The sequence below is a fragment of the Roseburia sp. AM59-24XD genome (genome assembly GCF_003478445.1).
GTDB lineage: Bacteria > Bacillota > Clostridia > Lachnospirales > Lachnospiraceae > Jutongia.
Map to the genome: position 1 here is coordinate 1 of NZ_QUET01000011.1, position 100246 is coordinate 100246.

A 100246-nucleotide genomic window follows, 5' to 3' on the forward strand; every position below is an offset into this window, starting at 1 on the left:
AATAAGTCTTTAAAGGGAAATGTGCTTAATGAAGAGGAAAAAAGACTGTTGCATATAATGAATAAGTCTTTAAAGGGAAATGTGCTTAATGAAGAGGAAAAAAGACTGTTGCATATAATGTATTCGAAGGAAAGAAAATTGCATTGATGATTAAAGGAGAAACAAAAGATAACATTAATAAAAAAGTTGATTTAAAAATAGGAACATATATTGATGGTATGGATAGTGTTCTGATTGAACGAATTCGAAACTCTATTTTTGAAGTTATTAATCGTTTTAATTGTGAGCGACGTTCTACTGAAATGGAATTACGAGCAGAAGATATAAGGAGGATGAGAATTTGATTGAAAGTGCAAAAGCCGCTATGATTGTTGCTCAAAAATTGGTTAAAGCCGCAAATGATATAAAAAGGCAGGAAATGGATAAATTACCAGATGAAATAGATGGTTTAGATGTCCTTGAGGGAGCGCTTAGTGTTGCAAATTTAGCAACACTAGGTGATAATGGGGAGGTGACATCAGGAAGAATGGATTTTACTGGCATAGAAAATTTGCCAGAAGAAATAGGAGAAAATAAAGAAATATTTTCTGTTGCAGATATAGAAGAACTTCCAGATGAAATAAGTACAGATATATTAGATAGTCTTGAGACAGTAAAAGATGAAGAAGTGTCTGAAAAATTATATCTGGGAAACTCTAGGATATTAACAGAAAATACTATAGGCATTAAAGAGAATAAGGGAGATGTAGATCAAAAAAATACCGATGTAGAAAATGATGAATTAAAAGAAAAAAAAGGAGGAAGGTACAAAGATGTGAAAAAAACTAGTGATGGAGAAACTAGTGAAGTGCATCACATGCCGGCAGACAGCGCATCAAAACTCGAAAGAGATGATGGACCTGCTATTAAGATGGAAAAAGAGGATCATCGTCAGACGGCAAGTTGTGGTAATTCTAAGGAAGCACGAGAATATCGAGATAGACAGAGAGAATTGATTGAACAGGGAAAGTTTCGCGAAGCATTGCAAATGGATATTGATGATATACATGATAAATTCGGAGATAAATATGACGATGCAATTAATGAAATGCTGGAATATGTGGATCAGCTAGAACAGGAGGAAAAAATATAATGGATAAATGGGAATTCAAACCATTGGAATCAATTGGGTGTATTAAGTTTGGAATGGATCGAGATGAAGTTCATCGATTGCTAGGAGCAGAGTGCGTTGAGTTTAAAAAGAATAAATTCAGTAAAAATACGTCAGATGATTATAAAAAATTTCATATATTTTATACACCAGACAATAAAGTAGATGCGTTAGAATTTTTTGATGATGTAGAAATTATAATGGAGGGAAAAGTAATATTTCCTATACATTCAGCTGAAATAGAGAAACTTATCCCTCATATAGAAAAAGAAGGGAACTATTATACTCAGGCTGGAAAATCCATTGGAATAGAAGTAAATTCTGGAAAAGCAGAGAGTATATTAGTTGGTGCTAAGGGATATTTTTGATTAATTTTCAGTAATGCAATCAATATAATATCAATGAGTACCATGAAAATATGGCTACATTTGTTTATTCAATTTTATGAGGACGGCTTAAATAGTTGTCCTCGTTTGTTTTGTTTCTTGTAAGCAATATGCCTAATCTTGTTTTTGGACAGATGATCTTATGATTGTAAAAAGATATTGGGATTACATGCGAAAAGTTTGTATAAGTTGAAGTAATAAATAAAAGGGCATTTAGTTAAATATTAGAGAGTAGTTGAAGATATGTTTAGATTAATAAAAGAATTAAAGAAAGGTTTGATGATGCGAATCAATTCGTTGCAGTAGAACTATGACCAAAAGATTATTTAAGGATCTTCTGTAGACAAGTTTCACTGTCTTTTTTTCTATAATCTGTTACAATATACATAATTTATATCGTTTATGACCTGATCTTGTTTTGCAAACAGACTCTCTGTAAGGGGAACGTAGATGTGGATATTATATACGCTCGAAAAGAATATTCCAATTGGTGGATATTCTTGCTTCAGGAAAACTTAATTCCGGAAATGTGGAAACCGGTGTTCCGGAACACGGAAACCGTCTTGATTGGCTTAGTGGATATTTATCGGGTACAACTCATTTGTCAAGCCCAGAGCCGCTTTGCGGTGCGAAGCAGGCTTTACGATTGAGTTGAAACTGATAAACTAGTATTGCTCCAATCACACACTTTTCTTGGTTTCCTTACGCCGGACAGCAGGGACATGGTAGCCGGAATATTCAAATTGGAATCTCGGATTATGAAGAAATGTATGGAAAACACTTTTAATGTGTGAATAAAAGTGGAGTGATTGCGGAGATTTTGAGAAGTAAGTAAGTGAAGAGGACTTTGGTAAGACGCTTAGAATGAATATATTGGAAAGTTTTTATATTTGCAGGAAGAGTAGCAACATTAGTGTCCATTGAGGAAAGGGGGATGATAAGTATGAAACAGAGATATCAAACAGTAAAAGAATATGATGAAAAAATGAAATCGATGTCAAACCAAGTTGTGTCAATATATTTGAATATATGTCATGATCCTAGCATAAAAAAGGAAAAAGCAATTCTAAGTTTAAATGCTAAAGTAGGAAGTAAAGCGACACGATATGCGAACATCGAAACAAAAAAATTCCTTTCTGCAGAAGCATATAGGGATGAATGGTTGCATGGAGCGTTAGAATCAAATGATCATCACATGATTGAATTGTTAAAGAATAATATTTTACGTGAATATATTATTTTGTTTCTTGAAAGAAGTTTTTTGAAAAATGAAAAGAAATATCGTAAAATTAAACTTGAAAGTACAGATAGAGAATTGTATTTAGGAAAAAATGATTGTGTTATAGGCGTTTTTATTGCTCCGCGTAAAAGCAATGAAATTTGGCATAGTTATAAATTGAAAGGATTAAGTGTAAGATATAAATATTTGTCATTGGGACAACTGGTATATGAAGGATACTTAAAGGGGAAAATACAGGATGACAAATACGAAGCTGAATTAATTAAAGTAAACGATTTTGAGGATATTATCAGATTTTATGAGATATTCATAAGGAATAGTTCCAAAAATGAGAAGAAATTTATTGAAAATTATTTGACATATGTGAAAACAAAGGACGAATGGATGGACATTCCTATGTTGCTTCCGGAACTTAGGTGGGGAGGAAAAGACGCATTTCATAAATATAGGGTGGATTATTTTATCGCTAATTATTTTACCGGAAAGCGCCTTGCTATAGAACTTAGTCCTGATTCAACACATTTAATTGGGAAAAACATTAAAAATGAATGGAAAAAAGAAAATGATAAGCGAAATAGTTATCAGTTTGATTATAAGGCTGATACAATAATATATACAAGTGAAGATTTAAAAGATATAGAAAATTGTTTTAGCAGGATATTATATATTTTTGAAACAAGTGAAAGAAAATTAAAATACGAAGAAATTATAAAAACAATAAAAATGAGTACTTTATAAGGCTATCGATTATACGCAAAACATGTCCAATGGTGTCAAGCGGAAATTATCAGTTCATAATGAGTCAAAGTCTTTTCTGTTAAAATGTATTTCGAAGGTATACTTTCGTACAGAAACCTATCAATGAAAAAAGTAGAATGTCATAATATATTAAATTAAGTCAAATAACGAAGACGGTCAATACACTAAAATTAGTGTGTTGGCGGTCTTTTTATGCGTGCTCACTATGAAATGCTCTGACAGGGAAAGTTCCGAAACCATCCAGAATGATTGAGTGGATAATATATTGTTGCTGTAATCCTGTCGTTATACACATGGCAATTTCGCAATAATGCATGCTGTGACACGGCAATTGTCTGGATCGCATTGAAGTTCTCAAGGAAGCATGATAATCTTTGCTTAAAGTAAAACAAGAAAGCGCCGGCGTTGATTTGCAGGACAGATGATGGTATGATATAAAATAACAATACTAGATTTTAAGTGGTCTTTCGGACAGAGGACAGATGAGACGATTGCTGAGTTATCCTGTGTGTAATAAGTCAGGATACGAGATCAGGGAAGCCGCACTTTACTTGTTTTATGACAGTTTTATATAAGCAGGGAAAGGGAGGCGTGATAATGAGTTATGATAAATACTCAAAAGCCACAAAAGAAACGGCAGAGAATCTAAGAATTATAGATGATGCTATGTTCCGGCTGGTGGCAGGAAGAAAGGGAGTTTGTCAGGAGATACTTCGTACATTATTGGATAAACCGGAATTAAAGGTAATTAGGGTGACGCCGCAGAGCGTTATTACGAGCCTGCACAGGGAGATTATTCTGGATGTGCTGTGTGTTATGGAAAATGGTGCGTATATGAATATTGAGATGCAGAAGGGCTCCGGAAATGATGATATCAAGAGAAACAGGTTTTATGCTTCATCCACTACGGCAGCATATACACCTAAAGGAACTGATTTTACAGATATTCCGCAGGTAACTATTTTGTATATCACAGAATATGATGCGCTGCATAACGGACAGATGATCACGCATGTGAAGCGTTGCATGGAAACAAGAGAAGGATTTGTTCCTGTAGATGACGGGGAGGATATCTATTTTGTCAATACAGTGGTCAGGGATGGCTCGGATAAATCTGAGCTGCTACAACTGTTTTTGCGAAAAGATGTGTTTGAAGAGACAAAATTCCCGGAATTAAGCAAAGCAGTAAAGTATTTCAAAGAGACAGAAGGAGGTTTTGGAGAAATGTGCAAAACGGTAGAGGATTATGCGAAAAACTATGCGAAAGATTATGCTGAAGAACGTGAAGAAATAGTACGTGAAGAGGAAAGGAAGAATGCTGAGAAACGTGAAAAAACAGCACGCGAAGAGGAAAGGAAGAATGCAATTCGCAAAATGCTGGGAAGTGGATTATCCAGAGAAATGATTCTTTCTATGAATTATTCCGAGAAAGAATTGAAAGCGGTTGAGAAGGAACTGTCATAATGGGCGTAAGGCTGATTATTTATTATGATCTCATGGCAACAGGTTCTATGTAAGGGGAACGTAGAGGTGGATATATATGCTCGAAAAGAATATTCCAATTGGAATCTCAGATTTTGAAGAAATACGTGGGAATCATTTTTATTATGTGGATAAAAGTGGATTGATTGCGGAGATTTTGAGAAGCGAGTCGGTGAAAGTATCTTTGATCACACGCCCGAGGCGCTTTGGTAAGACGCTGGGCATGAGTATGTTGGAAAGCTTTTTTGATATTCGCAGGCAGAGTAGGAATTTATTTGAGGGATTGGAAATTACTAGGTATACGGAACTCTGTGATCGGTGGATGAATCATTGGCCGACCATTTTTGTGTCGTTTCGCCGGGTAGATGGTCTGGATTTCCAGGGGGCTTATGATATGCTTTCTCTGGTGATCTCCGAGTTGTTCAGGAATCATTTATATTTGCTTGACAGTGATCGCGTGAATGATTATGATAAACGGACGATCAAACGGATTGCGGAGGGTGAAGCAACCGTTAAAGATATGAAGGACAGTCTGGTACTGCTGATCGGTGCGATGAGGCAGCACTACAACAAAAAGGTCATTCTGTTGATGGATGAATATGATGTGCCGATTGCCAAAGCAAACAGTCACGGATATTATCAGGAAATGCTGGATGTGATCAAGGGTATCATGCAGGCATTAAAGGATAATTCGGCACTGCAGTTTGCTGTGATTACAGGATGTCTGAAGATAGCGAAGGAAAGTATATTTAGCGGAACGAATAATTTTGTGTCGGATACGATTACAGATTCCAGATTAAATGAATATTTTGGATTTACGCAGGAGGATATGGCATATATTCTGAGAGATCTGGACGCGCAGGAGTATGCGGATAAGATAAAGAACTGGTATGATGGATATCATTTTGGAGATTTTGATGTATATTGCCCGTGGGATGTAATGAATTATTTGCATGATCTGCAAAGAAACCCGCAGGCGGAGCCATGTGGTTATTGGAAGAATACAAGTGATAATGCCATAATTCGTTCCTTTATTGATCATGCGGGAAGCACGATTACGAAAAAGCTTGAGACATTGCTGGCAGGTGGTTATATTGTGCAGCGTATTGATGAGGATCTTACTTATGATTATCTGCATTCATCCGAAGATAATCTTTGGAGTGTTTTGTATCTGACGGGGTATTTGACCAGAGTAAGGGAGGAAGAGCTGACGGATGCAGTGCCGGAAGGAATGACGGTGCTTGTCATTCCGAATGCGGAGATTAAGGAAATATTTGAAACAACAGTGATACAGTGGTTTGATGACAGCACGAAGCAGTGGAGCCGCAGAGAGCTCTTTGACGCGGTATGGAATGAGGATAGTGAAAAGGTTGCGGAGGAGATGAGTAAACTTTTGCGCAAAACGATCAGTTATCACGATTACAGGGAGGACTTTTATCATGCTTTTCTGGCGGGAATCTTTGCGGGGGCTGGATATGCTGTGGAGTCAAACAGGGAACATGGCGAGGGAAGAAGTGATGTTGTGGTTAGCGATCCGATGAACGGCAGAGTGGCTGTGTTTGAAGCGAAATATGCGGATTCGCTGCAGTCCATGGAGCGCAAATGTGATGAGGCACTTTGTCAGATGGATGAGAAAATGTATGCCAGAGAGTATGAAGATGATTATGATCAGATTGTGTGCTATGGCATCGCATTTTTTAAGAAGAGATGTCTTGTGCGTAGCAAATAATACGTCCACAATTTACCAAAAGGTACGGATCATGGATCCGTACCTTTTTCACTTTGGAATAAAAGCTTCCCTTTTTGCGTTTCTTTGTCTGGTAGGTTCTCACGCGCACCGAGAGTGTGACATTTCGCATGGAATGGCGGAAGTTGAAGGTTTTCCGGCGTGGTGAGATTTTATTGTTTTTCATGCGGATGTAGACATATTTTCCGTTGTTTTTGCGGATATAAATACCGGCGTAGCGTCCCTGATATTTGCTCAGCCTGATCTGCAAAAACTGTACACCCGGGGTGGTCTTTTTCTGACGTACGGTGATGGTTGGCGCACGCAGACGGGAGACGGCTTTGACGGAGGTGGAAGATGTGACTGTCCCATTTTTGGTATAGGAAAGTATTTTGTAATAATAAGTTTTGTTTGGTTTTGCTTTCTCGTCCGAAGTGGGCGACAGATTTAGTATTTCAATTTTGTACAGCTATTATTATGAACCATTTTTTGTGAAATTTCTATACGATATTTCCAAATTATGTTAATATGTTATGATGCAGGGGGTAAAAGCAGATAGCATGAGGCAATTCGTGTTATCCGTTGAGCGCAAAATATTTTTTACCCCGATATCTGTTACATTATGACAATGACTTTTAAGGAAGAGTGACGATTTTGAATGAACATAGATATTGTTTTGGTTGTATGAAGCCGCTGACCTGGGATGGCAAATGTACCTCCTGCGATTTTGACCGGGACAGCTATCAGGAGAAGCCGCATCATTTGCCGCTTGGGACGATGCTGCATGGCGGCGAGTATATGGTCGGCAGGGTGCTTGGTGAGGGCGGCTTTGGCATTACTTATATTGGTCTTCATCAGAATCTGCTGATCCCGGTGGCGATCAAGGAGTATTTCCCGAATGGAATGGTTTGGCGCAAGTGTGAGAAGGAGAAGCAGTCTTACAGCGTTGTGCCGTTTACAGCGGAGTCGGAGCAGCAGTTTGACCAGGGGAAAAAGGACTTCCTGCGGGAGGCAAGAGTGCTGTCGCAGTTTGGATTCATGGATGGCATTGTGCGGACGAGGACTTTTTTTGAGGAGAATAATACCGCATATCTTGTTATGGATTATATTGAGGGGGACAGTGTCAAGAAGTACGTGACGGAGAATGGCAGGGTGACGCCGGAGGTCTGCCGGAGGATTATGAGACAGCCGATGCTTGCGCTGATGAAAATGCATGAGTCCAATCTTGTGCATCAGGATGTCAGTCCGGATAATATCATTATTAATGCGCAGGGCAGGGGGGTACTGATCGATTTTGGAGCGGTACGCCATGCAAATGCCATTGATGACCGGACGCGGACGGCGATTTATAAGCAGGGCTTTTCAGCGTACGAGCAATTGGAGAAAAAGGGAGGCAGGGGACCGTGGACGGATGTGTACGGCTTCTGTGCGACTATTTATTATATGCTGTCCGGCGAGAAGCCGTTAGATGCGACGGAGCGGGTTTTTAACGATCGTCTGGTGCCGCTGACGGAATATGTGCCGGAGCTTGATCCGCAGGTGGACCGGCTTTTGATGAAGGGACTGGCGGTGGAAAGCACTTCCAGACTGCAGAGGATTGATGAATTATATGATCTTCTATATGAGAGCGAGGAGGCGGAATACTGGAACGGGGAAGCAACCGGGGTGCCGGAGGAGCACCGCAGACTGCCGAAGGCGAGCAATACATTAAATCTCACGATGGAGATGGAGCGGTGTCTGCAGGAGATGGAGGATCAACGGGCGAGAAGGAAACGTAACAAAACGATTCGGACGGTCGTACTCAGTGCGGCGGTGATCGTTGGCATCGTGCTTCTGATCGCGTGGAAGGTGATGCCGGATCGGGCGGGCAGACCACAGCAACCAGCGGTTACGGCAGATCTGCCGAAGAAAACTGTGGAGGGAGCCGCTTCGGGCGATGCAGACGGGACGGTGACGGAAGATCCGGCAAATGCAAGCGGGGCTGCCGATCCTGAGAATACCGCAGGCGCAGAGGAGACCATACGTCCGGAGGCATCTAAGAAGCCGAAGAAAACGGCGACACCAAAGAAAAAGAAGAATAGGAAAAGCACGAAAGCGACAAAGGCACCGGTTGCGACCGCTGCACCGACAAGTGTCCCACAAAAGGTACAGGCGACAAAGAAGCCTGCCGGGACAGAAAGCAAAAAGAAAAATAATGTGAAGATGGATGGCAATCTGGATGACTTCTTCCAATAATTTTTAATAATAGGAAGCTGCATGAAATGCGTGAAAGGTGCTTTAAAAAATGAAAAATATATGAGAGATTGACAGATAGATAACTGCGTGGTATGCTTTGCTTTGTTCAGTGATTTATCAGTGTGCCTGCGCCGCAGCAGGTGATACGGGATAGATTGAAAAGGGAATGCAGTGAGATGCTGCAGCAGCCCCCGCTACTGTAAGAAGGATGACTCTTTCGCCGGAGCAAGATCCGGAACCACTGTACTGCGTCAGGCGGTATGGGAAGGGAGAGAGGAAGATGATTTCGAGCCAGGAGACCTGCTGGACAGAGACAGACATATGGCGTTTTGATGAAAGCAGCCCTCGGTGGGAGGGAGCGGACACGGAAACGTTTCTTTTGTGTTGAATTTTTTCAGAATATGAAGTCTCTGTACAGCCGAATGTACAGAGGCTTTTTTATGGTATAGGAAAATGCTCGTAACGTAGTGTTATGTCAACGAGAATTGCGAAGCAATTCTTGGAGGGCAAAACGCTGGTTTTGCCTTTTTATAATATTAAGAAAGAGAATAAGATGAGACAGAGAAGATGGAAATATATTGTGGTAGCATTGCTTGTGGTATTCGCAGTGGTACTTGGAATACGTCAGACGCATTTTCAGTCGGTGGATTCCTACCGGCAGGAACAGAAGCTGGTCCGGAAGGATCTGACGGGGGATGATGAACTTTCTTCTATGTATAAGGAAGAAAGTGAGGAGACGCAGCAACCGGAATTGACGAATCAGCCTGTATCGACCGCACATGGTGGGAAGGCGGATCAGAAGGCTTCTGATGGAAAAGAAAAGTCAGGTAAGAACACAGATGACAATACGCTGTCCGCAAAAGCGGACACGTCATCAGGAGAGCCTTCGTCAAAGAAGAATACGTCCGGAAAGTCTTCGGACAAGAAGGGGAAAAATTCCACCTCCGGAAAGCATTCCGACAAAAACAGCTCCGGGAATCCGTCGGCGACAGCGGGGACTTCCGGACAAAATGCAACGGCGGGTCAGACACCGGGGCAGAGCGACGCGGCGGATGCGTCATCCGGTGGCGGAAATGGAGATCAGGCATCCTCCGGACAGAATGGAACGCCAGCAACGCCGGGACAATCGCAGAGTAGTTCGATGGCAACTGCAAAGCCGGGAGGAAGTACAGTGACCACGACACCGGAGGCAGAGAAGATCAGCTGTACGATCGAGATCCGCTGTGACAGTCTGGTGAAGAATAAGAAGCAGGCACAGGAAAGCATTTGGAAATATATTCCGGACGATGGCGAGATTCTTGCGAAGGTGACGGTACAGATGGAGAAGGGTGCCACGGTGTACGATGTACTGGCGAAGGCGTGCAAGGCGAAAGGGATCGCCGTGGACGCGGAATATACGCCATTATATAAAAGCTACTATATTAAAGGAATAGCACATCTTTATGAGAAGCAGGCGGGTGATATGAGTGGCTGGATCTATAAGGTCAATGATGTTGCTCCGAACAGAGGGGCATCAGCCTACAAAATATCAGACGGCGATGCGATCAGCTGGCGTTATACCTGCGATGGGAGAACAACATGAGCAGAGAATCAGAGTTTGCTAAACGGCATCCGGTCGTTATTCTGGTCTATGTGCTGGCATGCATGATCTGGACAATGGTGGTAAGACACCCGGCTGCGATCGTTGTCTCCTTTGTCGGCGCCTCTGTATGCTATGTGGCGCTGGCGGGGATCATACGCTGGCTGCAATTATGGATTCCGGCAGGGATGATGCTTGTGTTTGCGGCGGTGATCCTGCCGTTATTTTCGCACAGAGGTGTGACACCGCTTTTCTATATGAATGGTATGGCGGTGACATGGGAGTCCGTCTATTACGGGATCATGATGACGCTCATGCTGTTTGCGCTGCTGCAGTGGTGCGGCGTGGCGGCGAAGCTTCTCGACAGTGAGAAGGTGCTATATCTGACCGGCAGGGCGATCCCGACGATCGGTCTGATGCTGATGATGATCTTTCGCTCCATTCCGGACATGAGAGATCGTTACCGGCAGATACATGAGGCGCAGATCGGTCTTGGCTGCGCGGGTGGAGAGGCATCGAAGATGCAGCGGATGCGAAGCTTTTTGAGAGAGCTTTCGATGCTGATCTCATGGTCGTTAGAGGATTCGATCGAGATGTCCGTATCGATGGAGTCAAGAGGATACCGAACCGGATCGAGAACGTGGTTTCATTTGTTTTCGTTTCACCGGGAGGATCTGGTCTGGTGTATCTATTTTGTGGTTATGTTTGCCGGTGTATATATTTGCCGGTTTCGAGGAGATTTTAAGGCATATTATTTCCCGGAGATCTGGCAGAAGGCATTGTCCGGCTGGTCTGTTGCAGCACTGGTCACGGCAGCGGCCGGCATGCTTGCGCCGGTGGCCTATGACAGTTACTTTTTGATGTCTGTACGAGATATGGGACAGATGGGAGACGGTGAGAAAGGAGACGCATAATGGAACAAAAAGCAGTTTTATCCTGTGAACATGTGTCGTTCTGTTATCCGAGACAGACGGACAATGCGATCGAGGATATCAGTTTTTCCATTGGAGAGGCGGAGTTTGTCGTGCTCTGCGGACAGTCGGGCTGCGGCAAGACAACGCTTCTGCGTCACTTCAAAAAGAATCAGATCCCATTTGGAACGGGCTCGGGTAAGCTGTATTACCGGGGGAGTGACCTGGAGACGATGGATGACCGGGAGAGCGCGGCACGGATCGGCTTTGTCGGACAGAATCCGGATACACAGCTTGTGACAGATAAGGTGTGGCATGAGCTTGCTTTTGGACTGGAGAATCTCGGCGTGCCGGGAGAGCAGATCCGGCGGCGGACGGCAGAGATCGCCCAGTATTTCGGGATGGAGTCGTGGTTTCGCAGACCGGTCTCCGAGCTTTCGGGTGGACAGAAGCAGTTGTTAAATCTTGCCTCTGTGGTGATCATGCAGCCGGATGTGCTTCTGCTTGATGAGCCGACGGCGCAGCTTGATCCGATCGGCACCGGAAGATTTCTGGATACGCTGCGGCGGTTGAACCGCGATCTGGGAACGGCTGTGCTTTTGTCGGAGCAGCGGCTGGAGGAGGTCGTTCCGATGGCAGACCGGGTGCTGATCATGCATCAGGGGCATCTGGTGGCGGACGCGGTGCCGGGGCAGTGTGCGGCGAAGCTCGAAGCGTATGAGAGGGATCATAACGAAGCACTTCCGATTGCTTCTGCAATGCCGGTGGCGGTCCGGGTATGGAAGGCATGCCATTACAGGGACGAGGCGAACTCTCCGGTCAGTATCCGGCAGGGAAAGAGCTGGCTGGCTGATCATGTCCGTAAAACAGGACAGCCCGGTGAGCCCATCAAGTCTGCGGTATCCGACAGGCATCCCTGCCATACGGCGAAGCGTGCCGTGTCAGAAACGGCACTTTTTGTGGACAGGCTCTGCTTCGGTTATCAGAAGGATCAGCGTGTGCTGGAGGATTTTACCATGCGTGTTCCGAAGGGGATGCTCTATGCGGTGGTGGGGGGCAACGGCTCCGGCAAATCAACGGCATTAAAAGCGATCATGGGGATCTGCAAGCCTCGGCGCGGCAATGTGAAGGCGGCGGGCAAGATTCGTTTTCTGGCACAGAATCCGAAGAGCCTTTTTACGGAGCTGACGGCTGCCGAGGAGCTGATGGCGATGCTTCTTCCGGAAAACGGAGGGGCAGGCTTGAAGGAAGCGGACAGGACGCAGAGAGTCGGGGAAATGCTTTCTTATCTGGAGCTCACTGCGCAGCGGGAGCAGAATCCGATGGACTTAAGCGGCGGGCAGCAGCAGCGGCTTGCGCTTGGAAAACTGCTTCTTACAGAACCGGATATTCTGTTACTTGATGAGCCGACAAAGGGACTTGATGGTGCATTTAAGGAAAAGCTTGCAGAGTTTTTGAAGGATCTGTGCAGCAAAGGGAAAACCGTTGTGCTTGTATCGCACGATATGGAATTTTGTGCGCGCTATGCGGATCAGTGCGGTCTGTTGTTTGACGGGCAGCTGATCAGTGAAGGGGAGACGAGAGCATTTTTCAGAGAAAATGTTTTCTATACGACGGCGGCACAGCGGATGAGCCGGGGCGTCTGTGGGGATTGTCTGCTGGCGGAGGATATCGTCCGGGCTCTGCAGGAAGCGGGGTGTGCCGGATGAAACAGTCAGGACAAATCTCCGGACGTCAGTTTGACTGGGAGGAATATTTGCGGCAGCGGTCCAGGCGCCGTGTGACAAGCGGCATTTTGCTGCTGGTGTCGGTTGTGGCATTACTGTTTGTGTCGACGGTTTTGTTGCGCGGCAGATATTATCTTTTGATGGGATTTGGCGTTGTGCTTCTGATACTTGTCCTGTTTTTTGGACAGTATGAACGGCGCAAACCGCAGGCGAGAGAAGTTGTGCTGTTGTCGACTCTCACCGCATTGTGCGTGGTGATGAATGAGATCTGCGCACATACGATACCGTTACATGCCGGAACCACGATGGTGGTGATCTGTGGCATTGGCCTTGGTCCGGAGGCGGGCTTTCTGATCGGCGCAATGAGCCGGCTGGTGTGTAATTTTTTTGATGGTCAGGGGCCATGGACTCCTTGGCAGATGGCTGCCTGGGGGATGGTCGGATATTTGTCCGGCATGGCTTTCAATAAAATAGAACGCAGACGAACGGGAGAAACGCTTGCCAGACGGCTTTCTCTGGAGAAGGGACGCAGGTTCCGTGTGGTAATGGGACCGGTTCTTTGCATTCTGTCTGCGTGGGTGCTTGCTTATGTGGTCTATCTGTTTCGGAGAAGCCCGGGAGAGAATTTCTTTGGATGGAGATTGTACTTCTACGGACTTGCCGGAATGGCAGCGGGCTGTATCCTGCAGAGGAAAAAACTTCCGGTGGATGACATTACAACAACGGTGTTTACGTTTTTTGTGGTGTTTCTGCTGTATGGAGGTGTGATGAACTTTGCGGCGATGCTGATGACGAATTCGATGGATCCGTCATCCGGACAGATCAGCTGGGAGACCCTGAAAGCATTATACCTGACAGGAGCACCCTACGATGCAGCGCATGCCGGTACGGCGGCGTTGTGTATGTTCCTTTTCGGGGACAGCATTTTACAAAAGCTGGAGCGTATACAAGGGAAATTTGGGATTACACTGTAGACAAAGCATCAGGATTGGAGGATCAAAATGATCAAGAAGAAATGGATGAGCAGCCTTTTGGCAGCCGCCCTGGCATTTACGACCGTATTTGGCGCAGGCGTGACTGTAAAGGCAGCAGACGAGACAGATGCCGACCAGACCGGTAAGATTACCGTTTATGTGGCAGCTGAGGGCGCGGATGACGAAGGACACACTGTCGATATCGGCAAGATCGCCGTACAGGTGGACAAGGGAACAAAGGGTGACGTAGCGGTTGAACAGGCGCTGCAGAAGGCAGGCTATACAGATTATCTGATCGAGGATACCGGATATGGCGCAAACTTAAACAAGATCGGCGATATCGCCAACGCAGCTGACTGGAGCAAATACTGGGGCTTTTATATCAACGGTGCCTATGCGCCTGCCAGCCTTGGAAACACAACACTGCAGGACAACGATAAGATCAGCTATCTTTATACTTATTACGGAGATACAGCAGTACAGGCAAAGGTATTTGACGATGATGCTTCTTTGAATCCGGACAGTGATAAGACAGCATCTCTTCTTGCAAATGCAAAGGCACAGCAGGAGGTTCTGGCAGATACGATCTTCAAAAAGGTATTTGGCGATGGTCAGACCGTCTATGGTATTGAGACACCGGATGCACTTTATGTAGCATTCTCCCTGCTTCGTGCAGATTACAAGTCTGATTATTTCGACGAGATGTACGCCAATGTGGAGAGTCAGCTTAAATCACTGGCAGATACAGGATCTGTTACTGTTGAGGGTGAGGCAAAGGATGAGGCTGTCATCGCGGGCAAATATCCGGAGTTGACTTATGCGAAGATCGTTCTGTTTGTGACAGCAATGGGTAAGGATGCAAGAAATGTTGGCGGATACAACCTGATCGAGAAGATGGCACAGAAGAGTACCTATGAGGCATCTTCCGAAGCGTATATGCTGGACAGTACAATGCTTTTGGCACTGGACAGCGGAAATTACTTCCCGCCGGCAGGCGATGATTATATTACAAAGGATGATCTTGTAAATAATATTGCCGCAAAGATGGATGACAGTATTGCACAGGCACTTCAGTGGAGCTCTGTTGATTCTGTTGCAATGGCACTTCAGCCACTGTACAAATATGCAACCGATGACATTCTTCCTGAGGATGCAAGCAGTGACCGTACTGCAGTGCAGGAAGCATATGCAAAGGGAATCCATTTCCTGGAGAGCACCCAGAATGCAGACGGTAGCTGGAGCGGATACGGCACAGAGACAAACAATGTATGGACACTTGCGCAGATCATGACCGCAATGGGACAGCTTCGGATTAATCCATGCAGCGAGACAGACGGCACAGACTTCATCAAAAATGGTATGACTGTTCTTGATGATGCAGCAGTATTTGTTGATGTAGAGAATAAGAAGGTGGATGATGATCTGATGTCATATCAGCCGGAGCAGCTGCTTCGTGGTCTGACAGCAGTGATCCGTGCAATGGAGGGAAGAGATTCCCTTTATGATGTGAGATATTCTGGAGTGACTCCTGAGCCATCTCCAAGTGTGACACCAAGCGTGGTGCCAAGTGAGGCTCCATCAGCAGCACCGAGCCAGTCACCGACAGTGAGCCCAAGCAATGTGCCAAGTGAGACTTCTTCAGCAGCACCGAGCCAGTCACCGGCAGTAAGCCCAAGCAATGTGCCAAGCCAGACTCCGGCAGCTTCTGCACCGGCTAAGACGGCAACACCTGCTGCAACAGCGAGTGCAGCACCGGCTAAGAGCAAGGTTAAGGTCACAAAGGTTAAGGCTGTGAAGACAAAGGTAACCGTTAAGAAGGGCAAGAAGGCAGTTGTAAAATGGAATGTAACAACTGCAAAGAAGGCTTCTGCAGCATCTGTTGCCAAGCTTGTGAAGGTTTCTGTCAACAAGAAGAACGTGAAGGTTGTGAAGAAATCTGCGAAGACAAAGAAAGCGAAAGTAACACAGATCACGGTAACCGTAAAGGGTGTTAAGAAGGGCAATGCAGTCGTTACCCTGAAAGCCGACAAGAAAAAGAGCAAGGTAAAAGTTGTTGTGAGATAAGCGGAAAAGCTCTGAAAGAGTGAATTTGCGAGTTTTTAGTAAATATTGCCAATGAAATAGAGAACCCCACTCAAAGAGATTTGATAATCTTTGAGTGGGGTTCTTTTTATGGCATAGGAAAATGCTCGTAACGTAGTGTTATATCAACGAGACTTGCGAAGCAATTCTTGGAGGGCAAAACGCTGGTTTTGCCCTTTTTTAAGTGTATAGAAAGACTCTATTTCGTCATTGCGTCTGCAAGCTGCTCCATAGCAGGAAGATCACTTTCCTTCATTACGGAACGGATCGTGACAACAGGCTCAACGATCTCGATATTCTTCATTGTCTCAAGAATAGACTTCATTGTGCGTGCAGCGGTTGGCGCCCAGGAGCCGTTCTCTACGATGCCAACCTTACGGTTCTGGTAGGCTTTGCTCTGCAGATGGTGCAGGAAATCCTGCATACATGGGAATACGCCGGCATCATAGCTGGCAGCAGCCAGAATCATGCGGTCATAGCGGAAGGCATCCTCGATCACCTCAGCCATATCTTCTCTTGCAAGGTCACTGACAACAACCTTTTCTGCTCCTTTCTCGCGAAGGATCTCAGCAAGCTTCTCGGCAGCTTTGCCGGTGTTGCCGTGGATGGAAGCGTATGCGATCAGGATTCCCTTATCCTCCGGTTGATAGCTTGACCATGTATTATAAAGCCCCAGATAATAGCCAAGATTATCCTTTAAGACCGGTCCGTGAAGAGGACAGATCATTGCAATGTCCAGAGCGGAAGCCTTCTTGAGAAGTGTCTGGACAGGAGCACCATATTTGCCGACGATATTGAAATAATATCTGCGTGCCTCACAAGCCCAGTCATCTTCGCCCTCTGTCTTGGAGAGGGCACCGAACTTACCGAAGCCGTCTGCGGAGAAAAGGATCTTTTCTTTGGACTCATATGTAACCATTACCTCCGGCCAGTGAACCATTGGTGCCATGACAAAGGTCAGTGTATGCTCGCCGAGAGAAAGGGTATCGCCTTCTTTGACGGTGAGACTGTGTCCATCTAATGGGATATCGAAGAATTGTGGAAGCATCGCAAAGGTTTTTGCATTACCAACGAGAGTCACATCCGGGAACAGCTCAACAAGACGGGCAATGCTGCCGGCATGATCCGGCTCAAGATGCTGTACAACAAGATAGTCAACGGTTCTGCCGTCGAGAGCAGAGAGAAGATTCTTCTCCCATTCCTCCATGCCTCGTGGATCAACGGTATCCATAACAGCTACCTTTTCGTCCAGGATCACATAGGAGTTGTAGGAAACGCCCTCCGGGACAACGTACTGGCTTTCAAACAGATCGATGGTAGTGTCATCTACACCGATATACTTTATAGAATCTGAAATAACTACGCTCATAGATAACCTCTTTTCTGCGCACAATGTGTTGTATTTTGTGATTTTATCGCTCATAAATCGTAATGCATGTGAATAAGCACATCTCTGCGCAGGTGATTTATGAGTTTTTCGGACGGAGATCCAGTGCGCCGGGATGCCGCCGATGTCTGCATTTATTCTAAAATGAAGCAGACCTTCTGTCAACCGTCGGATCGCTTTAATTCAGTTTGATTCCCTGAAGAAGCTTTGCAAACGGGCTTGTATCGGACGCATCCTCTGGGCTGTCTGCCGCATATTCGGATGGGATTTCGTAGGACTCGTCCTCCGTGTCCGGTTCATCCTCGCGCAGAGCCTTGATGCTCAGGGAAATGCGGTCGCCCTCGATCTTTAAGATCTTTGCCTTTACCACCTGTCCCATTTTAAGCTCTTCCTTTGGCGACTTGATGAACTTGTTGGTGATCTGGGAAATATGGCAAAGACCGGTCAGTCCCTCTCCGATATCGATAAATACACCATAGGATTCCATTCGTGTAACAGGCCCTTCTACAACATCGCCGGTGGTCAGTCTGCCGATCCACTGTGTTTTCTCGACAATCGCCTGCTCGCGTTGGATCATTTTGGCGGAAAGGACAAGCTTCTGAATATCCTTTTCCACGGTGATGATCACTGCCTGAACGGTCATGCCGACATATGCCTCGGTATCCTCAACATAAGTCAGTGCCAGCTGGGATGCCGGGATAAATGCGCGGATCCCCTTGACATATCCGGTCACACCGGCAGGAACAGCTTCGGTGATCTTTACGGAGAAAACGGTACCGTCTGCCATGTCTTCCTTAAGCTCGTCCCAGACAAGAACACGGTTGGCTTCACGCATGGAAAGGATTACGTTGCCGCTTGCATTTTCCGGATCCAGAACCATTGCCTTGATCGTGTCGCCGATCACCATATCTTTTTTGATGGAGAAGGACGGATCATCGCTGCATTCCTCGATTGGGATAATGCCCTCGGTGTAGTAATTCAAGTCGACGGTGACTTCCGTGTCGGATATACCGATCACAGTCACATCGAGGATATCGCCCTCGCGCAGAACCTGAAAGGAACGTTCCAGTTCGTTTTCGTAGTCTTTCATACTCTTTTCATTACTCATATAACGCACCATACCTTTCTGAAAATGTATGGCTTCATTATAACAGTAAAATGTGAAGAAACAAATAACCTTTACAACATTTCTCTCTATTGTTTACAGTTGGAAATACTTATTTTCTGACTTTGACGGTGCAGGTCTCGCGGGTGCCATCCTCCGTAAAGGAGATGACAGCGGTTCCGACGCTTCGTGCGGTGAGATTACCGAGTTGGTCAACCTGTACCACATTTGGTTTGCTTGATTTGATGAGAGGCGCATTACCGCTGGATATTTTGTAACCGAGTGTGCGTGTTTTGCCCACTTTCATGGTCAGAGAGGATGCAGATAATCTGATGGTTGGAGCTTCGACCTCGATCTCACAGGTTTTGGTGACGCCGTCGGCTTTGGCGGTAATGAGTGCAGTGCCATGTTTCTGGGCGCAGACAAGACCGGTATCGCTGACGGTTGCAACGCTGGAACGGTTGGATTTCCAGGTCGGAGTGATCCCGGAGGACACATCGGCGGTAAGTTGAACCTGCTGGCAGCGGAAAAGCTTCCGGTAAATATGGTTCAACGTAATGGAAGGCTTTTTGACGGTGACGCGGCAGGTGGCTGTTGTCTTGCCGGCTGTGATAGAGATGATGGCAGAACCCGGTTTGCAGGCGGTGATCACACCATCACTGTCTACTACGGCAACACTCTTTTTATTGCTGCTGAAGGAGACCGGCTCACTTCCTGTTGTGGAAGCCTGAAGACGCTTTGTCTCACCGTTTTCCATAGAAATACTGCGTGTACTCAGCGTAATCTTCGTGCGGGCGACCGTGACTCTGCAGGACGATTCCCTTCCGTCCGCCTTTGCTGTGATGCGGCAGCTTCCGGCGTGCTTCGCGGTGACAAGACCGTAGCGGTTGACCGATGCGACTTTTGCATTCGAGCTCTTGAAAGATGGCAGTCTGCCGCTTGAGACAACGGCACCAAGATAAAACTCCTGACCGGCAGACAGGGATGCCTGATACTGCGTCAGTACAATGAAAGTACGGGCGGCAGAAGCGGTCCGGGTGGCAGCAGGAGCGAAAAGAAGCCCTGCAATGATTGACAGTGTCGTGAAAATGGCGGGAAAAATCCGCCGGAATGATGATTGATATTTCATAGAACTCCCTCCTTATCGGAGAGAAATGCTGTAAAGTGCTCGTAGTATAGCAGGCGTGTGCTTGCGGTGTCAACCGCTTCGGATCATTTTCGGAAAACTGCACGAAAATAAAAAATATTTCCGGGAAAATACACAAAGAAAATCGAAAAGGAGAGAATCTCATTTGTGCATCATGTATTTTTGTGGTATAGTTAGGATGAGTAATGTTTGATTGCATACAGGTATACACGACCGTACTCAAACTTCCCACGGGAGAACGATCCTGTTCCGATAATATTTCTTATTCCAAAGAAATAAATACAGTTTTTGCCTGAATGTACTTAAATATTCGTAGGCTGTGTCTGAAAATGCTCTTGTCACATTACGGTTTTCGGAAAGTCTAATTGCTTTGCTGTTTCGATGATCGATGAACGCGTCCTGCCGTACTCGCCCCAAGACGGGGTTCAAGTGTTTCGTAAGGCGCTCTGCCCCCGCTGGTGCTTATGCCCTGTGCTTTAGGGCATTATGCACCATTGTGTGGGGCAACGCAGCGGGAGCGTGCCGACCGAAATAGTTGAACCCGTCTATGGGGGTCGATCGTTCGGACACGTATCCATCGAACCATTGCAAAGCAAAGACTTTCCGGAAAACCTAGTGATCTGCGATCATTTTCAGACACAGTCTTACGGATTCGGTAAGTAATATAAGCAAAAATCGTATTCTTAACCCGTTTGGAATAAGAAATATTATCGGTACATTTTCTTCCTGTGTGGGAAGTTTGAGCAACATATTAATGAAATTGGAGGATAATGACATGGCAAAGATCGAGATGAAGACACCGTTGGTGGAGATGGATGGCGATGAGATGACCAGAATTCTCTGGAAGATGATCAAGGATGAGCTTCTGTTTCCTTTTATTGATCTGAAGACAGAGTATTATGATCTCGGACTGGAGTATCGTAATGAGACAAACGATCAGGTGACGATCGATTCTGCGGAGGCAACCAAGAAGTACGGTGTTGCTGTTAAGTGTGCAACGATCACACCTAACGCTGCCCGCATGACAGAGTATAATCTGAAGGAAATGTGGAAGTCTCCGAACGGCACGATCCGTGCAGCACTGGATGGAACTGTTTTCCGCGCACCGATCCAGGTAAAGGGCATTGAGCCTTGCGTGAAGAACTGGGAGAAGCCGATCACACTGGCACGTCATGCCTATGGTGACGTTTACAAGAATACAGAGATCAAGGTGCCGGGAGCAGGTAAGGCAGAGTTAGTATTTACCGGTGCAGACGGCAAAGAGATCCGTCAGACGATTCAGGAGTTTGATGGTCCCGGTATCATTCAGGGCATCCACAATACAGACAAGTCCATCACGAGCTTTGCAAAGGCATGCTTTAACTATGCACTGGATACAAAGCAGGATCTGTGGTTTGCTACAAAGGATACGATCTCTAAGATCTATGACCATAATTTCAAAGATATTTTTCAGGATATCTATGATAAGGAATACAAGGAGAAGTTTGAGGCAGCAGGCATCGAGTATTTCTACACACTGATCGATGATGCGGTTGCCCGTGTCATGAAGGCAAAGGGCGGATTTATCTGGGCCTGCAAGAACTATGATGGTGATGTCATGAGTGACATGGTATCCTCTGCATGCGGCTCTCTGGCAATGATGACCTCCGTACTGGTATCTCCTTCCGGTGTGTATGAGTATGAGGCTGCTCACGGAACCGTTCAGAGACATTATTACAAGCATTTGAAGGGCGAGGAAACATCTACAAACTCCGTTGCAACGATCTTTGCATGGACTGGCGCTCTGCGTAAGCGTGGTGAGTTGGATAACATTCCTGAACTCATGGCGTTTGCAGATAAGCTTGAGAAGGCAACGCTTTCTACGATCGAGAATGGAAAGATGACAAAGGATCTGGCACTGATCACAAGCATGAAGGATGTGACGGTACTCAACAGCGAGGGATTTATTAAGGCGGTTCGTGAGTCTCTGGAAGCAATGCTGTAATATATATCTGAAAAGGATAAATACTTATTCATATCGTGTAAAAAGCCTCAAAACAGGGGCTTTTTGCTGTTAGAGAGACAACAGATCAGGAGGATATTGTAACTATGATTAAGTTTGAAAAGGAAGTTACCGGTCTTGTGCCGGATCATGGATTTACGCACGGCGCCAAGTTTCATGCGGATGATCTGTTTTCCACGGCGCTTCTTCGTCTGATAAATCCGGATATTCAGGTGGAGAGAGGCTTTGATGTGCCGGAGAATTTTGACGGGATCGTATATGATATTGGACGAGGCAGATTTGACCATCACCAGCAGGACAAGGAGATCCGTGAGAATGGCGTGCCGTATGCGGCATTCGGTCTTCTCTGGCGCGAGTTTGGTTCCTGTTTCCTGACGGAGGAGGAAGCGGCAGATTTTGATGAGAAGTTTATCCAGCCGTTAGATGAGTCCGATAATACAGGTTCAGAGAATACCCTGTCGGAGCTGATGGAGAAGTTTAATCCGGGCTGGGATTCCGATGCCTCGTATGATGACAGGTTCTGGGAGGCAGAGACATTTGCGGAGAAGATTCTGATGCATTACATCGAGAGCATTCAGGGACTCAGAAGAGCTTCCGAGGTAGTTGTGAAGGCGATGGAAGAGTGTGATGGTGAGGTGTTGATCTTACCTTGTTACGTGCCTTGGAAGAGAAATGTGATCGGCAGCGGTTATCAGTTTACGGTGTATCCGTCCAACCGTGGAGGCTATAGTGTGCAGGGAGTTCCGAAGTCGAAGGAGGATCGCAGCCTTGCCTGTGATTTTCCGCAGGAATGGTGGGGCTGTGATCCGCAGGAGCTTCCGAAGGTCAGCGGCATTGCGACAGCCAGATTCTGTCATCCGACGGGCTTTCTCGCGGCAGCAGATACAAAGGAGGATGCGGAGCAGATGGCGCGTATTGCACTGGAACGGCGATAAATTTATCAGACGCATATGAGATCCCGGCATTGTCCGGGAAGTGTGATTTTAAAGAGATCAAGAAACAGTATCGTTAATTAATGCACCGGGTTCATCCTGATTCCGGTGCATTTTTCAGATTATTTGAATGATTCAATCCCGGTAACGGGATTGCGGGATTATTTCAATCCCTCGATCGCAGCAACGGCATCGTTGAACCAGTCTCCCTCAAGACCCTCTACGTTACCGGCATCACTTGCGGCAGCAATCTCAGCGGTCATAGGGATGCGTCCGAGAACAGGCAGATCATACTGTTTTGCAACCTCGTCAACATGACTTTCACCGAAAATATTGATGTGCTTTCCGCAGTCCGGACATTCCACATAACTCATGTTCTCGATGATACCAAGAATTGGCACGTTCATCATCTTTGCCATGCGGACTGCCTTTCCAACGATCATAGAAACTAATTCCTGTGGGGATGTCACGATCACGATACCGTCTACAGGAAGTGACTGGAATACGGTAAGTGGGACATCACCGGTTCCCGGAGGCATATCGACGATCATGTAGTCGACATCCTTCCAAACAACGTCAGTCCAGAACTGTTTTACCGTGCCGGCGATCACAGGACCTCTCCAGATGACAGGATCATTGGAATCCTCCAGAAGAAGGTTGACGGACATGGTCTGGATGCCGGTCTTACTCTCGACCGGGAAGATCTCGGTATCTGTGCCAACGGCATGCTGTGTGATGCCGAATGCCTTTGGAATGGATGGACCGGTCACATCGGCATCCATAATGGCTGTGCGATGTCCCTTTCGCTGCAGGTTGACGGCAAGCATGGAAGAGATCATGGACTTTCCGACACCGCCCTTACCGCTGACAACGCCGATTACCTTGTCGATCCGGCTTTCTTTATTGGGTTGTTCGATCATACTCTGTGGGGAACGGCTGCTGCAATCTGCTGAGCAGCTTCCGCAATCATGGGAACAGTTTTCGCTCATAATGTAATCCTTCCTTTCTATATACACATAAATTTTAGTATAGCAATTTATTGATAAATTGTCCACTATAACGTTCTAACGGACAAAGGGGGCACATACAATTTACTATTATGATGTGGAGCATGCACGGCGGTCAATTAGCGTCGGGTATTCCGGAATGGAGGAAATATGAGTGGATATCAGAGAATGGTTTCCTATCTCTATCGATATGATAAGGGGATAAAAGGAAAAAACACAGGCTATGCAAGGATTGAACGGAATGACCGGAGATGCCGTGTGACAATACGTCTTCAGGACACGGTTTCAGTATCTCCGTCAGTTTTCTTTTTTATACAAAATGAGGGTGGCATGCAGCGGATCCCGGCGGGAAAGCTTGCGCGAAACGGCAGCGGATTTGCCGGAAGGGTGGAGACGCCGGTTGACAGGATGGCAGGTTCGGAATATGCGTTTGACCGGATTGACGGGATTTATCTGAGCGGACCGGAAAATGTGTTTTATGCGACAACCTGGAAGGATATCACGGTCTCGGGAGCAGCACCGGAAAAGGAAGCTGACGGATGGAAGGCAGAGGACGACCGGGATGACGGGAACAGATCAGATGCCGGGAGCGGATCGGAGGAGAGTCGGCCGCAGGCGGTGAACACGGCATCTACAGAAATCCGGCAGGAATCCGAAAGGGCAGAACCTGTGCAGCGGCGTCAGGATGCTCTGGACGATGCCTTGCAGGCAGCAACGGGACTGGAGGAGGCATCTTTTGCAGAAGCCTCCTCTGTGGAAGCCTGTTCCCGCAGAGAGCGCCCGGACTTTGGAGAACGGATGCTTTCCGTGTTCCCGAAAATGTACCCGTTTGAAATTGATGAGATGGGAGAATGCGTCCGCATTGACCTGAAGGACATCGGAAATCTTCCGGTGGCGTACTGGTCGCTTGCCGGCAATCCGTTTCTTCTGCGGGGCTATTACTGTTATCGTCATCTGATTTTTGCGTGCATCGGCAGGCAGGAGTATGCGGTTGGCGTGCCGGGCATTTACAGCGAAGAAAACAGCAAATGGGCGAAGGAGTGCCGGATGCTTCGTTTTCAGCCACTCTCCAGGGTGAAGGACAGACACGGCGCATTTGGATACTGGCTGATCGCTGTTCATGCGCAGGAGTGATCGGGGCTGATCGTTGTATGCGTGCAGGGCAGGCTCCGGCGGACAGATGATGCCGCAGAAAATAGCTTTTGATAAACTTTCGTTCCATGGATTTTGCGAAAGAGGATGACATTTTCGTCCGGATAGCGTATGATTCTGATAGATTCACGGATGCAATGGAGTAATCCGCCGGGGTCAAAATACCCTTGCCCCCAATATCATTAAATTGGAATGAGGATGAACATGGAAGAACAGAAAATACAGGAAAAATATATGAAAGAGGCGATCCGTCAGGCGAAAAAGGCGGGGGAAGCCGGAGATGTGCCAATCGGCTGTGTGATCGTATATGAAGGCAAGATCATTGCCAGAGGCTACAATAAGAGAAATCAGCAGAAATCGGCACTGGGACATGCTGAGATCAGCGCGATCCGCAAGGCGAGTAAGAAGCTGGGTGACTGGCGGCTGGAGGAATGTACCATGTATGTAACGCTCGAACCGTGTCCGATGTGTGCGGGGGCGATCGTTCAGGCGAGGATTCCGGAGGTTGTCGTGGGAGCCATGAATCCGAAAGCGGGATGCGCCGGAAGTATTATCAATCTGCTTCAGATGCAGCAGCTCAATCATCAGGTCCGGCTGCAAACCGGGATTCTGGAGGAGGACTGCCAGAAGCTGCTCAAGGATTTCTTTAAGGAGCTTCGCCGTCAGCAGAAGCTGAAGAAAGAAAAGCCGGCGGGGGGAGCACAGAAAACAGAAGCGGCAGATCATGTAAGATAAGTATATATGTAATGATTTTCCCATTTGCCGTTGATCTGCGCAAAGTCATGAAGCAGCCCCTCCCGATGGAAGGTGAGCTTCTCGAGCAATGCGATCGACGGTTCGTTGTCCGGCATGACATATGCTCGATCCGGTGAAAGCGGTATTCGCGGCATACGAGAGGAATCAGAAAAGAAAGCGCTTCGGTCATGTAGCCCTGCTGCAGATGATCCTTGTCGGTCTTGTAGCCAAGCATACAGCTTGAAAATGCACCGTGCAGAAAATTGCTGAAACAGATCGTACCGATGGGAACGTTGGTACGGTCCCGGAGATACATCCACATGCGCAGATGTCGTGCCTTCACAAAGGAATTATATTCAAATGTAAGATTCGTCCGTTGAAAATCCAGAGAATAAAACCCGGGTCTTTTGACCGGCTCATACGGCTCCAGAAAGTCTCGGTTTCGTTCGTAAAATTCAAGCACACCGGCTGCCTTATCCGGATGGCTTACGCTGAGGAGAAGACGGCTGGTCTCGTATTGTGGTTGCATTACAGGTATTCCTCCCAATGTTATGTCTGTATTGCCTTAGTGTATCATGCGGTGATGAAAATAACAAGGAAATATATCTTGACAAGCTTACGCGGGAGAGGATATAATTAACATCTAACATAAATTGTGTGAAGTATGTCATAAAGCTTCCGTGCTAGCCGGGGAGATAGCGGTGCCCTGTACCTGCAATCCGCTATAGCAGGGGTGATGTTCTGTTTCGGATGCATTGATTGCGGAGCCGCCCGATATAAGTGGTGATGACGTTTTGGTCTTGCGCAATGGGAACTCATGAACCGTGTCAGGAGGGGAACCTAGCAGCACTAAGTGAGCCCTCCCGTGTGCCGTGAGGTTGCCGGAGCCGAGCTAACTGTATTGGTAACGTCTGCAATGATGCGTACAACGCAGAATGCACGGTTTTTATATAGATAAGAGCTGTCAGTCTTCGGATAGAGGACAGACGGATCCTGATAAATTATATACAGATGATCAATAGGGAAAGTGGAGAATGCTCCACTTTTTTCTTTAATTTCGGTGTTATTTCTGATAAAATAAAGTTAGGTAAATGTTACGGATGGCAAAGGGGGATAAGCGGTGAAAGCAGAACTGAAAAAAGGAAGCATTAATCATATCATCCAAGATACGGATATTTACGAGGCGGGAGAGTTTCTTGATTCGATCGCCATGGTGGTAAAGGGCAGGATCCGTGTGCATGGATATGGTCTTAATCTGGTTGTGGGCTCCGGCTGCTTTCTGGGAATCCGGGATCTCAACAGAGGGGCGCACGGTGTGACGTATACGGCACTGACCAATGCGGTAATCTATGTATTTCCATCATCCGGAGCGATGAGTGATCTTAGGGGAATCATGAAGATCAATAAGGATTATGTGGCATTGATGGTTGTGGGACTTCACCGTTCTCTGGCAGAGCAGGAACGTGCTTATGAGGAGCTGCAGGAGGCGGCTGAGGGCTCCTATGAGATGACTTTTCGGATATATCACAAGTGCCGGCAGATTGCCCAAGAGACGGGAACTGTCTTTGAGGAGCTTGCGGCGGTGGAGAAACTGCACCCGTTTGACGAGCCGCAGATGCTTTCACTGGATAAGGTGCATTATTATCAGGCGTGCGCCAAGGTGCCGATGGATGTGCAGAAGGCGTTTTACGGAAGCTCTGCCGAGATATGCATTTATCATGTGAGGGAGCAGGTCGGACTGCTGCATCAGCTCCATGATTACAGTAAGTCGCTGACGGAATATCTGAGTCAGATGATGCACTATCTGATCCTCGACGGCAGAAATTTGTATCTGGCGGTGTCTGGTTTTGCGCAGACGTTGCAGCGTGCCGGCCAGGATGCTTCCGGGGTGATGACAGATCTTGATGAGGTGATCGACCGGATCAATTCTCTGGAAAGTGTCCTGCAGAAGCGGGCGGATGTGGAGTGTGTGATCGACCGTGGAACAATGGAGGAGACATATTATAATCTGTTGAATCCTTCGCATGGCACAGGCGGACCGGACGTGCCGGGAGATACGCTGGCGCTTGTGGAGGACTGCGGCGTCGATGTGTCGGAGCTTGTGGATTCGCTGGGAACGATTCTTTCTTTTGGGGAGATCGAACAGGAACGCGCCGAGCGTTTTGAAGATCTCGTAGCACAGTTTGAGGCGCTGGAGGATAAGGAAAGCTCGACGGATGAGGCGAGGAGCCTGAGACGTAATCTTATGAAGGACTACTATCCAATCTACGAGAAGGTTTTTCTGAAGGATTATCAGTCGGCAGAGGAGGCTCCGGCAGAGGTGGAGCTTTTCTTGCGCTACGGTTTCTTGAGTGAACGGCTGCTCAGGGAGGACATGATCGAGGATCTTCTGACGCTGGATCAGGGCAGCATCTACCAAAACGGATGTCATGTCTTTGATATGAAGGAATGGCTCACAGCAGTGGTGGACGGGGATCGTATGCCGTCCAAGAATGAATTTGATATGGATTATGAAGAATTTCTTCGAGATAAACTAAAAAATAAAGAAATTACTGAAGAGCAGAAGAAGAGTCTGCTCAAAAGCCGGAAACAGAGGCTGCATTTTGAGGTTATGAACATGTTCCGGCTGACGCACCGTCTTGTCAGTGGTCAGATCGTATCCTTTGTGCCGTTTCTGTATACCGAGGGCTGTTCTAATCTGGAAAGGAATTTTCTTTCCAAGGAGAAGGTCTCTGCGGCGTTTAACAGACTGCGCCGGATCGATTACTCCGTCTTTTACCGGGAGGTGCTTTATACGGGAGAGATCTCCGACATCAAGAAAGAATTTATTCAGGTGGAGGTTTGTCCGGATGTGATACTGATGCCGACTGTGGGATCGAGAGATATCATGTGGCAGGAGCTCAGCGGCAGAAAGAGAGATTCAGAGGGACGCTTGATCCTTCCGGCTTTTCTGGAGGGAGATCTGGACAAGACAGTAGCGCATCTGGCGGGTTCTTTCCGGTGGGAGCTGTGTCGTACGATGCAGGGCGTGTACTGGAATAATATCCAGTATAAGTCGCTCACCAGTGAGTATTCGGATTTCCTGCAGTTTTACCGCAAGAACAGGGACCTGTCGGATGATCGTAAGGAGAAATTAAAGCTTCAGATACAGAAGCACCGGAATAATTCCAGAGAAATATTTGCGGCGGATTACATGAACTGGATCCTGCATGAATCCCAGGGAGGCATGCTGCTTAGTAAGCCGGTGCGCGAGATCATGGCAACCTACTGCCCGTTTACGCAGGAACTGCGTCAGAATCTGGAGGGACAGCCGGTATTTATGAATGCGATGGCACGCTTTGAGAGAGAACGTGCCAAAAAGTGTAAAGAATACGATATGAAGTTTCGTGTATGGGAAAAGAATCAGGTAGAGGTGCCGCCGGAGATCGTGCATACAAAAGAGTTTTATGAACGGTAAAGGTCAGATCCAGCCGCCATCGAGCGTAATGATCTGACCGGTCATATAGTCCGGGGCTTCGGCAACCTGACGGATCAGAGCGGCTGCCTCCTGCGGTGTTCCGGCTCGTCCGGCAGGAATCTCGTCGATGACGGCGGCAAGCTCCTCCGGATCAAGAAAGCTGTTCATGGAGGTGTCAATCATGCCGCAGGCAACGGCATTAACCGGAATGCCGCTTGGTGCCAGCTCCTTTGCCAGTGCCTTGGTGAAGGCGTTGATCCCGCCCTTTGTTGTAGAATATGCGACTTCCGTGGATGCGCCGACACTGCCCCAGACAGAGGAAACGTTGATGATCCTGCCGTGCTTTTCCTGTAGGAAATAAGGGATGATCACCCGGCTGGTATAAAAGACAGAGGAAAGATTTGTGCGGATGATATCATCCCACTGCATCGGAGTCATATCCTGCAACAGACCAATATGAGAGATACCGGCATTGTTGACAAGGATCTCCGGAGTACCGAAGGTCTGGACTGCCTCGTCAGAAATTCCTCTGCATCCGCTGCATTTCCCATGTCGCCGCAAAAGGAAAAATACTGTCCGCCCGCAGCTGTGATCGCATCCTGTGTCTGTGTCATCTGATAATCACAGTGGCGGCTGCAGATTGAAATATTCCAGCCCATGGAAGCGTATAAAAGTGCTGTGGCGTGCCCGATTCCACGGGATGCGCCGGTGATGATAATGTGATGCATGTTCATTTCTGATCAAATCCTTTCCTTAGACAATTTCACTGTACTATATATAGTAGCTATATAGTAAATGAAAGTTACTTTGAATACAAGGCTTTACACATTTTAGGAAGTTTGCTATAATTTGCTGGAATGTTGTACAAATTTGCGAATTTTCCATCGGAGTATCCGGATGGTAAAGAAAGGTACTGATATGAAAAAAAATGCAGTGTTGTTCTTTTTTAAGAGCTTATTAAAATCTATTCTGGTGATCGTATCAATTCTCGCAGTCGGTGTGATCAGCTACAAGGTTTCTTATCAATATTTGTCAAAGCAGCTGGAGGCAGGAAAGCTGGATGTACAGGAGAAGGAGCTGGAATCTATTCTGGATCAGGCGAAGACAGATGAGATTTCCAAGAATCTGATCTACGTGGTCAATGACAAGCAGATGATCACCCATATGATGCTGGAGATCTGCAACACCAAGACAAATAATATGGATTATATTACAATTCCGATCAATGCAGATTATACGATCCCGGCAAAGATGTATCAGAAGCTTTGTGTTGTGGATGAGGAGATTCCGCAGATTGTACGTCTGTCAAAGCTGCGCCGTTATTTTTCCGATCTGGAGGATGCCGAGGCATATGGTTATGCTGAGCTTATTATGGAGAAGCTGTTAAAGACAGATATCAGTTATTTCACGGTGATCTCTCAGGAAATTTACGACCTGCATTATCAGGAGCAGAAGATGACAACACAGTACGCAAAGGTGCTTGACGGCTCTGGTCAGTCTGCATCCGCATCACCTTCACCAGGTGAACAGGCACAGCAGTATAATTCTTCTGTGACAATGAAGGTGATGGTGCTCAGCGATTCCTTTACTAATCAGCTGAAGGATATTGCCGGCGATGAGACAAAGATCATGGCGTATATCAAGGATCAGTATAACCAGGACGGAATACAGTCCAACCTGACAGTATACAATAAGATCGGATATATTGAGTCATATATGAAGATGGACTCCTCGCTGTATCATTACTGGGCGCTGCCTGGCGAGTACAACGGCAAGCTGTTTAAAGTAGATACTGCGTCAGCATCAAAGTTTATCAGTGATATTGAGAATGTAACAGAGACATACACAACACCACAGAGTGAAGAGAAGTCAGTTCCTGCCAAGAAGCAGGTAAGCTCCAAGGGCAAGAAGATCATCATCCTGAACGGAAGCAAGATCTCCGGTCTGGCAGCAGCCAAGCAGAAGACACTTGCGGATGCCGGCTATACTGTGCCGAAGGTTGGTGATTATACACAGGAGGTTTTGACCAGAACAAAGATCATTGTTTCCAAAAAGAAGTGGGGGGCTGATCTGACGACTTATTTCAAAGATCCGCAACTTGTTGTAGGTCAGACACCGGATGGTTATGATATCGAAATTATTCTTGGCACGGTAGATGCCAATTAGAATGGGATTTGATTATGCAAGCATCAGTTAAAATTATGGATATTGACGTGGATATGATGAGTAACGATGTCTTTGTCCGCAAAATGAATGAATATCTGACGGATGATCATCTTGATGTCATCATGTTTGCTTCCACGAAGATGCTGAACAAGGCGATGGAGGATGAGGAGTACCGTGCACTTCTGGAAAAAGCAGACCTGTTTCTGCCGGGAGAGAAGGCACTTCTGGCAACGCATCATGTCGATGCACTGGAGGCGGGAGACATGGTAGTTAATTACCGCAGCCTTGGAATGATGTTGGAGAATCTGATCAAGGAGGACCGGACGCTTTATATCATTGCCGACACGGAGGAGGCAGTGGAGAAGCTGCTGCATTACTGTAAGAAGATGCAGCCGGAGCTTCGGATGGTAGGCTCCTATTCCTGTGAACAGGGCATGGAGGATGCGGCGATCGTCAACGAGATCAACAGTCATACGCCGGATATGATACTTTTGAACCTGCCGGTGGGCTTGCAGGAGGGTTGGATCATGGAGCATTCCTCACTGCTCAATGCAAGACTCTGCATTGCAATCGGTGGCGTGGCAGAGCTTATCTTTGCGATGCAGAAGGAGACCCCGGAATGGGTGCGCAAGCTGCATCTGGAGGCTCTGTATCATCGTATTTTCCGGGAACAGGCAGTCAAAAAAGATTTCCGTACGCGTATATTTCGCAAGAAAATAACCAAATATAATAATCAGAATGAAATACATGATTATACAAAGGATGACAGCCGGTAGGTGTCATCCTTTTTCTTTATGTACAGAGAAGGATCGTAACGCATTGGATGGTAAAAAGGAATCGGGAAAGTAATTCCGAGGGGCGAAGCGTTGGTTTTGTCCTTTTTTAAGGAGACAGGAATGATGGAGGGAAAAGGGAAGCTCGGAAAATATGGACCGGATCTTATCCGGATCGTGGCGGGGACTATGTGCATGGCACTGGCAGTCAACTTTGTGTATGAGCCGCTCGGAATGGTGACAGGAGGTATGTCAGGTCTGTCTATTGTTATTCGGCGGCTGACCGGACGGTGGACCGGCTTTCAGATGCCGGTGTGGCTGAGCAATCTGCTTCTTAATATTCCGATTTTTTGGATGGCGTGGAGGATCAAGGGAGGACATTACATGAGGATGACTCTTGTGGCAAATATCTGCTTTACGGCAGCTCTTTTTCTAATCCCGGTTCCGTCTGCTCCGCAAAAGGATTTTGTGCTTGCTGCGGTTGTCGGCGGTGTGCTGACGGGGGCAGGACTTGGTCTCGTGTTTTCCAGAGGATGTTCGACCGGGGGAACGGATCTTCTGGGGGCGGTGATCCATCATTTTCTGCCGTATTATCCGGTGGGGCAGATCCTGTTTGTGCTGGACTGCCTGATCATTGCGGCGGGGGCGTGGGTGTTTGGAATACGGTCGGCGGTGTATGCGGCCGTGGCGGTTTATCTGACAACCAGACTGATGGATATGATCGTGGCGGGAGGAAGTTTCGCCAAGCTGGCATATATCATTTCTGATGAATATGAAGCGATCGGACATGCCGTCATGTCACAGCTCGGACGGGGTGTTACCGTGCTGGAGGGAACAGGAATGTACACCGGCAGACAGCGAAAAACGCTGATGTGTGTGGTCGACCGGAAACAGATCAGCAGCGTTAGCCACATTGCGCGAAAAATCGACAAAAAGGCATTCGTCATTATTTCGGACATCAGGGAGGTTCAGGGAGAGGGATTTGTGGAAAAGATACAGAGTTAGGTGGCTGGAATGGACCTTTTTTTGACGAATTGAATGAAAAAAAATAAAAATATACGGTTTGCACAAAACATTAAAATGTTCTTTGGCTATTTGTGCTATGGTCAATAATGCTTGGATAGTGTAATATAATTCATGGGTAAAGCGTTAGGAAGTAACGCGGAACGCTAATAAGGCATATTATTTAAACATTATAGGAGGAACACACAATGGCAAGTTTATCATTAAAGAACGTTGGTAAGACATATCCTAACGGATTTGTCGCAGTTAAGAATTTTAATCTTGATATCGCAGATAAGGAGTTTATCATTTTCGTAGGACCTTCAGGTTGTGGTAAGTCTACAACACTTCGTATGATCGCCGGTCTGGAGGAGATCACATCCGGTGAGCTTTGGATTGGTAACACAATGGTCAACGATGTAGAGCCTAAGGACAGAGATATCGCCATGGTATTCCAGAGTTACGCTCTGTATCCACATATGTCAGTATATGACAACATGGCATTTGGTCTTAAGTTAAGAAAGACTCCGAAGGATAAAGTTGATAAGCTCGTTCACGAGGCAGCTAAGATCCTCGATATCGAGCATCTGTTAGACCGTAAGCCAAAGGCTCTTTCCGGTGGTCAGAGACAGCGTGTGGCAATGGGTCGTGCAATCGTTCGTAATCCTAAGGTATTCCTGATGGATGAGCCACTTTCCAACCTCGATGCAAAGCTTCGTGTACAGATGCGTATAGAGATTTCCAAGCTTCATCAGAGACTTGAGTCTACTATCATCTATGTAACACATGATCAGACAGAGGCTCTTACACTTGGTACCCGTATCGTAGTTATGAAGGACGGTGTTATGCAGCAGGTTGCTACACCAATTGATCTGTATACAAAGCCATGTAATCTGTTCGTAGCTGGTTTCATCGGTTCTCCACAGATGAACTTCATCGATTGTAAGGTAGTAAGAGACGAAGAGGGCATCAAGCTTGCATTCGGTTCTTATGCAGTTAAGCTTCCGGAGAGCAAGGCAGAGAAGCTTGTTGAGGGTGGCTACATAGATAAGGATGTTATCATGGGTATCCGTCCAGAGGATATCAAGGATGAGGAGATCTTCATCAATGCAGGCAGCAGCAACGTACTCGATGCTACTGTAAGAGTATACGAGATGCTCGGTGCCGAAGTATTCCTGTACTTCTCAGTTGAGGGACATGACATCACAGTTCGTGTTAATCCTCGTACAACAGCTCGTCCTGGTGATACGATCAAGATCGCTCTTGATACCAGCAAGATCCATATCTTCGATAAGGATACAGAGACAACAATCACAAACTAGTCTGATATATGACAGACATCCGGAATGTATATGCATTCATGGGATTGTTGATCCAATGGATCTGAATAATGATTTGAATTTCAGAGGGTTGTCCGAAAGGACAGCCCTCTTTACTTTTGTGCAAAATGATGATAAAATATATGCGGTATTGTATACTCATTAGAAGAAATAACGAGCATACTTTGGAGATGATGTTGATGGGATGAAATTATGATGATAATAAATAACATATGTGAGAAATAACTTGGAGGGGTTGTATGATTTCAAATCAGGTATTGCAGACAACGATCGACGGACTCAAGAATATCACCCGTATTGATATTTGCGTGATGGATACAGAGGGAAAGGCTCTTGCTACGACGATCAATAATGTAGAGGAGTATGAGGATGCCGTTATGGGCTTTGTGGATTCACCGGCAGACAGTCAGGTGTTGCAGGGCTATCAGTTCTTTAAGGTGTTTGACGAGCATCAGTTAGAGTATGTCATTTTGGCAAAGGGTGACAGTGATGATGTCTATATGGTAGGAAAGCTTGCTGCATTCCAGATTCAGAATCTATTGGTGGCATATAAGGAACGTTACGATAAGGACAATTTCATTAAGAACCTTCTTTTGGATAACCTGCTTCTGGTCGATATTTACAACAGAGCCAAGAAGCTTCATATTGATACAACCGCAAGACGTCTTGTATTCCTGATCGAGACGAAGAACGAGAAGGATACCGGTGCACTGGAGATCGTGAAGGGCTTATTTGCGAGCAAGACAAAGGATTTCATCACACAGGTTGATGAGAAGAATATAATCCTTGTCAAGGAAGTGAAGCCGAATGAGACATATGAGGATATGGATAAGACGGCGAAGGTCATTCTGGATATGTTAAATACAGAGGCGATGACCTCGGTACATGTATCCTACGGAACCATGGTCAATGAGATCAAGGATGTGTCCCGCTCTTACAAAGAGGCGAAGATGGCGTTGGATGTCGGTAAGATTTTCTACAGCGATAGAAATGTTGTAGCATACAGCAGTCTTGGAATCGGACGTCTGATCTATCAGCTTCCGATGCCGCTATGCAAGATGTTTATCAAAGAGATCTTCGGTGACAAGTCTCCGGATGAGTTCGACGAGGAGACGATCGCCACCATCAACAAGTTCTTTGAAAACAGTCTGAATGTATCAGAAACTTCTCGTCAGCTGTACATTCACCGTAATACGCTGGTGTACCGGCTGGATAAGCTGCAGAAGAGTACAAATCTTGATCTGAGAGTGTTTGAGGATGCGATCACCTTCAAGATCGCCCTAATGGTGGTCAAGTATATGAAATATATGGAAACCTTTGAATATTAATTCAAATGAAGCGTGAAAGCCCCAGAGATGGGGCTTTTACACAATATATGTAAGAGGCACCGCGTGGGCGGTGGAGAAATGGGGAAAAGGAATGACTGGAATAAAAACATTTGGAAATAACGAGACAGCGGAGACGATCATCCGCATGCAGAATGTGAATCTTGTGTATCCAACGGGAACAGCAGCGTTAAAGGATTGTTCGCTGGAAATAGGAAAGGGCGAGTTTGTGTTTATTGTCGGGAGCAGCGGCTCGGGTAAGTCTACTTTGATCAAGACACTGCTTGGTGAGCTTGAGATTTCATCCGGAAGAATCGAGGTGGCGGGAAAGGATCTCGCGAATATGACGAGAAAGGAATTGCCGTATTTTCGCCGGAAGCTGGGCGTTGTCTTTCAAGAATTTAGGTTGCTCGATGAGATGAATGTTTTTGAAAATGTTGCACTTGCACAGCGTGTTGTCGGAGTATCCAGCAGAGAACGGCGCCGCAAGAATTCCCTGGCAATGTTAGAAATGGTAGGTCTTTCCAAGAAACTGAGGGCTTATCCGAATGAGTTGTCAGGAGGAGAGCAGCAGCGTGTGGCGATTGCGCGTGCTATGGTGAACCGACCGGCAATTCTTCTGGCGGACGAGCCGACCGGAAATCTTGATCCGGAGAATTCCTGGGAGATCATGAAACTGCTTCAGGATGTACATGAGCTTGGAACAACGGTTCTTGTAGTAAGTCATAATGAGGATATCGTCAACAAAATGCAAAAGCGAGTGATCACTCTGCATAAGGGGCAGATTACAAGCGATGCCAGACAGGGAGGTTATTTACAGTGAGTACATTATGGTATGGCTGAAACAGGGCATAAAAAGTATCATACAAAATAAAATATTTTCGCTGGCGGCGATCGGTACCATTACGGCGTGTCTGTTCCTGCTGGGCGTATTCTATTCATTGTTGACCAATTTTCAACATATGGTTTATAATGCGGAGAGTACGGTAGGAATCATCGTATTCTTTGATGAAAATGCAACGCAGGCGCAGATCAGCAGTATTGGTCAGCAGATCAAAGCACGCAAGGAGGTTGAACGTGTCGACTATGTTTCTGCAGACGAGGCGTGGAACCGGTTTAAGTCAGAGATTTTGGAGGATCAGCAGGAAATGGTCAACGTATTCGGCAATGACAATCCGTTAGCTAATTCCTCCTCCTATGAGGTTTATCTGAAGGATGTCACGAAGCAGTCGGAGATGGTATCGTTTATTGAGAGCCTGAGCGGTGTGCGCAAGGTCAACAGTGCACAGGAGGCAGCAACCGGCTTCGGAAGCTTTAATATGCTGGTCGGATATGTGTCCGTTTCCATCATTCTGCTGTTGATCCTCGTATCGGTATTCCTGATCTATTCTGCGGTGGATATGGGTATCAATGTGCGAAAGGATGAGATCGCGATCATGAAGCTGATCGGTGCGACGGATCTGTTTGTGCGTCTTCCGTTTATCGTGGAGGGAATTACCATGGGGATTATCGGAGCGGCAATTCCGCTGGTGATCACCGGCGTGTTATATGATAATGTGGTACGATTTATCGTTTCTCACTTCTCGGTACTTTCCGGATGGCTGGCATTTGTCAGTACAGAAGAAGTGTTCCGCGTACTGATTCCATTGTGCCTTGGCATTGGAGTAGGCATTGGTGTGATCGGAAGTACGATGTCGGTAAGAAAGCATCTTCATGTATAGCGCGAAGGCATTCCGGGAACAGGAGTCCCCGTGAGAAAGAGGCGATGCAAACGGTGATATACCGAGGAACAGATTGGAGTGAGCAGCGATGAGACGAAGATGGAAGATTGCAGCCGGTGTGTGGCTTGCCGGGGCACTTTTGACGGGGGCTGCCGGTGTTGCCGGAACGGATCTGTCCGGCTTAAGAGTCATGGATAAGGTATATGCGGCACCGCAGGAGAGTGGAGAGCCGGTCGCATCCCCGGAGGCAACAGAAGATACAGCCATTGTGAATGACGGCAGCTATCAGGGCAGACTGGATGCGGCGGAACAGAAGCAGCAGAAGCTGAAAGAGGAAAAGAAAGCCTTGGAGAAGAAGTTGGATAATATTCAGGATTTCACGGACGATGTCAGCAAATATGTGAGCACACTGGATATGCAGATGACGAATCTTCTGGATAATATTGATGCCAATAAGGAAGATATCGAAGATATCAAACAGGAGATCCAGTCGGTCAATGAGGAATACGATAATGCACTGAGCAGGCAGCAGGAGCAGTATGATGGGATGAAGGCGCACATCAAATATATGTACGAGAATTCGGACAGTAATTATCTGGTGTATCTGATGAAATCGCGCACCCTCGCAGAATTTCTCAGCAGAGAGGAATACGTTGAAAAGGTCACTAACTATGATAAGGTGCTTCTGAACAAATATCAGCAGGTGCTTGACGAGGTGACGATTGCCCGCCAGAAGGCAGAAGAGAAGCAGCGGGAAGTGACCGCTACCAAGAATTCCTTAAAATTTGAAAAAGAAAAGCTGGAGCAGCTTTCCGATGAAAAGACAAGACAGATTAAGATTTATCAGGGTCTTGTAGCAGATAACCGGCAGAATGTAGCTTCCTATGCGGCACAGATCGCCGATCAGGAGAAGGAGGTCGAAGCAATTCTCCGGGAAGGGCGTGATAAGATCTCGCAGAGTGAGAAAAGCGGAGATACGGTACAGATCATGCCGACAAACGGCGAGTATGCATGGCCGCTTCCGGTTTCCGGACGGATCACATCGACGTTCGGCTATCGTAAGGCACCGACTGCCGGAGCCAGCAGCTATCATAAGGGTGTTGACATTGCGGTCAATACCGGTACCAATGTACTTGCCTGCAAGGAGGGCAAGGTTGTGACGGCAGCGTACTCTTCCTCTGCCGGCAATTACGTCGCAATTTATCACGGAGGAGGAATTTATTCTTATTATATGCATTGCTCCCAGCTTAAGACATCTGTCGGAAAGCATGTGGAAAAGGGGCAGGTGATCGCAAGATCCGGTTCCACGGGGATTTCGACCGGTCCGCATCTTCATTTTGCAATGTATAAATCCGGCAACTATGTTAATCCGATGTACTATGTGAAACAGCCATAAATAAGTGCCTGCAGTGTGAATGTACTGCAGGCATTTTAGGCATGAAGTGAGAATATAATGAGCAGAAAAGAGGTTTTGTAATGAAAAACAGGAAATTTTGGCAGGGATTTTTGACGGGAGGACTGAGTGTTTTGCTTTGTATGCTGTTGGTTTGTGCCGGACTGACGGTGACAGGGAAGATCGACATCAGAAATATGATCATGAAGGTTTCGTCCGGAAGTATCCTGAATAAGAAACTGGACAGCAAGATGACAGAGCTTCAGGCGTATATTGATCAGTTCTTTCTCGATGATATTGACCGGGAAAAGGTGCAGGATTCCATCTGCAAAGGAATGGTCGATGGACTGGGAGACGTTTACGCCGCATATTACAATGAGGAAGAATATAAGGATATGAAGGAGAAGACCTCCGGCAATTACTGCGGCATCGGCGCTTATGTGAGCCAGAGCGCAACCGATGGTGCGATCACGATTGTGCAGCCGATCAAGGACAGTCCGGCAGAAAAAGTCGGACTCAAGTCCGGAGACATTATCAGTGAGGTTAACGGTAAGAGTGTGGAAGGCATGGATCTGACTGCGGTTGTCAGCAAAATGAAAGGCAAAGCCGGAACGAAGGTAGAGCTTACGGTGTTAAGAGATAATCATCAGAAGAAATTTACGATCACAAGAGAAGAGATCCATTCTCAGACAGTTGCGTATAAGATGTTGGATGGAAAGATTGGTTATATTGAGGTCAGCTCCTTCGAGGAAGTGACAAAGCAGCAATTCCGTGATGCGCTCGATGATCTGGAAAAGCAGGGAGAGAAGTCTCTGGTCATTGATCTGCGCAATAATGGTGGAGGTTTGCTCAGCACGGCGGTCGATATGCTTGACCGTCTGCTCCCGGAGGGCATTGTGGTATATACCAAGGATAAGGACGGCAAGAAAGAGGTTTATCGCTCTACGGATAAGGAAAGCTTTGATAAGCCGATCGCCATTCTGGTCAATGAAAATTCTGCCAGTGCATCCGAAGTATTCTCCGGAGCAATGCAGGATTACAATAAGGCAGTTCTTGTGGGAACGACAACTTTTGGAAAGGGAATTGTGCAGACCGTATTTGATCTGTCGGATGGAACGGCGATCAAGCTGACGACAGCCAAGTATTACACGCCGAAGGGACGTAACATCCACGGAACCGGTCTGGAGCCGGACATCACGGAGGCACTCAATGATCAGACACACCGGCAGAAAAAGAGTGGTGTCCTGATCGACAACCAGATGCAGCGTGCGATCGATTATCTGAAAAACGGAAAATAATTTTTTGCAAAATAATGAAGATACCGGTAAAGGAAAAGGACAAATTTTCCGATATACAGTACATAATATATAGGAGGGAAAGAAATATGAACCGAAGAAAAATGGAAAAACGCAGTTTATCATGGTTGTTGGTTTTATCCATGGTTCTCAGCCTTTTTGGCGGATTTTCTGCGCCAAACAAGGCAAAGGCTGCAACAGGCGACGCTACTATTTCATTTGGTGAGCCGAGCATTTCAGCAAGTGGATATTATACTTACCCGAATGCCAAGGTGACACTGCCGGATGAGGATAAGCTGATCCACAATTTAACCGTAACAGTTGACAGTGGATATATTAAGGTAACATCCACATCTATCAAGGATAAGAGAGGTGATACGATCACCGGTAAAGGTATCCTGACCACAGAGAGTCTTCAGGAGAAGGACGAAACCAATGGTGGACTGAGTCAGGGTAGTGGAAGCGAGACGTTATCAACAGACAGCTCATCCAAATATGAGACAATCTCTTTTGACTTTGATGAGATCCGTGGCGAGACCGCTCCGGGAGCACCAGTATATGCCATTGAGAATTATCTTAAGACACTTCGTTTTACCACCAGTAAGACAGGTGGTCAGACCGTTACGATCACAGCAACGACACTTGGTGTGAACGATCTTAAGACAACGATCAACGGTGCTGAGATCCCGCTTCATTATTATAATGGTCATTTTTATGGCTATGTAACGAACTGGTGCAACTGGAGAACTGCTTATGATGAGGCATCCGGTGCAAAGTTTGCCGGAGTAAAGGGTTATCTTGCAACTCTGACAAGCCGTGGCGAGGATCGTTTCCTGTATTCTACCTTCCCGCTGTACGGACAGCTTGCAAAGGAAGGATGGATGGGATGTACCAGAGCAACTCTGGAGTCCGTTGAGGCAGGAACAGAGGCAGAGAATCTTCCGAAGATTACTTCTAATAATGATCCGAACTTCATCTGGCGCTGGGTATCCGGTCCGGAGGCAGGCAAGGAATTTGGTCAGCAGACAACCGCTTACGGATTTGGCTCCGGGGACGGTGGTTTTGAGACATTTGACGGTCACTTCTCTAACTGGCAGAGCAGTGGCAACATTGAGCCGAACGGTGGTGCAAACGAGCCGGAGGCATTTGGTTATTATGGTAAGTACGCATACGGACGTTGGAATGACTACAGTGCAACCTCCTGCGTCGGTGGTTACTACATTGAGTTCGGTGGTATGCCGGGCGATGATGAGACTCTGAAGGATAACTTAGGTGATAAGATCGTTGTTAAGAGCGATAAGACTGAGCCGGACATTGTCAATCCGGACGTAAAGGATCCTTCTGCTACAAGTGCACCGAAGAAGACATTGACCGGTGAGCCGGTGATCAAGCTTCGTGATGAGGATGCAGATGTTGAAGTTGGTACAAGATTAAAGGCTGACACCTCTAATGTCGGACCTTCCGATGCTACCTATACATATAAGTGGTATGTGCAGGATGAAGGTACAGGCACATGGTCTGAGATTCCGAATACAGCAGGCAATGTCAATTTAACACTGACGAAAGATACGCTTGATCATAAGATCAAGGTTGAGGTTGTTGGTACCGATGATTATGAGGATCAGGTTCTGAGCTCTCAGCCGTTTAATGCCACACATACAAAGCAGGTACTCATCGGAACACCGACGATTGAAAAGAAGAACAGCACAGATAAGCTGGAGCCTGGTACAGTTATCCAGGCGAAGTTAGATGATCTTGTTGATCCGTCTGATCCGGATATTGACAAGGAGCTTCACTTTGAGTGGATCGCAAAGGATCCGAAGACCGGTGGAGAGACAGTCATCGGTAAGGATGAACCATCTTACGTTATCAAGTCGGATGACCTTGGAAAGGATATCTATGTAAAGGTAACTGCCAAGGAAGATTCGGATAAGTATACAGGAAGTGCGAAATCAGAGGATGCATTTACATTGCCGCCGGCACCGACAGCAACACCGGTACCGACCAATGCACCAACACCGGAGCCTGTACTGGAGCCGATTGTTGGACGTCCATCTATCGTAAACGATGTCACAGATGAAGAGGGCAACCCTCTCAATAAGGTTGGAACTGTTCTGAACGCCAACATTGACAAGATCACACCGGAGGGTGCAAAGAAATCATTGATCTATCAGTGGTACGTCCGCGAGAGCGATGGTACATTGACCGCAATTGACGGTGCAACAGAGCCGACGTTGACTCTGACAGAGAACGAGCTTAATAAGCAGCTTCTCGTAGCAGTAACCGGTAACGAGGATGAGGGCTATTACGGAACGAGAAACTCTTTCCCGTATGATGCAACACAGCAGAAGGAAAAGATCAAGGGAACCGTTAAGATCATTAACGAAACCAAGGCAAAGGATTCCGTAACAGGCGAAGAGTATGAGGTAAAGCGTGAGGGAACGATCCTTACAGCAGATATTGATGGTGTAACGCCGGAGGATTCTCACAATACACTGACCTATCAGTGGTATGTAAAGGAGTCTGACGGAAAGCTGACACCGATCCAGGATGCAACCGACCGCAGCTATACATTGACAACGGCTGAGGTGAATAAGGAGATTGTTGTTGAAGTAAAGGGTAACGGTAAGTACAAAGGAAGTGTATCTTCCAATCCGTATGATACAACACGTACCGATTCCGATGTCAAGATCGAGGATTCCGATCAGGAAGGAAAGAGAATCATCGTGGTATCTCCGACGATGAAGGATACTGTATATGCAATCGTGGATGCGAGTGGAGACGGAACACCATTGCTTAACATCCCGACAGTGGATGAGAAGGGTGTGTCTCAGTATCCAAACGTATACACCACTGAGCTGCCTGGATATTACAGACCAAGCGAGCCGGGTGGAAAGCTGATTTTTACTGTCGATAAGGATAAAGAGTATGTCATCTATGCCAAGAAGGATACAAAGACAGATGTTGTCATTGTCGGTCCGGAGATCGAGGGAGTAACCATTGTGGATTATGATGACAAGGGTACTTTAGAGCGAAATGACGATGATACGATTTCTATCGAGGTCAATCCTGCAGACCCTGGATACCAGTACGCAATCCTGAACAAGGTGGACGGAAAGTATTATGATATGCCTGTAGAGTATGATCCGGTTAAGAAGGAATATGTTTACGACAAAGATAAGAACGATGGTTTCCTGACAACCGGTGGTGAAGGTAAGGTAATCTTCTCCAACCTTCCGGCAGACGGTACCTATAAGGTGGTTGCCATTCCGGTAGGAAAGACGATCGATGATGAGATTTATCAGGGATTGAAGCCGAGCCAGATTCAAGGTGGTTCACCGGATATTATCTCCGTGCCAAAGCCTATCCAGAGTCCGAAGCCAAGCGAGAGTCCGGATCCTGGAAGTTCATCTGATCCAAGTGCAAGTGCAACGCCGGATCCGAATGCAAGTGCAACGCCGGATCCAAACGCAAGTACCAAACCGGATCCAAATGCGAGTGCAACACCGGATCCAAATGCAAGCGGTAAGCCATCCGCAAGCCCGTCAGCGAGTGCATCAGCAACACCTTCTTCCACACCGGGAGCAGGAAATGCTACTGCGGCACCGTTAGATCCGGATCAGCAGAGCAGAGTTGATAAGTTCGTTGAGGAGCATGGAAAGAATCCGTCAACCGGAGAGATCATTAAGAAGGTTGATGATCTGACAAAGGATGTCGTTTCTTCCGGTGAGAAGGAATGGAATCAGTTGTCCTCTGCAGAGCAGGATGCCGTAAACCAGAGATTGAAGGATGGCGGATGCCCATATACTTATCAGGAGCTTCTTCAGATGGCTAACACATATAAGATTCCTGGATTCAAGCTTCATAAGGTTATGAAGAAGAACTCCAAGGCTAAGCTGAAGCTTATGAAGTGCAAGGGTGCTACGATCATTGTGACATCAACCAACAAGAAGGTTGCCACAGTGAATAAGAAGGGTGTCATCAAGGCAAAGAAGAAGGGTAAAGCAACTCTGACAGTCACAGCGGTTAAGGGCAAGTACAGCAACCGTCTGGTAATCAACATTGAGGTTCGTAAGAAGTTCAAAAATGCGACAGAGCTTAAGAAGTTCAAGTCCAACCGCATTAAGACGCCGACGATTCTGATCGCTAAGAAGAGAAAGCTGAAAAAGTCCACAAAGATCAAGATCTATGGTCTGGAGAAGAATGCAAAGGTGAAGTATATTTCTTATAACAAGAAGGCGCTTCCAATCAACAAGAAGGGACGTTACACTGCAAAGAAGAAGGGAAGATCCCTGATGCGTGTAACCGTAAAGCAGAATGATAAGACTTACTTCTTATATCTGTATGTAACAGCCTTCAAATAAACAAAACAACACTCTGAGTGAACAGAGCAGAATATGACGGACGTCGTACCGAAAGGTACGGCGTCCTTTTTGCGTATAAGAAGATGCCTGTAACATAGTAGAAATCAAGAACAAAACGCTGGTCTTGTGCTTTTTTGGGGACGCCGGTAAACGGGGATGAAACTTTTTTGATATTTCCTATTGACAAAGTATGAAATCAGGTGTAATATATCCCTAGTAAGTCGATAGAGATTAGAGGAATTGGAGAAAACAAATGACAGAGTATGGATTTAACACAATGCTTTTACACGGTGTGAAGCAGAACGATCCCTATGGAGCGACACACACACCGGTTTATCAAAGCAGTGCCTTTCGGCATGAGAGTGCCGAGGATCTGGAGAATATCTTCACGAATAAGGCGATGGGATTTTCCTACACCCGGATCAATAATCCTACCGTGGAGGCATTTGAGCAGAGGATCACGAAGCTGGAGCGAGGTGTAGCAAGCGTTGCGTGTGCTTCCGGGATGGCAGCATTATTTAATGCACTTGCCAATATCCTGCAGGCAGGCGATGAGGTGGTTGCAGCCGCCGGCTTATATGGCGGTACCGTAGAGCTTTTTGAAGATCTGGAAAGCTTTGGAATCACAACAAAGTATGTGACAGAGAACGAACCACAGGCTTATGAGAAGCTCATCACGGAGCATACGAGAGTTATCTTTGCAGAGACGATAGGCAATCCGAAGTTAGATGTGACAGACATCAGGGCAGTGGCAGATATGGCACATGCACATGGACTTCCGCTGGTGATTGACAACACAGTGGCGACACCGTATCTGGTCAGACCGCTGGAGCTTGGAGCAGATGTGGTTGTTAATTCCTCTTCAAAGTACATAAATGGCAACAGCGATGCCATAAGCGGTATTCTCACCTGGAGCGGAAAGTTTGCATGGGATCCGGAGAGATATCCGGGACTTGTCCCATATAAGAAGTTTGGACCGATGGCATACGTCGCAAAGCTTCGCAACGGATTATTCCGAAATACAGGAGCCTGTTTATCTCCGCAGAATGCATTTCTTAATAATCTGGGTCTGGAAACACTGGGCTTCGAATGCAGCGCCAGTGTGAAAATGCAAAGGAGCTTGCAGAGTTCTTAAGAGACATGGGAGTCGGTCTTACGGTCAACTATCCGGGATTGCCGGAGAGTCCTTATTATGAGCTGGCAAGCAGGCAGCTTGACGGTGGCTACGGCGCGATCATCACGGTGAGAACAGGAAGCAGAGAGAAGGCATTTGAGATCATTAACACATTAAAGCTTCCATACATTTTGTCCAACATTGGGGACACCAAGACATTAGTTCTTCATCCGGCGTCAACCATTGCGGTTCATCTTTCCAAGGAAGATCAGCTGCAGTCGGGAGTATATGAGGATCTGATCCGCATCAGTGTTGGTATCGAAGATATTGAAGATCTGAAAACGGATTTTGAGGCTGCAATTCGCGCGGCACAATAAATAAAAGGGCATATGTTATGAAAGGATTGGTACAGGATATGGCAGTAGATTATGGAACATTAAAAAAAGGCGGTTTCATGAGACAGAAGCAGAAAAATAACTTTTCGCTTCGTGTCGCAGTCGTCGGTGGAACACTGACTGCAGAGAATCTGAAAAAAATCGCCGAAGTTGCAGAGGAGCACGGTGAGGGATATGTACATCTGACATCCAGACAGGGTGTTGAGATTCCATTCATTAAGCTCGAAGATATTGATGTTGTCAAGGAAGAGCTTGCCGAGGGCGGTTGTAAACCGGGTGTCTGCGGACCGAGAGTTCGTACCGTTACTGCCTGTCAGGGAAATGCGATTTGTCCGAGCGGTAACATTGACACACAGGATATTGCAAAGAAGCTTGACGAGCGTTACTTCGGCCGTGAGCTTCCACATAAATTTAAATTTGGCGTTACGGGCTGCCGTAACAACTGTCTGAAGGCAGAGGAGAACGATGTTGGAATCAAGGGAGCAACAAAGGTTGCATGGAAAGAGGATGCCTGCATCAGCTGTGGTCTTTGCGTAAAGGTCTGCCGCGAGGGGGCTCTCAAGCTGGAGGATGGAAAGATCATATTAGACCAGGGCAAATGTAATTTCTGCGGACGTTGCGTGAAGTCCTGCCCGACCGATGCATGGGATGCACAGAGTGCTTATCTGGTATCCTGCGGAGGAACCTTTGGCAACACCATCAAGGAAGGACAGTATATGCTGCCACCGATCACCTCAGAGGAACAGCTTTTCCGCGTAACCGATGCAGCGATCCAGTTCTTTGATGATCACGCAAATCCGGGTGAGCGATTCAAATTTACAATCGACCGGGTTGGAAGCAATAAATTATACGAGGTATTAAAGGAGGCATACGATGGCTGATATTAAGATTGATGATACAGTGGATATTACCGATGTGGTCTGCCCGGTGACATTTGTCAAGGCAAAGGTAGCATTGGAAGAGCTGGAGGACGGAGAGGTTCTCGCAGTGAAAATGAACGACGGTGAGCCGGTACAGAATGTACCGAGAAGTATTAAGGAAGAGGGTCATCAGATCCTCAAGCTGGAGGACAATGAGGATGGAACCTACACCCTGATCGTCCGCAAGGTAGAAGAGTAAAGAAGAAACAGAAAGGCATGGTGATACATATGGCAGCAAGAATTAATGAGCAGCAGTTTGAAGAAAAGGTATTGAAAGCGGATAAACCGGTTTTGGTGGATTTTTATTCGGATACATGCATTCCATGCAAGAGAATGGCTGGAGTGCTCGGCGAGATTGAGGATGATTACGACGGCAAGCTTGACGTGTTCAAGATCAATGTAAACTATGAGCAGGGACTGGCTGGCAAATACGAAGTAATGTCTGCACCGACACTGATCTACTTCATCCATGGAGAGCAGCAGTGGAGACTGACCGGAGTGGTAAAGCGTGAGGAGATCACAAAGCTGGTTACCGATATCTGATGCACCACTTGAAATGCTTTAAGAGGTGTCCGATATTTGGGACACCATGAAATAGAAATAAAAGAAACTTACAGGTGTAAGAAAGGAGAATACAATGACAATCACAATTGCAGGAAACAAGAAAGAGTATGATGAGGGTGTAACCGTAGAGCAGCTGATCGAGAAGGAGAACGTTGAGAATCCATTATATGTTACCGTAACGATCAATGATGACTTCGTAGACAGAGAGAAGTTTGGCGAGACAGTATTAAAGGATGGCGATGCCGTTGAATTCCTTTACTTCATGGGAGGAGGAGCAAGATAATGGCTTTTACAAACGAACAGCTTGAGAGATATTCCCGCCACATCATCCTTCAGGAGGTTGGTGTAAAGGGACAGAAGAAGCTCTTAAACGCCAGCGTTCTGATCATCGGAGCAGGCGGACTCGGAGCACCGGCAGCACTTTATCTGGCTGCAGCAGGTGTTGGTACGATCGGTATTGTTGATGCCGATGAGGTAGATCTTTCCAACCTGCAGAGACAGGTCATCCACACCACCAATGATGTGGGCAAGGCAAAGGTGAAATCCGCTGCGGAGACAATGGAAGCGATCAACCCGGATGTTACCGTCAAGACATATCGCACATTTGTAGATTCCACAAACATTATGGATCTGATCAAGGATTATGATTTCATCATTGACGGTACCGATAACTTCCCGGCAAAATTTTTGATCAATGATGCCTGCGTTATGGCAGGAAAGCCATTCTCCCATGCCGGTATCATTCGTTTCAAGGGTCAGCTCATGACCTATGTACCGGGAGAAGGACCATGTTACCGTTGTGTATTCAAGAATCCACCGCCAAAGGATGCGGTTCCAACCTGTAAGCAGGCCGGTGTCATCGGTGCTATGGGCGGTGTTATCGGAAGTCTTCAGGCAATGGAGGCAATCAAGTATATTATCGGTAAGGGAGAACTTCTTACCGGAAAGCTTTTAACATACGATGCACTGAAAATGGAATTTCACACGATCAAGCTTCCGAAGGATCATCACTGTGCCGTATGCGGCGACGAGCCAACGATCACAGAGCTTATCGATTATGAGCAGGCAGAATGTGATCTTAAGTAAAACTAGTCACCGGTGTGCTAAGTAAGTTTACGGCCTGGCAAGCTTGCCTGCAAAAAGCAGTGAGCTTACTCGGTGCAGATGCCGGTGAATAGAATACAGAACATAGAGATGATATAGAAAGTAAGGTGAAAGCATGGCAATAACGTTGAAAATGAAAAAAGAAGATTACGAGAAGATCCTGGCACACTGTCAGGCAGGTCTTCCGAATGAATCCTGTGGACTTCTGGCGGGAGATATTGACGGAGAAGTAAAAAGCATCACAGAGGTATATCTGCTGACGAACATTGATGCCAGCAACGAGCATTTCTCCATGGATCCGAAGGAGCAGCTTGCGGCTGTAAAGGATGCCAGAGCAAAGGGTAAGAAGCTGATCGGAAACTTTCATTCTCATCCGGAATCGCCATCACGTCCTTCCGAGGAGGACAAGAGACTTGCATATGATTCCACAATGGAATATCTGATCCTGTCTTTGCAGGAGGCAGACAATCCGGTGCTCAAGGCATTCGGAATTGATCCGGACAAGAATGTTACAATCCATGAGATTGAATATCTATAAAGGCATTCGGAAAATTTTCCTGAATGCACCGGAATAAAAGCCGATGGCTTTTCGTGAAATAAAGGGTGACAAACGACACAGAAAGGATGGTTCCATGAGTAAAGATTTTGAAGTACGGCAGATCAACACAGATGTATTGATCATCGGAGGAGGTACCGCAGGCTGTTACGCAGCACTGACTCTGAGCCGTGACACAGGGCTGTCCGTGGTGATTGCGGAGAAAGCCCATATTAAGCGGAGCGGATGTCTGGCAGCAGGAGTCAACGCGATCAACGCTTATATCACGAAGGGGCATGCTCCACAGGATTATGTCGATTATGCCAGGAAGGATGCCGCAGGTATTGTCAGAGAGGATCTGCTGCTTACCGCAGCGGAGCATTTCAATGAAGTGACTGCAGATATGGAAAATCTTGGTCTTGTGATCCTGAAAGATGAGAATGGTGATTATGTCACCAGAGGAAACCGTAATATTAAGATCAACGGAGAGAACTTCAAGCCGATCCTTGCCAAGGCAGTACAGGAACAGGAAAATGTATCGGTTATAAACCGTGTCAATATCACAAAGCTTCTGACAAAGGATAATAAAGTTTATGGTGCGGTAGGATTTTCTCTCGAGGATGAAACCGCTTATGAGATCCATGCGGGTGCCGTGCTGGTGGCAACCGGCGGGGCAGCAGGACTTTATAAACCGAACAATCCGGGATTTTCCCGACATAAAATGTGGTATCCGCCATTTAATACCGGTGCCGGATATGCCATGGGAATCCGGGCAGGCGCAGAGATGACCTCCTTCGAAATGCGATTTATCGCACTTCGCTGCAAGGACACGATCGCACCGACCGGAACCATTGCACAGGGAGTGGGAGCAAAGCAGATCAATTCCAAGGGCTTTGTTTACGAGGACAAATACGGACTCACCACAAGCGAGCGTGTCTATGGCACGGTTCGCGAGAACCAGCTTGGAAACGGTCCATGCTACCTGAAGACAAGCGGTATTGATAAGGATCAGGAAGAAAATCTTTTAAAGGCATACCTGAACATGGCGCCAAGCCAGACGCTCAAATGGATCGAGACCGGGGAGCTTCCGGGCGAGCAGGATGTTGAGATCGAGGGAACAGAGCCTTACATTGTCGGCGGACACACGGCAAGCGGTTACTGGGTAGACACCAACCGTGAGACAACGATCCACGGTCTGTATGCTGCCGGAGATGTGGCAGGAGGATGTCCACAGAAATATGTAACCGGCGCACTGGCAGAGGGTGAGCTTGCGGCAAAGGCGATCGAGAAGCAGTTAAGCGGGACTTCTGTGGCCGATGGTGCAGACGAGGAGATTGCCCGTCAGGCACAGGAAGAGACTGCCGCTTATCAGGATATTTTAGCAGGAGAGCAGTCACCGTTTACGGCGGAGGAGCTTGAGGAGGCAATGCAGAAGGTGATGGATGAATATGCCGGCGGTATATCTACCCATTACCAGTACAATGAGAAGCAGTTAAAGCTTGCCGATGAGAAGATCGATCAGCTGACTGCACTCGCAGATGAACTTACCGCACAGAATATGCATGAGCTTTTATTCGTTTATGAATTAAAGGAGCGGCTGATCGTCTGCAAGAGTCTGATCGCACATCTGAGAGGACGTAAGGAGACGAGGTGGCATTCCTTCAATGAGAATCTGGATCATCCGAACGAGGATGAGAACTTTTTCAAATATGTCAATTCCCGTCTGGAGGATGGAAAGATCCGGATCATACTGAGAGATATTGTAAAGGAGGGGTCCTATGAGCATACAAATTAACCGGCAGAAATGTATCGGCTGCGGTCAGTGCATGCAGGTCTGCCCGGGAACGCTGATCGAAAAGCAGGAGGGAAAAGCAGTGATGCGCTATCCGAAGGACTGCTGGGGATGCGCTTCCTGCGTGAAAGAATGCCCGGTTGGAGCGATAGGATTTTTCCTCGGAGCAGATATCGGAGGAAACGGCAGTGTGATGACTGTGACAAAAGACGGACAGATCTTACGTTGGAATATTCATAAAAGCGATGGACGCGAGGTTACGATTGAGGTAGACCGGCGCAGTTCCAATAAATATTAGAAAAGGATGGAGGACGACTATGAGTGGATTAACACATTTGGATGAATTAGAGGCAGAAGCAATCTACATAATCAGAGAGGTTGCAGCGGAGTGTGAGAAGCCGGTTATGTTATATTCGATCGGCAAGGACAGTTCGGTAATGCTTCACCTGGCAATGAAAGCATTTTACCCGGAGAAGCCGCCATTTCCTTTTCTTCACGTTAACACAACCTGGAAATTCCGTGAGATGATCGAGTTCCGTGACAAGACCGCAAAGGAACTTGGCATTGAGATGCTCGAGTACATCAACGAAGAGGGTGTGAAGCAGGGAATCAACCCGTTTGATCACGGTGCTGCTTACACCGACATCATGAAAACACAGGCACTGAAGCAGGCATTAAATAAATACGGTTTTACAGCAGCATTTGGTGGCGGACGACGTGACGAGGAAAAGAGCCGTGCCAAGGAGAGAATCTTCTCCTTCAGAAATGAGTCGCATGCATGGGATCCGAAGAACCAGCGTCCGGAGATGTGGAAATTATATAATACGGAGATCAACAAGGGCGAGAGCATTCGTGTATTCCCAATCTCCAACTGGACTGAGAAGGACATCTGGCAGTATATCAAGCGGGAAAATATCCCGATCGTGCCTCTTTACTTTGCGGCAGAGAGACCGGTTGTATACCGTGACGGCAACATTATCATGGTAGATGATGATCGTATGCGTCTGGAGCCGGGCGAGAAGCCGGAGATGAAGATGGTTCGTTTCCGTACACTGGGCTGCTATCCGCTTTCCGGTGGTGTGGAATCCAATGCAACAACACTCGATGAGATCATTGAGGAGACTCTCAGCTCCGTAGAGTCTGAGAGAACAAGCCGTGTGATCGATAAGGACGGCGGCGCTGCAAGTATGGAAAAAAGAAAGAGAGAGGGGTATTTCTAGGATGAATGGATTATTAAAATTTATAACCTGTGGAAGTGTAGATGATGGAAAATCAACCTTGATCGGTCATATCTTATATGATTCCAAGCTGTTATATGCAGATCAGGAAAAAGCATTGATCCTGGATAGCAAGGTTGGCTCCCGTGGCGGTGAGATTGATTATTCCTTGCTGCTTGACGGACTGATGGCAGAGCGTGAGCAGGGTATCACGATCGATGTGGCATACCGTTATTTCACAACGGACAACAGAAGCTTTATCGTAGCAGATACACCGGGTCACGAGGAGTATACAAGAAACATGGCAGTTGGTGCTTCCTTTGCACAGCTTGCCGTAGTTATGGTCGATGCAAAGCAGGGTGTTCTGGTACAGACAAGACGCCATGCAAGAATTTGTGCTTTGATGGGAATCCGCTATTTTGTATTTGCGGTAAATAAGATGGATTTAGCAGATTACAGCGAGGAGCGTTTTCGTGCGATCGAAAAGGACATCAAGGATCTGGCAGAAAGCTTGGTCTTTACAGCGTAAAGATCATTCCAGTCAGCGCAACAGAGGGTGACAACGTAACGGTTGTATCTGAGAATATGCCTTGGTATCAGGGTGGTACACTGTTAAATTATCTGGAGACAGTCGATATCTCCGAGCAGGAGAATTCTTCCGTATTCTATATGCCGGTACAGCGTGTATGCCGTCCGAATCATGAGTTCCGTGGTTTCCAGGGACAGATTGAAAGCGGACGTATTAAAGTCGGCGAGACGATAACCACACTGCCGAGCGATGAGAAGGCAACGATCAAGTCAATCCTGAACGGTTCTACGGAGGTGCAGGAGGCTGAGGCAGGTCAGGCAGTAACGATCCAGCTTGACCGTGAAGTGGACGTAAGCCGTGGCTGCGTATTGGCCAATAAGGAAGATCTTCCTTACACTAAGGACGTAACAACGACACTTTTGTGGATGGATGATGAGCCGCTTTCTCTTGGCAAGGAGTACCTTGTTAAGCTTGGAACCAAGAAGATTCCGGGAATGCTAAAGAGCATTGAGTACAAGATCGATGTCAACAGCGGAGAGCATATTCAGGCAGACCATGTTGAGAAAAATGAGATTGCCGTTTGCCATCTGGAATTTGCAGAGAAGATTATCGTTGACAAGTTCAAAACCAACAAGACACTCGGCGAGCTGATCCTGATCGACCGTATCAGTCATGCAACTTCGGCCTGCGGTGTTGTTGAGGATGTTTCCACCGATGGTGAGGTACCATATTTCCAGAAGGATGATATCAAAACCGGCGGATATATTTTCGAGGAATTCTACTTCAATCTGGAGAACGCATTCCTCTCTAAGGTAAATACACAGGATAAAACATACCATGTTGGCGATACCGTGCCGATCGAGGGCGACAGCTTTAAGTATCCGGATTATTTCGATATTCTTGCAGCAGACAGTGATGCCGTTATCCTGATCCGTAACCGTGTGATCGAGGACATCATTCCACTGTCCGAATATCAGTACACAGGACTTCCTGTTCTCGATGAGAGAGGATTTGCACTGCGCATCCGTGTAAAGGCAGACCTCGACAATTATCTGTACGAGTACAAGAATCTGGACAAGGAGAATCATTTGGAATTCTTCAACAAGTGGTCCAAGTTTGAAACCTACCGTAGAATTATATGCACTGATAATTTCTGGATGATATGATGCAAGGGCCAAAAGTAGATAGCAATGTATGTTTACATACAAATTGCTATCTACTGGCTTGACCCGCCAAACACCGACAAGAAGCAGATTTGCTTGCAAATCTGTGGGATTGGAGATGGTTGCAGGATTGCGGAAATTGCGTCGCAATGGAGCAATCCGTGGCATCAGGGTAATGCGAACACTTGCGTGTTCGCATTAGAAGTTGCTTCGCATATTATTAGTGTCAACCGTAGTTTTAGCAGTTAGAAGAGGAGTTCCATATGAAGATTTCTACCAGAGGAAGATATGCTTTGATCCTGATGCTGGATCTGGCGAATCATAATCGCGGCGTGCCGGTGCCGTTAAAAGAAACCGCAAAACGCCAGCAGATTTCAGAAAAATATCTGGAGCAGATTATTTCCGTGCTCAACAAAGCTGGTTTTGTAAAGAGCGTCCGTGGGTCTCAGGGTGGTTATCTGCTGAAAAAAACACCGGAGGAGTACACGGTGGGAATGATCCTGCGGCAGACGGAGGGCGATTTAATGTCCCTTTCTTCGGACACCTCCAACGAAATGGAAAAGGCTTCTGTGATCAACCGCGTCTGGGACAAAATGGGAAAAGCAGTCAATGATATTGTAGACAATATTACACTGCAGGATCTTTTGGACTGGGAGGAAGAGCAGACGGAAGAGGCCGGATTTTATGTAATCTAAATAATAAAAATAATACCGATAATGTTTCTTGGCGATACAGGATAAGGCATTATCGGTATCTTTGGTTTCGAGAAGAGAACAACGGGAAAGGAAAACGGATATGAAAGATATTATAATTATAGGAAGCGGTCCGGCGGGATTGTCGGCTGCAGTTTATGGCAGACGTGCCGGTCTGGATATTCTTGTGATCGAAAAGGAATATTGTGGAACCGGGCAGATCGCGGAGAGTGGTCAGGTGGATAATTATCTGGGCATTCCGGGGATTGACGGATATTCTCTGGGAGAAAAATTCCGGGAGCATGCTGAGAATCTGGGGACGGCTTTTCTGGAGGAAGAGGTCACGAAGCTGAAGCAGTCCGATGGTTATTGGAAGGTGCTTCTGGCAGGCGGGGATGTTTTGGAGACGAAGACCGTGATCTATGCGGCAGGAGCATCCCATCGCCATTTAAACGTACCGGGAGAGGACAAGCTTTCCGGCAGAGGTGTGTCCTACTGTGCTACCTGTGACGGCGCATTTTTTCAGGGAAAGGTGACGGCTGTGGTCGGCGGTGGTGATACGGCACTGGATGATGCTCTTTATTTGTCACAGATCTGTGAGAAGGTTTATCTGATCCACCGTCGTGACGAGTTTCGCGGAAATGCGGGAACGGTGCAGAAGGTAAAGGATGCAGAAAATATTGAGATCCTGACGAATGCGAGAGTACAGGAGATTCAGGGAGAACAGCGGGTAGAGGCTCTGGTGCTGGAGGATGGCCGCAGACTGGAAGTGGCCGGTGTCTTTGCGGCAGTAGGAATGGAGCCGGTAACAGGACTGCTTCAAGGCGTTGCAGAACTTGATGAGTATGGTTATGTGGCAGCAGGAGAGCAGGGGATCACCTCGGCCCAGGGACTGTTTGTGGCAGGAGATGTGCGGACCAAGGCGCTTCGTCAGGTGATCACGGCGGCAGCAGATGGGGCCAATGCAGCGACAGAGGCGGAGAGGTATATCCGGAGATAGAAACATAGAAAATGTTCATTGACTTTCTTTTCTTTCTTTCTTATAATGATAAAAAAGTGAGAAAGGAGAGAAAGAATGAGCGAGACGTCAGGTGAGAAGTTAAATATAGAATATAAGCAGGAATATGTTTCAGATATAAAAAAAGAAGTAATTGCATTTGCAAATGCTGAGGGAGGCACTGTTTTTGTTGGGATATGCAATGATGGTGCTGTCAAGGGGGTAGATGATCCGGATGAGGTTATGCTTCGTATTGTGAATTCCCTGAAAGATGCGATTGCTCCGGATGTTATGCCTTTTGTCAGGGTGGACAGTGTTGCTATCGAGGGCAGAAATGTGATCGAAATTCAGATTACAACCGGGACAAATCGTCCTTATTATTTGAGGGAAAAGGGATTGAAGCCCGGAGGTGTATATGTTAGAAAGGGCAGTTCTTCACAGCCTATGACGGAGGAAGGAATCCGGGAGATGCTTCTTCAAAACAGCGGAAGATCCTTTGAGTTGTGCCGGAGTATGACACAGGAGCTGACCTTTCGGGAATTCTACCGGGAAATGGAGCTGAGAGGGTTTGAAATCGGAGATGCCCAGATGCGAACACTGAAATTGATCGGGGAGGACGGATTGTATACCAATCTGGCTTTGTTGTTGTCTGATCAGTGTGAGGTGACGACTAAAATAGCATTATTTCAGGGGAAAGACAAAGAGATTTTCCGGGATCGCAAAGAGTTTTCGGGTTCTCTTCTAAAGCAGTTGGAGGATGTTTACCAATATGTTGATATGGCCAATAAAACAAAAGCGAGTTTTTCCGGGTTAGAACGGACTGATACCAGGGACTATCCGGAGGAGGCTATCCGAGAGGCACTGCTTAACAGTATTGTTCATAGAGACTATTCTTTTAGCGGAAGTAATCTGATCAATATTTATGAGGACCGGATGGAATTTGTTTCTTTGGGAGGTCTGGTTCCGGGACTGGAGATCAATTCCATTTTTCTTGGAGTTTCCCAGTCGAGAAATCCGGGTCTTGCGGCGATATTCTATCGTATGAAATTGATTGAGAGTTATGGAACCGGCATCGGGAGGATTCAAAGAGCATATAAAAACCGGAAAGAGCAGCCGAAGTTTGAAACAGCCAAAGGCGTTTTCAGGGTCACGTTACCTAATCAAAATGAACAAATAGAAGCGCTTCCTTTTGTGGTTCGGGAGGTTCCTGCAAATTATATGATGTCTGTTCCGAATGAAAAGAAGCAGCTTCTTGATTATGTCAGAAAGAATAAAGTGATCACCAGAAAAGAGGCGGAAAAGCTTCTTGGAGCGGGTTCGACAAAGGCGTTTCGGCTTCTCAAGGAATTATGCGGTTCCGGACAATTAGAACAAAGAAAAAAGGGAAGATTGAGTATCTATACGGTGAACGATAATGATAATATTCAGTAAAAAAGAAAAAGCCGGAAATCAACGGAGAATATTTCATAAGGACACAGTCCGTCAGGCATTCTGGCGGGCTTTGCCCATTATGGGAAGTTATTTGTTTGTGAGCATGTCCTATGGGCTTTTAATGCAGGAGGCGGGCTATCGCTGGGGCTGGTCGTTGCTTGTGAGCATGACGGTGTATACCGGGGCATTCCAGTTTGTTCTGATTACCTTTTTAAGCAGCGGGGCTTCGCTGCTCACGATAGCGCTCACGGCATTATTTATGAACAGCCGCCAGTTTTTCTATGGACTCAGCTTTGTGGAGGAATTCCGGCAGATGGGAAAACGTTATCCGTATATGGTGCATACAATGACGGACGAAACGTATGCGGCAAACTGTGCACTGCAGATGCAGCAGGAGCAGAGGGCGAAAGAGTCTGACCAGAAAATGGGACAGAACGAAAAGAAAGCGGTGCCGGAAGAGGACGAAAAGAACATAGCAAAATCCCTGGAGAACATCAGGAAACGTGATGAGATGTTTTGGATCGCGTTGTTTTCAAGGATAAGCTGGATGCTTGGTGCGGTGGCTGGCGGCGTGATCGGACAGAGCATTCCCGTGGAACTTACGGGTATTGACTTTTGTATGACAGCGCTGTTTGTCACGATATTTGTGGATCAGTGGCGGTCGGCAAAGAGTCATATTCCGGCATTGCTTGGTCTTGGCTGTGGAGTGGTTCTGCTTCTTCTTGTGGGACCGGATTACTTTTTGCTGCCGACGCTGATACTGGTGTCGGGTATTCTGCTTCTGATTCGTGGAACCATGAACTCTGCGGTCGGAGCAGCTTCTGGAGAGGAGGCTGTGGAACATGAATAATATACAGGCATTTACGGCAATCATGCTGGCGGCGGCATGTACTCTTCTGATGCGTGCACTGCCCTTTACCCTGTTAGGAAAACGTCAGGAGATCCCGGAGGTCATCCGGTATCTGGGAAATATCCTTCCGGCGGCGATCATGGCGGTGCTGATCGTATACTGCCTGAAATCCGTGCCGATGGATTTTGGCGGAACAGGGATGTATCAGCTTCTGGCTGCAGGAGTCTGCGTACTGTTACATGTCTGGAAGAAGAATACACTGTTTAGCATTGTCGGAAGCACGGCATTTTATATGATATTGCTGCAGTTTGCATGACAAAACGAAAAAAAGATATCATAATAATCGGGATTGTGGTACACTAAGAAAGATTGGGAGATATTTTGCCGGGTGGCAGGTATCTTCATAGAAGGAAAGGAATACAGGATTCATATGTTAAATCAGTTTTCTAGAACACAGCTTTTATTGGGAAAGGAAGGAATTGACCGGCTGGCAGAGGCGAAAGTGGCTGTTTTTGGCATCGGAGGAGTTGGCGGCTATGTGGTGGAAGCGCTTGCCAGAAGTGGTGTCGGTTCTTTTGTATTGGTGGATGACGATAAGGTATGTCTGACGAATCTGAATCGTCAGATCATTGCCACACGCAGTACAGTGGGCAAATATAAAACAGACGTGATGCGTGACCGCATTCTGGATATTAATCCGCAGGCGCAGGTGGAGGTCAGACAGTGCTTTTATCTGCCGGAAAATGCCGATGAATTTGATTTCTCAGAGTATTCTTATGTGGTAGATGCTGTGGATACAGTGACAGCGAAGCTGGAGATCATTATGCGTGCGAAGCAGACCGGCACCCCGGTGATCAGCAGCATGGGGGCAGGCAATAAGCTGGATCCGACGAAGTTTCAGGTGGCAGATATTTACGATACGACGATCTGTCCTCTGGCGAGAGTCATGCGCCGGGAGCTTCGCAAAAGAAATGTCAAGGATCTGAAGGTGGTTTTCTCTACTGAGAAGTCGATTCGCCCTTTGGAGGATATGAGTATCAGCTGCAGGACAAACTGCATCTGTCCGCCGGGAGCAAAGCACAAATGCACAGAGCGCCGCGATATTCCTGGTAGTGTGGCATTTGTCCCATCTGTAGCGGGACTGATTATTGCCGGAGAGGTTGTGAAGGATCTGGCAGGTCCGTTGCCGGTTCAAGAATAGAAGGGATGATATCCGATTATGAATATTGAAAAGTTAGAAAAAAATCTGAGAGACCTGATCCTGGAGGAGCAGGTGAAGCTTGGTTATCGTAAGGAGCTTTTGCGTCTGTATTATCCGTTATCCTCTCTGAATCATCTGCTGGAGGTAGATTGTACGGAAGAGGAAATGTTGGAGAAGATGAAGGAGTTTTCAGAGGCCACAAGAGCGCATTTTGGCGGGATTACAGCATCTTCCCAAAAAGAAAGATTTTGCATTCAGATTCCACCGGAGGGAGTGGAGTATGTCCATGAGCATCAGGAAGAGGATGATTTCCTGGTGAAATTTATAGAGACGATCGCCCGTCATGGCTGTACTCTGAAGGATGTGGAAACGCTTTTTGCACAGTATTCGGATCAGGTGTTTGAGGGCAGTTATGCAGGGGATGATTTTGATTATGTGTTCTATTTTCGGGACAGTAAGCCGAATGATTACCGCTATTGCATCACCTTCGAGGGCTGCCACGTGATCTATCACCGGTTTACCCCGGAGGATTATGTGGACTTTGATTTTGGGGAGGTCACACCAGTCGTGCGTTCTTAAATCGTGCGCGAAGGCAAAAGTGAACATAGAGATTGCCAGATGCCGATGCTTGCATCTGGTAGCTGGCAGATCAATATGTGAACGTGCCCGCGAGTGAGAAAAAGCGAAGCTTTTTCGAACCTTTTGCCGGAGCGTTGCGAAAATTCATTATGGGCGAAATTTGAAAATAGAAAGAGGTAAATTATGTTTACAGGTACTATATGGTCATTGCTGCCACCGATCCTGGCGATCATGCTTGCTTTGATCACAAAAGAGGTTTACAGTTCACTGTTTGTGGGAATTGTAGTAGGAAGCTTTATGTATGCGCAGTTTCATCCGTGGACTGCATTCACCGTGATCTTTGATACCATCAAGGACAGCATGAATATCAATATTTTGTTTTTCCTGGTAATGCTTGGTATGATTGTCGTGCTGATGTCCCGCTCCGGCGGTTCGGCGGCTTACGGAAAATGGGCGATCTCCAAGATCAAAAACAAAAAGGTTGCACTTTTGGCGACGATGGGGCTTGGCGTACTTATTTTCGTGGATGATTATTTTAACTGTCTGACGGTTGGCTCGGTGATGCGTCCGGTGACCGACCGGTACAAGGTGTCCAGAGCAAAGCTTGCTTATATTATTGATGCCACGGCAGCGCCGGTCTGCATTATTGCACCGATCTCAAGTTGGGCGGCGGCTGTCAATTCCTATGTGCCGAAGGGATCCTCGCTGACGGGCTTCAGTCTGTTTCTGCGGACGATTCCGTACAATCTGTATGCAATCCTGACCCTTTTGATGGTGTTTTATCTGATCCTCACCGGTTTTGATTTCGGTTTGATGAAGAAACATGAGATCAATGCGGAGCGTGGTGATCTGTTTACGTCCGGAGAGGATGCACTGAAGGAGGAGAAGCAGGAAGAGGTTAACGAAAAGGGACGTGTTGCCGATCTGGTTCTTCCGGTAGTGCTTCTGATCGTATCTGCGATCGGTGCCATGATCTATACCGGATATTTAGGAGGAGCAACGAATGTGGTCGCTGCGTTCTCCGGCTGTGACTCTGAGCGGAGCCTGATCTTTGCAGGACTTGTCACGATCCTTTTCTGTTTGATCTGGTATCTTCCGAGAAAGGTTCTGAACTTTGCCGATTTCATGGAAAGCTTTGTGGAGGGATTTCGTCTGATGGTTCCTGCCATGGCGATCCTGACCTTTGCGTGGGCGCTGAAGGGAATTGGTGATCATCTCGAGATCAGTACATTTGTGAAAAGTGTTGTCGGACAGAATGCTTCGGCAAGTATGTTTATACCGATGATCATATTTATTATTGCAATCTTTCTGGCGTTTTCGACCGGAACGAGCTGGGGAACCTTCGCAATTCTTGTACCGATCGTAATTGCAATGTTCCCGGAGCAGGGACATATGGAGATGATGATCATTTCGGTGTCTGCGGTACTGGCAGGTGCGGTATGCGGCGATCATGTGTCCCCGATTTCGGACACCACGGTTATGTCCTCGGCGGGAGCGCAGTGTAATCATATGAATCATGTTTCAACGCAGCTTCCGTATGCGGCTGTCGTGGCGGCAGTCTGCGTGGTTGGCTATATACTGGCGGCATTCATCCAGATCTGGTGGGTTGTTCTGATCTTAAGCGCGGCAATCCTGCTGGCGGTGCTGACGGCGATGCGGATATGGCTTCAGAAGAAAGCGTAGGAGATTATTTATCTGACAGATTTTTTATTGATGGAATAATTATTAGCCAACAGACTTGACGAGTGCTAAAATAAGTGGTATAACATAATCGAAAGTAAAAATGCAATACAGCAGGGTTGATATATTGGATGGTTTATCACCCTATTAACAGCCTTGGAGGGATGCGAACAGATTCGTATGCCTCTTTTCTGTATATGTTTATTGCGCAGGACAATGTCCCTGATGCAGCAAAAAGCAGAGCAAAACGTTTGTTTTGCCCGTTTTATTCGGAGGTGAGGATGATGAAGAAACGAGATTATTATGATGTCCTTGGTATCCGGAAAGGAGCGGATGAGAAGGAAATCAAAAAAGCATACCGTAAGCTTGCCAAGAAGTATCATCCGGACGTGAATCCGGGCGATAAAGAGGCAGAGAAAAATTTTAAGGAAGTTACAGAAGCATATAATGTGCTCAGTGATGCAGAAAAGAAAAAGCTGTACGACCAATATGGTTTTGCAGCATTTGAGGAGGGCGGTGCCGGTCCGCAGAGCGGACAGCATTTTTATCAGAGCTATGGCGGTCCCGATTTTGGGACAGGCGGCTATCACGAATATCATTTTGAGGGTGGCAATATGGACGACATCTTTGATGATATTTTCGGCGGCATGTTTCATGGCAAGTCGCAGGGAACCGGATTTCACGGACAGGACAGTGGTGGCTTTGGCGGCAGCTTTCATCAAAGCGGTGGTTTTGGCAGCGGCTTTGGCGGTTTTCGCCGGAGTGCAGACTCGGCAAAGGGAGACGACCTGGAGGCACAGACGGATATTACCTTTGAGGAGGCGGCGTTTGGCTGTGATAAGATCATTCATCTTGTGTCACAGGATGGCTCCGGTCAGAGGAAGTCTCTGCAGGTACACATTCCTGCCGGAGTAAATGACGGAATGAGTGTGCGTCTGCGCGGCAAAGGCATGCCGGGATATGGAGGCGGTCCTGACGGAGATCTGTTCTTAAAGGTGCATGTCCGGTCAAAGCCCGGATTTGACAGAAAGGGAATGGATATATATACTCAGATTGAGGTGCCTTTTACAACGGCAGTTTTTGGCGGCGAAGCACCGGTGGATACGTTAAATGGAAGAGTCATGTGCCGCATTCCGGAGGGGACGCAGGCAGGCAGCAAGATCAGGCTTCGCGGAAAGGGTATTGTGTCTATGAAGGATGCATCAGTTCACGGGGATGAGTATGTGACGGTGCAGGTTAAGGTGCCGAAGGATCTGAGTCAGCAGGCAAAGCAGAAACTGAGGGAATTTCAGCAGATCTGTGACAGAGACAGGTCCGGTCAGAGAGGCAGTGCCGCATAAAGGAACCGTAGAATAATAAAAAAGCTATCCGCAAACGCAAACATCGCGACAGCAGTTTTTCGTCCGCAGATTGCAAATAGGAATGATAGAGAAGAAAGGAAGATGTATATGAGTGAAACAATGAAGACGATCCGAACAAGAAGAAGTATTCGTAAATTTCAGGATAAGATGCCGGAGAGAGAATTGATCGACCGCGTGATCGAGGCAGGAACTTATGCGGCAACCGGAAGAGGAAAGCAGTCCCCGATCATTGTTGCTGTATTAAATAAAGAGGTGCGGGATAAGCTTTCCCGTATGAACGCCCGGATCATGGGAGCAGCAGAGGGAACAGATCCGTTTTACGGTGCTCCGGTTGTGCTGATCGTGCTGGCAGATAAAAAGATGCCAACGCATGTGTATGACGGAAGCCTTGTGATGGGAAATCTCATGCTTGCAGCGAAGGATGCAGGTCTTGGCAGCTGCTGGATCCATCGTGCCAAGGAAGAGTTTGAAAGCGAAGAAGGAAAGGCAATCTTAAAATCTCTGGGAATTGAGGGAGATTATGAAGGCATCGGTCATTGTGTGATCGGCTATATGGACGGCGATGAGCCGGAGGCAGCACCACGCAAGGACGATTATGTATATTATGTAGAATAAACAGAAAGTAATTCTCTATTGTTAAGCTGCATATATGTACGAAATAGAGGACATATATGTGACCGATATCTGCATGGAAGGGCATACGGGTTATAAACATGAAGATTTTCCGGACAATGAAAAATTATAAATTAAATTATCTGCCAAAGGACATTCTGGCAGGCATAATCATTGCGGCAGTTTCGATCCCGATATCCATGGGTTACGCGGAGGTCTCCGGACTTCCGCCGGTCTATGGACTATATGGATCGGTATTGCCGATTTTATTTTTTGCGATGTTTACGACATCTCCCCAGTTTATTTTTGGTGTGGATGCGGCACCCGCGGCGATCATAGGTGCGGCTGCAGCAGGGCTTGGTCTGCAGGCACAGTCACCGGAGGCGATGTCATTTATTCCGATGACGGCGTTGTTTGCCGGATGCTGGCTTCTGTTGTTTTTTCTGCTCAAGGCGGGCAAGATGGTAGATTACATATCAACTCCGGTCATGGGAGGCTTTATCAGCGGTATTGCGGTGACGATTATTCTGATGCAGATTCCAAAGATTCTCGGAGGAGGTTCCGGAACAGGTGAACTGCCGGAGCTTATCCGGGCGATCATTGAGGCGGTGCATCAGATCAACGGTGCTTCTGTGCTGCTTGGTGTTTGTTCTCTGGCGGTGATCGTGATCGCAAGGAGGCTTGCGCCCAAATTTCCAATGGTGATCGTTGTCATGGCAGCAGGCGTGCTGTTGACCTGTTTCGGTCATATCGATCAGTATGGAGTACGTCTTTTATCGGCGGTAGAGCCGGGGCTGCCGAAGCTTATGTGTCCACAATTTCGGTCAGTGGATCTTTCGCAGGCAGCGGGCAGAGGACTCATGGTTGCTGTCGTGATCATGGCAGAAACGCTTCTTTCGGAGAATAATTTTGCATTCCGCAATGGCTATAAAATAAAAGATAATCAGGAAATTCTTGCCTGTGCCGTGGGCAATATTGCATCGGCACTGGTGGGATGCTGTCCGGTCAATGGAAGTATTTCAAGAACCTCCATGAATGATCAGTATGGCGGCAGAACACAGATGGTATCAGTGACAGCGGGAATTGCGATGATACTTCTTCTGTTGTTTGGAACAGGCTTTATCGGATATCTTCCGGTTCCGGTATTGACGGCGATCGTGATTTCCGCATTGATGAAGGTAGTGGAGCTTGATCTGGCAGTCCGTTTATTCCGGGTCAGCCGCAATGAATTCTATATTTTCCTGGCAGCATTTTTTGCCGTACTTCTTCTGGGAACGATCTACGGCGTTATCATAGGAATTATTCTTTCCTTTATCGCCGTTGTGCTGAAAGCAACCAATCCGCCGAGAGCATTTCTCGGGGTGATCCCGGGAAGGGATGGTTTTTACGACTGCAGCAAGAACCGTCATGCGCATGAGATTGAGCATGTCGTGATCTACCGTTTCAGTGAAAGCCTTTTCTTTGCAAATGTAAAGACCTTTCAGGAAGATATTGAGAACAGAATTTCGGATGAAACAAAGGTGGTTATTGTCGATGCCGGGGCGATGACGAGTATCGATATCACAGCGGCAGACCGGTTGGAAATGATGTGTGAGCGTTTTGTAAAACAGGGGATTCATTTCTACATCACAGAGCATATGTCATCGGTTAATGAGCAGATGCGTCAGCTCGGTATTGGCTGGATGATCGAGAAGGGACATGTGCGCCGTACAATTACAGCGGCACTTCATGACAGCGGATATCTGGAACCATATACCTTAAAGGGATACACTATCCAAAAAAACGGACACATCATAAATATTTCGGCGGAAACAGAAAATACACTGGAGGAGTTTGCGTGGGCGTTTGGTGATGAGACCGTGGATCAGATCGAGAAGCGTGTTCATCAGGTGTTAGACAGCATTCATTGCATGCCGGACTGGGAGGAGATCGCAGAACAGGGTATCGAAAGCAGCCTCAAATATTGGCATGGACTTGGGGCGATTGATGAGGATGAATTTCTGCGCCGTATGGAGATTCACATGGATGAGCTTCCGGACAAAATGGCAGATAGGGATCATCGCCGGATTATCCTGGAACTGCTGGAAAAACGTCGCCACCATATTCGCGAGGAGATTGGCAGAGAGCATCCGGAGATTCTGGAGAAACTTCAGCATCGTCGGGAAAAGCTCGAACAGAGACTGGAAAAACAGAATCCGGAAGGAGCGCGCAGACTGCATCAGTGGGAGCAGGAGCTTCGTCAGAAGAGAGAAGAAAGCAGTTGAAAGGTAACACATTAAGGGGAAGAGATTATGCAATAAAAAGTCGCCATACCATGTGGTACGGCGACCGAAAGACCAATAGGTCGTTTGCTGTGTCAGGGGAAAGTTTTACCGTGCGATCAAATTCCATTTCTGACAGTTATGTCCGTTGTAAACCCATTGCTGTACATTGCCGTTATTGCTGCGGTTTGCATTAGCAATCTCGACAACACTCTTACAGCCGGAAGACTTTGTGTAAATGCTGTAGCTTCCGTCAGAATTTTTACAAGCTTGTAAAGCTGGGCACTGCAGTTGGTATTTTTATAAATCCCGATGTTTGTCCCGTTTGCACTGCTGTTGCATGAAACATCCAGAAGAAATGTTCTGCCGTCTCCCAGACAGGAGTAAATATTGTAATATCCTTTTCCATCAGGAACAAATTTCCAGGTATTATTTGCTTTTGCTTTGGAAGCAGAGTACTGGATGACATTTGTACCGTTTACCGCTTTCGCACCGCAGACATCCATATACAGACCACTGTTTACGTTTTTCAGCATATATGTTTTGCTGGTATCAATACTGCTTGTGGAACCGGAGGTATTGCCTGAGGACGGATACACGGCAGTGATGGCATTGATGATCTTTGGCTGTGTGACTGTACCGGTACTGCGGTTAAATAAACCGAAACCATATGTGCCTGTTGCACCGTTATCCCACCAGATTGGAATACAGCCGTATTTCTTTGCGTAAGTGCAGACTTTGGAAGCAAATTCTGCACGACATGCCGTGTTGTTTGAATCGAAAGCAGATTTATCAATGGCACCGTATTCTCCGATCACGACCGGATATCCCTGGCTACAGAATTTGTTATACAGACTGTTAAACTGGGATTTCAGATAAGACTCATCGCCCCAGGAATCAACCTTTGAGCTGTTGTTTGCCTTGCTTCCCCATTGGGTTGCCGTGGTGCTTTCTTCTCCGCAGAAGCCCCATGGATCATAATAATGAACAGAGATCATGATGCGCTTTCCGCCGGCAGTGCAGTTGTTGTCGGTAGGAACCCGGAAACCATAATCGCCTACAGTGTAATTGATGTTAGTGTTCCAGCCCGGGAGCATTAACCAGCGCTTCGCATTGTTTCCACCGGAAGTGCGTACGGTATCTACAAAGATCTGATTGAGCTGGTTGATATTTTCATAATATGTTCTGTTTGGAGTTCCGTAAGTGCCATCAAATTCTTCATTCATGGATTCGAAGATCAGGTGCTGGTCATATGAGCGGAAACGTGTGGCGATCTGTTTCCAGCAGGCTTTGTATTTGGCACGGATCGCAGTCTGGTTGGAACCGTCACAGAAAAGCCAGCCGCCATCGACAGAGTGATAGCCATCGCCGTGCATGTTAATAATGACATACAGGTCATTAGCAATACACATATCAACTACCTGCTGTACCCTGTTTAACCACGATGAATCGATGGTGTAACTTGAGTTGCTGCTGATCTTGCCCAAATAGGAAACCGGAATACGGATGGAACGAAAACCGGCATTTTTTACTGCCTTGATCAGATTGGCGTTGATCGTAGGATTACCCCAGCATGTTTCATTTGGCGTTCCGTTCAGGGATGCTTCCAGCTGATTTCCAAGGTTCCAGCCGGCTCCCATTGCGGATGCGATCTGGCTCTGGTTCAGATCAACAAAGCTCGCAGCTTTTGCAGTTCTTGGAGCAGAAAAACCATGAAAACCATTGAGCGTGGACAGTGTTACAGCTGCCGCCATTACAACAGCAAAGATTTTTTTAAATCTCATAAACCCTCCTTTGAAAAAGCTTTGCCTTTTCGAAATATTTTTGTTTTGCTCACCCTGAGATAAATGTTAACATGATTTGTACAAAATGACCATATATAAAACAATTCATAAGATAAAATCGGCAAAAATGACAAAAATATTGCAACTTAAATGATTTACTATAACATTTAAGTCGGATAAATTGCACAAATTTGGAAATGTAGTATGTACAACTTTGCTGGTTGGGAGAGGTTTTTGGACTCTTACGTTGTTGTATCTCGTCTCACCAAAACCGGTGTGATCATTTTGTGAATGATCTCGGTCTGAGGAACCGGTCGACGCTTTTTCATTTCATTCATCTGGGAAACCAGCAGCTTCATGGCTTCATGTGCAATCTTGTCAATCTGCTGTCCTACAGTGCTGATCGGGATAATTGCCTCGGAGGCAATTGGGGAATCATCATACCCGATGATCCGGAAGTCATCCGGAAGAGTGCCATAATCTCTCATCAGCAGATTCAGAAAAATATTGGCATGGGTGTCATTGGCAAGAAAGATTCCTTTTCGTTTATCCGGATATTTGTCTTTGATCAGATTGTAGACCTCACTAATGTGCTGCTGTGTTTCCGGATAACTGTTGCCGAGATCTGTAAGGATAATTTTGTGTCGGATATTGAACTGCTGGCAGGTATCGCGAAAACCCTGGATACGGCCGTAAGAAGGGACGGACGGAGAAACATCAGAATTGATGTGGATCAGGATGTCACAGTTGTTTTTGACAAGGAGACTGGCAGCCTGCACGGCTCCCATATAGTTGTCAGTATTGATACTGTTTACATATTCATCCTCCCGTTCGATGGTGACGACAGGAATGTGATAAGAAGCCAATTCCTGCGACGGGATTGTGTGGCTTAACACAATGAGTCCCTCAATCTTGTAAGCAAGCAGCTCCTGAAGGTATTTTCGTTCTGTTTCCTCGGAGCCGTTGCTGGTAAACACCAGAAATTTATATCCAAAAGTTTCATAAGTAGATAAGATCTGGTTTAACATTTCTGAGTAATAATGAAGGAATAAATTGGGTAACAGAATGCCGACAAATTCGCTTTTGCCATTTGCCAGCACTTTTGCGAGCTTGTTCTCATGATAATCCAGATCGACCAGTGCCTGTGCGATGATCTCCTGGTTTTTTAATGTAAGGGAATCAGGATTATTGAAATATCTGGAGATGGTTGTTTTGGAAAAGTGAGTATATTTTGCAATGTCGTCAAAGGTGACTTTTTTCTTTTTATTATCCATGTTTTGTGCCTTTCTGCGTTGGGAGTGTATTTTCGTGCTGTAAATCTGTCCTTAGTATAGCAGAACAGAGGCGTGAATTCAATGAAAAAATAACCGGTAACGTAACCGGTTATAATAATTTAAAAAAATGGTTGACAAACGATATGCATCATAGTATTATTAAATCACAAAGTAACCGGTTACTTTACCGATTACACAAACGGAAACACTTATAGAGACACGACGAAAGAAAGGAGAACAGAATGAGAAAACGTGTGATAACGGCTCTGGCCATGAGCGTACTTGCACTCAGCCTGACCGGATGTCAGAAAAGTACGCCGAAGCCCGGAAGCATCGCCGGATATGATAAAGGAGAGCAGTATCTGTCCATATGGGTACACTCCATTGAGGATACCGATGAAGGCCGATGCTATCGGGAAGCAGTTGATGCATTTAACAAGAAGTATGATGGAACATATTTTGCGGATATTGAGTTTATTCCGCGAAATGACAGTGGCGGAGGATACTCTGATAAGATCAATGCATCCGTCATGTCGGGAGACCTTCCGGATGTGCTGACGGTAGACGGACCGAATATCGCAGCATATGCATCCAATGGGATTATTCAGCCTCTGGCAAAGCTGACGGAGAAAGAAAAATCCGTTTACCTGCAGTCTATTATCGATCAGGGAACTTACAAGGACAAGCTGTACGCTCTGGGAGCAATGGAGTCCAGTGTTGGTCTGTACTATAATAAGGACATACTGAAAGAGGCAGGAATCAGCATACCTGATGCAGATCATCCGTGGACTCAGTCCCAGTTTTTGGACATTCTTGCAAAGCTGAAACCGGTTATAGATAAAAAGAATGGATATGCCCTTGATATGACATTTCCGGTGGGGGAGGCAACCATCTATTATTATGCACCGTTTTTCTGGTCAAATGGCGGAAATATGGTGGACGAGACGGGACTTTCCGTGGATGGTGTCTTTGATTCGAAGGAAAATGTAAAAACAGTATCTTATTTTCAGTCGTTGCTGAAGAATAAGTATATGTCAAAGGTGCCGATCGATCATTTGTTTGAAAGCGGCAGGGCAGCATTTAAGATTGATGGTGCATGGGAGGTTAATACACTTTATACCAGCTATCCGGATGTGTCCTTTGGTGTGGCACCATATGTAGTCGGGGACTCCTGGAACGGAGAGAGATACGCTCCAACCGGTTCATGGGCTTTTGCAGCCTCTTCCAAGACAAAACATATCAAGGGAGCAACCGAATTAGTGAAATGGATGAGCGGTGTGGACAGCGGAAAACGCTTATGGGAAAAGTCAAAATCATTTCCATCCACATATGAAGCGTATGAAACAATCGACGTATTTCAAAAAGACGAAAATTACAAAGCGCTATACTATCAATTAAGCAACTATGGTCATCCAAGGCCAAAGACTCCTGCATATCCACAGGTAAGTACATCATTTCAGCAGGTACTGGAAAATTGTGTTCTGAGTGGTTTTGATCCACAGGAGCAGCTGGATAAATCTGTAGAAAGGATTAACGCAAAGCTGAAGCGTTATACGTTAGAATGATGAAAAAAAGAAGAGAATCAATTATGGGAATGGCCTTTTTTGGCCCGGCACTTGTCTTATTGACATTGTTTTTGTTCCTGCCAATGATATTGACATTGGTATTTAGCTTTACAGACTTTTTTGCATTAAATCCAAGCCTGACGCATTTTACCGGGTTGGATAATTATTTTCAGGTATTCAAGGACGATGATTTCCGGCAGGCATTTACCAATACCGTGAAATTTGTGATCATAATTGTTCCGTTACAGGGACTGGGAGCGTTAGGACTGGCACTTCTGATCAATAAGGTGACGTATTGTAAGGCATATTTTAAGGTGGCATTTTTTATTCCGGTTGTTATGTCTCTGGCGGTTGTATCTACACTCTGGGTGCAGATCTACAGCCCGGAGGGAATTTTAAATTCCATTCTTGCACACATTGGAATCAACGCACAGCCGTTTATCAATAGTGCAGATCAGGCTCTGCCATCCATCGCTGTTATGAGTGCATGGCAGGGAGTCGGTTATCAGATGTTGATCTTCTTGGGCGGACTGCAGCAGATCAATCCGGCACTTTATGAGGCTGCTGAAATGGATCATGCCAGCAGTTGGCAGAAATTTAAAGATATCACATTGCCGGAGTTAAAGCCATTGTGTATTTTTGTACTGATCACGATCACGATCGGAGCGTTCCGTATGCTGGTACAGCCGATGGTTATGACGGGAGGAGGCCCATCTCATTCTACTTACACCATGGTTTATGACATTTATGAACCGGCACGGTAAACTGGGAGATCGGACTGGCATCCACGATGGCGATCGTATTTGCATTTTTCGTAATGATCCTGACGGTGATCCAGACAATCCTCACCAAAGATAAGGAGGGAAAAAAACATGTTAACAAAAAAGCAAAAACGAATTAATATCATTCTTGTTATCATTATGATTATCGTGTCCTTGTTTTTTCTGTTTCCTGTAATATGGATGCTTGCTAATTCTTTTAAAACAGATGCAGCGATCACAAGAGATATGAATTCGCTGGCGGCGTTTATTCCTCCGGCGTTAAATGGTAGTTTTTTCGACAATTATATTACCATTCTGACCAACACGAGCTTTCTTCGTTATATGGCAAACACATTGCTTTATGCAGCGGTATTGATCGTGCTTGGAATCATTGTAAACGGGCTGGCAGGCTATGCACTGGCCAAGATCAATTTTCCGTTTAAGGAACGCTGGCTTCTTATCATTATGCTTTTGATGATCGTGCCGATGGAGACGATCATTACCATACATTTCCTGTTTATTGCAAAATTGGGACTTTTAAATAACATTATCGGGTATGTTCTTCCGATGATCGTAAATCCATTTAATATATTCCTGTTCCGGCAGGTGTTTGTCAGTCTTCCGGATGATGTTTACGAGGCGGCGCAGTTGGATTTTTGCAGTCCGGTGAAGTATTTCTTTACTATGGTGCTTCCAATGTCTAAGAGTGTTGTGGCAACAGTCAGTGTATTTACATTTTTAAATGTGTGGAACGATTATTTGTGGCCATCTCTTGTATTTACTTCAAGTGATCTTCTGACGGCACAGATCGGATTAAATGCGATCACGTCCAATGATAATACAACAATGGGTCAGACATTAGCTGTCATTACACTGGTAACGATACCGGTTATCATCATTTATGCGTTATTTTCAAAGCAGATTGTGGAAGGAGTTGTTTCCACAGGTTCAAAGGAGGGTTAAGTTATGAGTTTTATTGAATTAAAAAAAGTATGCAAGCAGTATCCGGGTACAGATAAAAAGGCAGTGACAGATTTTGATCTGGAGATCAATGAAAAAGAATTTATTGCATTTGTTGGACCATCCGGCTGTGGAAAATCTACGACACTGCGGATGATCGCGGGATTTGAAGAAATCACTTCCGGAGATTTGTATATTGATGGGAAGAGAATGAATGAGGTCGCACCAAGAGATCGAGGCATTTCTATGGTATTTCAGAATTATGCGTTATATCCTCATATGACGGTGGAGAAAAATATCGGCTATGGACTGAAAAATATGAAGGTACCGGCTGACGAGATCAAAAAAAAGGTAGACTGGGCAATTGATATTCTGGGACTGGAGGAATATAGAAACCGTAAACCGAAAAATCTGTCCGGAGGCCAGAGGCAGAGAGTTGCTCTTGGAAGAGCAATCGTAAAGGATCAGAAGGTATTTTTGATGGATGAGCCGCTGTCTAATCTGGATGCAAAGCTTCGTGTCAGCATGAGAAATGAGATCAGCAAGCTTCACCGCAGCCTTGGAAGTACTACAATCTACGTTACGCATGACCAGGTGGAAGCAATGACCATGGCAGACCGTATTGTGATCATGAAAGCGGGTGTTGTACAGCAGGTTGGTAAGCCAATGGAGCTGTACGAAAAACCGGTCAATAAATTTGTGGCGGGATTTATCGGCTCACCACAGATGAATTTCTATGATGTTTCCATTGAGGATGGACAGATTGTATTTTCAGATGGCAATCGGCTGACCATGAAGCAGGAAATGGCTGAGAAGTTAAAGAAGCATGGAACAAGAATGACACTTGGAATTCGCGGAGAGGACATTAAATTTGATCCACAAAATCTGGACATCTATAAAGAAAATAAGATGCAGGCAGTTGTTGATAATACAGAGATCATGGGAAATGAAAATAATATCTATTTTGAATTTGGAGGAGCAGTAACGATTGCCAGGGTTTCAAAATATGAGCTGTGCAAAGTGGGGGATAAGGTAGAATTTGTGTTTGTGCCGCATAGGATGCACTTTTTTGATATCGATACGGAAGAAGCGATCGAACTGTAGGTAAGGTATGAAACAATCGGATGTCTGTAGGGGTAGAACCGCAGACATCCGGAAAGGGACAGGTATAGATATGGATCAGTTGAAAAAAGCAAATGAATATGTTAAACAGAACCGCATTCCAAAAGAAGAGCTTCCGGTGTTCCATGTAACACCGCCATGCGGCTGGATGAACGATCCCAATGGCTTTTCGGTATATCAGGGAAAGACCCATTTGTTTTACCAGTTTCATCCCTACAGCACAGTGTGGGGACCGATGCACTGGGGACATTATGAAACAGAGGATTTCGTGAAATGGACGGAACTTCCGGCAGCATTGGCTCCGGATCAGGCGTATGATGAAGCAGGTTGTTTTTCCGGTTCAGGAATAGAGACAGAGAAAGGTCATCTTCTTGTATATACCGGTGTCATGGAAAAAGAGGAGGATGGGCAGAAATATACGTATCAGAATCAATGTATTGCTTTGGGGGATGGAAAGGCATATAATAAACTTGCGCAAAATCCGGTAGTGACCGGTGACATGCTTCCGAAGGGGTTTAGCAGAGAGCATTTCAGAGATCCGAAGATCTGGAAAGAAGATGACGGATATTATATGGTCGTTGGAAACAAAACAGACCAGGGAAAGCCGCAGGTTGTATTATTTCATTCGGAGAATGCCATTGAGTGGGAGTATGTATCTGTACTGGCAGAGGATAAAAACGGAAATCTTGGAACTATGTGGGAATGCCCGGATTTCTTTGAATTGGACGGGGAATATATACTGCTTGCTTCTCCGCAGGATCTGTGTGCCGGTTCGGAGTTTCATAATGGAAATAATGCAGTATATTATACCGGCAGTTACGACAGGGGACGGCATGTATTTGATTATTCGCATGTATACTCTCTGGATGATGGCCTCGACTTTTACGCATCACAGACCATGTTGTCTGCGGATGGACGGCGTATTTTGATCGGATGGATGCAGACCTGGGATGCCAATATTCGCCCGGCAGATCAGAAATGGGCATGTATGATGACTATTCCAAGAGAGCTTCGTCTTGATAACGGGCGGATATTGCAAAGTCCGGTCCGAGAGTTGGAAAAATACTACAGTAACTCGGTTCATTATGACCAGTGTACGATAAAAGGGACATGTCAGAAGGAAGGAATCCGGGGACGTGTGCTGGATATGACTGTAGAACTTTTGGAGGGCGATTATACTTCGTTTGACATCTGCTTTGCACAAAATGAAAAGCATTTTACGAAATTTACTTATGACCGTGCGGGTAAAACTATAGAAATTGACAGGACATACTGTGGAATGATCCGTGATGTACTGGCACAGAGAAAAGTTCCGGTCAAAGTTTCGGGTGACGTTGTTAAGATTCGGATGATCCTGGATAAATATTCCGCAGAGATTTTTATAAATGATGGGGCACAGGTGATGAGTACGACATTCTATACTCCGTTGGATGCCGATCAGATCAGTTTTGTCTGTGATGGTTCTGTTGCTGTCAATATTGATAAATATGATATATCTATCGGCGAAATGGCATGATGTATGCAGATAGGAGGAAAATGATGAAAAAATTTGACGTGGCTGCATTAGGGGAATTACTTGTGGATTTTACGGAAAATGGAATCAGTACACAGGGAAATCCTGTTTTGGAGGTCAATCCCGGAGGTGCTCCGTGTAATGTATTGTCCATGCTGCAAAATCTTGGAAAAAGTACGGCATTTATCGGAAAAGTCGGGGATGATGTTTTTGGACGGATGCTGGCAGATGCAGTAAAAACACAGGGAATCAATACGGATAATCTTGTTGTAGATCCGGAGGTGCATACTACGTTAGCCTTTGTTCATACAAAGAAAGACGGAGACAGGGAGTTTTCGTTTTATAGAAATCCCGGAGCTGATATGATGCTACGATGGGAGGAGGTACAGCAGGAGAAACTTGCTCAGACAAGGATTTTTCATTTTGGAACCTTGTCTATGACGCACGAGCAGGTAAAGGATGCAACCCAAAGAGCCGTGCAGCATGCCCAAAAAGAAGGTGCCCTTATCTCTTTTGATCCCAATTTAAGACCACCGCTATGGAACAGTCTGGAGGATGCCGCACGTCAAATGTGGTATGGAATCGGACAGTGCGATATCTTAAAGATTTCCGATGATGAAATCGCCTTTTTGACCGGTAAGAAGGATATTGATCAGGGCATTGCGGAAATTTTGAGAAAAAATCGTCCGATATTAATATGTGCAACTATGGGAAAACATGGAGCAAGGCATATTATCAGGGAAAAAGCGTATTTTGCGAGCCGTTTCTGCGGGACGACACGATAGAGACCACAGGGGCGGGAGATACCTTTATGGCGTGCGTTTTAAATGCTGTTCTCGAAAAAGGACTTGATTCTTTGACGGAAGATGATCTGCATGAAATGCTTCGGTTTGCCAATGCGGCATCTTCGATCATTACCACCCGCAAAGGGGCATTGAAGGTGATGCCGAAGCGGGAAGAAATTATTTCCGTGCTGACAAAAGAATAAAATCGAACAAATGTTCATGATTTCGTTGCATTGACAATAATACTATGCTATACTGATTTTATGAATGATGAAAGATACATAGGGAATGAATCGCCATCATGGAGAGATTTGTTCCCTGTTTTGTTATAAAGTGAAAGACACAAATCGGAGAGACTTGGAGGTGTTCAGACAATCATGGATCGTTTTATATTACATTCCGAATACCAGCCTACCGGGGACCAGCCGGAGGCGATCGACGCTCTGGTCAGGGGCTTTGAGGAGGGCGATCAGTTTCAGACTTTGCTTGGTGTTACCGGCTCCGGTAAGACATTTACCATGGCAAATGTCATTGCAAAGCTTAATAAACCGACTTTGGTCATTGCGCACAATAAGACTCTGGCGGCGCAGCTCTACGGCGAGTTCAAGGAATTTTTCCCGGAGAATGCAGTGGAGTATTTTGTATCCTATTATGATTATTACCAGCCGGAGGCATATGTACCGTCCTCGGACACATATATTGAGAAGGATTCCTCGATCAATGATGAGATCGATAAGCTACGGCATTCGGCGACGGCGGCACTGACGGAGCGGAGAGATGTCGTGATCGTGGCGAGTGTGTCCTGCATATATGGTCTCGGAAGTCCGATCGATTACCAGAATATGACCGTGTCACTGCGACCGGGCATGATCAAGGATCGGGATGAGGTCATTCACCGTCTGATCGATATGCAGTACACAAGGAATGACATGGATTTTCAGCGTGGTACCTTCCGTGTGCGCGGAGATGTGCTGGAGGTATTCCCGATTTCGGAGTCTGACCGCGCGATCCGTGTGGAATTTTTCGGCGATGAGGTGGACAGGATCACGGAGATCGATGTGCTGACCGGTGAGGTTTTGTCCGAGCTGGAGCATATGGTTGTGTTTCCTGCATCTCATTATGTTGTGGATAAGGAAGCAATGGAGCGTGCGATCCGTGACATTGAGGCGGAGCTGGAGGACAGAGTACGGTATTTCCGGTCTGAGGATAAGCTTCTGGAGGCACAGAGGATTTCTGAACGGACTAATTTTGATATCGAAATGATGCGTGAGACCGGCTTTTGTTCCGGTATTGAGAACTATTCCCGTCATCTTTCCGGATTGAAGGAAGGGGAACCACCGCATACATTGCTGGATTATTTTCCAGACGATTTTATTATTATGGTGGACGAGTCTCATATGACGATTCCACAGATCCGCGGTATGTATGCCGGAGACCGTTCCAGAAAGAGGACGCTGGTAGACTACGGTTTCCGTCTGCCATCGGCGTTAGACAACCGTCCGCTGAACTTTGAGGAGTTTGAGCAGCATATCAATCAGATGATGTTTGTTTCTGCGACACCGAATGTATATGAGGACGAGCATGAGCTGGCGAGAGTAGAGCAGATCATCCGGCCGACAGGGCTGCTGGATCCGGAGATTGACGTACGTCCGGTAGAGGGGCAGATCGATGATCTGTTAGGCGAGGTGAACCGTACTATTGCGGCAGGCAATAAGGTTATGGTCAATACGCTGACGAAGCGGATGGCGGAGGATCTGACGGATTATCTGCGTGAGGCGGGCATCCGTGTAAAGTATCTGCATTCGGATATTGATACGCTGGAGCGTTCGGAGATCATTCGCGACATGCGTATGGATGTGTTTGATGTGCTGGTGGGAATCAATCTGCTCCGAGAGGGACTGGATATTCCGGAGATTGCTCTGGTGGCAATCCTGGATGCAGATAAGGAGGGATTCCTGCGTTCAGAGATCGCGTTGGTTCAGATCATCGGACGAGCTGCACGAAATGCAGAGGGTCATGTGATCATGTATGCGGATGTTATGACGGATTCCATGCGCAATGCGATCAATGAGACGAACCGTCGTCGCAGCATCCAGCAGAAATATAACGAGGAGCATGGTATTACACCGCAGACGATCAAGAAAGCAGTCCGGGATCTGATCCGGATTTCGAAGAAGGTCGAGGAGACAGAAACCGGTGATATCCAGAAGGATATCGAATCAATGAATCAGAAGGAATTAGAGCAGCTTGTCCGCAAGATCAAAAAGAAGATGAACACAGCGGCTGCCGAGTTAAACTTCGAGCTGGCGGCAAGTCTGCGTGACCAGATGCTGGAGATCAGGAAGCATATGAATGAGTAGCATGATGTAAGGGACAAAAGCAGATAGCAATGTATGCTTACATACAAATTGCCTGACGATGGAGCAATCCATGTCATCCGTTGAAAAATGCATTTTGCCCCCGATATCACGGTATAGGTTTTTTGTGGAGGACGAATATGGGAATTTTACTGGGGGTTGATTATTATCCGGAGCAGTGGCCGGAGGAGATGTGGGAGCAGGATGCAGACCATATGAAGGAATGCGGTGTGAAGCTTGTCCGGATGGCGGAGTTTGCATGGAGCCGTCTGGAGCCGGAGGAGGGAGATTTCCGGTTTGAATGGCTCGACCATGCAGTGTCCGTTTTTAAGGACAGAGGGATTCAGGTATTTTTGTGTACACCAACCTGCACCCCTCCGTTGTGGGCATTTGAGAAATATCCTGAGATCATTCAGGTTGGAACAGACGGAAGAAGGATCTCCATCGGAATCCGTGGACACCGCTGCATGAACAGTCCCGTTTATCGGACACTGTGTGAGCGTATCATTCGCCAATTGGTAGATCATTACCGGAATGAGGAGGCGGTGATCGGATACCAGATCGACAATGAGCTGGAGGCGAACCATTGCCGCTGTGCAGTGTGCGAGGAGGCGTTTCGTGACTGGATGAAGGAGAAGTACGGTACAACGGAACAGATCGATCAGGCGTATGGCAACAGCGTCTGGAGCGGAGAGTATTCTTCTTTTTCTCAGGTGAAGCCGCCGATGGGAGATTTCATCAAGTGGCAGAATCCGTCATTGACGCTTGATTATAATCGATATGCTTCCGATAGTACGGTAGCATATCTTGAATTTCAGAGAAAGCTGATCCATTCGCTGGATCCGAAGGCGCAGATTACAACCAATAGCTGGCTGTGTGAAAATATGCCGGACTTTTATGACCTGTTCCATAATCTGGACTTTGTTTCTTATGACAATTATCCGACAACGATGATTCCGACAGATTCACAGGAACTGTATTCCCATGCGTTTCATCTGGATCTTATGCGCGGAATCTTGCAGAAGAATTTCTGGATCATGGAGCAGTTAAGCGGTGCGGTGGGAAGCTGGATGCCTATGTCAGCCATGCCGGTACCCGGGATGATCAAAGGGTATGCACTGCAGGCGGTAGCGCATGGAGCGGACGCCGTGATTCATTTTCGCTGGCGCACCGCCGTGTCAGGTGCAGAAATGTACTGGCACGGAATCCTGGATCACAGCAATGTGCCGGGAAGGCGCTATCAGGAATTTAAAGAGCTGGGGCAGACGATAAAGCAGCTTCAGGAGTTGGATGGCTCTGAGGTGGTCAATCGTGTGGCGTTACTTTACAGCTCCGATAATGAATATGGTTTCAAGCTGCAGCATCAGGCAGAGGGCATGTATTATCTGGAGCAGTTAAAGTGTCTTCACGACGGTTTTACCGGCATTGGCGTTGGTGTAGATATTATTGACGAGAGAGCATCGTTTGACGGATATGATATTGTACTTGCTCCGACAATGCTCATTGAACATTCCGGAACCGTGAAGAAACTGGAGAATTTTGCAAAGCAGGGAGGAACGGTGCTTTTGACGAACCGCTCGGGGGTGAAGAACCTCTCTAATCAGTGTATCATGGACAGTCTTCCTACTATATATAAAGAACTTGCTGGCGTGCACGTGACGGAATACAATGCCGCTGGAGCGCGGACAGGGAAGCTGCGGATTACTGATGCACAGCTTCGTGGACAGTATGGTCAAATCTGTACAAATTCGTTTTTGAGGGAGGATGCTTCTTCACTGCAGACGGAGCATCAGGATGCCACATATAAGCGCTGGTGTGATATACTGGAAGCAGACACGGCAGAGGTTCTGGCGGTCTATGGAGATCAGTATTATGCGGGGCAGCCGGCAGTAACAGTAAACACATATGGCAAAGGCTGCGTATATTATGTAGGAACCGTGCCGGACCGTACATTCTATATGGCGCTTGCGGCTCGTATGGCACAGGAGCAGAAGCTGAGCTTCCGGGATGATCTGCCGCTTGGCGTAGAAATTACATATCGGCAGAAGCAGGATACGGCCTGGAGATTTGTATTTAATAACAGTGACAAACCGCAAAGTATATCTCTGGAGGGTAACATATGTTCATTGAAGCCGTTTGAGATGAAGATTGATAAGATATGTGCAAAGGGAAAGCGTATATAGCTGATGTCGGATAAGGGGAAACCCCGGCTGTGTTAGAACATGCCGGATAAGTGCATTCTGACGGTGTTGGAAAATGCTGAATAAGAGAATGCCGGGTAAGAGAATCCAGGCGGTATTATGTTAGGAAATATACTCGGAACAAACAGACAGGAGGTGAGGAAATGCGCTGGTGGAAACGATTAATATTAACGGTGGTCAGTCTTGCGTGGGGATATATCTCGACGGATTATCTGTATATTGCACTTGGATATCTGACCGGAACGAGAGCACAAAGGAACGTAGAAAGTATGCCGCAGACATTTCTGTGGCAGCTGGCCGGTTTCGGAATGTTTGTGTTATGGCTTTTGATCCTTGCTGCTTATACGAAGCTGATCCGCTTCCTGTCTCCAAAGGTTGACCTGATTGAAATGGATGTGGATGAGAAGAATCCAAAGATTCGCAGAAAGGTTTTTGATATTATTCTACAATATGGTTTTATTCTGACCGGAATATTTATACGATGGGCGTATCTTTGCCTGGTTTACCTGCCAAATCATTAGTATAATGATTGTGCCGGACATAGTGGTGTGGTATGATAGACATATATGTGTCGGCAGCGGTGAGAAGGTATGAATGATAGATTGCCGGTGGCAGTGAAAGTGCGTGATAAGAAAACGGAGATCACATTAGTGTACGTAAGAATGGAGGGGGCAGATGGCATCAATTAAAGACATTGCGAAGATTTGTGGCGTGTCGGTTGCCACGGTCAGCAAAGCACTGAACGACAAAAAGGATATTGGAGAGGAAACCAAAAAACATATCAAAGAGGTTGCAAAGGAACAGGGATATTTTCCGCAGTATTATGCCCGCGCGATCCGCATGAACAAAAGTTTTAATATTGGTGTTCTCTTTATTGATGAATCGATGAGCGGTCTGACACATAATTATTTCGCAAATATCCTGAACAGCTTTAAAGTGACCGCGGAAAGCAAAGGTTATGATATCACCTTTATCAACAGCAATAAGAAGCACAAGAAAAGCAAAACATATCTGGAGCATTGCCGGTACCGTGGTCTGGACGGCGTCATGATCGCCTGTATCGATTTCTATAATCCGGAGGTACGCGAGCTGGTAGAAAGCGATATTCCGGTTGTGACGATCGATTACGAATTTCCGGACTGCCTTTCTGTCATATCGGACAATGCAGCAGGAATGCGTGAACTGGTTGAATATGTGATTTCGATGGGACACAAGAAGATCGCATATATTACCGGTGACGATACATCGATTGTTACAGATATTCGTATTCAGGGTCTGAAGGAGACAATGGACAAGCATGGTCTGGCATTGCCGGAAGGATGGATCTTTCCGTCCGAGTATCGTAATCTGAAAAAGGCGGCAGAATATACGAAGACATTATTGCAGCAGCCGATCAGGCCAACCTGCATTATATATTCCGATGACTATTCGGCAGTCGGAGGCATCGCTGCGATCGAGTCGATGGGATTAAGGATCCCGCAGGATATCTCGGTGGCGGGCTATGATGATATCTTTATCGCAAGCCAGCTTCAGCCTCGTCTGACCACGGTGCGGCAGGATACGGAGAAGATTGGCATGAAGGCGGCAGAGCAGTTGATCAAATTGATCGAGGGACACAAGGTAAAGCTTTCAGCACCGTCTGTAGTGGCAAGCCAGCTGATCCGTGGAGCTTCCGTTGCCAAGCTGGAGGAATGACAGAAATCAATGGATAATTTGTAGATTATTTGCATAATTTGTATCTTGACAAGCTTTCATAAACATAATATAATAGTCTAATGTGGCGTGTAAAATACTTAAGCCAAAGCCCCGGTAACAGTATTTATGTGCCTGACAGTTGAAGATTGTTAGAAAAGTTAGGAGGTACTGGGATGAAAAGTTATATGGCTAACCCATCCAAGATTGAAAGAAAATGGTATGTAGTTGATGCTACAGGACATACATTAGGACGTCTCGCTTCAGAGGTAGCTTGCGTATTGAGAGGTAAGAATAAGCCGGAGTATACTCCGCATATCGATACCGGCGATTATGTAATCGTAATCAATGCTGACAAGATCAAAGTAACAGGTAAGAAGCTGGAGCAGAAGATTTATTATCATCACTCTGATTATGTTGGTGGTATGAAAGAGACCACACTCAAGGAAATGCTCGCTAAGAAGCCGGAGTATGTAATTGAGCATGCAGTAAAGGGAATGCTTCCAAAGGGACCACTTGGTCGCCAGATGGCAACAAAGCTTCATGTATATGCAGGTGCAGAGCATGAGCAGATCGCACAGAAGCCGGAAGTATTAGAAATCGTAGAGAGAGCATAATTGAGAGGAGGAAAAGACATTGGCTAATAAATTTTATGGAACAGGCAGAAGAAAAAGCAGTATTGCCAGAGTATATTTAGTACCAGGAAATGGTAAGATCACAATCAACAAGAAGGATATGGATCAGTATTTCGGTCTTGAGACATTAAAGATTATCGTTCGTCAGCCACTGGAAGCGACCAACACACTTGACAAGTATGATGTACTTGTAAATGTTCGTGGTGGCGGATTCACCGGTCAGGCCGGTGCAATCAGACACGGTATCGCAAGAGCTCTTCTGAATGTAGACGCAGATTTCCGTCCTACACTGAAGAAGGCAGGATTCCTTACTCGTGATCCTAGAATGAAAGAGCGTAAGAAATACGGTCTCAAGAAGGCTCGTAGAGCTCCTCAGTTCTCAAAGAGATAATAAATTATTTCATAAGAATTTTCGAAAAGTCCTTAAAACCAAGAGTTTTAGGGGCTTTTCTTTATTTGCAACTAATTAAAATCCCCTCCTGTTTTATTGGGAAATGTGGTACAATAAACATAATATATAATCATTAAAAGCATTGTATAGCAATGTCTTTTTACAAATTACAAGGAGGGTTATCATGATCAAAATAAACAAAAGAATTGTCCCAATCGCACTGGCGGTTTGTCTGACCGTTTCCTCAGCTTCCGCTGCGGCGCCGGCATATTCAACAACGGCAAGTGCCAAATCCTATGTATATGTGGCGGCGTCCGGCAATGGCGCGTGCTATCACACCAGCAAGAACTGCAGCCGCATGCGGGGACGTGTGGTTAAAAAGACAAAGAAAGCAGCGAAAAGACAGGGCTACCGTGCCTGCAAGAAATGCTACCGATAACGTGAACATGAAAAAGAAACGTATGAGAAACAAACAGAGATAACAAAGGGAGATAATTGATGGATCATACGGATTATGAAATTACACTGATCCGCAGCCGCCGTAAAAGTCTTGCGATTGAGATCACGCCGGAGCTTCAGGTGGTCGTACGGGCACCGGCACGAATGCCGGTAAGAGAGATTAATGCATTTGTGCAGGAGAAGGATGACTGGATCCACGCACATCTGCAGCAGATGGCGGAAAAAAAGCGGCTGCAGGAGCAGTACCGGGAACAGGCACTTTCTAAGGAGGAGCTTCAGGAACTTGCCACGCAGGCAATGAAGCTTATTCCGCAGAAGGTTCATTATTATGCACAGATCATTGGCGTCACCTACGGGCGCATCACTATACGGAATCAGAGGACAAGATGGGGAAGCTGCAGCGGAAAAGGCAACTTGAACTTTAACTGCCTGCTTCTTCTGATGCCGGAGGAAGTTCTGGATTATGTCGTGGTGCATGAACTTTGTCATCGAAAGGAAATGAACCATTCCGCCCGTTTCTGGGAGGAGGTCGAAAAAATCCTGCCGGATTACCGACAGCGCAGAAAGTGGCTGAAGGATAACGGAGGCAGGATCATGGACCGAAATCGTCCGGTATCCTGATACAACGAAAATTACTTATTAAGACTTCCTAGACCAATAACGCGTATACGCCCATACGATTTCTTTTGTCCGGAAAATGAATAGGCATTTTGCCTCATAAAACAAACTAGTCCTATTTCGCGGATTTTCAAGCGTTTTGGCAGACAAAATGCTCTTTCAAATAATTAGACAAAAGAAATCGTATGGGCGTATTTTAATATTCCGCATAGGAAGTCTTAGTGCATTATTCGTTGTATCAGGATGTCGGTGTATCATTTTGACTATGATCCCATATCTCATCATGGGACGGTCAGTTTGAATGAGTTACTTTTGGTGATCTCGTCATCGGAGAGCGGCATGACGGAAAGTGTATGACCGGACAGTTCATATCCGGAGAAATAATATGGAATTGACATTGTGGTGCCGGCAGGAATACAGTTTTCCAAGTAGATAACATCATAGCTGTTCTCGATGTCGCAGTAGTATTCCAGCGGACGGAACGACGCATAATATTTCTCATTGTCCAGGGTCAGATAAGGAGCATGTGGAAGCTCCGTGGAATAACAGTTGTTGATCTGCAGAACCACTTTATAATAGTCGTCGGCAAAGCGGTCGATCGAAGCCGGCAGGTCCTTTTCGGCAACCTTCTCCGTGTCGGAGACAGGCGTGACCGCATACCTTTTACCAGACTTGTACTGGGTGCTGCTTGATTCGGAAAAGAAAATGCTGCACGGGAGCGCGATCAGTATGGCGATCACAAGAATCCCGTTGATGCCGGATTTTCTGTGAATCCACATCAGTCCTTTTACAATACATTCGATTCCTAAGCTGAATCCTCGCATAATTTCCCTCATTTCTATTCAATAATTTGATGTGTGCCCTATTTCTTTTGCTTTGGGATTCCGGTGACAAGATAAGAGTTTGCAAGTGCATCTGTATCCGGATCAAGTTCGTTGATCAGAAGCCCCTTAAAATCATTTTTCTTGATCAGGAAGGAGAGTGTGCCGTCCTGGCTGTCAATATTGTCTGTGGTTCCGTTATCCTCCAGCTCGCTGTATTCCAGATGCTTGACGCGGGACAGATCATAATTGGAGATCGGCTTGAGATAACTGTCGTCCTTTGTGACACAGTAAGGACTGATGCGGTCGCTGTCCCAGTGCGTGTAAAGGTGATTTTCGTCCGCCTGACCCGGAAAGGTGTTGAGAGCCTTCTGTGGAACGGTAACGTGATATTTTACCGTGAGAATTTCATATCCCTCCGGCGTCTCGAAGGTGGAATCGTTATCGGTACTGCGGGAGGAAAATGTAACCGTAAAATCTCCGTTTTCCGTAGAAACCGTAAAGCCTTTGGAAGGCTTGACTTTCGTCGGGGTCACCGGCTCGGACAGAGTCAGTGTTTTGGCTATTTTGTTGGTCTGGTAGGTATGGAATACCTCCGGTCCGGCGATGATGAATCCGAGAATAACGATCAAAATGGCTGTTGCGAGCCAGTTGTTGCGGCGTTTGCCGGAAGTGCTTTTGGTGGCAGTTTCCCGGTGGGATGCCATCGGCTGAGTCTGTGGTTGTGTCTGTGTTTCGCTGCTGTTGTATGAAGACGTCCCCTGCGCCTGTGTTTCGCTGCTGTTGTATGAAGACGTCCCCTGTGCCTGTGCTTCGCTGCTGTTGTATGCAGAAGATCCCTGTCTCTGGTAGACGCCGCAGTGAGGACATAATCCGGCATAGAGATCGTAGTCAAATTTCCTGCCACAGTGCGTACATTTTATTTTCATATGTAATCTCCGTTCTATACGATTTGTTACAAAAGGTGGAAAGTCCGACCGCATCCGTACGGTGGATTTCCTGTGTTTTTCGTTATGATGAGTGTATCATATTTTAATGGGAAGATGCAATGGTTAATGATTTGGAAAAGGCTGTTTTGCCGGGGGCGCTTGACTTTTTAAGAAAAAATGCCACAATAAAGAAAAAGAATGAGAGGGGAAGTTATAGTACATATGAAGAAGCATAAAATAATACCTGTTTTCATATTTTTCGTAGTGGTACTGGCAGCAGCCGGCGGTATATGGTTTCGGTGCAAAGACACCGGTCCGGCGGGAAAACGTGTGTCGGACCAGAAAACATTTCCGCAGTTTCACAGCGAAACGGATCAGGACAAGGATGGCATAGATGATCAGACGGATATTCTTAAGGGAGCACTGGACTACGTGGCGACAAAGCCGAAATATAAGAGTCAATATTACAACGGTGGTTATCCGGATGATGGCTACGGGGTATGTACGGACGTGGTTGCTTTTGCTATGAAAGCAGCCGGCTATGATCTGATGCGGCTTGTGGCAAAGGACGTGGAACAGCATACGGACGCTTACGATATCGATCAGCCGGATCCTAACATTGATTATCGCCGTGTGAAGAATCTGCAGGTGTATTTTGGCAGGCATGCACAGAGTCTGGCAACCGATGTATCGGATGTGGAGGAATGGCAGGGCGGCGACATCGTTATATTCCGAAAACATATCGGAATCGTTTCGGACAAGAGAAATAAAAACGGGGTGCCGTATGTAATCCACCACTACAGTCCATGGCAGAGAAGCTATGAACAGGATATTCTCGAACGTCGCAGTGATATTGTTGGTCATTATCGCTGGAACTTCGGAAATGAATCCGGGGAGAAGGCGAAACAAAATAAAACGACGCAAAATAGTCGTTAAACTTAAAATCAGGGCTTGACAAAACGGAGACCGGATAGTATACTGGACAGGCAGTGTGAATTTGCCACTACGATTCAGGGGTGTAGTTCATCGGTAGAATAAGAGTCTCCAAAACTCCAGAGGAGGGTTCGATTCCTTCCACCCCTGCTAACCGATCCCATAAAAATGACTGACATTTTTATGGGATTTTTTCGTTATACAGGAATATGCTTGTGATGTAGCGTGGATCAAGGACAAAACACAGGTGCTTCCTTTTTCTTTATATGGGAAAGTGACTGTAATACAGCAGGAAACCGACGAGAATGGTAAAACGATGACCGGTGTCATTTGGAGGAATACGATGAATACAAGAAAATCATTATATGATATCAAATCTTTTTATAACAAGAAGGCGGTATTAAAGGCAAGCTTTCAGGGAATGCGCTATCAGCTGGAACAGTACAGGGATCCGGAGAACGAGGAGGCAGAGCCGGTGCTTCGGACAACGATCTGGCCGGAGCCGTTCTGCTTTGAGAAGACAGATCCGGATAAGAAGACCATCCGGGATTTTGTTTATACGGAGGAAGGTCTGGATGAGGCATACGACTGGCTTTGTCAGATTTACGAGGAGCGCAGCGGGGAATGGAGCGAGGCAAGAGATAATCCATATAAGGGTTTGTTTTAGAGGGTGTTCAGAAGGTTTTTCAGGGAACGTAAGAGAGAATCCTTCAGATCGAAATCGGACTTCTCAACATGGTGGATGAGTTCCTGAACCTTTTCCGGCTGTCCGGCATCCAGATAAATTTCGGCGAGGGACACATAGGTGTCCCTGATGTCGCTGCCAAGCTCGATGGCACGCTCCAGGATCTGTCTGGCACGTTCGTCCTGACCGTCACAGTTATGGTGCAGATAGCTTCCCCACATGCCGAGATTGCGGATCAGAAGAAGATAATTCTGATCATATTTGGACAGCTCCGGGAAATTAGCGGTTCCGTAGGTGAGCTTGATATCGGTATTGCTCATGCCGGACAGGTTGATGATCTTGGAGGAGAGGATGCGGCGTACCTGATCCTCACGATATTTTTCCTCGCCCTCTGCCGTATCGGAGAACGGAAGCTCATCCTCGGAGATCGTGATATAGTCAAGACCACTGATATCTTTCCGGCGGACAAAATTAGCTTCGCGCTCCTTTTCCCAGTAGTCGGTATCCCATTCGGAGTTATTATTTTGACCACGTTTGGTCTTGACGTTCAACCATATAACGAATAGAATAAAGAATATGAGAAAAATTGGCATAAGACATCATTCCTCCCTGTGGTGGTGTGGTTTCATTTGTGCAATATCGAATCAAAGAAAGGAGAGCAGTATGAACTTTTTTAACAAAAAAAATCAGCAGAGAATTGCCGTTGTTATTTGTGTGTTACTTATCATTGCCATGGTGCTTCCTATGGTTCTCGGATACTTAGCTTAATATGAACGTATAAATCAGCAGATGGTCTCATCTGCTTTTTTCATATGTACTTTTTTCAATATACAGAATGTACGAAAAATTGTCAAATACAGAGGGAATCTTTGACTTGCGATTTGCCGCCAATATGATTAAAATATAGGAATAAGCAAAAGTAAGGATGAGACGAGATTATGAGAAAGAATAAAGTATTGACAGCTTTTTTTGTGATTGGATGTATAGCAGTAGTCGGCATTGCAGGGATTGTGACGCTGTTTGCGAAGGATAATTTTGGCAATAAGAACCTGATCTGTGATGGGATATCCATAGGAAGTCTGGATGTTGGCGGCTTGACGCAGGAGCAGGCGCAGAAGAAGGTGGATGATTATATAGCAAAACGCCGGCAGCAGAAGCTGGTTGTGACAGTACAGGAGAATCAGATCGAAGCCACAGCCGCAGAGGCAGGTCTTGAGATTGCAGAGGGCGATTATGCCGCAGAGGCACTTCAGATTGGTAAGAAGGGCAATCTTTGGGAGAAGTTTCAGGAGATTCGTAAGGCAGAGGCAGGAAAGCGTGATATTGCGCTCGAGACCAAGGTGAATGAGGATACGCTGAAGAACTTTGTGGAGACAAAGTGTTCCGTATATGATATTAAGGCGAAGGATTCCCGGCTGAAGTTTAAGAACGGGGCATTGAAGGCAACGAAGTCCAAGGAAGGTCTTGAGGTACAGACAGACACGACGATGGAGGCAATACAGAAGACTCTTCTCAGTAAGAAAGCAGAGAATGCCGATGCTTTGGATGTGACCGCAGATGTGGAGGTTACGGAGCCGAAGTTTACCAGAGAGGAGGCATCCCAGTGTACGGATCTGCTTGGCAAGTATTCGACAACGTATGCAACCTATCAGGTAGAGCGTTCCAGCAATGTTGCGACGGCAGCGGGCAGGATCAACGGTACGGTTATCTATCCGGGTAAGACCTTTTCAACGATCAAGGTGATCAAGGACAGAACCGAGGAGAATGGATATAAAGCGGCACCGGAGTATTCCAGCGGAAAGGTTGTTTCCGGTATCGGCGGAGGTGTCTGCCAGGTATCCACAACGCTTTACAATGCGGTACTCAATGCAGAGCTTAAGGTAGTTGAACGCTCTCCACATTCGATGGTGGTAGGCTATGTACCGGTTTCAAGAGATGCTGCGATCTCCGGCGATTATAAGGATTTCAAGTTCAAGAACAATACGGATTATCCGGTATATATTATGGGGAACGCATCCGGCGGCATCTTAAGCTTTCGTGTATATGGTCACGAGACGAGAGAAGCCGGCAGAGAGATTTCGTTTGAGTCTGAGGTGACGGACACGATCGAGCCGGGCGAGGAGGTTGTCACGGAGGATCCGACGCTTCCGGCAAGCTATCGTTCTGTGACACAGTCTGCTCATGTGGGATACAAGGCGAAGCTCTGGAAGATTGTCAAGGTCAACGGTGTCCAGACAGAAAAGGTACAGGTCAATACCAGTGCCTATAATGCGTCACCGCAATATGTTACGGTAGGAAAGCAGCCGGCAACGGCAGCGCCATCTGCTTCAGCTTCGGCAGGTTCAAAGAAGCCGGCAGGAACAGCGGCACCGTCAGCGACGAAGAAGCCGTCAACGACAGTCAGACCATCCAGAACGAAAGCACCGTCTGCTGCGAAGAAATCGTCTGCCACGAAGAGCAATACGGCGAAGAAGAGTACCACTTCCGTATCCGGCAGTAAAACGACTTCAGAAAGCACCCCAAATAATACGAAAAGCAGCACCAAGAAAACAACAAACACCGGCAGCAGGAAAGCATCGTAATGCCTGCAGATTAAATAGAAATGAGGTTTCGTCATGGAAATTGGAAAGGTACCCGAGAATGTACTGAAAAGAGCGGTTTTTAAACAGATCAAGCATCTTCGCCCGGAAGTGCTGCTGCATCCCGGAGTGGGAGAGGATTGCTCCGCAATTGAGACAGCAGAGGATGAGGTGCTTGTATTTTCCACCGATCCCATTACAGGTGCATCAAAGGGCATGGGGACACTGGCGGTACATATCACTGCCAATGATCTTGCATCCAGCGGGGCAGAGCCGGTTGGTATTCTGACCTGTGTGATCCTGCCTCCGCGTACCAGAGAGAAGAAGTTGCATGATCTTATGGAGGAGATCATTCTTGCAGCGAACAGCCTTCACATCGAGGTGATGGGAGGTCATACGGAGATTTCCGATGTGGTTAATCGTCCGGTGATCACGGTTACAGGTGTTGGCAAGGTGCATAAGGATAAGCTTGTTTCTACCGGCGGTCTTCAGCCGGGAGATGATCTGGTCATGACAAAATGGGCAGGTCTGGAAGGAACATCGATCATCGCGGAAGAGAAGCGCGAGGAGCTTCTGACAAGGATTCCGGAGCAGCTTATTGATGCGGCAGCAGCGATGAGAGAGTATATTTCGGTGGTACCGGAGGCCGCAGTCGCGGTGGATGCCGGTGTCACGGCAATGCATGATGTCACAGAGGGCGGCATTTATGGTGCATTGTGGGAAGTAGGAGAGGCATCCGGCGTAGGAATCATAGCTGATCTGGACAAGATACCGATCCGTCAGGAGACGATCGAGTTGTGTGAGTTTTATGATATCAATCCATACATGCTGATATCCAGCGGATGTATGCTGATAGGAACTCCTCACGGTAATATGCTGGTGGACCGGCTGGCAGAGCATGGCATTCCGGCTGCCGTGATCGGCAGAGCCACAGAGGGCAATGACCGTATCATACGCAGCGGCGGGGAGACACGTTTTCTGGAGCCGGCAGGCAGCGATCAGCTTTATAAGATATATCAGTAGCCCGTTATACAGGTGATTATTTATTGAAGGATTAATGGAGGTAATTATGATCAAGAAACAGATTTTAGATGCGATCAGCATGAACAGCCGTCGTTCCACAGAAGATCTGGCGGCCATGTTAAATACAGGTACAGATACAATTGAGCATGAGATCAAGGAGATGGAGGATAATAAGGTCATCTGTGGCTATCCGACACTTATTAACTGGGACAGAACAGACTGTGAGAAGGTTACAGCTCTTATTGAGGTGAAGGTAACACCACAGCGCGACATGGGATTCAATAAGGTAGCAGAGCGTATCTACAAGTTTGAAGAGGTAGAGAGCGTTTATCTGATGTCCGGCAGCTTTGATCTTACTGTGATCATTGAGGGAAAGAGTATGAAAGAGGTTTCCCGTTTTGTGACAGAGAAGCTGTCTACTCTGGAGTACATCACAAGCACCGCAACTTATTTTGTACTGAAGAAATACAAGGAGCATGGTCTGATCATGACCGATGAAAAGCACGATTCAGAAAGGATGTTGATTACCCCATGAGAGACCCATTATCTAAGAAAGTACAGTCTATTGAGCCTTCCGGTATCCGCAAGTTTTTTGACATCGTCAGTGAGATGAAGGATGCGATCTCCCTCGGTGTGGGTGAGCCTGATTTCGATACACCATGGCATATCCGTGAGGAGGGTATCTATTCTCTGGAGCAGGGAAGGACGTTTTATACATCAAACGCAGGTTTGAAAGAGTTGAAGGAGGAGATTGCCAATTATCTGAAACGACGTTTTCAGCTTTCCTATGATCCTAAGAGGGAGATTTATCTGACCGTAGGCGGTAGTGAGGCGATTGACGGAGCACTCCGTGCAATGCTTGATCCGGGCGATGAGGTTTTACTGCCACAGCCGAGCTATGTGTCCTATGAGCCGTGTATCGTTCTGGCAGATGGTGTGCCAAAGATCATCGAGCTGAAGGAAGAGGATGAGTTTAAGCTTAAGAAGCAGCAGCTTCTGGATGCGATTACGGACAAGACAAAGATCCTGATCATGCCGTTCCCGAACAATCCGACCGGTGCGATCATGACAAGGGAGGATCTGGAGGATATTGCAGAGGTCGTACGGGAGCATGATCTGTTTGTAATTTCCGATGAGATTTATTCCGAATTGACATACAGTGGAGATCATGTGTCGATCGCATCGCTTCCGGGTATGCAGGAGAGAACGATCGTGATCAACGGATTTTCCAAATCCTATGCGATGACAGGATGGCGTCTCGGATATGCCTGTGGACCACAGGCGATCATTAAGCAGATGCTCAAGATCCATCAGTTTGCCATTATGTGTGCGCCGACGTTGAGCCAGTATGCGGCAATCAGTGCTGTTCGTGACGGCGATGCTGATGTAGAGCGCATGAGAATGGCATATAACCAGCGCAGAAATTATCTGATGAAAGCCTTCCGCGATATGGGACTGAAGTGCTTCGAGCCGTTTGGCGCATTTTATGTATTTCCAAGCATCAAAGAGTTTGGCATGACCTCGGATGAGTTTGCAACGAAGCTGTTACAGGAAGAAAAGGTCGCTGTCGTACCGGGAACGGCATTTGGTCAATGTGGCGAGGGATTTCTTCGTATTTCCTATGCGTATTCCATTGACGACTTAAAGATTGCTCTCGGACGTATGCAGAACTTTATCGACCGTCATAGGAAATAAGGGGGTCGGTAACGTGATGAATATTGTACTTCTTGAGCCGGAGATACCGGCGAATACAGGAAATATAGGACGTACCTGCTGTGCGACCGGTTCAAGACTGCATCTGATCGAGCCGATGGGCTTTCAGATCAATGACAAGATGCTCAAGCGTGCCGGACTGGACTATTGGAATGAGTTAGATGTTACGGTTTATGACTGTTACGAGGACTTCCTTCAGAAGAATCCGGATGCAGCCGGTAACATGTATATGGCGACCACAAAGGCGCATCAGACATATACGGATGTCACATATCCACCGAACGCATATATTATGTTTGGTAAGGAGAGTGCAGGGATTCCGGAGGAGATTCTTGTTGATAACGAAGAGAATGCGATCCGTATTCCGATGAATCACAAGATCCGCTCTCTGAACCTTTCCAATTCCGTGGCGATCGTATTATATGAGTCACTTCGTCAGAATAATTTCATGGGGGCGGAGAGAAACGGGCAGCTTCACCGGCTGCATTGGCACAGCGAACAGTAAGAGAAAGCCTGGGAAATTGCAAAACTTCCCCTTGATAGAAAATCGCTTAGAACGTGAGAATAATAAGATCCACTTTCACTGGATATCCAATGAAGTGGATCTTATCGGGTTTAAGCAATTTTATTTATATATTCCTTAAATTTCAAATACCGATTATTCGAAGCCTGAGAATATTATTGATAATGCGGCTTTTCAATAATACTCATGATCGCTCAAAATCAACATCGATATCACCAAGACTACACTTGAGACTGATATCACCATAAACATCTGTGGAGGAATCGTCTTTCGTGCTATCTCCAAAACAGATATCCCCCATAGAGGAGTGACTGGTGAAATTATAATTGCTCTTAGAACCCGGCAGCAGGAGACTCAGATCGCCGGTTGCACATTCCAGTTGATTTGTTCCGGTAAGTTTTGCCGCAATATCGGTATTGCCAACGGCTGTTTTGGAGTTCAGGTTGTTGATCTTATTTTCGCCGGGGCTGTTATCGGTGTCTCCAAGCTCCAGATCACCAACACCAACCTTTGTTGTACAGTGATCGGATACATGGATCTTATCGATTGTACCATCGCCGGCACCGATCTTTATGCTTAACTGTTTCGCCGTAAGCCCTGTCATATCCAGAGAACCGGCACCTACCTTGAGCGTGGTGTTATCGGCGGTCAGAGCATCATCAATTTCACAGTCACCTGCGGCAATCGAAATATTGGCACGGTCAAAATGTTTCTCCAGAGGCAGAGTGATCGTATAGGAAACATCGGAATCCCAGTTTTTTGACAGAAACGGAATCCGTACTGTGTGATCCAGAAAAGTGATCGTTGCATTGGAGAAATTCGGTGTTTCAATATGCCAGACATTGTCCTTGATATAGGAGTAATATTTGCTTTCCAGGCTGTCGGTATCATCATCCGGCTGGATAGAACAGGTGTCACCCCTTTGGATGGTAATATCCTGACAGTGGAAATCAAAATCAATGCCGGTGATTAAGCCTGAGTCCTTTTCTGAGAGAGTGAAAGTACCATTTTGTGTGTATTTTGGATTGATATTTTGATTCAACCGAAAAGCAAATAATGTTCCTCCCATGCTGATCCCGGCAATCAGGCAGAGGATACCGATCAGGAAAATGCAGGATAAAGCAAGCAGAAATTTATCTTTCTTTTTCATAGCTTTCACGTGTCTTGCCAACGATTAGCAAGACGCCTCCTTTCCAAGTAATTTGATGCGGCACCAGTCCCAAAGCCGTCCGAGCTGGCGCCAGAGCAGTGGAATAAGACGGATGGCAAGAAAAACACCGAGGTAGCAGAAGGCACTTCCAAGTGAAAACAGAAGACAGCCAACGCCAATGGTCAGAACACCACTTGCAGCGTGTCCGGCAAACAGTGCAATAAATCCGGCTACGATGGCAACGATTCCGCTAATTGCAGATCCACCGCCGCCTAAGACCAGTGCAGCAAAAATGCCGACCAGCGCTCCAAGCAGTCCCAGAAGGAAGCTGGCAATGCCGAGCAGCGCAGATCCCCAGATTGGAGAAGTGACAACAAGGACAATGATCATAATGATCAGATTGGTATTATCCATGCCGGAGAATAAACCGGAAGATCGGCTACAGGTTGACTGGTTTGCACCGGAAGCGTTGCTGTGGCTTGCACTACCGTTCGTATATCCGGTGTTTGACTGTTGATTGCCGGAAGAATCTCCGTTCATGTGTTGATTGCCGGAAGGATCTCCGGTCATGCTGTGCCAGTTGTTATCAGATTGGGAGCGGTCATTTTGAGTGCTATCCGGAGTGACATCGGATGCATTGCCGGAGACATTTTCAGAGTGCTCCGGCCCGGCTGCTTTATATGGCTGCAATGGAGCGGTAGCATGAGTGCTTGCACCATCCCCGTATGTGATCTCATCCGGGGAATCTGCCTTGATCAGCTCCGCGATATTTTCAGGAGAGCCCAGCTCGTTCAGAACTTCCTGTTCATTGTCCTCACCTGCATCAGCAAAGTAGTCTTCATAATAATGAAGTGCCTGCTTCCGTTCTTCTTCGGGCAGGTCTTTCAGCAAACGGCTTAAGTCGCCTAGAAATTCATATTTTGTCATATTTCTCCTCATTTCTTTCCTTGATCTATGGTTGCGTCAGCTTGTTCCAGAAGAAGCTGATTGATCTTATGTGTGTAGTTGTGCCATTCCTGTCGGTAGAGGTTAAGCTGTACCCTGCCCCTTTCTGTGATTTTATAGTAACGGCGGTTTCTGCCGCCGCATTCCTGATCATACACAGAGAGACAATCATCCTTTTGCAGCCGTCGCAGAACCGGATAGAGTGTCGATTCGGATACGTCAATGACAGAACGGACATCCTGTGTGATTTTGTATCCGTAGGTTCCTTCGGCAGAATGCTCCACCACGGCAAGTACAATGGCATCCAGCAATGCAGAGCCTGTGTTAAATATCATAGGAAGCCTCCAATCTTAAATAATAACTCCAAAATCCAGATGCTTCGCATCTGTCGCGCGATGCGCTGGAAGATTTTGTCGTTCATGCATTCTATGCAAGTGAACAAGCTCCCTTGCATTTAGAATGCATGATATAATACTATATATCATATAATATGATGATATTATACGCTGTATAATATAATATGTCAACATAAAAAAACTCTGAAATAGGATTTTGTGAATGAAATCCTTTATTTCAGAGTTTTTGTGAATTTCAATGATTTCTCATAATGACCCTGTCCGGTATTGATAACAGGATCATGGATTTATTATTTGTTCTTGTCTTTGGTCTGTCCCTTTGTATCTGCTTGAGATTCGGTCTCTCTCTCAAAGGAAATGGAAGCGTTACCCTTGTCGGCTGTAACAGATATGGTGCCGTACTGTTCTGTGCTGTTCTGGGCATCGGCAGGAACTACAGATTCATGAATCTTCAGATTATAGGCGGCTGCCGGGAAGGTATAATTCGCCTTGGTTCCGGCGAGAGCCGCTTCGATATTGCCACGGCTTGTCTGTAAGGAAGCAGAACCCATCAGCTTTGCATAAAGAGTGATACCGCCATGCTTATTGGAAAGAGTGGTATTACTCATGGTCGAATCCATTGCACTGCCGGAGGTTCCGACAAGCAGACGATTATTTGATGCAATATTGCCATTTCGTGTAATTTCTGAAGAAGCAATGCTGGTAGTACCATCTACGTTAATGGAAGCAGTATCGGCAGTCAGTTTATCGGCGCTGAGATCGCCGTTCTTGATGTTAATATTGACCTGACTTGCTACCAGTGCATCGCAGGTGACATCGGAACGGTTTGTGTTGATTGTAATCTGATCCAGTTTGGCATTTGGTGGAATCACAAGTACATAGCTACCATAGCCGCAGACCCATTTGGATGGAACGCTGAATTTTAAGCCAAACACATTGGCAGTTCTCTTGAACTGGGTTGCGCCGGCATATAACACGCCATTTAAGACATAACCATCGTACTGACCGCTGCCGGAGAGATCGAAGTTCTCACCGGATTTGATGGAAATCTTACTGGCAAAAAGGTTTAATTCAATCGAACGCACATCTGTGGTCTGGACATCTCCGATGGGAACGGCACCCTCCGGAATAGTTGCTTCCGAAAAGATAGCTGGAATTGAAGAGGGACCACTGCCCATTACAAAACCGGCTACCATAATTACAATTCCTATGATTCCTATTGCAATAATGATTTTAATTTTATTATTCATGCTATTCTCCATTCTGAAGCATATTGCTCCCAGCAGTTATCTGTTTATTTCAGGGCGAGACGGGCAAGCTTTGCCTTGATCCCGCTAAATAGTACCTTTACACTGAAATAGGCACCCGGAAGGATTCGGGTGATAAGCTTATAACCCAGAAAACATAATCCGCATCCTGCGGCAAACAGGAAGAAAATACATCCCAGAGTAAAGACGCTGGTAGAAATCTGAGCTGAGAAAAGTGCCAGAAGCGTCAGCGCAATAGAGGCAAGGCTTGCCACAAAGCATCCGATACCTGCTGCGATACAGGCGGCAACAGCACATACGCCTAATGCGAATCCCCCCAGAATCACTCCGACAAGAGTAAGCCAGATCGGGCAGGTGACTAACAGGACAATGCCGATGACCATCTTCTTGGAGCTGCTGTAGCGTTCTGCGTTATTTTCTTTTTCGATGGCGGCATTCTGTTTGGCAGCCGCACGAGCCTGTTTTTTATTCACTTTGGAAGTGGTAGAATTGATGGACTTGATATCAACCTTTGTTTTGTTGCGGCGTGCAAGCTCTTCTTCTGCTTTTTTCTTGTCCTCCTCCGTATCGTCCCGGAAGATGGAATTACGCATGGAAGAGGTCTTGGCTGGTGCTTTCGCAGCATCTGCTGTCTGCGCAGTCTGAGTCGGAGTACCGGAAGTTGTCTGCGGAGCAGTCAGAATCGGAGTACCGGAAGCCGTTTGTGGGGCAGCCGGGGTCGCAGTACCGGAAACCGGCTGTGCTGTCATAACCGGTTGCTGTGGAGCAGAAACGGTTTGTGGACGAGGTCTTGTTGCCGGTGACGGCGCCTGTGGCTGTGATGCCGGTGAAACAGGTGATGATGGCACCGGTGTCGGTGGAACAGGTGCTGTAGTGACGGACTGTCCCATCGGAGCAGCTGCAATGGATGCGGCTGCCTGAGCCGGTGTAGGACTCTGTGTAAATGAACCTGCTGCATCAAGAGATGGTGGCGGTGTAGCCCGATTGATCTGCGGTGAAGCAGATGCAGTGGTGGCAACTTGTACCGGAGCGGCAGGTGTAATCATGGAAGATGCTGCCTGCGTTGGTGTAGCCTGAGCCGGCGAAACCGGAGTAGGGGATGGTGCTGCCTGTGCAGGCTGCGCTGCAGGAGTCTTCGCCTTAACGGTAGGCGCCTGTGTTACAAATCCACTTGCAGTTGCCATAGACGCATTCTTCTGTGCCTGGGCGGCAAGCTTACGGGAGTATACCGGTGGCTTGCTGGCAGCGGCTGCAGCCCGCGCTGCGGCTGCCTGCTTCTCTTCTTCCTGAACAGTGGATCTTGCGGCAGCCTTCTGACGCTGTAGAGAGGCTTCGCGGAGCTGTTCCGCGATATATGCCGGAGAGATAAAATCGCGGATGATTTCCTGTTCTTTTTCCGGACCGGCATCTGCGAAATAATCCTCGTAATATTCCATCGCCTGATCGACTTCTTCCTGAGGTAAATCTGCGATCAGACGGCTCAAGTCACCCAAAAATTCAAATTTTGTCATTTTTTCCTCCCCTTTTTGTATAAAATACGGTTTTATACAAGTATCCATTGCCGGAAAGCAATGGATACTATAGATAGATATATGCGTTTATATCATTATTTGCTGCTGTCCTCATCGTTGGAGATCAGATGTGCCTGTAACAGACGGCGCTTGAAATCATCCATTGGTGCTTCCTCCGGTTGTGCAGGAGCTGCCTCCTTTTCCGGCTCTGTCTTTGGAGTGACAACGGCTTTCGTTTCTACTGATTTTGCTTCAACCGGCTTTGCCTCTGCTGGCTTTGTACTGATCGCTTTTGCCTCTAATGGCTTTGTGATCGTAGCAGTTGTCTCTACCGGCTTTGCATTAGGAGCTGCAGCCTTCTCCTCGAGGTCTTTGCTGCGGCTGGCTTATATACCTGTGGCTCGGAAACAGATGGCTCTGGGATAGCCGCCTCTGGAACCGGAGTCTCGGAAGATTCACTTGCAAGTGGCTGTGAACTTGATACCTTTGAATAACTCTTCTGTGAGAAGATCTTCGGTGTGGCGGATTTCTTCTGCTTGCCCTCCATTAGAAGATCTGCTAATCCGCCTACAGCATCATCAGGAACTTCGCGGTAACTTGATCTGGAAATAGGTTTGGACTTGGAAGTCTCAGCCTTTGGTACCGGAGCAACCGGTCTTGACGAAGAAAATGCCCGAACCGGATAGATGATGAAAATGCCCGCAGTGGTGTTGATGAAGAGAAACCACGGAGCGGATTGGAAGAAGATGTCTGCTTTGGAACAGGAACGGGAACAGAGCTTGACATTGCAGAAATATCTGCGGCAGTTGCTCTGAATTCATCAGCAGCGGAACTTCTTGATTTACGGCCTTTTTTCTTGGAAGAAGAATCATCTTCCTTCAGAAGATCAACCAGACTGTTCACGGAATCATCGCTGTCCGGATTACGAACCTCCTGCATACGTGAGCTGGAGGTTGGAACCGGTGAAGGTTCTGACATAACCGGTCTGCTTTGACTTGTAGACTTTGGAACAGGAGTCGGCTTTGGAGTGTCTGCGATCAGTTCTTTAGGAATATTTTTCTTCTTGTTTCGTCCAAAGAAGCCACGTTTCTTAGGCTGATCGTCATCCTTGAGAAGATCGACCAGGCTGTTCACGGAATCATCAGTTTCTTTGTTACGGGTTTCCGCATAACGAACCGGGGTAGAAGAGGATTCAATCGACTCCGACTCCGGAGAAGCTTCCGACTGTGTATTTTCTGCCTCTGCCGGATTTAACATTGCGGCAACGGCGTTGATATCGTTGATATTCAGGCTTGCATTTGCGGCGGCCTCCTGTGTCGCAGCCTCAGCGACCTCAGGCTCCGGATGTGCTTCCATAACTGTTTCGAAGGAGCGAAGCTGTGTCAGCATGCTTTCAAGTGCATTGATTGTTGCAATATCTGACATGGAGCTTTCAAGCTCAGGAAGATCATCATCCTCGGATTCCTCGGAATCACCCATTGCCATTTCTGCAAGGAAATCAGCCTCATCGTCTTCATCGGAGTCTGATTCAACAGGTGCATTCATATCAATGGTCTCTGTAGCAGGCTCATCGGCAGGCTCCTGATAAACAGGTTCTGCATTCATGTCGATGGTCTCTGTAGCAGGTTCATCGGCAGGCTCCTGATAAACAGGCTCTGCATCCATAACAGGCTGAGGAGCAGGCTCACTGACAGGCTCCGGAACAACAGGTGCTGCATCCATAGCAGGCTGAGGAGCAACTGACGGTGCCTCATCGTAAGAAATAAATGAAGAGGCTGGTATATTATCAAATTCGAAGAGATCCCCGTCAGAGGAGAATCCCATATCATCGGATGTGACAGAATCATCATCACCGATGGAAAAATCAAAATCCATCATAGCATTGGAAGCACCGCCAATATGGAAAGTATCTTCCCCGGCAGCGGCTGCAGCAGTTGCATCAGCCTGTGCTACGGTTGCCGGATTGATCTGTGGTGTTACGTTCATGACAGGAACCGGCTGAGGCTCAGAAATAGGAGTTACCTGAGGAGCGGCCTGCATAACGGGAGCCGGCTGTGAACCGGAAACCGGAACTGCCTGAGGAGCAGCCTGCATAACGGGAGCCGGCTGTGAACCGGAAACCGGAACTGCCTGAGGAGCAGC

General features: G+C 46.6%; 85 protein-coding genes, 1 tRNA gene, 1 other RNA gene, 6 pseudogenes and 1 riboswitch. Of the genes and pseudogenes, 73 read left to right on the forward strand and 20 right to left on the reverse strand.

What is annotated here, in order from left to right:
* Positions 1 to 146 precede the first annotated feature (146 nt).
* The 6 genes from DXA20_RS06745 (at position 147) to DXA20_RS06770 (ending at position 6746) form a co-directional block, all read left to right on the forward strand.
* Entirely contained in the window at positions 147 to 344 is a 198-nt protein-coding gene (locus DXA20_RS06745; protein WP_118559747.1) for a hypothetical protein, read from the forward strand.
* On the forward strand, positions 341 to 1132 hold the full coding sequence (locus DXA20_RS06750) for a hypothetical protein (RefSeq protein ID WP_118559748.1): 792 nt from the start codon (positions 341 to 343) through the stop codon (positions 1130 to 1132). The genes DXA20_RS06745 and DXA20_RS06750 overlap by 4 nt, the downstream gene beginning before the upstream one ends.
* Complete coding sequence (locus DXA20_RS06755; protein WP_118559749.1) at positions 1132 to 1518, forward strand: hypothetical protein; 387 nt, start codon at positions 1132 to 1134, stop codon at positions 1516 to 1518. Before DXA20_RS06750 ends, DXA20_RS06755 begins: the two co-directional genes overlap by 1 nt.
* A 961-nt stretch (positions 1519 to 2479) precedes the next feature.
* The gene (locus DXA20_RS06760) at positions 2480 to 3514 is read left to right on the forward strand and encodes a hypothetical protein (RefSeq protein WP_118559750.1); all 1035 of its coding nucleotides are present in this window, start codon (positions 2480 to 2482) and stop codon (positions 3512 to 3514) included.
* Positions 3515 to 4132: 618 nt separating this feature from the next.
* On the forward strand, positions 4133 to 4999 hold the full coding sequence (locus DXA20_RS06765; RefSeq protein WP_158577157.1) for an Rpn family recombination-promoting nuclease/putative transposase: 867 nt from the start codon (positions 4133 to 4135) through the stop codon (positions 4997 to 4999).
* 76 nt (positions 5000 to 5075) lie between these two features.
* On the forward strand, positions 5076 to 6746 hold the full coding sequence (locus DXA20_RS06770; RefSeq protein WP_118559752.1) for an AAA family ATPase: 1671 nt from the start codon (positions 5076 to 5078) through the stop codon (positions 6744 to 6746).
* On the opposite strand, the gene DXA20_RS16005 is transcribed toward DXA20_RS06770, so the two are convergent.
* Positions 6715 to 7014, reverse strand: coding sequence for a hypothetical protein (locus tag DXA20_RS16005; RefSeq protein WP_147403711.1), 300 nt, complete (start codon positions 7012 to 7014; stop codon positions 6715 to 6717). The two genes, DXA20_RS06770 and DXA20_RS16005, sit on opposite strands and share 32 nt — an antisense overlap.
* 383 nt (positions 7015 to 7397) lie before the next feature.
* Between DXA20_RS16005 and DXA20_RS06775 the strand changes: the two genes are divergently transcribed.
* The 6 genes from DXA20_RS06775 to DXA20_RS06800 all read left to right on the forward strand — a co-directional run bounded on the left by DXA20_RS06775 (position 7398) and on the right by DXA20_RS06800 (position 16233).
* Positions 7398 to 8978, forward strand: a complete 1581-nt coding sequence (locus tag DXA20_RS06775) for a serine/threonine protein kinase (protein ID WP_147403712.1) — start codon at positions 7398 to 7400, stop codon at positions 8976 to 8978.
* Between the two features lie 101 nt (positions 8979 to 9079).
* A riboswitch (cobalamin riboswitch) is annotated at positions 9080 to 9300 on the forward strand.
* 231 nt (positions 9301 to 9531) lie between these two features.
* Complete coding sequence (locus DXA20_RS06780) at positions 9532 to 10560, forward strand: DUF4430 domain-containing protein (RefSeq protein ID WP_158577158.1); 1029 nt, start codon at positions 9532 to 9534, stop codon at positions 10558 to 10560.
* Entirely contained in the window at positions 10557 to 11471 is a 915-nt protein-coding gene (locus DXA20_RS06785; RefSeq protein WP_118559755.1) for an energy-coupling factor transporter transmembrane component T, read from the forward strand. Before DXA20_RS06780 ends, DXA20_RS06785 begins: the two co-directional genes overlap by 4 nt.
* A complete protein-coding gene (locus DXA20_RS06790; protein ID WP_118559756.1) occupies positions 11471 to 13177 on the forward strand; it encodes an ABC transporter ATP-binding protein in 1707 nt (568 codons plus the stop codon). Before DXA20_RS06785 ends, DXA20_RS06790 begins: the two co-directional genes overlap by 1 nt.
* A complete protein-coding gene (locus DXA20_RS06795; RefSeq protein ID WP_022306921.1) occupies positions 13174 to 14169 on the forward strand; it encodes an ECF transporter S component in 996 nt (331 codons plus the stop codon). Before DXA20_RS06790 ends, DXA20_RS06795 begins: the two co-directional genes overlap by 4 nt.
* A gap of 27 nt (positions 14170 to 14196) precedes the next feature.
* The gene (locus tag DXA20_RS06800; protein ID WP_022306920.1) at positions 14197 to 16233 is read left to right on the forward strand and encodes a DUF4430 domain-containing protein; all 2037 of its coding nucleotides are present in this window, start codon (positions 14197 to 14199) and stop codon (positions 16231 to 16233) included.
* Between the two features lie 217 nt (positions 16234 to 16450).
* Here DXA20_RS06800 and DXA20_RS06805 read toward each other — a convergent pair whose 3' ends face one another.
* The 3 genes from DXA20_RS06805 to DXA20_RS06815 all read right to left on the reverse strand — a co-directional run bounded on the left by DXA20_RS06805 (position 16451) and on the right by DXA20_RS06815 (position 19872).
* The gene (locus tag DXA20_RS06805; protein WP_022306919.1) at positions 16451 to 17620 is read right to left on the reverse strand and encodes an FprA family A-type flavoprotein; all 1170 of its coding nucleotides are present in this window, start codon (positions 17618 to 17620) and stop codon (positions 16451 to 16453) included.
* 196 nt (positions 17621 to 17816) lie between these two features.
* Entirely contained in the window at positions 17817 to 18746 is a 930-nt protein-coding gene (locus tag DXA20_RS06810; RefSeq protein ID WP_118559757.1) for a S1 RNA-binding domain-containing protein, read from the reverse strand.
* Between the two features lie 109 nt (positions 18747 to 18855).
* Positions 18856 to 19872: an Ig-like domain-containing protein gene (locus DXA20_RS06815; RefSeq protein WP_022306917.1), complete on the reverse strand. Its 1017-nt coding sequence runs from the start codon at positions 19870 to 19872 to the stop codon at positions 18856 to 18858.
* Positions 19873 to 20665: 793 nt separating this feature from the next.
* Here DXA20_RS06815 and DXA20_RS06820 point away from each other — a divergent pair.
* Together DXA20_RS06820 and DXA20_RS06825 are read left to right on the forward strand one after the other, a co-directional pair.
* Positions 20666 to 21874: an NADP-dependent isocitrate dehydrogenase gene (locus DXA20_RS06820; protein ID WP_022306916.1), complete on the forward strand. Its 1209-nt coding sequence runs from the start codon at positions 20666 to 20668 to the stop codon at positions 21872 to 21874.
* 104 nt (positions 21875 to 21978) lie between these two features.
* On the forward strand, positions 21979 to 22827 hold the full coding sequence (locus DXA20_RS06825) for an MYG1 family protein (protein ID WP_022306915.1): 849 nt from the start codon (positions 21979 to 21981) through the stop codon (positions 22825 to 22827).
* A gap of 158 nt (positions 22828 to 22985) precedes the next feature.
* Here DXA20_RS06825 and DXA20_RS06830 read toward each other — a convergent pair whose 3' ends face one another.
* Positions 22986 to 23813, reverse strand: coding sequence for an Mrp/NBP35 family ATP-binding protein (locus tag DXA20_RS06830; RefSeq protein WP_022306914.1), 828 nt, complete (start codon positions 23811 to 23813; stop codon positions 22986 to 22988).
* A 168-nt stretch (positions 23814 to 23981) separates the two neighbouring features.
* Between DXA20_RS06830 and DXA20_RS06835 the strand changes: the two genes are divergently transcribed.
* Both DXA20_RS06835 and tadA read left to right on the forward strand, forming a co-directional pair.
* Positions 23982 to 24965 (forward strand): DUF6128 domain-containing protein, encoded by a 984-nt coding sequence (locus DXA20_RS06835; protein ID WP_022306913.1) that lies wholly within the window; start codon positions 23982 to 23984, stop codon positions 24963 to 24965.
* 216 nt (positions 24966 to 25181) lie between these two features.
* A complete protein-coding gene (gene tadA / locus DXA20_RS06840; protein ID WP_199877060.1) occupies positions 25182 to 25718 on the forward strand; it encodes a tRNA adenosine(34) deaminase TadA in 537 nt (178 codons plus the stop codon).
* Here tadA and DXA20_RS17135 read toward each other — a convergent pair.
* Both DXA20_RS17135 and DXA20_RS18620 read right to left on the reverse strand, forming a co-directional pair.
* Positions 25706 to 25834, reverse strand: a complete 129-nt coding sequence (locus tag DXA20_RS17135) for a GNAT family N-acetyltransferase (RefSeq protein WP_279222358.1) — start codon at positions 25832 to 25834, stop codon at positions 25706 to 25708. The genes tadA and DXA20_RS17135 overlap by 13 nt on opposite strands.
* 35 nt (positions 25835 to 25869) lie before the next feature.
* Positions 25870 to 26247, reverse strand: a pseudogene (locus tag DXA20_RS18620) (hypothetical protein); the annotation flags it as partial.
* Positions 26248 to 26396: 149 nt separating this feature from the next.
* On the opposite strand from DXA20_RS18620, the gene ffs reads away from it, so the two are divergent.
* Both ffs and DXA20_RS06850 read left to right on the forward strand, forming a co-directional pair.
* Positions 26397 to 26661, forward strand: an RNA gene (ffs, locus tag DXA20_RS06845) — signal recognition particle sRNA large type.
* A 177-nt stretch (positions 26662 to 26838) separates the two neighbouring features.
* Positions 26839 to 29175: a hypothetical protein gene (locus DXA20_RS06850; protein WP_118559759.1), complete on the forward strand. Its 2337-nt coding sequence runs from the start codon at positions 26839 to 26841 to the stop codon at positions 29173 to 29175.
* A 3-nt stretch (positions 29176 to 29178) separates the two neighbouring features.
* Here DXA20_RS06850 and DXA20_RS06855 read toward each other — a convergent pair.
* Positions 29179 to 29909: pseudogene (locus DXA20_RS06855) on the reverse strand (SDR family NAD(P)-dependent oxidoreductase).
* Positions 29910 to 30093: 184 nt separating this feature from the next.
* Here DXA20_RS06855 and DXA20_RS06865 point away from each other — a divergent pair.
* The 32 genes and pseudogenes from DXA20_RS06865 (at position 30094) to DXA20_RS07020 (ending at position 65554) form a co-directional block, all read left to right on the forward strand.
* Positions 30094 to 31341: a LytR C-terminal domain-containing protein gene (locus DXA20_RS06865; RefSeq protein ID WP_158577159.1), complete on the forward strand. Its 1248-nt coding sequence runs from the start codon at positions 30094 to 30096 to the stop codon at positions 31339 to 31341.
* A 14-nt stretch (positions 31342 to 31355) separates the two neighbouring features.
* Positions 31356 to 32117, forward strand: coding sequence for a WecB/TagA/CpsF family glycosyltransferase (locus DXA20_RS06870; RefSeq protein WP_022306907.1), 762 nt, complete (start codon positions 31356 to 31358; stop codon positions 32115 to 32117).
* A 120-nt stretch (positions 32118 to 32237) separates the two neighbouring features.
* Positions 32238 to 33119 (forward strand): YitT family protein, encoded by an 882-nt coding sequence (locus DXA20_RS06875; protein ID WP_147403713.1) that lies wholly within the window; start codon positions 32238 to 32240, stop codon positions 33117 to 33119.
* 206 nt (positions 33120 to 33325) lie between these two features.
* On the forward strand, positions 33326 to 34438 hold the full coding sequence (locus tag DXA20_RS06880; protein WP_022306905.1) for an ABC transporter ATP-binding protein: 1113 nt from the start codon (positions 33326 to 33328) through the stop codon (positions 34436 to 34438).
* Between the two features lie 257 nt (positions 34439 to 34695).
* Positions 34696 to 35784, forward strand: a complete 1089-nt coding sequence (locus tag DXA20_RS06885) for a PucR family transcriptional regulator (RefSeq protein ID WP_022306904.1) — start codon at positions 34696 to 34698, stop codon at positions 35782 to 35784.
* 136 nt (positions 35785 to 35920) lie between these two features.
* Entirely contained in the window at positions 35921 to 36604 is a 684-nt protein-coding gene (ftsE, locus tag DXA20_RS06890) for a cell division ATP-binding protein FtsE (protein WP_118559798.1), read from the forward strand.
* Entirely contained in the window at positions 36576 to 37502 is a 927-nt protein-coding gene (ftsX, locus tag DXA20_RS06895) for a permease-like cell division protein FtsX (protein WP_243100568.1), read from the forward strand. The genes ftsE and ftsX overlap by 29 nt, the downstream gene beginning before the upstream one ends.
* An 88-nt stretch (positions 37503 to 37590) precedes the next feature.
* The gene (locus DXA20_RS06900) at positions 37591 to 38898 is read left to right on the forward strand and encodes a M23 family metallopeptidase (RefSeq protein WP_118559765.1); all 1308 of its coding nucleotides are present in this window, start codon (positions 37591 to 37593) and stop codon (positions 38896 to 38898) included.
* 80 nt (positions 38899 to 38978) lie between these two features.
* Positions 38979 to 40193 (forward strand): S41 family peptidase, encoded by a 1215-nt coding sequence (locus DXA20_RS06905; RefSeq protein ID WP_118559766.1) that lies wholly within the window; start codon positions 38979 to 38981, stop codon positions 40191 to 40193.
* Positions 40194 to 40279: 86 nt separating this feature from the next.
* Positions 40280 to 44554, forward strand: coding sequence for a hypothetical protein (locus DXA20_RS06910; protein ID WP_118559767.1), 4275 nt, complete (start codon positions 40280 to 40282; stop codon positions 44552 to 44554).
* A gap of 277 nt (positions 44555 to 44831) precedes the next feature.
* Positions 44832 to 46045, forward strand: a pseudogene (locus DXA20_RS06915) (O-acetylhomoserine aminocarboxypropyltransferase/cysteine synthase family protein).
* Between the two features lie 38 nt (positions 46046 to 46083).
* Positions 46084 to 46944 carry a 4Fe-4S binding protein gene (locus DXA20_RS06920; RefSeq protein ID WP_118559799.1) on the forward strand — a complete coding sequence of 287 codons (861 nt, stop codon included), beginning with the start codon at positions 46084 to 46086 and terminating at the stop codon, positions 46942 to 46944.
* Complete coding sequence (locus DXA20_RS06925; protein ID WP_118559768.1) at positions 46937 to 47182, forward strand: sulfurtransferase TusA family protein; 246 nt, start codon at positions 46937 to 46939, stop codon at positions 47180 to 47182. Before DXA20_RS06920 ends, DXA20_RS06925 begins: the two co-directional genes overlap by 8 nt.
* Before the next feature lie 29 nt (positions 47183 to 47211).
* Positions 47212 to 47526, forward strand: a complete 315-nt coding sequence (locus tag DXA20_RS06930; RefSeq protein WP_118559769.1) for a thioredoxin family protein — start codon at positions 47212 to 47214, stop codon at positions 47524 to 47526.
* Positions 47527 to 47620: 94 nt separating this feature from the next.
* Complete coding sequence (thiS, locus tag DXA20_RS06935; RefSeq protein WP_022306894.1) at positions 47621 to 47830, forward strand: sulfur carrier protein ThiS; 210 nt, start codon at positions 47621 to 47623, stop codon at positions 47828 to 47830.
* Entirely contained in the window at positions 47830 to 48633 is an 804-nt protein-coding gene (thiF, locus tag DXA20_RS06940; protein WP_022306893.1) for a thiazole biosynthesis adenylyltransferase ThiF, read from the forward strand. The genes thiS and thiF overlap by 1 nt, the downstream gene beginning before the upstream one ends.
* 133 nt (positions 48634 to 48766) lie before the next feature.
* Positions 48767 to 49189, forward strand: a complete 423-nt coding sequence (locus tag DXA20_RS06945) for a M67 family metallopeptidase (RefSeq protein ID WP_118559770.1) — start codon at positions 48767 to 48769, stop codon at positions 49187 to 49189.
* Positions 49190 to 49283: 94 nt separating this feature from the next.
* A complete protein-coding gene (locus DXA20_RS06950; RefSeq protein WP_022306891.1) occupies positions 49284 to 50981 on the forward strand; it encodes an adenylyl-sulfate reductase subunit alpha in 1698 nt (565 codons plus the stop codon).
* Positions 50965 to 51276 (forward strand): 4Fe-4S dicluster domain-containing protein, encoded by a 312-nt coding sequence (locus DXA20_RS06955; protein WP_118559771.1) that lies wholly within the window; start codon positions 50965 to 50967, stop codon positions 51274 to 51276. The genes DXA20_RS06950 and DXA20_RS06955 overlap by 17 nt, the downstream gene beginning before the upstream one ends.
* Before the next feature lie 19 nt (positions 51277 to 51295).
* Complete coding sequence (gene cysD / locus DXA20_RS06960) at positions 51296 to 52198, forward strand: sulfate adenylyltransferase subunit CysD (protein ID WP_022306889.1); 903 nt, start codon at positions 51296 to 51298, stop codon at positions 52196 to 52198.
* A 1-nt stretch (position 52199) separates the two neighbouring features.
* Positions 52200 to 53890: pseudogene (locus DXA20_RS06965) on the forward strand (sulfate adenylyltransferase subunit 1).
* A gap of 260 nt (positions 53891 to 54150) precedes the next feature.
* Entirely contained in the window at positions 54151 to 54582 is a 432-nt protein-coding gene (locus DXA20_RS06970; RefSeq protein ID WP_118559772.1) for an RrF2 family transcriptional regulator, read from the forward strand.
* Positions 54583 to 54682: 100 nt separating this feature from the next.
* A complete protein-coding gene (locus tag DXA20_RS06975) occupies positions 54683 to 55579 on the forward strand; it encodes an NAD(P)/FAD-dependent oxidoreductase (protein WP_118559773.1) in 897 nt (298 codons plus the stop codon).
* 75 nt (positions 55580 to 55654) lie between these two features.
* The gene (locus tag DXA20_RS06980) at positions 55655 to 57007 is read left to right on the forward strand and encodes an RNA-binding domain-containing protein (protein ID WP_118559774.1); all 1353 of its coding nucleotides are present in this window, start codon (positions 55655 to 55657) and stop codon (positions 57005 to 57007) included.
* Positions 57008 to 57086: 79 nt separating this feature from the next.
* A complete protein-coding gene (locus tag DXA20_RS06985; protein WP_243100569.1) occupies positions 57087 to 57857 on the forward strand; it encodes an AzlC family ABC transporter permease in 771 nt (256 codons plus the stop codon).
* Complete coding sequence (locus tag DXA20_RS06990; protein ID WP_022306883.1) at positions 57850 to 58173, forward strand: branched-chain amino acid transporter permease; 324 nt, start codon at positions 57850 to 57852, stop codon at positions 58171 to 58173. Before DXA20_RS06985 ends, DXA20_RS06990 begins: the two co-directional genes overlap by 8 nt.
* Before the next feature lie 114 nt (positions 58174 to 58287).
* Positions 58288 to 59058, forward strand: coding sequence for a tRNA threonylcarbamoyladenosine dehydratase (locus DXA20_RS06995; protein WP_118559776.1), 771 nt, complete (start codon positions 58288 to 58290; stop codon positions 59056 to 59058).
* Positions 59059 to 59076: 18 nt separating this feature from the next.
* Positions 59077 to 59637: a DUF3877 family protein gene (locus DXA20_RS07000; protein WP_118559777.1), complete on the forward strand. Its 561-nt coding sequence runs from the start codon at positions 59077 to 59079 to the stop codon at positions 59635 to 59637.
* Between the two features lie 183 nt (positions 59638 to 59820).
* Positions 59821 to 61320 carry a Na+/H+ antiporter NhaC family protein gene (locus DXA20_RS07005; RefSeq protein ID WP_118559778.1) on the forward strand — a complete coding sequence of 500 codons (1500 nt, stop codon included), beginning with the start codon at positions 59821 to 59823 and terminating at the stop codon, positions 61318 to 61320.
* Between the two features lie 278 nt (positions 61321 to 61598).
* Positions 61599 to 62657, forward strand: a complete 1059-nt coding sequence (locus DXA20_RS07010) for a DnaJ C-terminal domain-containing protein (RefSeq protein ID WP_118559800.1) — start codon at positions 61599 to 61601, stop codon at positions 62655 to 62657.
* A 108-nt stretch (positions 62658 to 62765) separates the two neighbouring features.
* Entirely contained in the window at positions 62766 to 63293 is a 528-nt protein-coding gene (locus DXA20_RS07015) for a nitroreductase (protein ID WP_022305133.1), read from the forward strand.
* A 116-nt stretch (positions 63294 to 63409) separates the two neighbouring features.
* Positions 63410 to 65554: a SulP family inorganic anion transporter gene (locus tag DXA20_RS07020; RefSeq protein ID WP_243100570.1), complete on the forward strand. Its 2145-nt coding sequence runs from the start codon at positions 63410 to 63412 to the stop codon at positions 65552 to 65554.
* Positions 65555 to 65659: 105 nt separating this feature from the next.
* Here the strand turns inward: DXA20_RS07020 and DXA20_RS18625 are convergent, their stop codons facing one another.
* From DXA20_RS18625 to DXA20_RS07030, 3 genes and pseudogenes are all read right to left on the reverse strand, one after another.
* A complete protein-coding gene (locus tag DXA20_RS18625; protein ID WP_442969685.1) occupies positions 65660 to 65842 on the reverse strand; it encodes an RICIN domain-containing protein in 183 nt (60 codons plus the stop codon).
* A gap of 23 nt (positions 65843 to 65865) precedes the next feature.
* Positions 65866 to 67335: pseudogene (locus DXA20_RS07025) on the reverse strand (cellulase family glycosylhydrolase); the annotation flags it as partial.
* Positions 67336 to 67577: 242 nt separating this feature from the next.
* A complete protein-coding gene (locus DXA20_RS07030; RefSeq protein WP_022305137.1) occupies positions 67578 to 68609 on the reverse strand; it encodes a substrate-binding domain-containing protein in 1032 nt (343 codons plus the stop codon).
* 242 nt (positions 68610 to 68851) lie between these two features.
* Between DXA20_RS07030 and DXA20_RS07035 the strand changes: the two genes are divergently transcribed.
* The 14 genes and pseudogenes from DXA20_RS07035 to DXA20_RS07100 all read left to right on the forward strand — a co-directional run bounded on the left by DXA20_RS07035 (position 68852) and on the right by DXA20_RS07100 (position 83671).
* On the forward strand, positions 68852 to 70174 hold the full coding sequence (locus tag DXA20_RS07035; RefSeq protein WP_118559781.1) for an ABC transporter substrate-binding protein: 1323 nt from the start codon (positions 68852 to 68854) through the stop codon (positions 70172 to 70174).
* 23 nt (positions 70175 to 70197) lie between these two features.
* Entirely contained in the window at positions 70198 to 70938 is a 741-nt protein-coding gene (locus tag DXA20_RS07040) for a carbohydrate ABC transporter permease (protein ID WP_243100571.1), read from the forward strand.
* 108 nt (positions 70939 to 71046) lie between these two features.
* Positions 71047 to 71898: a carbohydrate ABC transporter permease gene (locus DXA20_RS07045; RefSeq protein ID WP_118559782.1), complete on the forward strand. Its 852-nt coding sequence runs from the start codon at positions 71047 to 71049 to the stop codon at positions 71896 to 71898.
* 3 nt (positions 71899 to 71901) lie between these two features.
* Positions 71902 to 72999: an ABC transporter ATP-binding protein gene (locus tag DXA20_RS07050; RefSeq protein WP_022305141.1), complete on the forward strand. Its 1098-nt coding sequence runs from the start codon at positions 71902 to 71904 to the stop codon at positions 72997 to 72999.
* A 70-nt stretch (positions 73000 to 73069) separates the two neighbouring features.
* The gene (locus tag DXA20_RS07055) at positions 73070 to 74533 is read left to right on the forward strand and encodes a glycoside hydrolase family 32 protein (RefSeq protein ID WP_118559783.1); all 1464 of its coding nucleotides are present in this window, start codon (positions 73070 to 73072) and stop codon (positions 74531 to 74533) included.
* Positions 74534 to 74553: 20 nt separating this feature from the next.
* Positions 74554 to 75518, forward strand: a pseudogene (locus tag DXA20_RS07060) (carbohydrate kinase family protein).
* A gap of 174 nt (positions 75519 to 75692) precedes the next feature.
* Positions 75693 to 77675, forward strand: a complete 1983-nt coding sequence (uvrB, locus tag DXA20_RS07065; protein WP_118559784.1) for an excinuclease ABC subunit UvrB — start codon at positions 75693 to 75695, stop codon at positions 77673 to 77675.
* A gap of 137 nt (positions 77676 to 77812) precedes the next feature.
* Positions 77813 to 79855: a beta-galactosidase gene (locus DXA20_RS07070; protein WP_243100572.1), complete on the forward strand. Its 2043-nt coding sequence runs from the start codon at positions 77813 to 77815 to the stop codon at positions 79853 to 79855.
* 161 nt (positions 79856 to 80016) lie between these two features.
* On the forward strand, positions 80017 to 80394 hold the full coding sequence (locus tag DXA20_RS07075; RefSeq protein WP_022305146.1) for a hypothetical protein: 378 nt from the start codon (positions 80017 to 80019) through the stop codon (positions 80392 to 80394).
* 154 nt (positions 80395 to 80548) lie between these two features.
* A complete protein-coding gene (locus DXA20_RS07080) occupies positions 80549 to 81568 on the forward strand; it encodes a LacI family DNA-binding transcriptional regulator (RefSeq protein ID WP_022305148.1) in 1020 nt (339 codons plus the stop codon).
* A 173-nt stretch (positions 81569 to 81741) separates the two neighbouring features.
* Complete coding sequence (gene rplM, locus DXA20_RS07085; RefSeq protein WP_022305149.1) at positions 81742 to 82182, forward strand: 50S ribosomal protein L13; 441 nt, start codon at positions 81742 to 81744, stop codon at positions 82180 to 82182.
* Positions 82183 to 82201: 19 nt separating this feature from the next.
* Positions 82202 to 82591 carry a 30S ribosomal protein S9 gene (gene rpsI / locus DXA20_RS07090; RefSeq protein WP_022305150.1) on the forward strand — a complete coding sequence of 130 codons (390 nt, stop codon included), beginning with the start codon at positions 82202 to 82204 and terminating at the stop codon, positions 82589 to 82591.
* 184 nt (positions 82592 to 82775) lie between these two features.
* Positions 82776 to 83030: a hypothetical protein gene (locus DXA20_RS07095; protein WP_022305151.1), complete on the forward strand. Its 255-nt coding sequence runs from the start codon at positions 82776 to 82778 to the stop codon at positions 83028 to 83030.
* A 59-nt stretch (positions 83031 to 83089) separates the two neighbouring features.
* The gene (locus DXA20_RS07100; protein ID WP_022305152.1) at positions 83090 to 83671 is read left to right on the forward strand and encodes a M48 family metallopeptidase; all 582 of its coding nucleotides are present in this window, start codon (positions 83090 to 83092) and stop codon (positions 83669 to 83671) included.
* A gap of 278 nt (positions 83672 to 83949) precedes the next feature.
* Here the strand turns inward: DXA20_RS07100 and DXA20_RS07105 are convergent, their stop codons facing one another.
* Together DXA20_RS07105 and DXA20_RS07110 are read right to left on the reverse strand one after the other, a co-directional pair.
* Complete coding sequence (locus DXA20_RS07105; RefSeq protein ID WP_118559785.1) at positions 83950 to 84492, reverse strand: hypothetical protein; 543 nt, start codon at positions 84490 to 84492, stop codon at positions 83950 to 83952.
* Positions 84493 to 84530: 38 nt separating this feature from the next.
* The gene (locus DXA20_RS07110) at positions 84531 to 85418 is read right to left on the reverse strand and encodes a hypothetical protein (RefSeq protein ID WP_118559786.1); all 888 of its coding nucleotides are present in this window, start codon (positions 85416 to 85418) and stop codon (positions 84531 to 84533) included.
* A gap of 222 nt (positions 85419 to 85640) precedes the next feature.
* On the opposite strand from DXA20_RS07110, the gene DXA20_RS07115 reads away from it, so the two are divergent.
* The 3 genes from DXA20_RS07115 (at position 85641) to DXA20_RS07125 (ending at position 87018) form a co-directional block, all read left to right on the forward strand.
* The gene (locus tag DXA20_RS07115; protein WP_118559787.1) at positions 85641 to 86354 is read left to right on the forward strand and encodes a DUF1287 domain-containing protein; all 714 of its coding nucleotides are present in this window, start codon (positions 85641 to 85643) and stop codon (positions 86352 to 86354) included.
* A gap of 76 nt (positions 86355 to 86430) precedes the next feature.
* A tRNA-Trp gene (locus DXA20_RS07120) sits at positions 86431 to 86501 on the forward strand.
* 193 nt (positions 86502 to 86694) lie between these two features.
* Positions 86695 to 87018, forward strand: a complete 324-nt coding sequence (locus tag DXA20_RS07125) for a hypothetical protein (protein WP_022305156.1) — start codon at positions 86695 to 86697, stop codon at positions 87016 to 87018.
* Here the strand turns inward: DXA20_RS07125 and DXA20_RS07130 are convergent.
* A complete protein-coding gene (locus DXA20_RS07130; protein WP_118559788.1) occupies positions 87015 to 87629 on the reverse strand; it encodes a tetratricopeptide repeat protein in 615 nt (204 codons plus the stop codon). The genes DXA20_RS07125 and DXA20_RS07130 overlap by 4 nt on opposite strands.
* Positions 87630 to 87974: 345 nt before the next feature.
* Here DXA20_RS07130 and DXA20_RS07135 point away from each other — a divergent pair, with 345 nt between their 5' ends.
* Genes DXA20_RS07135 through trmL form a run of 5 tightly spaced genes read left to right on the forward strand, consistent with a single transcriptional unit; the run spans position 87975 to position 92856 of the window.
* Positions 87975 to 89618 carry a VanW family protein gene (locus DXA20_RS07135; protein WP_118559789.1) on the forward strand — a complete coding sequence of 548 codons (1644 nt, stop codon included), beginning with the start codon at positions 87975 to 87977 and terminating at the stop codon, positions 89616 to 89618.
* A gap of 33 nt (positions 89619 to 89651) precedes the next feature.
* Positions 89652 to 90638: an AIR synthase family protein gene (locus DXA20_RS07140; protein WP_022305160.1), complete on the forward strand. Its 987-nt coding sequence runs from the start codon at positions 89652 to 89654 to the stop codon at positions 90636 to 90638.
* 49 nt (positions 90639 to 90687) lie between these two features.
* Entirely contained in the window at positions 90688 to 91173 is a 486-nt protein-coding gene (locus tag DXA20_RS07145) for an Lrp/AsnC family transcriptional regulator (RefSeq protein ID WP_118559802.1), read from the forward strand.
* Positions 91170 to 92333: an aminotransferase class I/II-fold pyridoxal phosphate-dependent enzyme gene (locus DXA20_RS07150; protein ID WP_022305162.1), complete on the forward strand. Its 1164-nt coding sequence runs from the start codon at positions 91170 to 91172 to the stop codon at positions 92331 to 92333. The genes DXA20_RS07145 and DXA20_RS07150 overlap by 4 nt, the downstream gene beginning before the upstream one ends.
* A gap of 13 nt (positions 92334 to 92346) precedes the next feature.
* Positions 92347 to 92856 (forward strand): tRNA (uridine(34)/cytosine(34)/5-carboxymethylaminomethyluridine(34)-2'-O)-methyltransferase TrmL, encoded by a 510-nt coding sequence (gene trmL / locus DXA20_RS07155; RefSeq protein ID WP_118559790.1) that lies wholly within the window; start codon positions 92347 to 92349, stop codon positions 92854 to 92856.
* 202 nt (positions 92857 to 93058) lie between these two features.
* Here trmL and DXA20_RS07160 read toward each other — a convergent pair whose 3' ends face one another.
* The 5 genes from DXA20_RS07160 to DXA20_RS07180 form a co-directional block, all read right to left on the reverse strand.
* A complete protein-coding gene (locus DXA20_RS07160) occupies positions 93059 to 94045 on the reverse strand; it encodes a DUF4097 family beta strand repeat-containing protein (RefSeq protein WP_118559791.1) in 987 nt (328 codons plus the stop codon).
* 3 nt (positions 94046 to 94048) lie between these two features.
* Positions 94049 to 94951 (reverse strand): DUF1700 domain-containing protein, encoded by a 903-nt coding sequence (locus DXA20_RS07165; RefSeq protein WP_022305165.1) that lies wholly within the window; start codon positions 94949 to 94951, stop codon positions 94049 to 94051.
* 8 nt (positions 94952 to 94959) lie between these two features.
* Positions 94960 to 95304, reverse strand: a complete 345-nt coding sequence (locus DXA20_RS07170; RefSeq protein ID WP_118559793.1) for a PadR family transcriptional regulator — start codon at positions 95302 to 95304, stop codon at positions 94960 to 94962.
* 311 nt (positions 95305 to 95615) lie between these two features.
* Positions 95616 to 96575 carry a DUF4097 family beta strand repeat-containing protein gene (locus DXA20_RS07175; RefSeq protein WP_158577160.1) on the reverse strand — a complete coding sequence of 320 codons (960 nt, stop codon included), beginning with the start codon at positions 96573 to 96575 and terminating at the stop codon, positions 95616 to 95618.
* Positions 96576 to 96619: 44 nt separating this feature from the next.
* Entirely contained in the window at positions 96620 to 98104 is a 1485-nt protein-coding gene (locus DXA20_RS07180; RefSeq protein ID WP_118559795.1) for a DUF1700 domain-containing protein, read from the reverse strand.
* Between the two features lie 60 nt (positions 98105 to 98164).
* Between DXA20_RS07180 and DXA20_RS16010 the strand changes: the two genes are divergently transcribed.
* Positions 98165 to 98530, forward strand: a complete 366-nt coding sequence (locus DXA20_RS16010; RefSeq protein ID WP_147403714.1) for a hypothetical protein — start codon at positions 98165 to 98167, stop codon at positions 98528 to 98530.
* A gap of 141 nt (positions 98531 to 98671) precedes the next feature.
* On the opposite strand, the gene DXA20_RS16145 is transcribed toward DXA20_RS16010, so the two are convergent.
* Positions 98672 to 100246: hypothetical protein (locus tag DXA20_RS16145; RefSeq protein ID WP_330420684.1), on the reverse strand; the 1575-nt coding region annotated here is incomplete at its 5' end.

Coding starts and splice junctions, on each gene's coding strand:
- DXA20_RS06745 (WP_118559747.1), top strand. CDS start 147: ATGATTAAAGGAGAAACAAAAGATAACATTAATAAAAAAGTTGATTTA.
- DXA20_RS06755 (WP_118559749.1), top strand. CDS start 1,132: ATGGATAAATGGGAATTCAAACCATTGGAATCAATTGGGTGTATTAAG.
- DXA20_RS06760 (WP_118559750.1), top strand. CDS start 2,480: ATGAAACAGAGATATCAAACAGTAAAAGAATATGATGAAAAAATGAAA.
- DXA20_RS06765 (WP_158577157.1), top strand. CDS start 4,133: ATGAGTTATGATAAATACTCAAAAGCCACAAAAGAAACGGCAGAGAAT.
- DXA20_RS06770 (WP_118559752.1), top strand. CDS start 5,076: ATGCTCGAAAAGAATATTCCAATTGGAATCTCAGATTTTGAAGAAATA.
- DXA20_RS06780 (WP_158577158.1), top strand. CDS start 9,532: ATGAGACAGAGAAGATGGAAATATATTGTGGTAGCATTGCTTGTGGTA.
- DXA20_RS06785 (WP_118559755.1), top strand. CDS start 10,557: ATGAGCAGAGAATCAGAGTTTGCTAAACGGCATCCGGTCGTTATTCTG.
- DXA20_RS06790 (WP_118559756.1), top strand. CDS start 11,471: ATGGAACAAAAAGCAGTTTTATCCTGTGAACATGTGTCGTTCTGTTAT.
- DXA20_RS06795 (WP_022306921.1), top strand. CDS start 13,174: ATGAAACAGTCAGGACAAATCTCCGGACGTCAGTTTGACTGGGAGGAA.
- DXA20_RS06800 (WP_022306920.1), top strand. CDS start 14,197: ATGATCAAGAAGAAATGGATGAGCAGCCTTTTGGCAGCCGCCCTGGCA.
- DXA20_RS06805 (WP_022306919.1), bottom strand. CDS start 17,620: ATGAGCGTAGTTATTTCAGATTCTATAAAGTATATCGGTGTAGATGAC.
- DXA20_RS06810 (WP_118559757.1), bottom strand. CDS start 18,746: ATGAGTAATGAAAAGAGTATGAAAGACTACGAAAACGAACTGGAACGT.
- DXA20_RS06815 (WP_022306917.1), bottom strand. CDS start 19,872: ATGAAATATCAATCATCATTCCGGCGGATTTTTCCCGCCATTTTCACG.
- DXA20_RS06820 (WP_022306916.1), top strand. CDS start 20,666: ATGGCAAAGATCGAGATGAAGACACCGTTGGTGGAGATGGATGGCGAT.
- DXA20_RS06825 (WP_022306915.1), top strand. CDS start 21,979: ATGATTAAGTTTGAAAAGGAAGTTACCGGTCTTGTGCCGGATCATGGA.
- DXA20_RS06830 (WP_022306914.1), bottom strand. CDS start 23,813: ATGAGCGAAAACTGTTCCCATGATTGCGGAAGCTGCTCAGCAGATTGC.
- DXA20_RS06835 (WP_022306913.1), top strand. CDS start 23,982: ATGAGTGGATATCAGAGAATGGTTTCCTATCTCTATCGATATGATAAG.
- tadA (WP_199877060.1), top strand. CDS start 25,182: ATGAACATGGAAGAACAGAAAATACAGGAAAAATATATGAAAGAGGCG.
- DXA20_RS17135 (WP_279222358.1), bottom strand. CDS start 25,834: ATGCCGGACAACGAACCGTCGATCGCATTGCTCGAGAAGCTCACCTTC.
- DXA20_RS06865 (WP_158577159.1), top strand. CDS start 30,094: ATGAAAAAAAATGCAGTGTTGTTCTTTTTTAAGAGCTTATTAAAATCT.
- DXA20_RS06870 (WP_022306907.1), top strand. CDS start 31,356: ATGCAAGCATCAGTTAAAATTATGGATATTGACGTGGATATGATGAGT.
- DXA20_RS06875 (WP_147403713.1), top strand. CDS start 32,238: ATGATGGAGGGAAAAGGGAAGCTCGGAAAATATGGACCGGATCTTATC.
- DXA20_RS06880 (WP_022306905.1), top strand. CDS start 33,326: ATGGCAAGTTTATCATTAAAGAACGTTGGTAAGACATATCCTAACGGA.
- DXA20_RS06885 (WP_022306904.1), top strand. CDS start 34,696: ATGATTTCAAATCAGGTATTGCAGACAACGATCGACGGACTCAAGAAT.
- ftsX (WP_243100568.1), top strand. CDS start 36,576: ATGCCAGACAGGGAGGTTATTTACAGTGAGTACATTATGGTATGGCTG.
- DXA20_RS06900 (WP_118559765.1), top strand. CDS start 37,591: ATGAGACGAAGATGGAAGATTGCAGCCGGTGTGTGGCTTGCCGGGGCA.
- DXA20_RS06905 (WP_118559766.1), top strand. CDS start 38,979: ATGAAAAACAGGAAATTTTGGCAGGGATTTTTGACGGGAGGACTGAGT.
- DXA20_RS06910 (WP_118559767.1), top strand. CDS start 40,280: ATGAACCGAAGAAAAATGGAAAAACGCAGTTTATCATGGTTGTTGGTT.
- DXA20_RS06920 (WP_118559799.1), top strand. CDS start 46,084: ATGGCAGTAGATTATGGAACATTAAAAAAAGGCGGTTTCATGAGACAG.
- DXA20_RS06925 (WP_118559768.1), top strand. CDS start 46,937: ATGGCTGATATTAAGATTGATGATACAGTGGATATTACCGATGTGGTC.
- DXA20_RS06930 (WP_118559769.1), top strand. CDS start 47,212: ATGGCAGCAAGAATTAATGAGCAGCAGTTTGAAGAAAAGGTATTGAAA.
- thiS (WP_022306894.1), top strand. CDS start 47,621: ATGACAATCACAATTGCAGGAAACAAGAAAGAGTATGATGAGGGTGTA.
- thiF (WP_022306893.1), top strand. CDS start 47,830: ATGGCTTTTACAAACGAACAGCTTGAGAGATATTCCCGCCACATCATC.
- DXA20_RS06945 (WP_118559770.1), top strand. CDS start 48,767: ATGGCAATAACGTTGAAAATGAAAAAAGAAGATTACGAGAAGATCCTG.
- DXA20_RS06950 (WP_022306891.1), top strand. CDS start 49,284: ATGAGTAAAGATTTTGAAGTACGGCAGATCAACACAGATGTATTGATC.
- DXA20_RS06955 (WP_118559771.1), top strand. CDS start 50,965: ATGAGCATACAAATTAACCGGCAGAAATGTATCGGCTGCGGTCAGTGC.
- cysD (WP_022306889.1), top strand. CDS start 51,296: ATGAGTGGATTAACACATTTGGATGAATTAGAGGCAGAAGCAATCTAC.
- DXA20_RS06970 (WP_118559772.1), top strand. CDS start 54,151: ATGAAGATTTCTACCAGAGGAAGATATGCTTTGATCCTGATGCTGGAT.
- DXA20_RS06975 (WP_118559773.1), top strand. CDS start 54,683: ATGAAAGATATTATAATTATAGGAAGCGGTCCGGCGGGATTGTCGGCT.
- DXA20_RS06980 (WP_118559774.1), top strand. CDS start 55,655: ATGAGCGAGACGTCAGGTGAGAAGTTAAATATAGAATATAAGCAGGAA.
- DXA20_RS06985 (WP_243100569.1), top strand. CDS start 57,087: ATGGGAAGTTATTTGTTTGTGAGCATGTCCTATGGGCTTTTAATGCAG.
- DXA20_RS06990 (WP_022306883.1), top strand. CDS start 57,850: ATGAATAATATACAGGCATTTACGGCAATCATGCTGGCGGCGGCATGT.
- DXA20_RS06995 (WP_118559776.1), top strand. CDS start 58,288: ATGTTAAATCAGTTTTCTAGAACACAGCTTTTATTGGGAAAGGAAGGA.
- DXA20_RS07000 (WP_118559777.1), top strand. CDS start 59,077: ATGAATATTGAAAAGTTAGAAAAAAATCTGAGAGACCTGATCCTGGAG.
- DXA20_RS07005 (WP_118559778.1), top strand. CDS start 59,821: ATGTTTACAGGTACTATATGGTCATTGCTGCCACCGATCCTGGCGATC.
- DXA20_RS07010 (WP_118559800.1), top strand. CDS start 61,599: ATGATGAAGAAACGAGATTATTATGATGTCCTTGGTATCCGGAAAGGA.
- DXA20_RS07015 (WP_022305133.1), top strand. CDS start 62,766: ATGAGTGAAACAATGAAGACGATCCGAACAAGAAGAAGTATTCGTAAA.
- DXA20_RS07020 (WP_243100570.1), top strand. CDS start 63,410: ATGAAAAATTATAAATTAAATTATCTGCCAAAGGACATTCTGGCAGGC.
- DXA20_RS07030 (WP_022305137.1), bottom strand. CDS start 68,609: ATGGATAATAAAAAGAAAAAAGTCACCTTTGACGACATTGCAAAATAT.
- DXA20_RS07035 (WP_118559781.1), top strand. CDS start 68,852: ATGAGAAAACGTGTGATAACGGCTCTGGCCATGAGCGTACTTGCACTC.
- DXA20_RS07040 (WP_243100571.1), top strand. CDS start 70,198: ATGGGAATGGCCTTTTTTGGCCCGGCACTTGTCTTATTGACATTGTTT.
- DXA20_RS07045 (WP_118559782.1), top strand. CDS start 71,047: ATGTTAACAAAAAAGCAAAAACGAATTAATATCATTCTTGTTATCATT.
- DXA20_RS07050 (WP_022305141.1), top strand. CDS start 71,902: ATGAGTTTTATTGAATTAAAAAAAGTATGCAAGCAGTATCCGGGTACA.
- DXA20_RS07055 (WP_118559783.1), top strand. CDS start 73,070: ATGGATCAGTTGAAAAAAGCAAATGAATATGTTAAACAGAACCGCATT.
- uvrB (WP_118559784.1), top strand. CDS start 75,693: ATGGATCGTTTTATATTACATTCCGAATACCAGCCTACCGGGGACCAG.
- DXA20_RS07070 (WP_243100572.1), top strand. CDS start 77,813: ATGGGAATTTTACTGGGGGTTGATTATTATCCGGAGCAGTGGCCGGAG.
- DXA20_RS07075 (WP_022305146.1), top strand. CDS start 80,017: ATGCGCTGGTGGAAACGATTAATATTAACGGTGGTCAGTCTTGCGTGG.
- DXA20_RS07080 (WP_022305148.1), top strand. CDS start 80,549: ATGGCATCAATTAAAGACATTGCGAAGATTTGTGGCGTGTCGGTTGCC.
- rplM (WP_022305149.1), top strand. CDS start 81,742: ATGAAAAGTTATATGGCTAACCCATCCAAGATTGAAAGAAAATGGTAT.
- DXA20_RS07095 (WP_022305151.1), top strand. CDS start 82,776: ATGATCAAAATAAACAAAAGAATTGTCCCAATCGCACTGGCGGTTTGT.
- DXA20_RS07100 (WP_022305152.1), top strand. CDS start 83,090: ATGGATCATACGGATTATGAAATTACACTGATCCGCAGCCGCCGTAAA.
- DXA20_RS07105 (WP_118559785.1), bottom strand. CDS start 84,492: ATGCGAGGATTCAGCTTAGGAATCGAATGTATTGTAAAAGGACTGATG.
- DXA20_RS07110 (WP_118559786.1), bottom strand. CDS start 85,418: ATGAAAATAAAATGTACGCACTGTGGCAGGAAATTTGACTACGATCTC.
- DXA20_RS07115 (WP_118559787.1), top strand. CDS start 85,641: ATGAAGAAGCATAAAATAATACCTGTTTTCATATTTTTCGTAGTGGTA.
- DXA20_RS07125 (WP_022305156.1), top strand. CDS start 86,695: ATGAATACAAGAAAATCATTATATGATATCAAATCTTTTTATAACAAG.
- DXA20_RS07130 (WP_118559788.1), bottom strand. CDS start 87,629: ATGCCAATTTTTCTCATATTCTTTATTCTATTCGTTATATGGTTGAAC.
- DXA20_RS07135 (WP_118559789.1), top strand. CDS start 87,975: ATGAGAAAGAATAAAGTATTGACAGCTTTTTTTGTGATTGGATGTATA.
- DXA20_RS07140 (WP_022305160.1), top strand. CDS start 89,652: ATGGAAATTGGAAAGGTACCCGAGAATGTACTGAAAAGAGCGGTTTTT.
- DXA20_RS07150 (WP_022305162.1), top strand. CDS start 91,170: ATGAGAGACCCATTATCTAAGAAAGTACAGTCTATTGAGCCTTCCGGT.
- DXA20_RS07165 (WP_022305165.1), bottom strand. CDS start 94,951: ATGACAAAATATGAATTTCTAGGCGACTTAAGCCGTTTGCTGAAAGAC.
- DXA20_RS07170 (WP_118559793.1), bottom strand. CDS start 95,304: ATGATATTTAACACAGGCTCTGCATTGCTGGATGCCATTGTACTTGCC.
- DXA20_RS07175 (WP_158577160.1), bottom strand. CDS start 96,575: ATGAATAATAAAATTAAAATCATTATTGCAATAGGAATCATAGGAATT.
- DXA20_RS07180 (WP_118559795.1), bottom strand. CDS start 98,104: ATGACAAAATTTGAATTTTTGGGTGACTTGAGCCGTCTGATCGCAGAT.
- DXA20_RS16010 (WP_147403714.1), top strand. CDS start 98,165: ATGGATACTATAGATAGATATATGCGTTTATATCATTATTTGCTGCTG.